This window comes from Ancylobacter amanitiformis, from assembly GCF_030814815.1.
Taxonomy (GTDB): Bacteria; Pseudomonadota; Alphaproteobacteria; order Rhizobiales; family Xanthobacteraceae; genus Ancylobacter; species Ancylobacter amanitiformis.
Genome location: NZ_JAUSVR010000007.1, coordinates 57,550 through 171,507, shown reverse-complemented (window position 1 = coordinate 171,507; position 113,958 = coordinate 57,550). Strand labels below are relative to the sequence as shown.

At 68.8% G+C, this 113,958-nt stretch carries 98 protein-coding genes and 2 riboswitches (2 of these 100 cut by a window edge); of the genes, 60 read left to right on the top strand and 38 right to left on the bottom strand.

The genetic code is table 11. From position 1 onward, the window contains the following. Window positions 1-678, bottom strand: partial view of a LysR family transcriptional regulator gene (locus QOZ99_RS12700; protein ID WP_306890347.1) — the 5' portion only. It extends 267 nt beyond the left edge of the window; 678 of the gene's 945 nt are visible here — the first part of the coding sequence; the start codon lies at window positions 676-678; the stop codon falls past the left edge of the window. 110 nt (window positions 679-788) lie between these two features. Here QOZ99_RS12700 and QOZ99_RS12695 point away from each other — a divergent pair, with 110 nt between their 5' ends. The 13 genes from QOZ99_RS12695 to QOZ99_RS12635 all read left to right on the top strand — a co-directional run bounded on the left by QOZ99_RS12695 (window position 789) and on the right by QOZ99_RS12635 (window position 12,903). Further along, window positions 789-2,243 carry a 4-hydroxyphenylacetate 3-hydroxylase family protein gene (locus tag QOZ99_RS12695; RefSeq protein ID WP_306890346.1) on the top strand — a complete coding sequence of 485 codons (1,455 nt, stop codon included), beginning with the start codon at window positions 789-791 and terminating at the stop codon, window positions 2,241-2,243. Then, window positions 2,240-2,731 carry a flavin reductase family protein gene (locus QOZ99_RS12690; protein ID WP_306890345.1) on the top strand — a complete coding sequence of 164 codons (492 nt, stop codon included), beginning with the start codon at window positions 2,240-2,242 and terminating at the stop codon, window positions 2,729-2,731. Before QOZ99_RS12695 ends, QOZ99_RS12690 begins: the two co-directional genes overlap by 4 nt. 3 nt (window positions 2,732-2,734) lie before the next feature. Beyond that, window positions 2,735-3,964 (top strand): acetylornithine deacetylase, encoded by a 1,230-nt coding sequence (gene argE, locus QOZ99_RS12685; RefSeq protein WP_306890344.1) that lies wholly within the window; start codon window positions 2,735-2,737, stop codon window positions 3,962-3,964. Window positions 3,965-4,048: 84 nt separating this feature from the next. Then, entirely contained in the window at window positions 4,049-4,468 is a 420-nt protein-coding gene (locus tag QOZ99_RS12680) for a RidA family protein (RefSeq protein WP_306890343.1), read from the top strand. 13 nt (window positions 4,469-4,481) lie between these two features. Next, on the top strand, window positions 4,482-5,159 hold the full coding sequence (locus tag QOZ99_RS12675; RefSeq protein WP_306890342.1) for a DUF1028 domain-containing protein: 678 nt from the start codon (window positions 4,482-4,484) through the stop codon (window positions 5,157-5,159). Window positions 5,160-5,185: 26 nt separating this feature from the next. Then, window positions 5,186-5,611, top strand: a complete 426-nt coding sequence (locus tag QOZ99_RS12670; protein ID WP_306890341.1) for a GlcG/HbpS family heme-binding protein — start codon at window positions 5,186-5,188, stop codon at window positions 5,609-5,611. Beyond that, the gene (locus QOZ99_RS12665; RefSeq protein WP_306890340.1) at window positions 5,608-6,066 is read left to right on the top strand and encodes a type II 3-dehydroquinate dehydratase; all 459 of its coding nucleotides are present in this window, start codon (window positions 5,608-5,610) and stop codon (window positions 6,064-6,066) included. The genes QOZ99_RS12670 and QOZ99_RS12665 overlap by 4 nt, the downstream gene beginning before the upstream one ends. Before the next feature lie 142 nt (window positions 6,067-6,208). Then, window positions 6,209-6,769: an MgtC/SapB family protein gene (locus QOZ99_RS12660; protein WP_306890339.1), complete on the top strand. Its 561-nt coding sequence runs from the start codon at window positions 6,209-6,211 to the stop codon at window positions 6,767-6,769. 114 nt (window positions 6,770-6,883) lie between these two features. Continuing rightward, window positions 6,884-7,972, top strand: coding sequence for a quinolinate synthase NadA (gene nadA / locus QOZ99_RS12655; protein WP_370876844.1), 1,089 nt, complete (start codon window positions 6,884-6,886; stop codon window positions 7,970-7,972). A gap of 13 nt (window positions 7,973-7,985) precedes the next feature. Beyond that, a complete protein-coding gene (locus QOZ99_RS12650; protein ID WP_306890338.1) occupies window positions 7,986-9,521 on the top strand; it encodes an L-aspartate oxidase in 1,536 nt (511 codons plus the stop codon). A gap of 102 nt (window positions 9,522-9,623) precedes the next feature. After that, window positions 9,624-10,517, top strand: coding sequence for a carboxylating nicotinate-nucleotide diphosphorylase (nadC, locus tag QOZ99_RS12645; RefSeq protein ID WP_306890337.1), 894 nt, complete (start codon window positions 9,624-9,626; stop codon window positions 10,515-10,517). 250 nt (window positions 10,518-10,767) lie between these two features. Further along, window positions 10,768-10,870, top strand: a riboswitch (glycine riboswitch). A gap of 1 nt (window position 10,871) precedes the next feature. Then, window positions 10,872-10,996, top strand: a riboswitch (glycine riboswitch). Window positions 10,997-11,070: 74 nt separating this feature from the next. Beyond that, window positions 11,071-12,366, top strand: a complete 1,296-nt coding sequence (locus tag QOZ99_RS12640) for a D-amino acid dehydrogenase (RefSeq protein WP_306890336.1) — start codon at window positions 11,071-11,073, stop codon at window positions 12,364-12,366. A 246-nt stretch (window positions 12,367-12,612) separates the two neighbouring features. Then, entirely contained in the window at window positions 12,613-12,903 is a 291-nt protein-coding gene (locus QOZ99_RS12635) for a GIY-YIG nuclease family protein (RefSeq protein WP_306890335.1), read from the top strand. A 169-nt stretch (window positions 12,904-13,072) separates the two neighbouring features. Here QOZ99_RS12635 and QOZ99_RS12630 read toward each other — a convergent pair whose 3' ends face one another. Continuing rightward, the gene (locus QOZ99_RS12630; protein ID WP_306890334.1) at window positions 13,073-15,337 is read right to left on the bottom strand and encodes a heavy metal translocating P-type ATPase; all 2,265 of its coding nucleotides are present in this window, start codon (window positions 15,335-15,337) and stop codon (window positions 13,073-13,075) included. On the opposite strand from QOZ99_RS12630, the gene QOZ99_RS12625 reads away from it, so the two are divergent. Both QOZ99_RS12625 and QOZ99_RS12620 read left to right on the top strand, forming a co-directional pair. Next, window positions 15,296-15,670, top strand: a complete 375-nt coding sequence (locus QOZ99_RS12625; RefSeq protein WP_306890333.1) for a hypothetical protein — start codon at window positions 15,296-15,298, stop codon at window positions 15,668-15,670. The genes QOZ99_RS12630 and QOZ99_RS12625 overlap by 42 nt on opposite strands. A gap of 38 nt (window positions 15,671-15,708) precedes the next feature. Continuing rightward, window positions 15,709-15,984 carry a metal-sensitive transcriptional regulator gene (locus QOZ99_RS12620; RefSeq protein ID WP_306890332.1) on the top strand — a complete coding sequence of 92 codons (276 nt, stop codon included), beginning with the start codon at window positions 15,709-15,711 and terminating at the stop codon, window positions 15,982-15,984. Window positions 15,985-16,020: 36 nt separating this feature from the next. Here QOZ99_RS12620 and QOZ99_RS12615 read toward each other — a convergent pair whose 3' ends face one another. The 5 genes from QOZ99_RS12615 to QOZ99_RS12595 form a co-directional block, all read right to left on the bottom strand. Then, window positions 16,021-16,431: a GtrA family protein gene (locus QOZ99_RS12615; protein WP_306890331.1), complete on the bottom strand. Its 411-nt coding sequence runs from the start codon at window positions 16,429-16,431 to the stop codon at window positions 16,021-16,023. Beyond that, entirely contained in the window at window positions 16,431-17,417 is a 987-nt protein-coding gene (locus QOZ99_RS12610) for a glycosyltransferase family 2 protein (RefSeq protein WP_306890330.1), read from the bottom strand. Before QOZ99_RS12610 ends, QOZ99_RS12615 begins: the two co-directional genes overlap by 1 nt. Before the next feature lie 48 nt (window positions 17,418-17,465). Further along, complete coding sequence (locus QOZ99_RS12605; RefSeq protein WP_306890329.1) at window positions 17,466-19,085, bottom strand: glycosyltransferase 87 family protein; 1,620 nt, start codon at window positions 19,083-19,085, stop codon at window positions 17,466-17,468. Window positions 19,086-19,169: 84 nt separating this feature from the next. After that, window positions 19,170-20,684 carry a malonate--CoA ligase gene (locus tag QOZ99_RS12600; protein ID WP_306890328.1) on the bottom strand — a complete coding sequence of 505 codons (1,515 nt, stop codon included), beginning with the start codon at window positions 20,682-20,684 and terminating at the stop codon, window positions 19,170-19,172. A gap of 82 nt (window positions 20,685-20,766) precedes the next feature. Beyond that, the gene (locus tag QOZ99_RS12595) at window positions 20,767-22,086 is read right to left on the bottom strand and encodes a glycoside hydrolase family 5 protein (RefSeq protein WP_306890327.1); all 1,320 of its coding nucleotides are present in this window, start codon (window positions 22,084-22,086) and stop codon (window positions 20,767-20,769) included. Window positions 22,087-22,211: 125 nt separating this feature from the next. On the opposite strand from QOZ99_RS12595, the gene QOZ99_RS12590 reads away from it, so the two are divergent. The 5 genes from QOZ99_RS12590 to QOZ99_RS12570 all read left to right on the top strand — a co-directional run bounded on the left by QOZ99_RS12590 (window position 22,212) and on the right by QOZ99_RS12570 (window position 29,805). Beyond that, window positions 22,212-23,540, top strand: coding sequence for a GntT/GntP/DsdX family permease (locus QOZ99_RS12590; RefSeq protein WP_306890326.1), 1,329 nt, complete (start codon window positions 22,212-22,214; stop codon window positions 23,538-23,540). Window positions 23,541-23,588: 48 nt separating this feature from the next. Further along, window positions 23,589-25,043: a GH1 family beta-glucosidase gene (locus tag QOZ99_RS12585; protein ID WP_306890325.1), complete on the top strand. Its 1,455-nt coding sequence runs from the start codon at window positions 23,589-23,591 to the stop codon at window positions 25,041-25,043. Window positions 25,044-25,217: 174 nt separating this feature from the next. Continuing rightward, a complete protein-coding gene (locus QOZ99_RS12580; protein ID WP_306890324.1) occupies window positions 25,218-28,094 on the top strand; it encodes an autotransporter outer membrane beta-barrel domain-containing protein in 2,877 nt (958 codons plus the stop codon). Window positions 28,095-28,306: 212 nt separating this feature from the next. Further along, a complete protein-coding gene (locus QOZ99_RS12575) occupies window positions 28,307-28,594 on the top strand; it encodes an acyl carrier protein (RefSeq protein ID WP_183187850.1) in 288 nt (95 codons plus the stop codon). Further along, entirely contained in the window at window positions 28,591-29,805 is a 1,215-nt protein-coding gene (locus QOZ99_RS12570) for a beta-ketoacyl-[acyl-carrier-protein] synthase family protein (RefSeq protein ID WP_306890323.1), read from the top strand. Before QOZ99_RS12575 ends, QOZ99_RS12570 begins: the two co-directional genes overlap by 4 nt. Before the next feature lie 177 nt (window positions 29,806-29,982). Here the strand turns inward: QOZ99_RS12570 and QOZ99_RS12565 are convergent, their stop codons facing one another. Next, window positions 29,983-30,948, bottom strand: a complete 966-nt coding sequence (locus tag QOZ99_RS12565; RefSeq protein ID WP_306890322.1) for a LysR family transcriptional regulator — start codon at window positions 30,946-30,948, stop codon at window positions 29,983-29,985. Between the two features lie 107 nt (window positions 30,949-31,055). Between QOZ99_RS12565 and QOZ99_RS12560 the strand changes: the two genes are divergently transcribed. The 7 genes from QOZ99_RS12560 (at window position 31,056) to QOZ99_RS12530 (ending at window position 38,348) form a co-directional block, all read left to right on the top strand. Continuing rightward, window positions 31,056-32,306, top strand: coding sequence for a sarcosine oxidase subunit beta family protein (locus tag QOZ99_RS12560; protein ID WP_306890321.1), 1,251 nt, complete (start codon window positions 31,056-31,058; stop codon window positions 32,304-32,306). Beyond that, window positions 32,306-32,614 (top strand): sarcosine oxidase subunit delta, encoded by a 309-nt coding sequence (locus tag QOZ99_RS12555; RefSeq protein ID WP_306890320.1) that lies wholly within the window; start codon window positions 32,306-32,308, stop codon window positions 32,612-32,614. Before QOZ99_RS12560 ends, QOZ99_RS12555 begins: the two co-directional genes overlap by 1 nt. Then, on the top strand, window positions 32,611-35,574 hold the full coding sequence (locus QOZ99_RS12550) for a sarcosine oxidase subunit alpha family protein (RefSeq protein ID WP_306890319.1): 2,964 nt from the start codon (window positions 32,611-32,613) through the stop codon (window positions 35,572-35,574). Before QOZ99_RS12555 ends, QOZ99_RS12550 begins: the two co-directional genes overlap by 4 nt. After that, window positions 35,567-36,175 (top strand): sarcosine oxidase subunit gamma, encoded by a 609-nt coding sequence (locus tag QOZ99_RS12545; RefSeq protein ID WP_306890318.1) that lies wholly within the window; start codon window positions 35,567-35,569, stop codon window positions 36,173-36,175. The genes QOZ99_RS12550 and QOZ99_RS12545 overlap by 8 nt, the downstream gene beginning before the upstream one ends. 94 nt (window positions 36,176-36,269) lie before the next feature. Then, entirely contained in the window at window positions 36,270-37,139 is an 870-nt protein-coding gene (purU, locus tag QOZ99_RS12540) for a formyltetrahydrofolate deformylase (RefSeq protein WP_306890317.1), read from the top strand. A 10-nt stretch (window positions 37,140-37,149) separates the two neighbouring features. Beyond that, a complete protein-coding gene (gene folD / locus QOZ99_RS12535; RefSeq protein WP_306890316.1) occupies window positions 37,150-38,019 on the top strand; it encodes a bifunctional methylenetetrahydrofolate dehydrogenase/methenyltetrahydrofolate cyclohydrolase FolD in 870 nt (289 codons plus the stop codon). A gap of 44 nt (window positions 38,020-38,063) precedes the next feature. After that, a complete protein-coding gene (locus QOZ99_RS12530) occupies window positions 38,064-38,348 on the top strand; it encodes a hypothetical protein (protein WP_306890315.1) in 285 nt (94 codons plus the stop codon). A 275-nt stretch (window positions 38,349-38,623) separates the two neighbouring features. Here the strand turns inward: QOZ99_RS12530 and sthA are convergent, their stop codons facing one another. After that, entirely contained in the window at window positions 38,624-40,018 is a 1,395-nt protein-coding gene (gene sthA, locus QOZ99_RS12525) for a Si-specific NAD(P)(+) transhydrogenase (protein WP_306890314.1), read from the bottom strand. Between the two features lie 259 nt (window positions 40,019-40,277). Between sthA and QOZ99_RS12520 the strand changes: the two genes are divergently transcribed. After that, window positions 40,278-40,937, top strand: a complete 660-nt coding sequence (locus QOZ99_RS12520; protein WP_306890313.1) for a helix-turn-helix domain-containing protein — start codon at window positions 40,278-40,280, stop codon at window positions 40,935-40,937. Between the two features lie 21 nt (window positions 40,938-40,958). On the opposite strand, the gene QOZ99_RS12515 is transcribed toward QOZ99_RS12520, so the two are convergent. After that, on the bottom strand, window positions 40,959-41,759 hold the full coding sequence (locus tag QOZ99_RS12515) for a DUF1194 domain-containing protein (RefSeq protein ID WP_306890312.1): 801 nt from the start codon (window positions 41,757-41,759) through the stop codon (window positions 40,959-40,961). 256 nt (window positions 41,760-42,015) lie between these two features. Continuing rightward, complete coding sequence (locus tag QOZ99_RS12510) at window positions 42,016-43,464, bottom strand: helix-turn-helix domain-containing protein (RefSeq protein WP_306890311.1); 1,449 nt, start codon at window positions 43,462-43,464, stop codon at window positions 42,016-42,018. A gap of 355 nt (window positions 43,465-43,819) precedes the next feature. Here QOZ99_RS12510 and QOZ99_RS12505 point away from each other — a divergent pair, with 355 nt between their 5' ends. From QOZ99_RS12505 to QOZ99_RS12460, 10 genes are all read left to right on the top strand, one after another. Then, window positions 43,820-45,352, top strand: a complete 1,533-nt coding sequence (locus QOZ99_RS12505) for an acyl-CoA carboxylase subunit beta (protein ID WP_306890310.1) — start codon at window positions 43,820-43,822, stop codon at window positions 45,350-45,352. 141 nt (window positions 45,353-45,493) lie between these two features. Next, on the top strand, window positions 45,494-47,509 hold the full coding sequence (locus QOZ99_RS12500; RefSeq protein ID WP_306890309.1) for an acetyl-CoA carboxylase biotin carboxylase subunit: 2,016 nt from the start codon (window positions 45,494-45,496) through the stop codon (window positions 47,507-47,509). A 22-nt stretch (window positions 47,510-47,531) separates the two neighbouring features. Continuing rightward, complete coding sequence (locus QOZ99_RS12495) at window positions 47,532-49,400, top strand: methylmalonyl-CoA mutase family protein (RefSeq protein WP_306890308.1); 1,869 nt, start codon at window positions 47,532-47,534, stop codon at window positions 49,398-49,400. A gap of 57 nt (window positions 49,401-49,457) precedes the next feature. Beyond that, complete coding sequence (locus QOZ99_RS12490; RefSeq protein ID WP_306890307.1) at window positions 49,458-49,835, top strand: hypothetical protein; 378 nt, start codon at window positions 49,458-49,460, stop codon at window positions 49,833-49,835. Between the two features lie 34 nt (window positions 49,836-49,869). Next, on the top strand, window positions 49,870-52,026 hold the full coding sequence (gene scpA, locus QOZ99_RS12485) for a methylmalonyl-CoA mutase (protein ID WP_306890306.1): 2,157 nt from the start codon (window positions 49,870-49,872) through the stop codon (window positions 52,024-52,026). Window positions 52,027-52,387: 361 nt separating this feature from the next. Next, window positions 52,388-53,125 carry a GntR family transcriptional regulator gene (locus tag QOZ99_RS12480; protein ID WP_306890305.1) on the top strand — a complete coding sequence of 246 codons (738 nt, stop codon included), beginning with the start codon at window positions 52,388-52,390 and terminating at the stop codon, window positions 53,123-53,125. Window positions 53,126-53,129: 4 nt separating this feature from the next. Next, a complete protein-coding gene (locus QOZ99_RS12475; protein WP_306890304.1) occupies window positions 53,130-53,945 on the top strand; it encodes a transporter substrate-binding domain-containing protein in 816 nt (271 codons plus the stop codon). A gap of 95 nt (window positions 53,946-54,040) precedes the next feature. Next, the gene (locus QOZ99_RS12470) at window positions 54,041-54,712 is read left to right on the top strand and encodes an amino acid ABC transporter permease (RefSeq protein ID WP_183187830.1); all 672 of its coding nucleotides are present in this window, start codon (window positions 54,041-54,043) and stop codon (window positions 54,710-54,712) included. A gap of 10 nt (window positions 54,713-54,722) precedes the next feature. Further along, complete coding sequence (locus tag QOZ99_RS12465) at window positions 54,723-55,382, top strand: amino acid ABC transporter permease (protein WP_306890303.1); 660 nt, start codon at window positions 54,723-54,725, stop codon at window positions 55,380-55,382. Then, window positions 55,360-56,088 carry an amino acid ABC transporter ATP-binding protein gene (locus QOZ99_RS12460; protein WP_306890302.1) on the top strand — a complete coding sequence of 243 codons (729 nt, stop codon included), beginning with the start codon at window positions 55,360-55,362 and terminating at the stop codon, window positions 56,086-56,088. The genes QOZ99_RS12465 and QOZ99_RS12460 overlap by 23 nt, the downstream gene beginning before the upstream one ends. A 39-nt stretch (window positions 56,089-56,127) precedes the next feature. On the opposite strand, the gene QOZ99_RS12455 is transcribed toward QOZ99_RS12460, so the two are convergent. After that, complete coding sequence (locus tag QOZ99_RS12455; RefSeq protein WP_306890301.1) at window positions 56,128-57,081, bottom strand: LysR family transcriptional regulator; 954 nt, start codon at window positions 57,079-57,081, stop codon at window positions 56,128-56,130. 145 nt (window positions 57,082-57,226) lie between these two features. Between QOZ99_RS12455 and QOZ99_RS12450 the strand changes: the two genes are divergently transcribed. The 3 genes from QOZ99_RS12450 (at window position 57,227) to QOZ99_RS12440 (ending at window position 62,715) form a co-directional block, all read left to right on the top strand. Further along, a complete protein-coding gene (locus QOZ99_RS12450) occupies window positions 57,227-58,054 on the top strand; it encodes an alpha/beta hydrolase (RefSeq protein WP_306890300.1) in 828 nt (275 codons plus the stop codon). Between the two features lie 16 nt (window positions 58,055-58,070). Continuing rightward, on the top strand, window positions 58,071-59,381 hold the full coding sequence (locus QOZ99_RS12445) for an efflux RND transporter periplasmic adaptor subunit (protein WP_306890299.1): 1,311 nt from the start codon (window positions 58,071-58,073) through the stop codon (window positions 59,379-59,381). Between the two features lie 151 nt (window positions 59,382-59,532). Continuing rightward, window positions 59,533-62,715, top strand: coding sequence for an efflux RND transporter permease subunit (locus QOZ99_RS12440; RefSeq protein ID WP_306890298.1), 3,183 nt, complete (start codon window positions 59,533-59,535; stop codon window positions 62,713-62,715). 121 nt (window positions 62,716-62,836) lie between these two features. Here the strand turns inward: QOZ99_RS12440 and QOZ99_RS12435 are convergent, their stop codons facing one another. From QOZ99_RS12435 to QOZ99_RS12405, 7 genes are all read right to left on the bottom strand, one after another. Continuing rightward, window positions 62,837-63,838: an FUSC family protein gene (locus QOZ99_RS12435; protein ID WP_306890296.1), complete on the bottom strand. Its 1,002-nt coding sequence runs from the start codon at window positions 63,836-63,838 to the stop codon at window positions 62,837-62,839. A 2-nt stretch (window positions 63,839-63,840) separates the two neighbouring features. Then, entirely contained in the window at window positions 63,841-64,866 is a 1,026-nt protein-coding gene (locus tag QOZ99_RS12430; protein ID WP_306890295.1) for an HlyD family secretion protein, read from the bottom strand. A gap of 76 nt (window positions 64,867-64,942) precedes the next feature. Then, complete coding sequence (locus QOZ99_RS12425) at window positions 64,943-66,526, bottom strand: D-aminopeptidase (RefSeq protein WP_306890294.1); 1,584 nt, start codon at window positions 66,524-66,526, stop codon at window positions 64,943-64,945. 24 nt (window positions 66,527-66,550) lie between these two features. Next, window positions 66,551-68,044, bottom strand: coding sequence for a carboxypeptidase M32 (locus QOZ99_RS12420; protein WP_306890293.1), 1,494 nt, complete (start codon window positions 68,042-68,044; stop codon window positions 66,551-66,553). 136 nt (window positions 68,045-68,180) lie between these two features. Beyond that, a complete protein-coding gene (locus tag QOZ99_RS12415) occupies window positions 68,181-68,504 on the bottom strand; it encodes a hypothetical protein (RefSeq protein WP_306890292.1) in 324 nt (107 codons plus the stop codon). A gap of 214 nt (window positions 68,505-68,718) precedes the next feature. After that, window positions 68,719-70,209, bottom strand: coding sequence for an MFS transporter (locus tag QOZ99_RS12410; protein ID WP_306890291.1), 1,491 nt, complete (start codon window positions 70,207-70,209; stop codon window positions 68,719-68,721). Between the two features lie 175 nt (window positions 70,210-70,384). Then, a complete protein-coding gene (locus tag QOZ99_RS12405; RefSeq protein WP_306890290.1) occupies window positions 70,385-71,704 on the bottom strand; it encodes an MFS transporter in 1,320 nt (439 codons plus the stop codon). A 197-nt stretch (window positions 71,705-71,901) separates the two neighbouring features. Between QOZ99_RS12405 and cyoA the strand changes: the two genes are divergently transcribed. From cyoA to QOZ99_RS12380, 5 genes are read left to right on the top strand one after another with little or no spacing between them, the layout of a single operon-like run. Next, on the top strand, window positions 71,902-73,092 hold the full coding sequence (gene cyoA, locus QOZ99_RS12400; protein WP_306890404.1) for a ubiquinol oxidase subunit II: 1,191 nt from the start codon (window positions 71,902-71,904) through the stop codon (window positions 73,090-73,092). 8 nt (window positions 73,093-73,100) lie between these two features. Then, window positions 73,101-75,113 (top strand): cytochrome o ubiquinol oxidase subunit I, encoded by a 2,013-nt coding sequence (cyoB, locus tag QOZ99_RS12395; RefSeq protein WP_306890289.1) that lies wholly within the window; start codon window positions 73,101-73,103, stop codon window positions 75,111-75,113. Next, entirely contained in the window at window positions 75,110-75,736 is a 627-nt protein-coding gene (gene cyoC, locus QOZ99_RS12390) for a cytochrome o ubiquinol oxidase subunit III (RefSeq protein WP_306890288.1), read from the top strand. Before cyoB ends, cyoC begins: the two co-directional genes overlap by 4 nt. Continuing rightward, the gene (gene cyoD, locus QOZ99_RS12385) at window positions 75,733-76,125 is read left to right on the top strand and encodes a cytochrome o ubiquinol oxidase subunit IV (protein ID WP_306890287.1); all 393 of its coding nucleotides are present in this window, start codon (window positions 75,733-75,735) and stop codon (window positions 76,123-76,125) included. Before cyoC ends, cyoD begins: the two co-directional genes overlap by 4 nt. Then, entirely contained in the window at window positions 76,122-76,919 is a 798-nt protein-coding gene (locus QOZ99_RS12380) for an SURF1 family protein (RefSeq protein ID WP_370876843.1), read from the top strand. The genes cyoD and QOZ99_RS12380 overlap by 4 nt, the downstream gene beginning before the upstream one ends. Before the next feature lie 78 nt (window positions 76,920-76,997). On the opposite strand, the gene QOZ99_RS12375 is transcribed toward QOZ99_RS12380, so the two are convergent. The 7 genes from QOZ99_RS12375 to QOZ99_RS12345 all read right to left on the bottom strand — a co-directional run bounded on the left by QOZ99_RS12375 (window position 76,998) and on the right by QOZ99_RS12345 (window position 84,593). Further along, a complete protein-coding gene (locus tag QOZ99_RS12375; protein WP_306890286.1) occupies window positions 76,998-77,588 on the bottom strand; it encodes a DUF1989 domain-containing protein in 591 nt (196 codons plus the stop codon). Window positions 77,589-77,670: 82 nt separating this feature from the next. Then, entirely contained in the window at window positions 77,671-79,650 is a 1,980-nt protein-coding gene (locus QOZ99_RS12370) for a hypothetical protein (RefSeq protein WP_306890285.1), read from the bottom strand. 211 nt (window positions 79,651-79,861) lie between these two features. Further along, window positions 79,862-80,713: a transporter substrate-binding domain-containing protein gene (locus tag QOZ99_RS12365; RefSeq protein WP_370876842.1), complete on the bottom strand. Its 852-nt coding sequence runs from the start codon at window positions 80,711-80,713 to the stop codon at window positions 79,862-79,864. Window positions 80,714-80,841: 128 nt separating this feature from the next. Beyond that, window positions 80,842-81,672 carry an amino acid ABC transporter ATP-binding protein gene (locus QOZ99_RS12360; protein WP_306890284.1) on the bottom strand — a complete coding sequence of 277 codons (831 nt, stop codon included), beginning with the start codon at window positions 81,670-81,672 and terminating at the stop codon, window positions 80,842-80,844. Window positions 81,673-81,688: 16 nt separating this feature from the next. Continuing rightward, complete coding sequence (locus tag QOZ99_RS12355; RefSeq protein WP_306890283.1) at window positions 81,689-82,360, bottom strand: amino acid ABC transporter permease; 672 nt, start codon at window positions 82,358-82,360, stop codon at window positions 81,689-81,691. A 136-nt stretch (window positions 82,361-82,496) separates the two neighbouring features. Further along, window positions 82,497-83,156, bottom strand: a complete 660-nt coding sequence (locus QOZ99_RS12350) for an amino acid ABC transporter permease (protein ID WP_306890282.1) — start codon at window positions 83,154-83,156, stop codon at window positions 82,497-82,499. 66 nt (window positions 83,157-83,222) lie between these two features. After that, window positions 83,223-84,593 (bottom strand): LLM class flavin-dependent oxidoreductase, encoded by a 1,371-nt coding sequence (locus QOZ99_RS12345; protein ID WP_306890281.1) that lies wholly within the window; start codon window positions 84,591-84,593, stop codon window positions 83,223-83,225. A 448-nt stretch (window positions 84,594-85,041) separates the two neighbouring features. On the opposite strand from QOZ99_RS12345, the gene QOZ99_RS12340 reads away from it, so the two are divergent. The 6 genes from QOZ99_RS12340 (at window position 85,042) to QOZ99_RS12315 (ending at window position 88,947) form a co-directional block, all read left to right on the top strand. Further along, window positions 85,042-85,263 carry a hypothetical protein gene (locus QOZ99_RS12340; RefSeq protein ID WP_306890280.1) on the top strand — a complete coding sequence of 74 codons (222 nt, stop codon included), beginning with the start codon at window positions 85,042-85,044 and terminating at the stop codon, window positions 85,261-85,263. A 164-nt stretch (window positions 85,264-85,427) separates the two neighbouring features. Beyond that, window positions 85,428-85,844, top strand: coding sequence for a VOC family protein (locus QOZ99_RS12335; protein WP_306890279.1), 417 nt, complete (start codon window positions 85,428-85,430; stop codon window positions 85,842-85,844). A 12-nt stretch (window positions 85,845-85,856) separates the two neighbouring features. Beyond that, complete coding sequence (locus QOZ99_RS12330; protein ID WP_306890278.1) at window positions 85,857-86,942, top strand: WD40/YVTN/BNR-like repeat-containing protein; 1,086 nt, start codon at window positions 85,857-85,859, stop codon at window positions 86,940-86,942. A 26-nt stretch (window positions 86,943-86,968) separates the two neighbouring features. Beyond that, window positions 86,969-87,277, top strand: a complete 309-nt coding sequence (locus tag QOZ99_RS12325; RefSeq protein ID WP_306890277.1) for a MoaD/ThiS family protein — start codon at window positions 86,969-86,971, stop codon at window positions 87,275-87,277. A gap of 48 nt (window positions 87,278-87,325) precedes the next feature. Next, window positions 87,326-87,697 carry a YciI family protein gene (locus QOZ99_RS12320; protein WP_306890276.1) on the top strand — a complete coding sequence of 124 codons (372 nt, stop codon included), beginning with the start codon at window positions 87,326-87,328 and terminating at the stop codon, window positions 87,695-87,697. Further along, window positions 87,694-88,947: an RNA polymerase sigma factor gene (locus QOZ99_RS12315; protein WP_306890275.1), complete on the top strand. Its 1,254-nt coding sequence runs from the start codon at window positions 87,694-87,696 to the stop codon at window positions 88,945-88,947. Before QOZ99_RS12320 ends, QOZ99_RS12315 begins: the two co-directional genes overlap by 4 nt. Before the next feature lie 42 nt (window positions 88,948-88,989). Here the strand turns inward: QOZ99_RS12315 and solA are convergent, their stop codons facing one another. Next, on the bottom strand, window positions 88,990-90,150 hold the full coding sequence (gene solA / locus QOZ99_RS12310) for an N-methyl-L-tryptophan oxidase (protein WP_306890274.1): 1,161 nt from the start codon (window positions 90,148-90,150) through the stop codon (window positions 88,990-88,992). A gap of 154 nt (window positions 90,151-90,304) precedes the next feature. Between solA and QOZ99_RS12305 the strand changes: the two genes are divergently transcribed. The 4 genes from QOZ99_RS12305 to QOZ99_RS12290 are packed head-to-tail and all read left to right on the top strand — an operon-like array spanning window position 90,305 to window position 95,841. Then, a complete protein-coding gene (locus QOZ99_RS12305; RefSeq protein ID WP_306890273.1) occupies window positions 90,305-91,963 on the top strand; it encodes an ABC transporter substrate-binding protein in 1,659 nt (552 codons plus the stop codon). A gap of 7 nt (window positions 91,964-91,970) precedes the next feature. Next, window positions 91,971-92,936 carry an ABC transporter permease gene (locus tag QOZ99_RS12300; protein ID WP_306890272.1) on the top strand — a complete coding sequence of 322 codons (966 nt, stop codon included), beginning with the start codon at window positions 91,971-91,973 and terminating at the stop codon, window positions 92,934-92,936. Next, entirely contained in the window at window positions 92,933-93,811 is an 879-nt protein-coding gene (locus QOZ99_RS12295) for an ABC transporter permease (protein WP_306890271.1), read from the top strand. Before QOZ99_RS12300 ends, QOZ99_RS12295 begins: the two co-directional genes overlap by 4 nt. Continuing rightward, window positions 93,808-95,841 carry an ABC transporter ATP-binding protein gene (locus tag QOZ99_RS12290; RefSeq protein WP_306890270.1) on the top strand — a complete coding sequence of 678 codons (2,034 nt, stop codon included), beginning with the start codon at window positions 93,808-93,810 and terminating at the stop codon, window positions 95,839-95,841. Before QOZ99_RS12295 ends, QOZ99_RS12290 begins: the two co-directional genes overlap by 4 nt. Before the next feature lie 16 nt (window positions 95,842-95,857). On the opposite strand, the gene QOZ99_RS12285 is transcribed toward QOZ99_RS12290, so the two are convergent. From QOZ99_RS12285 to QOZ99_RS12275, 3 genes are read right to left on the bottom strand one after another with little or no spacing between them, the layout of a single operon-like run. Next, window positions 95,858-96,682, bottom strand: a complete 825-nt coding sequence (locus QOZ99_RS12285; protein ID WP_306890269.1) for a phosphate/phosphite/phosphonate ABC transporter substrate-binding protein — start codon at window positions 96,680-96,682, stop codon at window positions 95,858-95,860. Then, complete coding sequence (locus tag QOZ99_RS12280; RefSeq protein WP_306890268.1) at window positions 96,679-97,638, bottom strand: DMT family transporter; 960 nt, start codon at window positions 97,636-97,638, stop codon at window positions 96,679-96,681. The genes QOZ99_RS12285 and QOZ99_RS12280 overlap by 4 nt, the downstream gene beginning before the upstream one ends. After that, a complete protein-coding gene (locus QOZ99_RS12275) occupies window positions 97,635-98,582 on the bottom strand; it encodes a fatty acid desaturase (protein WP_306890267.1) in 948 nt (315 codons plus the stop codon). Before QOZ99_RS12275 ends, QOZ99_RS12280 begins: the two co-directional genes overlap by 4 nt. A 127-nt stretch (window positions 98,583-98,709) precedes the next feature. Between QOZ99_RS12275 and QOZ99_RS12270 the strand changes: the two genes are divergently transcribed. Beyond that, window positions 98,710-99,558, top strand: a complete 849-nt coding sequence (locus QOZ99_RS12270) for a helix-turn-helix domain-containing protein (protein WP_306890266.1) — start codon at window positions 98,710-98,712, stop codon at window positions 99,556-99,558. 106 nt (window positions 99,559-99,664) lie between these two features. Here the strand turns inward: QOZ99_RS12270 and QOZ99_RS12265 are convergent, their stop codons facing one another. From QOZ99_RS12265 to QOZ99_RS12245, 5 genes are read right to left on the bottom strand one after another with little or no spacing between them, the layout of a single operon-like run. Next, window positions 99,665-100,813, bottom strand: a complete 1,149-nt coding sequence (locus QOZ99_RS12265) for an NAD(P)/FAD-dependent oxidoreductase (RefSeq protein WP_306890265.1) — start codon at window positions 100,811-100,813, stop codon at window positions 99,665-99,667. Beyond that, window positions 100,813-101,985 (bottom strand): NAD(P)/FAD-dependent oxidoreductase, encoded by a 1,173-nt coding sequence (locus tag QOZ99_RS12260; protein WP_306890264.1) that lies wholly within the window; start codon window positions 101,983-101,985, stop codon window positions 100,813-100,815. Before QOZ99_RS12260 ends, QOZ99_RS12265 begins: the two co-directional genes overlap by 1 nt. A gap of 11 nt (window positions 101,986-101,996) precedes the next feature. Beyond that, window positions 101,997-103,598, bottom strand: a complete 1,602-nt coding sequence (locus tag QOZ99_RS12255) for an FAD-dependent oxidoreductase (RefSeq protein ID WP_306890263.1) — start codon at window positions 103,596-103,598, stop codon at window positions 101,997-101,999. Then, window positions 103,595-104,869 carry a cystathionine gamma-synthase family protein gene (locus QOZ99_RS12250; protein ID WP_306890262.1) on the bottom strand — a complete coding sequence of 425 codons (1,275 nt, stop codon included), beginning with the start codon at window positions 104,867-104,869 and terminating at the stop codon, window positions 103,595-103,597. Before QOZ99_RS12250 ends, QOZ99_RS12255 begins: the two co-directional genes overlap by 4 nt. After that, window positions 104,866-106,218 carry an aromatic ring-hydroxylating oxygenase subunit alpha gene (locus tag QOZ99_RS12245; protein ID WP_306890261.1) on the bottom strand — a complete coding sequence of 451 codons (1,353 nt, stop codon included), beginning with the start codon at window positions 106,216-106,218 and terminating at the stop codon, window positions 104,866-104,868. Before QOZ99_RS12245 ends, QOZ99_RS12250 begins: the two co-directional genes overlap by 4 nt. Before the next feature lie 103 nt (window positions 106,219-106,321). Between QOZ99_RS12245 and QOZ99_RS12240 the strand changes: the two genes are divergently transcribed. Next, window positions 106,322-107,326: a LysR substrate-binding domain-containing protein gene (locus QOZ99_RS12240; RefSeq protein ID WP_306890260.1), complete on the top strand. Its 1,005-nt coding sequence runs from the start codon at window positions 106,322-106,324 to the stop codon at window positions 107,324-107,326. A 15-nt stretch (window positions 107,327-107,341) separates the two neighbouring features. Here QOZ99_RS12240 and QOZ99_RS12235 read toward each other — a convergent pair whose 3' ends face one another. The 3 genes from QOZ99_RS12235 to QOZ99_RS12225 all read right to left on the bottom strand — a co-directional run bounded on the left by QOZ99_RS12235 (window position 107,342) and on the right by QOZ99_RS12225 (window position 110,981). Next, a complete protein-coding gene (locus QOZ99_RS12235) occupies window positions 107,342-108,451 on the bottom strand; it encodes a hypothetical protein (protein ID WP_306890259.1) in 1,110 nt (369 codons plus the stop codon). Continuing rightward, window positions 108,445-109,857, bottom strand: coding sequence for a hypothetical protein (locus QOZ99_RS12230; protein WP_306890258.1), 1,413 nt, complete (start codon window positions 109,855-109,857; stop codon window positions 108,445-108,447). The genes QOZ99_RS12235 and QOZ99_RS12230 overlap by 7 nt, the downstream gene beginning before the upstream one ends. A gap of 125 nt (window positions 109,858-109,982) precedes the next feature. Then, complete coding sequence (locus QOZ99_RS12225) at window positions 109,983-110,981, bottom strand: hydrogen peroxide-inducible genes activator (RefSeq protein ID WP_306890257.1); 999 nt, start codon at window positions 110,979-110,981, stop codon at window positions 109,983-109,985. A 176-nt stretch (window positions 110,982-111,157) separates the two neighbouring features. Between QOZ99_RS12225 and katG the strand changes: the two genes are divergently transcribed. Further along, on the top strand, window positions 111,158-113,335 hold the full coding sequence (gene katG, locus QOZ99_RS12220; protein WP_306890256.1) for a catalase/peroxidase HPI: 2,178 nt from the start codon (window positions 111,158-111,160) through the stop codon (window positions 113,333-113,335). A gap of 538 nt (window positions 113,336-113,873) precedes the next feature. Next, on the top strand, window positions 113,874-113,958 hold the start of the coding sequence (locus tag QOZ99_RS12215) for an ABC transporter ATP-binding protein (protein WP_306890254.1). It continues 1,064 nt past the right edge of the window; 85 of the gene's 1,149 nt are visible here — the first part of the coding sequence; it begins with the start codon at window positions 113,874-113,876; the stop codon falls past the right edge of the window.

Here is a 113,958-nt window from a genome sequence, read left to right as displayed (position 1 = left end):
ATAAACCCGCGAGCGGAAGGCGATCTGCGGCTCCACCCCGGCCGCACGGAACAGGCTCATGAAATAGTCCCGCGAATGCGGCAGATCGAGCAGGATGAAGGGCTCGCCGGCCAGCTCCGCGAGGCTGATGCGCTCGCGCCGCGCGAGCCGATGGTCGGCGGGGAGCACGGCATAGGGCGGCAGTTCGGCGAGCGGCTCGGCCACCACTTCCTCCGGCCGCGCGAACTCGTAGGACAGGGCGAGTTCGGTGCGCCCCGACACCAGCGCGTCGAGGATCTGCTGCTGGTCGCCCTCGTCGAGGCGCACCGTGATGCCGGGATGGCTCTGCGCGAAGCGCGTGAGCAGGCCCGGCATGAAATGGGTGGCGGCGGTCCAGAAGCAGCCCACCGCGATCTCGCCGCGCACCTCGTCGGCCATCGCCCGCGCGTTCTGGCCGAAATCCCGCGCATGGTTCAGCAGCAGCCGCGCCTCGTTGATGATGCGGGTGCCGGCCATGGTGGTGGTGACGCCCCTGGCATGGTGGCGCACGAAGAGCTGCACGCCGCACTCCGCCTCGAACTGCGCGATCGCGGCCGAGATCGAGGGCTGCGAGACGTTGAGGTGCCGCGCGGCCTCGGTCAGATTGCCGAAATCGGCGGTTGTCACCACGTAGCGCAGCGCGCGGAGGGAGACATTCATCCGAATTCTCTATCTCGCATCAGAATTTTCTATTTCGAGGAACGAACGATAATATTTTATCGATCCATGGGGAAAGCGCAATATTTCCTGAGAGGAAAAGGGAGCACCGCATGATCCGCACAGGCGACGCGTACCGGCAGGGTCTCCAGGACGGCCGCGAGATCTGGATGGACGGCGAGCGGGTAAAGGACGTCACCCAGCACCCCGCCTTCAAGCCGATCGTCGACGTGCGGGCGCGCATGTACGACATGGCCCATGAGGCGCGCTACCAGGACCGCCTCACCTATGTCGAGGACAACAAGCGCAACACGATCTTCTACAAGCCGCCGCGCGAGACGAAGGACTGGAGCGACAAGATCGCCGCCGTCGACGCCGTGATGCAGGACATTGGCGGCGTCGTGACCCGCGTCGGCGACGAGACGATCGGCGAAGTCTGGTCACTCATGGACGGGCGCGACGTGCTGGCGGAGTTCGATCCCCGCTTCGCCGACAATGTCGACCGGCATGTGCAGAACATCTTCGACAACGACATTTTCCACGTCTCGGCCAATACCGATCCCAAGGGCGACCGTTCCCTCGCCCCGCAGGATCAGGATCCCGACATGATGGTGCATGTCGTGAAGGAGACCGACGCGGGCATCATCATCCGCGGCGCCAAATACGAGACCGCCGCGGCCTATGCCGACCAGGCCTTCCTCAAGCCCACCGTCGGCGCGTGGACCAACGAGACGCTGTCCGACTACGCGGTGGGCGGCATCATCGAGATGGGCGCGCCGGGCGTGCGGCAGATCTGCCGCTCCTCCTTCGCCGGGCGCACCAACCCCAGGGATTACCCGCTCGCCAACAAGTTCGACGAGGTGGAATCGCTGGTCATCTTCGACAATGTGCTCATCCCCTGGGAGAATGTGTTCTTCTATCGCCACACCAAGGCGGCGCAGTTCGTGCGCGCGACGCTGCACCGCTACTCGGCCTTCCCCTATGTGCACCGCCTGCTCTACGTCGCCGACATGATGATCGGCGCGGCGATGTTCAACGCCCGGCAGACCGGCCTCGAAAAGCTGCAGTCGGTGCGCGAGAAGCTCGCCGATCTCGTGTGCTACCGCGAGGGCATCAATGCCCACCTCACCGCCGCGATCACGCTGGCGGAGAAGAGCCCGGGCGGGCTGCTGATGCCCAACCAGTCGATGCTCTATGCCGGGCGCATCCATGCCTGCGCCAACCTGCCGGCGATGATGCACATCGCCCGCGAATTGTGCGGCGGGCAGATCTGCGTCACACCGAACGCCGCCGCCTTCGCGGCGGAAGGCTCGGGCGAGTGGCTGAAGAAGTTCTACTCGCTGAACAAGCAGTGGGAATCCGAGGACCGGCGCAAGTTGCTCGCCTTCGCCCGCGACCTGCTCAATTCCGATTATGCCGGCCATCGCCTGACCTTCGTGCAGTTTGCGCAGGCACCGCATTTCAACCATCTCAATGCGGTGTACAACGCCTTCGACTTTTCCGGCCCGCTCGACTTCGTGCGCAAGGCGGCCGGCCTGTCGGACCAGGTGATGGGAACGGGAAAATGAGCGTGATCGACATCGCCCTGTTTCGCGAAGCCATGGGCCGCACGGCCTCCGGCGTGACCGTGGTCACCACGGACGGCGAGGCGGGACGGGCGGGCGTCACCGTCTCCTCGCTCTGCTCGCTGTCGATGGAACCGCCCTCGGTGCTGTTCTGCCTCAACAAGGGCAGCCGTACCCTGCCGACGCTGATCGCCAACGGCGTGTTCGCCGCCAACATCCTCGCGCATGGCCAGCACCGGGTGGCCGACAGCTTCGCCGGCCTGATCCCGGAACTGGCCGATGACCGCTTCGCGGTAGCCGAATGGGAGCGGCTGCACACCGGCGCACCGGTGCTGATGGGCGCGCTGTGCCGCTTCGACTGCCGCATCGCCGGCATGTTCGAGTTCGGCACGCATCACATCATAGCCGGCGAGGTGCTCGCGCTGGCGAGCGATGCGGCCAAGCCGCTGGTCTATTCCAACCGCGCCTATCACAAGCTGGAGGTCGCCTGACGCATGCCGAGCGGGGCGCGGGCGCAGGGTCTGGCAGGGCGCGCGTCCGGCGCGGCGGACGGTGACGTCATCGACCTGCTGGGCCGGCTCATCGCCTTTGCCTCGGTCAGCGCCGGCACGAACCTGCCGATCATCCATTTCATCGCCGATCATCTCGAACGCCACGGCATCGCCAGCCGGCTCATCCCGAATGAAGCCGGCGACAAGGCCTCGCTGATCGCCACGATCGGCCCAACCGAGCGGCCCGGCATCGCGCTCTCCGCCCATACCGACGTGGTGCCGGTGGCGGGACAGGACTGGGCGAGCGACCCGTTCCGCGCCGACATCCGCAATGGCCGCCTCCATGGGCGCGGCGCCTCCGACATGAAGGGCTTCCTCGCCGTCGTGCTGGCGCAGGTGGGCGCCTTCAAGCGGGCGGCCACCGCGACGCCGGTGCATCTGTGCTTCTCCTATGACGAGGAACTGGGCTGCCTCGGCGCGCCCGATCTGGTGCGGGAGGTGGCGAGCCTGCCCGTGCCGCCCGCTTTGTGCATCGTCGGCGAGCCGACCGCGATGAAGGTCGCCCGCGCGCACAAGGGCAAGTTCGCCCGCCGCGTCATCATTACCGGGCGCGGCGGGCACTCGGCCCTGCTGCACCGCGCAGCCAGTGCGGTGGAAGCCGCCACCGAGGTCGCGAGCGGGTTGTTCGCGCTCGGCCGCACGCTGCGCGCCACCACCGATGCCGCTTTCGAGCCGCCCTATGCGAGCCTGCATGTCGGCTCCCTTCATGGCGGGGGGGCGCTCAATTTGGTGCCGGATCGCGCGACGCTGGAATTCGAGGCGCGCACCCTGCCCGGCACCGACAGCGCCGCCCTCGATGCCGCCATCAAGGCCATCCTCGACAAGGCCCGCGCGCGGCTGCACGTGCAGGCCCCGGAGGCGGAGATCACCGTGGAAACGCTCAGCGATTATCCCGGGCTCGACACGCAAGCGGACAGCGCCGCGCTGGGCTTTGTTTCCGCGCTGGCCGATTTCCGCGAACCGCCCGTGACCCTCGCCTTCGGCACGGAAGCGGGGCTGTACCACGCGGCCGGCATTGCCACGCTCGTCTGCGGGCCGGGCGATATCGCCCGCGCGCACAAGGCCGACGAGTGGATCGGCCTCGACGAACTCGCCGCGGCGGGCGCGATGATGGGCCGCCTTACCGCCCGCCTGAGCGCACCGCTCGACCTCGCCTCCAACCCGATCGCCTGACCCTTCGCCCGCGAAACTCCCGCCCGCGAAACTCCCGCCCGCGAAACTCCGCCCGCAAGACTCCCGCCCGAAAGAGCCCCCGCCATGGTCCATACGCGCATCCGCCCTTTCAACACCCGGGCCACCTATCCCGAGCAGAAGCTCGACAATGATCTGTGTCAGGCGGTGGTGGCGCGCGGCACCATGGTGTTCCTGCGCGGCCAGATCGCGCAGGACCTCGACACGCGCGAGAGCGTGCATATCGGCGATGCCGGCCAGCAGGCCGCCAAGGCGATGGCCAATATCAAGATGCTGCTGGAGGAAGCGGGCAGCGACCTCAGCCATATCTGCCGCGTGGTGATCTACCTCACCGATATCCGCCACCGCGAGGCGGTGTATCAGGAGATGGGCAAATGGCTGAAGGGCGTGTTCCCGGTCTCCACCGGCCTCGTGGTCTCGGCGCTGGCCCGGCCGGAATGGCTGGTCGAGATCGAGGTGACGGCCGTCATCCCCGACGTCGCCTGAACGGGAGGCCCGCGTGACCTTCTCCATTTCCGCCCGCTGCGCCGCCACGGGCCGGTTCGGCATCGCCGTTTCCTCCTCCTCGCCGGCGGTGGCGGCGCGCTGCGCCCATGCCCGCGCCGGCGTCGGCGTGGTCTCCACGCAGAACATCACCGATCCCACTCTCGGCCCCAAGGGGCTCGACCTGCTGGCGCAGGGTCTCTCGCCGGACGAGGTGCTGGCGCGTTTCGCGGCGGAGGCGCCATTCTTCGACTACCGGCAGGTCGTGGTGCTGGGCCGGGCGGGGCCGGCCGCCAGCCATTCCGGCGCGAAGACGCTCGGCATCCATGCCATCGCCTCTGGCCGGGATGTCGCGGCGGCGGGCAACCTGCTCGCCTCGACCGGCGTGCCGGCGGCGATGGTCGCGGCCTTCGAGGCGCTTCACGAGGCCGATCTCGGCGACCGGCTGGTGGCGGCGATGCAGGCGGGCGTGGCGGCCGGCGGCGAAGCGGGGCCGGTGCACTCGGCCGGCCTCATGATCGTCGACACGGTGGCCTGGCCGGTCGCGGATTTGCGCATCGACTGGTCGGAGGGCGACGTGATGGCCGAGCTTGCCGCGCTATGGGCGCTGTGGAAGCCGCAGATGGACGCCTATGTCACCCGCGCGCTCGACCCCACCACGGCGCCGTCCTATGGCGTGCCGGGCGATCGATAGCCCCGGATGAGAGAGGCGCAGACCCGATGCCGTTCACCCGTCCCGCACTGAAACTCACCCATGAGGGTGCGCTGGCCATGCTGGCCGCCGCCATCGCCCGGGCGAACGAACTGGGCGTGCCGCAGAACATCGCCATCGTCGACGAGGGCGGAAACCTCCTCGCCTTCGTGCGCATGGACGGCGCGAAGCTGCTCTCGCGCGAGACCTCGCTGTCCAAGGCGATCACCGCCGCCTCGCACCGCCAGCCCTCCGCGCGGCTCAACCCGGCGGACGAGATCAAGCTGTCGCTGGCCGCCGGGCAGCGCCTGACCAATCTGGAGGGCGGGCTGCCCATCCTCCTCGACGGCGTCTGTGTCGGCGGCATCGGCGTCGGCTCGGGCACGGGCGCGCAGGATGTGGATGTCGCCCGCGCGGGGCTGGCCGCCATCGGCGCGCGGGATCCGCTTCTGTGAGCGCCCCCCGGCCGGTCCATATCCTGGTCCTCAGCGGGCCCAACACCAATCTCTACGGGCTGGACCCGCACGGGCCCTATGGCGCGCTGACGCTGGACGACATCGCGCAGGCCTGCCGCGCGGGCGCGCAGGCGCAGGGCGGCACCGTCGATTTCCGCCAGTCCAACAGCGAGGGCGAACTGGTGGACTGGGTGCAGCAGGCGCGCGGCACGGCGGACGGCATCGTCATCAATGCGGGCAGCCTGTCCTACACATCCATCGCCCTGCGCGACGCGCTCGCGGCGATCGCGGCGCCGGCGATCCAGGTTCATGTGAGCAACGTGTTCACGCGCGAGCCCTTCCGTCACCATTCGCCGCTCTCCTCGGTGGTGACGGGCTGCATCTTCGGCCTCGGCCCGGACGGCTACGCGCAGGCCGTCGCGGCGCTGATCGCCGCGATCCGCCGGGCGGACTGATCGGGAGCGGGGCATGCCCGCCGGCACGCGCGGGCGGATGCTTGACCGGGTGGCGGCATCGGCGCACGTCACGTGGACGAACATCGCCTGCCGCGACCATCGCCCCACGAGTCGCCCCACGAGATCGCCTCACGAGATCGCCATGGACATCCTGTCGGCGCACGATATCGAGGCCCTGTTCCGCCTGCTGGTGGCGGCGGCCTGCGGCATGCTCATCGGCATCAATCGGGACCTGCGCGGCAAGCCCACCGGCATGCGCACGCTCGGCCTGGTCTCGATGGGCGCGGCGCTGGTCGCCCTCACCGCGATGCGGGTCGACGGCATTGCCGGCCATCCCGATGCCACCAGCCGCGTGGTGCAGGGCATTATCCAGGGCATCATGACCGGGATCGGCTTTCTCGGAGCCGGCGTGGTGCTGCGCAAGCGCCATTCCAGCCGCGTGCATGGCCTCACCACGGCGGCGAGCGTATGGGTGACGGCGGCGCTCGGCATCGCCTGCGCCCTCGCCTCCTGGCACCTCATCGTCATGGGCATCGCCGTCGCCCTGATGCTGCTGGTGCTGGCGCTGCCGATCGAGCGCTTCATCGAATCCCGCGCCGGCGTGCCGGTGCGCCGGCATGGCGCCACGCCGCCCGCCAGCGGCAGCGACGGAACGCGCGAGCCGCCCGCGCCGCCATCCGCGCCGCCATCGTCGGCTTTGTGACGAACTGTTGACAACCCCTTATACTCAGATCTAGCATAAGCTCGAAATGCCGGGCACGTCGCCCGGTCTTCTTTGGACCAAATTATACTCAAAAAGAGCATAAGGGAGGGTGCAATGCTGGACGTGAACACCGCCGCCCGTGTCGATCCGGCCGAGGGCTTCGCTCCGGTTTCCACCGCCGCGCCCGCCATGGCGCGCGAAACCACGCTTGACACCGCTTCCCCGCTGCCGTTGCCGCATCTCTATGCGCGGGTATCCCGGCACATCACCCCGGCGGAGTGGCCGCTGATCGCCCGCGACGTCGAGGCCATCGAGCAGTTGAAGCGCGCGCGCAACGCCGTCGTGCTCGGGCATAATTATCAGGCCCCCGAGATCTTCAACACGGTGGCGGACATTGTCGGCGACAGTCTCGCGCTAGCCCGCGAGGCGGTGAATGTGGATGCCGACGTGATCGTCATGGCCGGCGTGCACTTCATGGCCGAGACCGCCAAGCTGCTGAACCCCTCCAAGACCGTGCTGATGCCGGACATGCGCGCGGGCTGCTCGCTGGCCGATAGCATCACCGCGGCGGATATCCGCCTGCTGCGCCAGCATTATCCCGGCGTGCCCGTCGTCACCTATGTCAACACCTCCGCCGAAGTGAAGGCCGAGAGCGATTATTGCTGCACCTCGGGCAATGCCGTGAAGGTGGTGCGCGCCGTGGCGAGGGAATGGGGCGTGAACCGCATCCTCATGCTGCCGGACGAGTATCTCGCGCAGAATGTGCAGAAACTGGTGCCGGAGATCGAGCTGATCGCCTGGAAGGGCCATTGCGAGGTGCATGAGCGCTTCACCCCGCAGGACATCCGCGACCTGCGCGAGGCCCATCCCGGCATCGTCGTGCTCGCCCATCCCGAATGCCCGCCGGAGGTGGTGGCAGAGGCCGATTATGCCGGCTCCACCGCCGGCATGGCCGATTACGTGCGCGACGAGAAGCCGGCCCGCGTCGTGCTCATCACGGAATGCTCGATGGCCGACAATGTCGCGGTCGGCCATCCCGAAATCGACTTCGTGCGCCCGTGCAACCTGTGCCCGCACATGCGGCGGATCACGCTGCCCAATATCCGCCGGGCGCTGGAGACGATGACCCACGCGGTCGAGATCGACCCGGCCATTGCCGACCGGGCCCGCCGCGCGGTCGAGCGCATGCTCGCCATTTCCTGAAAGGCTTCCTGCGTTGCGCCATTCGCCCGAGAATATCGTCGTGGTCGGCGGCGGGGTCGCCGGCCTCGCCACCGCGTTGCGCCTCGCCCCGCTTCCCGTGACGCTGGTGGTTGCCGCCCCGCTCGGCGCGGAGGCCGCCACCGGCTGGGCCCAGGGCGGCATCGCCGCCGCCATCGGCGATGACGACCGGCCCGATTATCACGCCATCGACACGCTCAAGGCCGGCGCCGGCCTTTCCGAGCCCGTCGTGGCGCGTCGCGTCGCGTCGGCCGCGCCCGGCGCCATCGACTGGCTGCTGCAACTCGGCGCGCCGTTCGACCGCGCGCCGGACGGGCGCCTCGCGCTGGGGCTTGAAGCCGCGCATTCGCGCCGGCGCATCGTCCATGCCGGGGGCGACGGCACCGGCCGCCTCGTGCTGGAAACGCTGACCATGGCCGCTCGCGCCTGCCCGACGATCGAGGTGATCGAGGGCGTGCGCGCCTGCGAATTGCTCCCCGATGAGGCCGGCGCCGTGCGCGGCATCGCGCTGCGCGACCGTGCCGGGCGCGTGACCGGCCTGCCCGCCCACGCCGTGGTGCTGGCGACCGGCGGCATGGGCGGGCTCTACGCCTCCACCACCAACCCGCTCGGCGCCGTCGGTTCCGGCCTCGCGCTCGCGGCGCGGGCAGGCGCCATGCTGCGCGACATGGAGTTCGTGCAGTTTCACCCGACGGCGATCGTCACCGCCGCCGATCCGGCCGGGGCGGACCTTCTGGGCGGCCCCGCACCCATGCCGCTGGCGACCGAGGCGCTGCGCGGCGAGGGTGCCAAACTGTTCAACGATTGTGGCGAGCGCTTCATGCTGGAGGTGCCGGGGCAGGAACTCGCCCCGCGCGACGTGGTCGCCCGCGCCATCTTCGCGCAGAACGCGGCAGGCCGCCACGTGGTGCTCGACGCGCGGCTGGCGGATGTGGAGCGGCGTTTTCCCGGCGTCGTCGCGCTCTGCCGCGCGCACGGGCTCGATCCGGCGCGGCAGCCCATTCCGGTGCGGCCGGCGGCGCATTACCATATGGGCGGTATCAATGTGGATGATGCCGGGCGTTCCAGCGTCCCGGGGCTGTGGGCCTGTGGCGAGGTCGCCTCGACAGGGCTGCATGGCGCCAATCGCCTCGCCAGCAACTCGCTGCTGGAGGCGCTCGCCTATGCCGGATGGATCGCCGCCGACATTGCCGGACGCGAGGCCGGCGCGGGGACGGCGCGCGCGCCTTCCCCGGCGCGGGCAGCCTCGCTCGCCCGTGCGGAAATTCGCGCGCTGATGGATAGTCATGTCGGCGTGGTGCGCGAGGCGTCGACGCTGGAGGCCGCCGCGCAGCGGCTCGGCGAACTCAACGCGCGGGACGGCGACGACCTCTCGCTGGTCGCGATCATGGTCACACAGGCGGCGCTGCGCCGCACCGAGAGCCGGGGCGGGCATTTCCGCGCCGATCATCCCGCCCCCGCCGCCCTCGCCCGCCATTCGGAGACCGCGCTGGCCGAGACCCGCGCCCCCCATGTGCGGCAGGTGGCCTGAGCCGGCCTGAGCCGGCCGGAGCCGGCCGGAGCCCCTTGCGCTCCTTGCCGGGAGCGCCCACCCGCCGGCCGGTGCCCCAATCATCCCGAGACGAGTAGGCCCATGATCTCGCCCTCCAATACCTCGCTTTCTCCCATCAGCACGCTTTCTCCCCTGCCCCGCCTGCTGGTCGAGCCGCTGGTGCGCGCCGCGCTGCTGGAGGATCTCGGCCGGGCCGGCGATGTCACCACCGATTCGGTGGTGCCGGCCGATGCCCGCTTCGAGGCGGTGATCGCCTCGCGCCAGCCCGGCGTGATCGCCGGCATCGATGCGGCGGTGATCGCCTTCGAACTGATCGATCCCGCGCTCAGGGTCGCGATCGAGCGCGGCGACGGCAGCGTGGTGGCGCCCGGCGATGGGGTGCTGCGGCTGTCGGGCGCGGCGCGCTCCATCCTCACCGCCGAGCGGGTGGCGCTGAACATTGCCTGCCGCATGTCCGGCATCGCCACCGCCACCGCCGGCCTGGTCGAGATCGCCCGCCGGCACGGCACGGCGCAGATCGTCTGCACCCGCAAGACCACGCCCGGCCTGCGCGCGCTGGAGAAGCACGCGGTGAAGGCGGGCGGCGGCTCCAATCACCGCTTCGGGCTGGATGATGCGGTGCTGATCAAGGACAACCACATCGCGGTGGCGGGCGGCGTCGCCATCGCCATCCAGCGCGCCAAGGCCCATGCCGGGCATCTCGTGAAGATCGAGGTGGAGGTCGACACGCTCGCCCAGCTTGACGAGGCGATGGCGGAGGGTGTCGACGCGGTGCTGCTCGACAACATGACCCCCGCCATGCTGGCGCAGGCCGTCGCCATCGTCGGCGGGCGAGCGCTCACCGAGGCGTCCGGCCGCGTCTCGGCCGAGACGGTGGGCGCCATCGCGGCGAGCGGGGTGGACCTCATCTCGGTCGGATGGATCACCCATTCCGCGCCGATCCTCGATCTGGGTCTGGACGCGGCGCGCGCGTGAGGGATTTGGCCGACGACCCTTGCGCTGGGTCCCGGATCGGCGCTCCGCCTGCGGCGACACGTGCCCGGGACACCGGATCTTCCGTTTCCCGGACAAACTGCACGCAGGGCGGTGCCGATCCGGGATCCCGCGCGAAACGCCTTGGCCGAATCCACCGCCCCGACCAAGGTCGGATGCCAATTCACCCGCAAGCGCACCCTTCTGCCCTTGAAACAAGCATGCTTTTGTGCGATGCATATATCCGTCTGCTAATGTTCATGCGGGAGAGACCGACAGTCCTCCCAGGACACGTGTCGGCGCCGACGGAGCAACCCCCCAGGAAACTCTCAGGCACCACGGACCGCATGATCAGGACAATCTGGAGAGAGGCGTCGGCGCCGGGATAACGGCGCTGGACGTCCACCGAAGGGGAAGCCCGGGATTTCCGGACGGCGTCGCCGTCCATCTCGGGGCGAGCTCTCAGGTACCGCGACAGATGGGGACAGCCGGCTGGAACGCCGAGGTGGAAACACCGGGGTTCGAGCCTAGTCGTCCTCCAGCGCGGGAGTTCCCCATGCGCCAGATCGCCGTTATCGGCGCCGGCATCACCGGCATCACCACCGCCTATGCCCTCAACGAGAAGGGCTACGACGTCACCGTCATCGATCGCCAGCGCTATGCGGCGATGGAGACCTCCTTCGCCAATGGCGGTCAGCTTTCGGCCTCCAATGCCGAGGTGTGGAATTCCTGGTCGACCGTGCTCAAGGGCATCAAGTGGATGCTCGTTCCCGACGCGCCGCTGCTGATGAACCCCAAGCCCTCCTGGCACAAATATAGCTGGATGGCCGAGTTCCTCGCCAATATTCCGAACTACACGGCGAACACGGTCGAGACCACGCGCCTCGCCATCCAGGCGCGCCGCCACATGTTCGACATCGCCGCGCGCGAGGGCATCGACTTCAACCACGAGACGCGCGGCATCCTCCACATCTATCGCGACAAGGCGGCCCAGGACAGCGCCCGCGCCGTTTCCGCGCTTTATGCGCAGGGCGGGCTGGAGCGCCGCGAGGTGACGCCCGCCGAGATCCGCGCCATCGAGCCGACCGTGCATGGCAACTTCTATGGCGGCTTCTACACCCCCTCCGATTCCACCGGCGACATCCACAAATTCACCTTCGGCCTCGCCGAGGTCTGCCGTCGAAAGGGCGTGCGCTTCATCAACGAGGCGAGCGTCGAGCGGGTGCGGCATACCGGCGCCGGCGCCGACGGCACCGGTGTCGAGATCACCCTCACCGTCGCCCCCGAGGCGGAGGACGGTGCCGCGACCCATGAGACGCTGGCCTATGACGCGGTCGTGGTCTGCGCCGGCGTCGGCTCGCGCGCCCTTGCCGCCCAGTTCGGCGACCGGGTGAACGTCTATCCCGTCAAGGGCTACTCGATCACCGTGATGCTCGACGACGAGCAGAGCCAGAACGCGGCCCCCTGGGTGAGCCTCCTGGACGACAAGACCAAGATCGTCACCTCGCGCCTCGGCAAGGACCGCTTCCGCGTCGCCGGCACGGCCGAATTCAACGGCGAGAATCGCGATATCCGCGCCGACCGCATCCGCCCGCTGACCGACTGGGTGCGCAAGCTGTTCCCCGGCGTGTCGACCGAGCGCGCGGTGCCGTGGGCGGGCCTGCGCCCGATGATGCCGGACCTGATGCCGCGCGTCGCCGCCGGCGCCCGGCCGGGCGTGTTCTACAATACCGGCCACGGGCATCTCGGCTGGACGCTCTCCTGCGCGACCGCCGAAATCATCGCCGCCAAGGTGGAAGCCGCCCTGCCGATCGAGGCCCCGGCACCGCTGCTGCGCATGGCGGCGGAGTGATACGGCCATAAACCTGCCTTCGGCAGACTTATGGCGCGGCTCCCGATCAGTCATGTGCCCCGCACAGCTTGTCCGGGGGAACAGGTGGCCCTTGTCGCCGCTAACGTGAGCGGCGCGGCGTTCGTCCGGTCGACAGCTGTTTCCCGGACAAGCGACGGCGAAGCCGGAGTGCCGATCCGGGATCCAGTGCACAGTTCCGCTCGCCCGGCGAGCGCCTCATGATACCTTCCGTCGCGGAGGCCTCGCATGGAGCGCTATGCCGTCTATATCCTCGCCAGCGCGCGCAACGGGACGCTCTATGTCGGCGTCACCAGCGACCTTACCCGGCGCATGATGCAGCATCGCTCCGGAGAAGTGCCCGGTTTCACCGCACGCTACCGGGTGCGGTTGTTGGTTCACGTCGAGTTTTACGGTTCGATCGACGAGGCGCGCTCACGCGAGGCGCTCCTCAAGCGCTGGCGCCGGGAGTGGAAGCTTCACCTGATCGAGGCGGGCAATCCTGGATGGGACAATCTGGCGGAGCGACTGCTGGATTGAGATCGCGACGGAGGAGGGTGGTGACTGCCTTCGGCAGGCCTCTTGCGCTGGACCCCGGATCGACGCGGCGCTCCGCGCCGCTTGTCCGGGGAACACCTTGCCGGACGCCCCCGCGTCGATCGGGGCGCCCGGTCTCACAACCCTCCCCGACGCGAGCGGGCGACGGCGCTCACAGCTGCGTCGTGCGCAGCCGCAGCGCGTTGCCGATGACGCTCACCGAGGAGAGCGACATGGCGAGCGCCGCCACCATGGGCGAGAGCAGCAGGCCGAAGACGGGATAGAGCACCCCGGCCGCGATCGGCACGCCGGCGACGTTGTAGACGAAGGCGAAGAACAGGTTCTGGCGGATGTTGCGCATGGTCGCCTGCGACAGGCGGCGCGCGCGCAGGATGCCGCCGAGATCGCCGCGCAGCAGCGTCACCCCCGCGCTCTCGATGGCGACATCGGTGCCCGAGCCCATGGCGATGCCGACATCGGCGCCGGCGAGCGCGGGCGCGTCGTTCACCCCGTCGCCCGCCATGGCGACGATGCGCCCCTCCGCCTTCAGCCGCTCGACCACCGCCGCCTTCTGGTCCGGGGCGACCTCCGCCTCGACCTCGGTGATGCCGAGGCGGCGCGCCACCGCCTGCGCGGTCACGCGGTTGTCGCCGGTAAGCATGACGACGCGGATGCCGGCGGCCGCGAGATCGGCCAGCGCCTGCGGCGTCGTCGCCTTGATCGGGTCGGCAATGGCGAGGGCCGCCGCCGCCGTGCCGTTGATGGCGACCAGAATGACGCTGGCGCCCTCGCGGCGCAGCTCGTCGGCGGGCGCGGCGAGCGCGGCCGTGTCGATGTTCAGCTCGGTGAGAAAGGCCGCGCTGCCGAGCGCCACGCGCTTGCCCTCGACCAGGCCATAGGCGCCCTTGCCGACCGGGGAATCGAAGCCGCGCACCTTGGGGATATCGATCCCGCGCGCCTGCGCCAGTGCAACCACCGCGCGGGCGAGCGGATGCTCGGACAGGCGCTCGACCGCGGCGGCGAGCCGCAGCACCTCGGCCTCGGCAAAACCTTCCGCCGGCAGGATGGCGGTGACGGAGGGCGCGCCTTCCGTGAGCGTGCCGGTCTTGTCGACCACCAGCGTGTCGACCTTTTCCAGCCGCTCCAGCGCTTCGGCATTCTTGATAAGCACGCCCAGCTGCGCCCCGCGCCCGACCCCGACCATGATCGACATCGGCGTGGCGAGCCCCAGCGCGCAGGGGCAGGCAATGATCAGCACCGCCACCGCCGCGATCAGCGCATGGGCGAGGCGCGGGTCCGGGCCGACACTCGCCCAGGCGATGAAGGCGAGCACCGCGCAGGCCACCACAAGCGGCACGAACCAGCCGGCGACCCGGTCGGCAAGGCGCTGGATCGGCGCGCGCGAGCGCTGCGCCTCCGCCACCATCTGCACGATGCGGGCAAGCACGGTATCCCGCCCCACCCGCGCCGCCTCGATCACGAGGCCGCCCGAGCGGTTGAGCGTGCCGCCGATGACGGCATCGCCCGGCAGCTTGGTGACCGGCATGGATTCACCGGTCACCAGCGATTCATCGAGCGCCGAACGGCCCTCGATCACCTGTCCGTCGACCGGCACCTTCTCGCCCGGCCGCACGCGCAGCCGGTCGCCGACCACGACCTGATCGAGCGCGATCTCCTCCTCGCGCCCGTCCGCCGCGATGCGCAGGGCGGTCTTCGGCGCGAGGTCGAGCAGGGCGCGGATGGCGCCCGAAGTCTGCTCGCGGGCGCGCAGTTCCAGCACCTGGCCGAGCAGCACCAGCACGGTGATGACCGCCGCCGCCTCGAAATAGACCGCGACCGAGCCGTCCATGGCGCGGAAGGCGGGCGGGAAGATGCCGGGCGCCAGCACCGCGACCACGCTGTAGAGATAGGCGACGCCGGTGCCGATGGCGATCAGCGTGAACATGTTGAGGTTGCGCGTCACCAGCGACTGCCAGCCGCGCACGAAGAACGGCGCGCCCGCCCACAGCACGACAGGGGTCGCCAGCGCCAGCTGGATCCAGTGGGAGGTGCCCGGCGGCAGGAGGTGTTGCAGCGCCGGAACCAGATGCCCAGCCATTTCCAGCGCGAAGACCGGCACGGCCAGCACGAGGCCGATCCAGAACCGGCGCGTCATGTCGATCAGTTCGTGGTTGGGCCCATCGTCGAGACTGACGAGCATCGGCTCCAGCGCCATGCCGCAGATCGGGCAGGTGCCGGGGCCGATCTGGAGCACCTCCGGATGCATCGGGCAGGTATATTCCGTGCCCTCCGGCACCGGCTCGGATGACGCGCCGCGCCCTTCCAGATAGGCGCCGGGATCGGCGACGAACTTGGTGCGGCAGCCATTGCAGCAGAAATAATAGGTGCGCCCGCCATGCTCCGCCCGATGCTGGGCGGTGTGCGGGTCGACCTCCATGCCACAGACCGGGTCCTTGGCCATATTCGCGTGCGAATGCGCCTGCGGGTTTCCGTGCGCGTGTCCGTGCGCGTGTCCGTGCGCGTGTCCGTGCGCGTGTCCGTGCGCGTGTCCGTGATCGTGCGAATGGGCAGGCGCGGCGGCGTGATCATGATGATGATCGCCACCGCAGCAGGCTCCGCCGGTGGCCGGATCGGTGACGAGGCTCTTGCCAGGATCTGCGCCGTGATCCTTACCGTGATCCTTGCCATGATCCTTGCCATGATCCTGGGCCGAAGGATCGTGATCGCCGTGAGCCATGGCACCCTCCTTATACCCCACATGGGTATATGACCCTTGCGATATATACCCCGCATGGGTATATGGCAAGCATGCAGGATCACACACGCAAGGCTTGCCTGAAGCGCCTCAGCCGGATCGAGGGGCAGGTGCGCGGCCTCTCGCGCATGCTTGAGGACAACCGCTATTGCATCGACATCGTCACCCAGGTGGCGGCGGTGCGGGCGGCGCTGAAGAAGGTGGAGGAAGAGGTGCTGCGCGACCATGTCGCCCATTGCGTCGAGCACGCCATACGCTCGGGCGACGCCGACCAGCAGCGCCAGAAGGTCTCCGAGCTGATCGAGGTTCTGGGCAAGCTGAAGGGCTGAACGCCGGACGCCGACGATCCCGGCGGCCCGCCTGCGCTATTTCTCGACCGGGCCGCGAAAGACGAAGCGGCGCGAGAGCGTGAAATTGATCGCCAGCCCGGCAATGGAGCCGGCGGCAACCGCCAGAACGGGGTGCTCGCGGGCGAGCGGCCAGCCGGCGATCAGCGCCGAGTAGGTTCCGTAATAGACGAGGAACCCCATGAAATTGGCGCCGAGAAAATCGAGAAACTGGCGCAGCAGCGGCCGCTTCGCCCGGTGGGCGAAGGTCCAGATGCGGTTGAAGAACCAGGTGCAGCTCGCCGCCGCGAACCACCCGATCAGGCCGGCGGCATAGAGGTTCGCCAGCTGGCTCGCGGCATGGGTCACGCCGGCATTGACGACGAAGCCCAGCCCGCCGACGCAGCCGAAGCGGAAGAATTCCTTGAGCGCGAGCCGGGAGACCGCCATCAGGCGTCCTCGCGCTTGCGCCGGCCCGGCGCGAGCGGGCGCACGGGCGGAATGGCGAGATAGGCGAGCCGCTTCATCTCGTGCCGGCTGGTCGTGCTCATGTCGAGGATGAGGCCGCAGAACAGGCTCAGCACGGCGACGATCGCCAGCCCCACCACGGCGATGGCGGTCGGCAGGCGCGGCACCAGGCCGGTCTCGACATAGGTATAGAACAGCGGAATGCTGAACAGGAAAGCCGCGGCTCCCAGCACCGCCGCCGCCACGCCGAAGAACAGCATGGGACGTTCATTGCGCACCAGATTGGCGATGAGGCGCAGGATGCGCGCGCCGTCGCGATAGGTCTTCAGCTTGCTGAAGGAGCCGGCCGGCCGCTCGATATAGACGGTTGGCACCTCCGCGCACGGCATCCGCAGCCCCAGCGCATGCACGGTCAGCTCGGTCTCGATCTCGAAACCGTGCGACATGGCCGGGAAGGACTTCACGAAGCGCCGCGAGAAGATCTTGTAGCCTGACAGCATGTCGGAGAACTGGCGCCCGAAGATGAACTGCACCAGCGAGGTCAGCGCCCAGTTGCCGAAGCGGTGGCCGGCACGGTAGGCGGCCTGCGCCTCGGCGATGCGCGCGCCGTTGAGAAAGTCGAGATTTTCCGCGATCACCCGCTCCAGCATGGCCGGCGCGGCATCGGGATCATAGGTGGCGTCGCCATCCACCAGCACGTAGAGATCGGCATCGACATCGGCGAACATGCGCCGCATCGCATGGCCCTTGCCCTGCCGCAGCTCGCTCATCACCTCCGCCCCGGCCTCCCGCGCGAAATCCGCGGTGCGGTCGCTGGAATTGTTGTCGCAGACATAGACCGTGGCGTCGGGCAGCGCCCGGCGAAAGCCGGACACGGTGGTGCCGACGGTCAGTTCCTCGTTGTAGCAAGGAATGATCACGGCGATGCGCGGCGAGATACCGCGCGACGGGCTCACAGCATCAGGCACGGTGGGCTTCCCCAATCTTTCGACGGCAGGCGTTTCAATGCTTAGCCATCAGCCCCCCGTTCGCACAAGCGTGCAGGACAGCAGCCGGCCCATCCGGGTGAGGATCGGCACGCAATCCTGCGGGTCCGCCCGCAATCCGTAGGACGCAAGCGTGTCCGCCGAACGCTCCGCGGGGTGATCATCCGGCGCGAGCGTGCGCAGCGGGCCGGCATGGGCATCGAGCTTCGCGCGGACGATCCCGCCCAGCCCGCTCCCGGGTTCCACCGGCAGGTTGCCCTCGATCCGCACGAACGTGTCGGAAGCGGGAAAGAAGGGAATGACATAGGCGATCGGCCCGCCCGAGAGCATGACGAACAGCGTGTTTTCCTGCCCGATCTCGTCCGGCAGGCGAACCTCGTACCAGTCGTCGCCGAACGGCACCCGCCCCCAATCGGGGCTCACATTGACCCGCGCGATGGCCACGACCATCAACGCCGAACACAGCAGAAGCAGCACATGCCGCCGCATGATAACGGAGAGCAGCAGCATCAGCACCAGCGGCGCCAGTTGCTCCAGCGCCACCACGTAGCGCTGGATTCCGAACATGAACAGCCAGAGCGTGAAGGACACGACGAAGAAGGTCGGCAGCAGGATCACGGCGCGCGGGTCGAACAGCGCCTCCGCCGACCCGGCACCCCGCGCCTGGCTCGCCTCCCGCCGAAAGGCGACGACGGCCAGCGCCAGCAGCAGCACGATCGGCACGAGAGTGAAGCGCAGGTCGACGAAATACAGCTCGCTGGTCGGGTGCATGCCGGCGGGCCACTGCCAGAAATAGCTCAGCGCCTCGCCCAGCCCCTTCGGCTTGAAGCGCTCGTCCTGCATCGCCGAGGGCGGGTAGAGCGGGGACTGGAAAATGTTGTTGTAGATTGGGAAAAGCGGGTTGCCGAACTGCTTCCAGAGATAGGCGTTCCACAGGCCGCCCACGGGAAGATACGTCAGCACCGCCGCGCCCCCGGCGAGGACAAGCGGCACGAGGAAACGCCGCCGCTCCACCGCCATGATCGCCGCCACCCAGCCGATGACATAGAAGGCATTGGTCAGCTTGAGGCCCACCACCACGCCGAGCAACACGCCCGCCAGCACATAGGCCCGCCGGCTGAAGCGATCCGCGAGCAGCACCAGCAGCGCCGCCAGCACCAGGCCCGCGCTGGCATTGTCATTGAACGTCGTGCCGATCTCCGACAGGAACATCGGCGCCTTGAAGGCCCCGACGCAGGCCAGCAGACCGACGGCCAAGCGCAGGCTCCGCCGGCGGCGCGCCTCGCGGCCGAGCGAGACGACCGCGAGCCCGAACACCGTCACCAGCGGCAGCGCCGAGAGCGCCGACAGCGCTGCCGTGGCAAGGCGCGGGCTGGTCTGCGTGATCAGGAAATACGGCAGCAGCGAGCCGGCCGGGTTGAACCAGCTTTGCATCTGCGCGGCGGCGACATCCAGCGCCAGACGCCCGTGGAGCAGCGCATAGACGCCGTAATAGTGATAATTGCGCTGGTCCCAGTTGGTATCCTGCCCCAGTCGCAGCCCATGGACCACGCACACCACCACCGCGATGAGCGCGACCACCCAGACCTCCCGGCGGATGGGGGTGTTCGTCAGGCGGGCCAGAATCCCGTCTCGGCTGATACCACTCATCCTGTCTTCCGGCTGCAGGGGTCGCGCCCGTGGCCACGGCGGCGGGCGAACGGGGGCGTTTCAAGCTGGGGCGCGGGGCCCCCCTCAACGCGCATAGATCTCCCTGTACTGCTCGCGCAGCAGGTTCTTCTGCACCTTGCCCATGGTGTTGCGCGGCAGGTCGTCGACGAAGAACACCCGCTTGGGGCATTTGAAGCGGGCGAGCCGGCCCTCCAGCGCGGCCAGCACCGCCTTTTCGTCCAGCGCCGCATCGGGGCGCGCCACCACGACCGCCGTCACCCCCTCGCCGAAATCGGCATGCGGCACGCCGATCACCGCGCTCTCGATCACCCCGTCCAGTGCATCGATCTCGCTCTCCACTTCCTTGGGGTAGACGTTGTAGCCGCCGGTGATGACAAGGTCCTTGCCGCGCCCGACGATCTGCACATAGCCCGCCGCGTCGATCCGCCCGAGGTCGCCGGTGACGAACCAGCCCTCGTGAAACTCGGCCGCCGTCTTTTCCGGCATCCGCCAATAGCCCTTGAACACGTTCGGGCCCTTCACCTCGATCATGCCGATGGCGCCGATGATCAGTTCGCGCCCGTTCACCGCGTCCACCACCCGCACGCTCACCCCCGACAGGGGCAGGCCCACCGTGCCGGCAAGGCGCGCGCCCTCATAGGGGTTGGAGGTGTTCATGCCGGTCTCGGTCATGCCGTAGCGTTCGAGTATGGCATGGCCGGTCCGCGCCTGCCATTGCCGGTGCGTCTCGGCCAGCAGCGGCGCCGAGCCGGAAATGAACAGCCGCATGTTCACCGCCGCCGCGGGCGTGAGGCCCGGCGATCTCAGCAGCCGGACATAGAAGGTCGGCACGCCCATCATCACGCTGGCCCGGTCCATCAGTGCCAGGATCAGATCGGGGTCGAACCGCGGCAGGAAGATCATCGAGGCGCCGGCCATCAGCGTCACGTTGGTGGCGACGAACAGGCCGTGGGTGTGGAAGATCGGCAGGGCGTGGATCAGCACGTCGTCCGGGGTGAAGCGCCACGCCTCCGTCAGCGCCAGCGCGTTGGACGCGAGGTTGTCATGGGTGAGCATCGCTCCCTTGGAGCGGCCGGTGGTGCCGGAGGTGTAGAGCAGCGCCGCGAGCTCGTCCGGCCCGCGCGCGACATCGTCGAAATGCGGGGCGGCGGCATCGGCGGCATCGGCCAGGCTGCCCCGGCCCTGCGCGTCAAGCGTGAGCACCCGACCAACGCCGGCTGCCGCCGCCACAGGCGCCAGCGCCTCCTCGCTCGCGGGATCGCACACGAAGACCGCAGGCTCCGCATCGCCGAGGAAATACGCCACTTCGGGCGGGGTATAGGCGGGGTTCAGCGGCAGGAACACACCACCCGCCCGCACCGTGCCGAGATAGGCGAAGATCGCCTCCAGGCTCTTTTCCACCTGCAGCGCCACCCGGTCGCCGGGCGCGAGGCCCAGCGCGATGAGGGCATTGGCGTATTGCGCCGACCGCCGCTCGAGATCGGCATAGGTGTGGACGGAACCGTCCGGCGCCTCGGCGAAAGGGCGCGAGAGGTCCGGCTGGCGGGAGCGGACAAGGTCGAACAGACGATTGGTCATGGTACCAGAGCTTCATGCGTCATCGGGTCGGCCAGAGGCCGATCCGGGATCGCGGGCAGGAGGGAGGCGCAGGAGGGAGGGCTCACGGCGCCTTCAGCCCGAGCGAGGCGACATAGCCGCGATTGACGGTGGCATTGGCGAATTTCGCGTTCTCGATATAGGCGCGCAGCGTCGCCGCCACGGCCTCGCGCGAGGGCTTGGGCATGGCGTCCCATTGCGCGCGCGGGGCCGAGCCGAAGGCGGCGATGGCGTCCCAGCCGTCGGGCTTGGCGATGGAGACGACGGTGGAGCGCGAATCGAGGTTCTTGTAGGTCCAGAAGCTCCAGCCGATGCCGAATGTCTCGTTCATCGCGCGATACTTGGCGTTCCACTCGTCGGTGAGTTCGCCCGTCTCGCCGAGAAAGATCGGCACGCCCCAGCGATTGGCGAAGTTCACGTAATCCTGCACCTCGCGCCGCTCCGGGCTCGCCCAGAACTTGTGATAGGTGTAGCCGAGATTCTTCGCGAAGGGTGGGCCGAACACACCGAAATTGGTGCTCCACTGCGCCGCCGCGAGGATGATCGGGTGGTTGGGATCGACCGCGCGGATCGCCGCGACAATGTCCTTGTAGAAGGGCTCCAGGCGCGGGTTGAGATAATCCGTGTCGCTATAGGGCGAGATCGGCTCGTTGAGCAGGTCATAGGCCAGCACGGTCGTCTCGTCGCGATAGCGCGTGGCGATGGCGCGCCAGAGCGTGATGGTGCGGCGCCGGAACTCCGGCACGTAGAAGGTCAGCGGGTAGCCGACGCCGTCATCATGGTTCACCCCGGTCTGCCCGCCGGGGGCGGCATGGATGTCGAGGATGAGCTTGATGTCGTGCGCCCGTGCCCAGCCGACCACCCGGTCGAGCCGCTCCCAGCCCTCGCCATGGGGATCGACCTTGGAGGGGTCCGCCGGGTCGAGGAAGAATTTCCAGTGCAGCGGCACGCGCACGGTGGTGAAGCCGGCGGCAGCCATGAAGGCGAGGTCCGCCTCCTGGATATAGACGTCGCGGAAATCCTTCCAGAAGCGGGCGGCCTCCTGCGGGCCGGCGAGATACTCGATCACGTCCTCGATCTCGCGCGGCGAGCGCTGGACCTTGAACTTGAACATGTAGCCTTCCGGCAGCAGCCAGTTGCCGAAGCTCATGCCGCGAATCGGGAAGGTGGAGCCATCCGGCCGCACGAAGCGCGTGCCCTCCGCCCGCACGAAGCCGGGCACGGACGACGGTGCGGCAGCCGCCGGCGGCGACGTCGTTGCGGGCACGGCGACCGGCGCGGTGCCGACGCCGGCGGAGACCGTGCCCGCCGAGGATTGGCCGGCCGAGGATGAGCCGGCGGCCAGAGCCATCACGGCAGCGATGAAGAGAGCGCGGGCGATCATGGGCGGGCAAACTAGTCAAGCCGCCGCCCGCGGGCAATGGCGGAACGTGCCCTCATGCCCCGGTGACAGCGCCCGCGCCACGGGTTAAGCGAAGGTACCTGTCCCCGCCCGGCTTTCCCCCGCACATGTCGCTCACCCAAGCCGCCTCTTTCGCCGCCGTGCTGGCCCTCCTCGCGCTGGCGATCCAGCGGGCGCGCGTCCAGCCCTTCCTCGCCCTCACCCTCGCCGCCATCGGCTTCGGCTATGCCGCCGGCATGTCGACCAGCGGCGTCGGCAAGGCATTCGGCCTCGGCTTCGCGCAGGGCGTGAACACGCTCGGCCTCATCGTCGTCGCCGCCGCCTTCATGGCGGAGATCGCCGATGCCAGCGGCGCGACCGCCTGGCTGCAGCGCGCGGCGGCCGGCCGGTCGCGCCTGTCGCTGCCGCTGGCGCTGATCGGGCTCATCGCCGGCCTTGCCTCCACCCCGGCGGCGGCCTTCGCGGTGCTGGGTCCGCTGCGGCGCGGTCTCGGCGAGGACAGCCCGCGCTCCGCCCTGGTGCTCGGCCTGTCGCTCTCGGGCAGCCATGGACTGTTGATCCTCTCGCCCGTCATGCTGGCAAGCGCCACCATCCTCGCCGCCGACTGGGCCACCGCGCTGGCCTTCGGCCTGCCGGCCGCGCTCGTTGTGGTGGCAACCGGGCTGCTGCTCGCGCAAGGCGGCAGCGCCGCGCCCAACCGGGTCGACACGGCCGGGGCGATGGACGGCGAGAGCCTGCACGCCCCGCGGCGCGGCGCGTGGGCGCTGGGATTGACCTGCGTGGTGCTGATCGCCCTGCTCGTCACCCAGTCGCTCGGCGACATCGCCTCCGAGCCGCTGGGCGGCGGCTCCAACCGCGAATTCCTCATCGCGCTCGGCCGGCCGGTCGTCCTGCTCCTGGTCGGCGTCGGCCTGCTGCTGCTGCTCAGTGGACACTGGGAGAAGGGTGGCCTGAGCGAACAGGGCTGGGCCGGCCGGGCGCTGGCGAAGGCCGCGCCATTGGTGCTGCTCATCGGCGCCGCCGGCGGCCTGTCGAAGATCGCGCAGGAAACCGGCATGGCGGAAATGAATGCCGAGCGGCTCCTCGGGTTCGCTCCGTCCGGCGCGCTGGCGCTCCTCCTGCCCTTCGCGCTGGCCGCCATCGTCAAGACGCTGCAGGGCTCCTCGCTGGTGGCGGCGATCACCGCCGCCGGCATGATGATGGAACTCGTCGCCCCGCTCGGCCTTGGCGACCCCGCCGGGCGGGCGCTGGCGGCGCTGGCCATCGGCGCCGGGGCAATGAGCGTCAGCCATGTCAATGACGGGCTGTTCTGGCTGGTGGGACAGGCCGCGCGGCTGCCGGCCGGCACCACGCTCGCCCGCTTCTCGCTGGCGACCGGCGTGCAGGGGGCGGTCGCGCTCCTCGTGCTGATGGCGTTCCGCCTCCTCTGCCACTGACACACCCGACACCCCTGGACCGCCCCGCCAGCGCCAAGGACCAAGCCCATGCTCCGCCGCCGTGATTTCCTCGCCGCCGCCGCCGCCACGGCCGCCCTGCCGGCGCTGTCCTCGAAGCTCGCGGCGCAGGCCGGTGCGTCCCCCGCCGGTGCGTCCCCCGCCGGGGCGCCGCGCCTGCCGCCCGGCTTCCTGATCGGCGCCTCGACCTCGGCCTACCAGATCGAAGGGGCGGTGAAGGAGGGCGGGCGCCGGCCCTCGATCTGGGACACCTTCTCGCACACGCCCGGCCGCATCGCCGACGGCACCAATGGCGACATCGCCTGCGACCATTACAACCGCTATGCCGGCGACGTGGATCTGATGGCGCAGATGGGCCTTCAGGCCTATCGCTTCTCCATCGCCTGGCCGCGCGTGATGCCGCAGGGCACCGGCCCGGTGAACCCGGCCGGGCTCGATTTCTACGACCGGCTGGTCGACAGGCTGCTGGCGCGCGGCATCCTGCCCATGGCCTGCCTCTATCACTGGGACCTGCCGCAGGCGCTGCAGGACCGCGGCGGCTGGCATAATCGGGATATTGCCAGTTGGTTCGCCGATTATGCCGGCGCCACCGTGGCCCGGCTGGGCGACCGGGTGAAGCCCTGGGCGATGCTCAACGAACCCTCGGTGCACGCCATATTCGGCCATGGCTTCGGCAATCACGCGCCGGGCCTCACCGGCTGGGAGAGCTATGTCAGCGCCCAGCATCACCAGAATCTGGCGCAGGGCACCGGCATCGCCGCGCTCAGGGCGCTGCGCTCGGACCTGAAGCTCGGCACGGTGTTCTCGCTGCAGCCGATCTTCCCGGCCTCGCAGGCCGCCGAGGACGTGGCCGCGGCGGGCCGCTTCGACGCGTGCTGGAACACCATCAATCTCGACCCGCTGTTCCATGGCCGCTACCCCGCCGGGTTCGAGCCGGTCTTCGCCCCGCTGGTGCGGGCGGGCGACATGGCGACGATCCGGCAGCGGATCGACTTCCTCGGCGTCAATTATTACGGCCCCTCCTATATCAGGCACGACGCGAACGCCTTCCTCGCGCAGGCGGGCTACGGCGCGGTGCCGCCCGGCACTGCGCTCACCGCGCTGGGCTGGCCGATCAGCCCGCAGGGGCTGGTGCAGGTGATGACGCGGCTGCGCGATGATTATGGCAACCCCGCCACCTTCATCACCGAGAACGGCGCCTGCTATGACGACCCCGCGCCGGCCGGCGGGGTGGTCGAGGACCCGCAGCGCACCGCCTATATCCGCGCCCATCTGGACGCCTGCGCGGAGGCGATCGCGCAGGGCTGCGCGCTGAACGGCTATTTCGTCTGGTCGCTGCTCGACAATTTCGAATGGGCGGAGGGCGAACGCCGCCGTTTCGGCGTGACGCATGTGGATTTCGCCACGCAGGCGCGCACGCCGAAAGCCTCGCTGCTCTATCTCGCGCAGCTCATCAAGGCCCGCGCCGGCGGCACCACTCCCTGAAGTTTACCGAAATGCGACCAGAATTCGCTGGCAATTTGAAGGTCTTGTAGCCTATCGCCCACCCCTTCGCGCGCGATAGGCTGGCCCGCAATTCCGGCGCTGTCAGCCGGCGATTCGGGGGGCGTGACCATGAGAGCATTGTTGAGGGGGGCCGGTGCGCCCCGGCTGTTGCTGATGGCCGTGGCAGGCATCGGCGTCGACGGCTTGGCGAATGCAGCCGCAGCGCAGACCGCCTACCAGACGCTGAATTTCGGCACCACCGGCACGTTCCTCACCGGCATTCGCGGCGACAACATCGTCGGCAACTACACGATCGGCACCGAGACCGGCGGGCTCTATTACAACATGGCGACGCAGGCTTGGTCGCCCATGCCGGTCTCCACCGCCGACGGCGTGAACTATCCCGGCGCGATCAGTTCCTCGCCCTATGGACCGAGCTTCGGCAATCCCGGCGGCATCCTGCGCACGGTCGGCAGCTACCAGACCACGGCCTCGGCGCCCTATGACCTGAGCTACCTCTATGACGGCGCGGCGGCACCGGGGCAGTCGATCACCCCGCTGGCCTTTCCCGGCTCCAGCACGCTCTATACCATCGCCCATAGCAATTTCGGCGATCAGGTGGTCGGCGATTACGACACCGATCTCGCGCAGGGCAAGGCGTTCATCTACACGATCAGCACCGGCACCTACACGCCGCTCGTCATTTCCAATGCCAGCACCACCGCCTATGGCGTCTATGGCGACAAGATCGCCGGCGGCTACGCGCAGGTGCTGGAAGGCGGCGGGCTCGGCCCGGAGCACGGCTATATCTACGACCAGACCACCGGGACCTATGTCACCCATGACCATCCCGATGCGGTCGCGACCCATTTCGAGGGCATTACCGGCGGCGGGCGGGCAGGCGAGTACAATCTCGTCACCAACTGGATCAGCGCCGACGGCGCCGTCCACCCGGCGGTGCTGCATGTCGCGGCCGATGGCACCACCACCTGGTACGAGATCGACATTCCCGGCGACGTGGTCTCGGCGAACTCCGCCTATGGCGACAACGTCATCGGCGTCTATATCGCCAACGGTACCGTCAACGGCTATGTCGCCACGCTTCCGGGCATCTACAACCCGATCCGCAACGACGCGCCGCTCAACGTCGCCGGCAATGGCGCCATTGGCATCGCCACCAATCCCGGCGGCGATGACGTGATCAACACGTCCAGCATCGCCATCACCGGCAGCGGTGCCACCGGCATCGCCGCCGAGACCTATGGCGTGATCAGCAACAAGGGCACGATCACCGTCACCGGCACCGACAGCACCGGCGTGCGGATGAACGGGCGCTACGGCACGCTGCTGAACAGCGGCAGCCTCACCGCGAGCGCCGGCGCCACCACCCTGTCGAGCGGCCCGGACGCGCTCGGCACCGCGGTCGTCAATACCGGCATCATCGACGGTCAGGTAGACATCGCCTCCGGCATGCAGGGCCGGTTCGAGAACAGCGGCTGGCTCGGGGTCAGCGGCGCGGGTGCGGGCACGGTGCACGCCATCAGCGGCACCTTCGCGCAGACGGCTGGCGGCACGCTGGCGCTGCGGCTCGACGGCGCGAGCAACGACAGGGTGCAGACCGACACCGCCCGCCTCGCGGGAACGCTGGCGACCAGCTTCCAGAGTACCAGCATCGCCAAGTCCTACACGCTGCTCACCGCGACGCAGGACGTGACCGGCAGCTTCGACACCTTCGCCACATCCGGCCTGCCGGCAATGTTCGCGACCCGCCTGAACTATGGCGCCAACGCGGTAACGCTGGGCGTCGCCTCCAATCTGGGCGGGCAGGCGAACAGCACGCCGAACCAGCAGGCGGTCGGCCGCGCCATCGATCGCGTCGTCAACAACAGCAGCGGCCCGCTGCTGCTGGCGCTGCCGGCAGGGCTGAGCCCGCTCTACGCGCTCGACGCCGCGCAACTGCCGGTCGCGCTGGGCGCGCTGTCGGGCGAATCCTATGCCAGCGCGCGCTCGGTGATGATCGGCGATGGCCTGTACAGCCGGCAGGCGATCCTCGGCCGCCTGCGACAGGGCGCCTATCAGGGCCAGCCCGACCCGACCGGCGCGCTCGGCTATGGCGGCCCGGCCCTCGCCTATGGCGCGGCGTTCAAAAGCGCGGCCACCCCGCCCTTCCCCACCAAGTCGCCCTTCCCCACCAAGGCCCCGGTCGCGGAACCCGCCCCCTTCGCTGGCACGGTCTGGGCGCAGGGCTTCGGCGGATGGAGCGACTATGAGGGCGGATCGACCACCGCCGATGTCGACGCCACGATCGGCGGGTTCATGGTCGGCGCCGACGTGCCGGTCTCCGACTGGCTGGTCGGCCTCGCCGCCGGCTATAGCCGGTCCAGTTCCAACAGTTCGGCGCTGCTCGCCTCATCGGATGTCGATAGCGGGCTGCTGGCGCTCTATGCCGGCACCCGTGCCGGCGCCTGGAACCTGCGGCTCGGCGCGACCTATGCCTTCAACAGCATCGATGCCTCGCGCACCATCGCCTTTCCCGGCTATGCGCAGCAGGCGAGCGCCGCCTATGACGGCTCTACCGCGCAGGTCTTCGGCGAGGTCGGCTACGGCTTCGCGGTGCAGGGACTGGCGATCGAACCTTTCGCCGGCCTCGCCTATGTGCATCTCGACACGGACGGCTTCCGCGAGAGCGGCGCGCTGAACGGTGTGAACGGGGCGTCCGGCTCGCTCGATGTCGGCTATTCCTCGCTCGGCCTGCGCATCGCCACGACGCTGGAACTGCCCGGCGGCATGGTGCTTCGGCCGCATGCCTCGCTCGCCTGGCAATATGCCTTCGGCGACACCACGCCCGAGGCGCGGCTCGAATTGCAGAACCTGCCGGGCGCGACCTTCTCGGTGGCCGGCGTGCCGCTGGCGCAGAACACCGCGCTGCTGGAACTCGGCACCGAACTGGCGGTGAATGAGCGGACCAGCATCGGCGTCGCCTATGTCGGCCAGTATGCCGACAGCGTGACGGTGAACGCGATCCAGGCCCGGCTCAGCTGGCGCTTCTGACGGCTCCGCCCGAGGGCTGGGTGGAGCGCGGCGGTGCGCGGCGGTGCGCGGATCCTGGGGGGCGCAAACGTGGCGGGGGTGACATGCGGCCGACACATATGTCAGTCAATTGACGCCCATGTCCGGCGCGCCGGACATTGTGCTACCAAGAGCGATCCCATGCTGCCGGCCCGAGCGGCCGGCGGCGCAGAAGAGCGGACTTTGGGCAGACCATGCAGACAGACGATCCCACCGTCACCGAAATCGTCGCCTTCATCGCGGACGAAGTGGGTGTCGATGCGACCCTCCTGACACGGGAGACGCCGGTGGCGGAACTCGGCATTTCCTCGCTCGATCTCATCGAGACGATCTTCAAGCTGGAGAGCCGCTTCGACATCGAGATTCCCAATGACGGACCGCTGAACGGCAACAATGTCACCGTCGGCGCGCTGGTCGACCATGTGGCCGAGCTGGTTGCCGCCAGCCATGGCCGCACGGCCGGGGCCGCGTCCGCCGGATGACGGCCCGCGTCGCGATCACCGGCCTCGGCTCGCTCTCCGCGCTCGGGCCCGACATTGCCGCTCATCTGGCGGGCCTGCGCGCCGGCACGGTGGGCATCGGCCCGACACAGGGCGTCGACGTCACCTCGATGAAGACGAAGATCTCCGCCGAGGTCCGCGGCTTCGCGCCGGAAGCGCATTTCGAGCCGCGCCAGCTCGGGCTGATCGACCGCACCTCGCAATTCGCCGTGGTCGTCGCCCGGCAGGCGCTGGCCGACGCCGGCCCGGCGCTGGAAGGCGTGGCGCGGCATCGCGCCGGGGCCATCTTCGCGGCCTCGGTCGGCTTCCACGCGGTCGATGACAGCTACCACAAGCTCTATGCGGAGAAGGCGCCGCGCCCGCACCCCTTCACCGTGCCGCGCGCCATGCCGAGCGGCCAGGTGAGCCATGTCACCATGGATCTCGGCATTCACGGGCCCTCCTTCTCCATCGCCTCGGCCTGTTCCTCGGCCTCGCACTCCATCGGCACCGCCTTCCACATGATCCGCTCCGGCATGCTGGATGTCGCGGTGGCCGGCGGCGCCGAATCGCAGATTACCTTCGGCATGCTGAAAAGCTGGGAAGCGCTGCGCGTGCTCGCCGCCGATGGCTGCCGCCCCTTCTCCAAGGACCGCGGCGGTCTCGTCATCGGCGAGGGCGGCGGCGCCGTGGTGCTGGAGAACATGGACCGCGCCATTGCCCGCGGCGCCACCATCCATGCCGAGATGATCGGCTTCGGCATGAGCGCCGACGGCATGGACATCACCGCCCCCGACCTGGCGAGCGCGGCGGCCTCCATGCGCTTCGCGCTGGAAGATGCCGGCGTCAAACCCGACGCGGTCGATTATGTCAGTGCCCACGGCACCGCGACAATGCTCAACGACAAGACCGAGACCGCGGCGCTGCGGCAGGTGTTCGGCGATCACCTCGCGAAACTGCCGGTCTCCTCGTCGAAATCGCAATATGGCCACACCATGAATGCATCCGGCGCGCTGGACTGCGTGACCACGGTGCTGGCCCTGCGCGAAGGCTTCCTGCCGCCGACCATGGGCTATCGCGAATTCGACCCCGAATGCGATATCGACTGCGTGCCCAACGCCGCCCGCACCGCGCCGATCGAGACCGCCATCTCGTCGAGCTTCGCCTTTGGCGGGCTCAACGCGGTGCTGGCGCTGCGGCGGTATAACGGGTGATCCCGTTTCCCGGACAAGCTGCGCGGATCGGGTAACGATCTGGCGGACCTTGCTTTCCCTCTCCCTGTTGGGGAGAGGTGGCCCGCGAAGCGGGTCGGTGAGTGGCTTTTGCGATTGCGAAGCGTTGAAGACCCCTCACCCCATCCCTCTCCCCAATGGGGAGAGGGAGAAGCTCGCTTACCCCTCCACCCGGAACGCCTCCGCCAGCTTCTCGCCCACCAGCACGTCGACGGAAGGGGCCACCGCGCGCAGCTGCGCGCGGCAGAAATCGGCGATCTCGCGCGGCAGGCGGCCGAGTTCCTGCCGGCGGGCGATCAACGTCAGGTGGCGGGTCAGCCCGGGGCCGGGAAGCGGCCAGCAGGCGAACCCCTCCAGCGGCAGCCCGGCCTCGAACAGGCAGAGCGGCGTGGTGATGGCAAAGCCCATCCCGTCGGTGACGCTGGCGGTGACACCATAAGGCGTGTCGAATTCCATGCGGCGCGGCAGGTCGAGCCGCAGGCGGCGCAGATGCCGCTCGACCTCCATGCCGGTCTGCGAGCGGGCGGAAAAGCGCACCAGCGGGAGCTGGCGGACCAGTTCCTCCAGATCCCCCGTCCGGCCGGGGCGCGGCAGATGCGCGGGCATCAGCAGCACATAGGGCTCGGTGAGCAGCGGCCAGCGCTCCAGCCCCTCGATATCGTCGAGATCGCCCGCCCCGACCAGAAGGTCGAGCTGGCGCGTCAGCAGCGCCCCGCCATGGGAGGCGGTGAGCCCGGAGAGCAGCGACACCTGCTCGGCCTTCTCGTCCAGCGCCCGCGCCAGCGGGGTGATCAGCACGCGCGAGAGCGAATCGACGAGGCCCGCGCGCAGCAGCGGCAGGCGGGCATGCTCGGCCTCGCGCACCAGCGGCGCGATCTGCCGCGCCTCGGACAAGAGCGCGCTTCCCCGCTGGCGCAGCGCGCCGCCCGCCACGGTGAGCGCGAGCGGGCGGGCGGCGCGGTCGAACAGCGCGATGCCGATGCGCCGCTCCATCTCGGCAACCGCCTGCGAGACGGCGGGCTGGGTGAGCCCGAGCCGCCGCGCGGCCTGCGCCATGGTGCCGGCGTCGCAGACCGCGAGGAAGATTTCCAGCGCCCGGAGATCGAAGGGGAGGTTGTCGGCCATGGCGACGGCGTCACTCGCGAAGGGATCGGCGATGTATAACTGAAACTTATATTATCAGCATCCTCCAGCCGGATTATAGCTGTTTGGAACATAGGTAAGGCCCCCGCATGCGCTATTCCTGGCTCAGCATTCTCACGAATGGCCTCTCCGGCCAGTCCGGTTGGAAGCCGGCCTGGCGCGCGGCGACGCCGAAGCCGGCCTATGACGTGATCATCGTCGGCGGCGGCGGCCATGGCCTCGCCACGGCCTATTACCTCGCCAGCCAGCACGGCATCCGCAATGTCGCGGTGATCGAAAAGGGGTATATCGGCTCGGGCAATGCCGGGCGGAACACCACCATCATCCGCTCCAACTACCTGCTGCCGGGCAACGAGCCGTTCTACGAATGGTCGATGAAGCTCTGGGAAGGGCTGGAGCAGGAACTGAACTACAACGCGATGGTCAGCCAGCGCGGCATCCTCAACCTCTATCACTCGGATGCGCAGCGCGACGCCTATGCCCGGCGCGGCAATGCCATGCGGCTGAGCGGGGTGGATTCGCAGCTTCTCGACCGCGACGCGGTGCGGGCCATGTACCCGTTCCTCGATTACGACAATGCGCGGTTCCCCATTCAGGGGGGCCTGCTCCAGGCGCGCGCCGGCACCGCGCGCCATGACGCCGTGGTGTGGGGCTACGCGCGGGGCGCGGATCGCCTCGGAGTGGACATCCTCCAGAACTGCGAGGTCACGGGCTTCCTCAGCGAAGGCGAGCGCATAATCGGGGTGGAGACCACGCGCGGGCCCATCCGCGCCGGCAAGGTGGGGCTCGCGGTGGCGGGCTCGACGACGCGGGTCGCGTCAAAGGCCGGGCTGCGTCTGCCGATCGAGAGCCATGTGCTGCAGGCCTTCGTCTCGGAGGGGCTGAAGCCGGCGATCGACGGCGTCATCACCTTCGGCGCCGGGCATTTCTACATCAGCCAGTCCGACAAGGGCGGGCTGGTCTTCGGCGGCGATATTGACGGCTACAATTCCTACGCCCAGCGCGGCAACCTGCCCGTGGTCGAGGATGTGGCCGAGGGCGGCATGGCCTTGATGCCCCGCATCGGCCGGGTGCGGCTGTTGCGCATGTGGGGCGGCATCATGGACATGTCGATGGACGGCTCGCCGATCATCGATCGGACGCCCCGGCCCGGCCTCTATCTCAATGCCGGCTGGTGCTATGGCGGCTTCAAGGCGACCCCGGCCTCCGGCTGGTGCTTCGCCCATCTCATTGCCCGCAACGAGCCGCACGAGGTGGCGCGGCTGATGCGCCTCGACCGTTTCCGTACCGGCCATCTCATCGACGAAAAGGGAGTCGGCGCCCAGCCGAACCTGCACTGATGCGCATCCCCTGCCCCTATTGCGGCGAGCGCGACGCCCACGAATTCAGCTATCTCGGCGACGCGACGCCGGCCCGCCCCGATCCCGCCGCGCCGGACGCGCAGGACCGTTTCTTCGATTACGTCTACCTGCGCGACAATCCCGCCGGGGCGCATCAGGAATGGTGGTACCACGCCTATGGCTGCCGCCAGTGGGTGCAGGTGGAGCGCAACACGCTCACCCACGCCGTTGCCGGCGCCCGCCTCGCCCGTGATGCGCGAGACGCGGCAGGAGACGCGGCAGGAAACGTGCCGGGAGACGCCTCATGAGCCGCCTCGCCAAGGGCGGTCTCATCGACCGCGCGCGTTCCCTCGCCTTCACTTTCGACGGCCGGAGCTATGGCGGCCATGCCGGCGACACGCTGGCCTCGGCGCTGCTGGCCAATGACGTGCGCCTGGTCGGCCGCTCGTTCAAGTATCACCGCCCGCGCGGCATCGTCTCGGCCGGGGCGGAGGAGCCGAACGCGCTGGTCGAGCTGCGCGCCGGCGCGCGGCGCGAGCCCAACACCCGCGCCACCGTGGCGGAACTGTTCGACGGGCTGGACGCGCAGAGCCAGAACCGCTGGCCCTCGCTCGATCTCGACCTTCTGAGCGTCAACCAGCTGCTCTCGCCCTTCCTCGGGGCGGGCTTCTACTACAAGACCTTCATGTGGCCCGCCGCCTTCTGGGAGAAGGTCTACGAGCCCATCATCCGCCGCGCCGCCGGGCTGGGGCGCATGGCCGAGGCGGCGGACCCCGACCATTACGAGAAGGCCAGCACCTTCTGCGACGTGCTGGTGATCGGCGCCGGCCCGGCCGGGCTGATGGCGGCGCTCGCGGCGGGACGCGCCGGCGCGCGGGTGATCCTCGCGGATGAGGATTTCCTCACCGGCGGCCGGCTCAATGCCGAGACGCGCGAGATCGACGGCAAACCGGCGGCCGAATGGGCCGCGCGGGTCACGGCCGAACTGGCCAGCCTGCCCAATGTCCGCCTCATGACCCGCACCACCGTGTTCGGGGTCTATGATTCCGGCACCTATGGCGCGCTGGAGCGGGTGGCCGACCACCTGCCGGTGCCCCCGCCCTTCCAGCCCCGCCAGCGGCTGTGGCGCATCCATGCCCGCCGCGCCGTGCTGGCCGCGGGCGCGACCGAGCGGCCTGTCGTGTTCGGCGGCAATGACCGGCCGGGCGTGATGCTGGCGGGCGCGGTGCGCACCTATGTCAACCGCTTCGCCGTGGCTCCGGGACGCCGCGTCGCGGTATTCGCCACTAATGACGACGCCTGGCGCGGCGCCCTCGACATCAAGGCGGCCGGCATCGAGGTGGCGGCGATCATCGACGTGCGCAGGGCGGTTGCGGCCAGCCTGGTGCAGCAGGCGAAGGCGGAGGGCATCCGCACCCTGCTGGACGGGCGCGTCACCGCCACCCATGGCAAGCTGCTCACCGCGATCGATATCGTGGCGGATGGGCGCCCGGAGCGGATCGCGGTCGACACGCTGGCCGTTTCCGGCGGCTGGTCGCCCAATGTCCATCTCACCTGCCATCACGGCGGCAAGCCGGCCTGGAACGGGGCCATCGCCGCCTTCGTGCCCGGCACCGTGCCGCCCTTGCTCGCGGTGGCGGGCGCGGCCAGCGGCGCCTTCACGCTCGGCTCCGCGCTGACCGACGGCGCGGCGCAGGGCGCGGAAGCCGCCGAGGCGCTCGGCTTCCCCGTGCCGCTGCCCGACGTGCCGGCCGTGGCGGAGGAGAGCGTCGCCATCGCCCCGTTCTGGCATGTGGCGGATTCTAGGGGGCCCGCCTTCGTCGATCTGCAGAACGACGTGACGGCGAAGGATATCTCCATCGCCCACAAGGAAGGCTTCCGCTCGGTCGAGCATCTCAAGCGCTACACCACGCTCGGCATGGCGACCGACCAGGGCCGCACCTCCAACGTCACCGGCCTCGCCATCATGGCGAGCCTCACCGGCGCCTCGATCCCCGAGACCGGCACCACCATCTTCCGGCCGCCCTACACGCCGGTCTCGCTCGGCGCGCTGGGCGGGCACCATCGGGGCAAGGATTTCCGCGCCGTCCGCCTGACCCCGACCCATGAATGGGCGAAGGCGCGGGGCGCGGTGTTCATTGAGACCGGGGCCTGGCTGCGGGCGCAGTATTTCCCCCGCCCGGGCGAAACCGACTGGCTGGAGAGCGTGAACCGCGAAGTGAAAGCGGTGCGCGCCTCGGTCGGGCTGATCGACGTCTCGACCTTCGGCAAGATCGACCTGCAGGGGCCCGATGTCGGCACCCTGCTCGACCGGGTCTACATCAACACCTTCTCGACACTGGCCATCGGCAAGGCCCGCTACGGCGTGATGCTGCGCGAGGACGGGCTGGTGATGGATGACGGCACCACGGCACGGCTGGCGCCCGAGCATTACGTGATGACGACCACCACGGCCAACGCCGCCAAGGTCTACCAGCATCTCGAATTCTGCCTGCAGGTGCTGTGGCCGGACCTCGATGTCGCCATCGCCTCGGTGTCCGAGCAATGGGCTCAGATCGCGCTCGCCGGGCCGCGTGCCCGCGACGTGCTGGCCCGCGTGGTCGATGCCGGAGTGGACGTGTCCCATGAAGGGCTGCCCTTCATGGGCGCCATGGAGGGCTCCGTGCTGGGCGGGGTGAAGGCGCGGCTGTTCCGCCTCTCTTTCTCCGGCGAACTGGGCTTTGAAATCGCCGTTCCCGCCCGCCATGGCGCCGAATTGGCGCAGGCGCTGATGAACGCGGGCGAGACTTTCGGCATCACGCCCTATGGCATTGAAGCGCTGGGCGTCATGCGCATCGAGAAGGGGCATGTGTCCGGCAACGAACTGAGTGGCCAGACCACGGCGCGCGACCTCGGCTTCGGGCGCATGGCCTCCACCAAGAAGGACTATATCGGCCGTGTCATGGCCGGCCGTCCCGGATTGGTGGATCCGCAGCGGCCGGCCTTTGTCGGCTTCAAGCCGGTGGACCCCAGCCAGCGCCTGCGTGCCGGCGCGCATTTCCTCAAGATCGGGGCGGCGGCAAGCCTGGAGAATGACGAGGGCTACATGACCTCGGTGGCCCATTCGCCCCATCTGGGGCACTGGATCGGCCTCGGCCTTCTCCAGCGTGGTCCCGAGCGCATCGGCGAGCGCGTGCGCGCCTATGACCCGGTGCGCGGGGGCGACATCGAGGTGGAAATCTGCGCGCCGGGCTTCATCGATCCGGAAGGGGAGCGGCTCCGTGGCTGAACATTGGTCTCATCCGCTCGACACCCTGCCCTTCGACACGGTGCCCCCCGCCGGCCATTACGGCGTGGCGGACATGACGGGCGTCGCCGCCCGCCGCATCGAAGGCCTCTCCATCGCCACACTCGCCCCCGCCAGGGGCGCGGAGGCGGCCATCACCGAAACCATGCGGCAGGCGCTCGCCATGGAACTGCCGGGCGCGTCGCGCGCGGTCTTCGCCGGGGCGCGCACGCTGATTGGCACCGCGCCGGGGCGCTGGCTGGCACTGTCGAGTCTCGATCGCGACATCGCCGGCACCTTGAGGGCCGCGCTCGGCCCGCTCGCCGCCATTACCGACCAGAGCGATGCCTTCATCGCCCTCGACCTCGCCGGCCCGAAAGTGGCCGACACGCTCGCCAAGGGCGCGCTGATCGACCTCGACCCGCGCGTGTTCCTGCCGGGAATGGCGGCGACGACGGTGCTGGCCCATATCGGCATCACCCTGTGGCGGCGCGAGGAGGCGACATGGCGCCTCTTGGTCGCGCGCAGCTTCGAGGCGGCCCTGCTGCGTTTCCTGGTCTCCAGCGCCGCCGAATACGGCTTCGAACTGGACGCCCGAGGTTGAGTGCGGCGCGGTGCGCGCTTCACGGACCCCCGCTTCTCCCGTAAAAGCCGGCCGAGCGCGACATCGCGCCGCCGGCAGACCGACGAGTATTCCGATGAGCGATATGACCACGCCCCACGTCCTCACCCTTTCCTGCCCCGATCGGCCCGGCATCGTCGCGGCGGTGGCCACCTTCCTGTTCGAGCATGGCGGCAACATCCTTGAAGCGCAGCAGTTCGACGATACCGAGAGCGGCCGCTTCTTCATGCGCGTCATGTTCGACCGGCCGGGCGATGCGGGCTCGCTGGAGGCGCTGAAATCGGATTTCGAGGCGGTGGCGCAGCCCTTCGCCTTCAACTGGCGCCTGCGCCCGCGCGGCACCAAGCGCAAGGTCATGCTGCTGGTCTCCAAGTTCGACCATTGCCTCGCCGACCTGCTCTATCGCTGGCGCATCGGCGAAATTCCCATGGAGATTGTCGGCATCATCGCCAATTACCCGCGCGAGACCTACGCCCATCTCGATTTCGACGGCATTCCCTTCCACTACCTGCCCATCACCAAGCAGACCAAGATGGAGCAGGAAGCCCAGCTGTGGGATCTGTTCCAGAAATCGGGCGCGGAACTGGCGGTGCTGGCGCGCTACATGCAGGTGCTGTCCGACGGGCTCTCGGCCAAGCTGTCGGGCCGCTGCATCAACATCCACCATTCCTTCCTGCCCGGCTTCAAGGGCGCCAAGCCCTATCATCAGGCGCATGCGCGGGGCGTGAAGCTGATCGGCGCCACGGCGCATTACGTGACCTCCGATCTCGACGAGGGTCCGATCATCGAACAGGATGTGGAGCGCATCACGCACCAGGATTCCGCCGAGGATCTCGTGCGCAAGGGCCGCGACATCGAGCGCCGCGTATTGGCGCGCGCGCTCGCCTGGCACCTCGACGACCGGGTGCTGACCAACGGCCACAAGACCGTCGTGTTCCGCGACTGAGGACACTCTGATGATCGAGACCCGCCTCATCGACGGAAAAGCCTTCGCCGAGACACTGCGCGCCCGCATCGCCAGCGACGTCACCGCGTTCCATGCCGCGACCGGGGTGAAGCCCGGCCTTGCCGTGGTGCTGGTCGGCGAGGATCCGGCGAGTTCGGTCTATGTGCGCAACAAGGGCCGGCAGACGCTGGAGGCCGGCATGGCCTCGTTCGAGCACAAGCTGCCGGCGGAAACGTCGCAGGACGAGGTGCTGGCGCTGATCGCCACGCTCAACGCCGACAGTTCCGTGCACGGCATCCTCGTGCAGCTGCCGCTGCCGGGCCATATCGACGCGCAGGCGGTGCTCGCCACCATCGACCCGGCCAAGGATGTGGACGGGTTCCACGTGGTGAATGCCGGCCGGCTCGCGGTCGGGTTGGAAGCACTGGTGCCCTGCACGCCGCTTGGCTGCGTCATGCTGCTCAAGGACACGCTCGGCAGCCTCGCCGGGCTGGAGGCGGTGGTGGTCGGCCGTTCCAACATTGTCGGCAAGCCGCTGGCGCAATTGCTGCTGCGCGAGGACTGCACCGTCACCATCGCTCATTCGCGCACCCGCGACCTGCCCGGCGTGTGCCGGCGGGCCGATATCCTCATCGGCGCGGTCGGCCGGCCGGAGATGATCCGCGGCGACTGGATCAAGCCGGGCGCCACCGTGATCGATGTCGGCATCAACCGGATCACGGGCGCTGACGGCAAGAACCGGCTGGTCGGCGATGTCGCGTTCGAGGAGGCGCAGGGCATTGCCGGCGCCATCACGCCCGTGCCCGGCGGCGTCGGCCCGATGACCATCGCCTGCCTGCTCGCCAACACGCTGACGGCGGCGAGGCGGCTGGTGGGGTGATTGAGGAAAAGCGACGTCTGGCCTACCTTTCGCAGGTAGGTGGAATGATGAGCACGACGCCCGAAAAACAGGAAGCGCGCGACAACACTACAAACTCCAGCCGCGCCATGTCGCCGGAGGAGGTGACACGTGTCCGAGCCACCCTTGACGCGAGTGGATTGTCATCGGCCAAGGTGGACGAAACCGGGCTGGACATCCCGAGCTTCGTCCACGCTGCCATGAAACGCTGGCCGAAGATGATGGCAAGGCTGGGCGAACTAGAGCACGCCGGCTGCTCTGAACATCCTTCAAAGCTCAGCGACGCCGGCAAGTCGGGGCCTGACCGATAATTCCGAGACATGCCGCGAACGACTTTACCTCCCTCTCCCCGTTGGGGAGAGGTGGCCCGCGAAGCGGGTCGGTGAGGGGCGCTCGCGATTGCGGAGTGAAAGAAGACCCCTCACCCCAACCCTCTCCCCGGCGGGGAGAGGAGGAAACCGCTGTCGCTGCTGAGTTTGCGACTAAAAGCAGGCCTTCAGGATAGCGGTCTTCTTTGGTTTGAGATGGACCTCATCCTGAGGTGCGAGCGCGGCGAGCCTCGAAGGATGCTGAAGCCGCGCCTCCCTCACGCCCGCGGCATGCGGTTCCACGCATCCAGCCCTGCGATCTTGTAGGCCTCGGCGAGGGTGGGGTAGTTGAAGGTGTTCTCGATGAAATAGTCGATCGTGCCCTTCAGGTTGAGCACCGCCTGGCCGATATGGATCAGTTCGGTGGCGCCCTCGCCGACGATATGCACGCCGAGCAGGCGGCGCGACTTCACCGAGAAGATCATCTTCATCATCCCGTTATTCAGCCCCATGATGTGGCCGCGCGAGGTCTCGCGGAAGCGGGCGATGCCGCATTCGTAGGGGATCTGCCGGCGGCGCACCTCTTCCTCGGTCATGCCCACGGTGGAGATTTCGGGCACCGAATAGATGCCGTAGGGGAAGAATTCCGGCGGCGGCGGCGGCTCCAGCCCGAAGGCATGGCAGGCGGCGACGCGGCCCTGTTCCATCGAGGTCGAGGCGAGGCTGGGAAAACCGATCACGTCGCCGGCGGCATAGATATGCGGCACCGCCGTCTGCAAGGTGCGCGGCTCCACCGCGATGCGGCCGCGATGATCCACGGCCAGGCCGGCATTTTCCAGATCGAGCCGGTCGGTGGCGCCCACGCGGCCGGCGGCGAAGAGCAGCATGTCGGTGTGCACCGTGCGCCCGTCGGCGAGCCGGCAGATGGGGCGCTCGTCGGCACCCAGTTCGATCTTGCTGACGGCGGCGCCGAATCTCAGGCCGACATTGCGGTCGCGCAATTCGTGGGTGAATTCCTCGATCAGTTCCTTGTCGATGAAGTCGAGAAAGCTGTTGCGCGGCTCGATCAGCGTCACCGACACGTCGAGCGCGCTGAAGATGGAGGCATATTCGACGCCGATCACCCCCGCGCCGATCACCGCCAGGCTGCGCGGCAGGCGCGGCAGATCGACGATCTCGTCGCTGTCGAACACGCTCATCGCGTTGAACGGCACATAATCCGGGCGGAACGGGCGGGTGCCGACCGCAATCAGCACATGCGCGCCGGTGACAACGTCGACATCGCCGTTCTCTTCGGTGATCTCGACCGTGTGCGGATCGAGGAACCGCGCCTCGCCGCGCGCGGTCTTCACGCCGTTGCGGCTGAACTGGTGTTCGAGAACCTCGACCTCATGGTCGAGTGTCTTGTGCAGCCGCGCCAGCAGGTCAGCCGCGCCGATATCCTGCTTCACCCGGTAGGACCGGCCATAGAAACCACGCTCGCGCCAGCCGGAGAGGTTGAGCACGGTCTCGCGCAGGGTCTTGGAGGGAATGGTGCCGGTATGCACCGAAACGCCACCGACGCGGCGTCCCTTTTCCACGACGAGAACCGACTTGCCGATCTTGGCGGCCTGCACCGCGGCACGCCGGCCGGAGGGGCCGCTGCCGATCACGATCATATCGAAGTCGTACATGGAGACCGGGTGCTCGCTGGCAAAAGGGGAACAGGGCTTTCGTCGATGCACGATGAATGCCAAGGAGACATGACAATTCGGCGCTCGGCCACGATGGCGCGCCGGATTCGGGGCTTGGCTTTTGCCGGCGATCGCGGTCCCATCGGGGGAGGACTGGGGAGGGAATCGGACATTGGGCGAGGCGCAGCAGAAGCGGGGCAAGGATACGGCCAAAGGTGCAGGCAAGGGTAAGGGTGCGGCCATGGGCGCGGGTGCGGCCATGAGTGCGGCATCGGCGGAGACCATGGGAATCGAGCCGGCCGGCGATGATCTGCGCACGGGCTCGGGCGCGCCGGGCGCCAATGAGCGCACGCTGGAACAGGCGCTGGGCCTTCAGGTGCGGGCGATCCGCCGTGACCTCGACCTCACCGTCTCCGATCTCGCCAGCGCCGCCGGCATCTCGGTCGGCATGCTGTCCAAGATCGAGAACGGGCTGATCTCACCCTCGCTTTCCACGTTGCAGGCGATTTCCAACGTGCTGAACGTGCCGATATCCACCCTGTTCTCCAGCTTCGAGGAGAAGCGGGACTGCTCCTTCGTGCCGGCCGGACAGGGCGTGCATATCGAGCGGCGCGGCACCAAGGTGGGGCACCAGTATGAGTTGCTCGGCCACGCGCTGGGCGGCGAGGTGGCGGTGGAGCCCTATCTCATCACGCTCAGCGAGGAAGCCGTTCCCTATACCGGCTTCGCCCATGCCGGCGTGGAGTTCATCCACATGCTGTCGGGCGAGGTGATCTACCGCCACGGCGACCGCTCCTATCACCTGCGCCCGGGCGATTCGCTGCTGTTCGATTCCGCCGCCACGCACGGGCCGGAGCAGTTGCTGGTGCGGCCGATGACCTATCTGTCGATCATCGTCTATCCGCGCGAGCCACGCTGAGGCCGCGAACGCGAAGGGGCTTCAGGGCGGCACGGCCGAGAAGCGCGGCTCCGGCGGCCCGCCGGCGATCTCGCGCACCAGCTTGGCGCGGATCGCCTCGCCATAGAGCTGCCGGTTCATCACCGGTATGACGAAGGCGCCAGGGCCACCGATGACCTCCTGCAGGAAATAGTCGATCAGTTCCGCGGGCGGAACCTTGCCGTCGGGGTTCTCCACGAAGGACACGGTCTCGGGCGCCTCGTCGTCATAGACGATCGGCAGGCCGTTAATGACCACGCCGCGGGCAAGCGCGGCCGCGCGCGCGAGGTGCAGCGGTCGGCCGCGATTGCTCTTGCCGTCGCCCGAGATATCAATGGCCGCGCGCAGGCCGACGAAGCCCGATTGCGCGAACTGCCCCAGGCCGAAGACGATCGCGTCGCCCATGTTGGTACCGTAGGTCAGCCGGCCCGGCGAGACTTCGGCGAGACGGTCGGCGAAGGCCCGTGCCGCCTCCGGGCTGTCGATCAGTGTCCAGGGAACCACAACCCTCTGCCGGTCGGAGCCGCCCCATTCGACATAGGTCACGGCGATGCGCCCGAGCGGGCCGAGCGCGATGGCCCGATGCACCTGCCCATCGCGAAAGGCGGCAATGAAGCCGCCCTGCTGCAGATCCTTCTCCGCGCGGTCCATCGAAGTCGACACGTCGGCCGCGATGACCAGTTCAAGATCCACCGGCAGGCCGCCCTTCCCGTCGGCATCGGCGGGAAGGCTGCCCCCCGCCGCGAGTGACAGCACGAGCAGCCCGCCCAGCCACAGTTCTCTCACCTTCACCCCCCAGAACATGTCCGGCCCCCCGGAGAGAACCAGGCGGATATCACTGTCTTCTGGCGAAATTGTTGCGGGAATTTTTAAATATTCGGCCAATATCCCTTACGTAATGTCAGATGAATAACAAGCAAGCGAGCCTCGCAGGGGGCGCCGGATCACGCCGGATCGGCGGAATTCATGTTCCCGCCCGCTTTCGGCCCTCCGCCCCCTCGCCCCTCCGCCCCTCGCCCCTCCGCCGTCGCGCCTGATAGGCGCGGCCGCGCGCTGCGCGCTATTCCCGCACGGAGAACGGCACCACGCCGCGCCGGTCAGGATCGAGCACGATCTCGCGATCCAGCGGCGGGAAGGCCCGCTCGGGACAGGCGGCGCGCGGACAGATGCGGCAATTGACGCCCAGCGGCGCCGCCGGCGCGGCCTTGAGGTCCAGCCCGTCGGCATAGACGATCTCGCCGGCATAGGAGATTTCGCAGCCCAGCCCCAGCGCATAGCGCCGCTCGCGCTGGCCGTGGCGGAGCGGGGGGCGGGAGGCGCCGCGCGCGAGGCACAGATAGCGCAGGCTGTCGGGCATCTCGCCCACCTGCACCAGCATGCGGGCCGGTTGCTCGAACGCCTCGTGCACGTTCCACACCGGGCAGGCGCCGCCATAGCGGGCGAACTGGAAGCGGGTGGCGCTATGGCGCTTGATGACGTTGCCGGCGCGGTCGACCTTGAGGAAGTAGAACGGCACGCCCTTCTCGCCCGGCCGCTGCAGCGTGGACAGGCGATGGCACACCTGCTCAAGGCTCGCCCCGGTGACGGCGGCGAGAAGATCGAGATCGTGGCGCTTCTCGCGGGCGAGGCGGGCGAAGCGGCGATAGGGCAGGATCAGCGCGCCGGCATAATAGTTCTGCAGCGACAGGCGGCAGACCTCGCGCGCGGTGGCGCTGCGAAAGCCGGCAGTGCTCACATGCTGGTCGATCAGCGCGCTCTGCTCGAAGCGGGCGATCAACGTGGCGAGGCGGAAGGCCTGGCTGGCGCGGCCCTGCGTGCGCGAGAGCGTGGCGGCGCGGCGATGCCGGTCATAGAGGACCAGCGGCGCATCCAGATCCTCGGCCGGCGCCACGTCCACCAGGATGTCGTGCTGCTGGCGCAGATGCCGGGAGAGCAGCGCCACCGCATCCTCGCGCGCGAACAGGTCGAGCGCGGCGCTGCGCTCCTCCGCCGCGCGGTCGAGGCCGTCGACATAATTGTCGATGTAGTGAAAATGGTCGCGCACCTCCTCATAGGGGGCGAGGTTGCGCGCCTCCTCGGGTGCGGCAGCGCCATCCACCTCGCGGGCGACCGAGACGACCGCGTCGTCCAGCGCGGCGCGGCGCTCCTCCAGCCGGCGCATGGCGCCGTGCAGGCGCAGGAAGGCGCGGGCGAAGGCCGGCGCATGGGTGGTGGCGTTCTTCAGATCCTGCAGGCTCGGCTCCAGGCCACGGAACACCGGATCGGCCAGCGCCTCGCGCAGGTCCGCCACGATACGATCGAGATCGTCGGCGCCGAAGCGTGTAATATCGAGATCGAAGGTGCGGCTGATCGCGAGCAGCACCGCCGCCGTCACCGGGCGCTGGTTGCTCTCGATCTGGTTGATGTAGCTCGGCGACAGCGACAGGCGCCGGGCGAAATCCATCTGGGTCAGGCCGAGCCGCTCCCGCACGTTGCGCACCGCGTGGCCGGCGAACACCTTCTTCGACATGGTCTCTCCGATGGGAACGAATAATGGCCGCGTCCCTCCGCCGACCTTTCCCTCTCGCCGCCCGAATTCGACTGCTGCCGAGTTCGGTTCTGGCGAGGCCGAAGCCGGATAGATCCGGCTTCGGCGGAGAGGTGGCCGCGAAGCGGGTCGGTGAGGGGCGACGCCATTGCGAAGCGTCGAACACCCCGCACCCCGGCCCGCACCCCGTCGGGGGAGAGGGAGAACCACTCTGTCGATTTTGTGAAATTTTTACAATTTCACGATCCGCATTTTCACAGCTTATGTTTTGCCCCGCAAGGGCCTAGAAGCGAAGCACGTGGTCGCGACGGCGACCGCACGTCCGAGGGAACGCCCCATGAAGCACATTCTCGACGAGCTCGAACAACGCCGCGCCGGCGCCCGCCTCGGGGGCGGCGAACGGCGCATCCACGCCCAGCACACGCGCGGCAAGCTCACCGCCCGCGAACGCATCGAGCTGCTGCTCGACACCGGCTCGTTCGAGGAATTCGACACGTTCGTCGAGCATCGCTGCGCGGATTTCGGCATGGCCAAGGTGAAGACGCCGGGAGACGGCGTCGTCACCGGCTGGGGCACGGTGAACGGGCGCACGGTATTCGTCTTCGCCAAGGACTTCACCGTGTTCGGCGGTTCGCTCTCGGAAGCGCATGCGGCGAAGATCACCAAGATCCAGGACATGGCGCTGCGCACCCGCGCGCCCATCATCGGCCTGTTCGATGCCGGCGGCGCGCGCATCCAGGAGGGCGTGGCGGCGCTGGGCGGCTATGGCGAGGTGTTCAAGCGCAACGTCATCGCCTCCGGCGTCATTCCGCAGATCTCGGTCATCATGGGCCCCTGCGCGGGCGGCGACGTCTATTCGCCGGCCATGACCGACTTCATCTTCATGGTGCGCGACACGTCCTACATGTTCGTCACCGGCCCGGAGGTGGTGAAGACCGTCACCAACGAGACCGTCACTTCCGAGGAACTGGGCGGCGCCACGGTGCACACCACCAAGTCCTCCGTGGCGGACGGCGCCTACGAGAACGATGTCGAATGCCTCTTGCAGATGCGCCGGCTGATCGATTTTCTCCCCTCGAACAACCAGTCCGGCGTGCCGCACTGGCCGAGCTTCGACGAGACCGAGCGGCTGGACGCCTCGCTCGACACGCTGGTGCCGGACAATCCGAACAAGCCCTATGACATGAAGGAGCTGATCGGGAAGCTCGCCGACGAGGGCGATTTCTTCGAGATCCAATCGGGCTTCGCCGCCAACATCCTCACCGGGCTCAGTCGCATCGCGGGGCGCACGGTGGGCTTTGTCGCCAACCAGCCCATGGTGCTGGCCGGCGTGCTGGATAGCGACGCCTCGCGCAAGGCCGCGCGCTTCGTGCGCTTCTGCGACGCCTTCGAGATCCCCATCGTCACGCTGGTCGACGTGCCCGGCTTCCTGCCCGGCACGGCGCAGGAATATGGCGGGCTGATCAAGCACGGCGCCAAGCTGCTCTTCGCCTATAGCCAGGCCACCGTGCCCCTCGTCACCGTCATCACCCGCAAGGCATTCGGCGGCGCCTATGACGTGATGGCCTCCAAGCATGTCGGCGGCGACGTCAACTATGCCTGGCCGACCGCGCAGATCGCCGTGATGGGCGCAAAAGGCGCGGTGGAGATCATCTTCCGCGCCGATATCGACGATCCCGAGAAGATCGCGGAACGCACGCGCGAATATGAGCAGCGCTTCCTCTCGCCGTTTGTCGCGGCCGAGCGCGGCTATATCGACGAGGTGATCACGCCGCGCTCGACAAGGAAGCGCATCGCCCGCGCGCTCTCCATGCTCGCCTCCAAGAAGGTCGAGACGCCTTCAAGGAAGCACGACAACATGCCGCTTTAGCGACCTGCTCCCTCTCCCGGTGGGAGAGGGCTGGGGTGAGGGGCGAGGCCGCCTCGACATCCTGGAGCCGCCTTCCCCCTCCCCCGGCGCTACGCGCCGTCCTCTCCCCACCGGGAGAGGTGAAGCAGAGGCCCGAGAACCATGTTCTCCAAGATCCTCATCGCCAATCGCGGCGAGATTGCCTGCCGGGTCATCAAGACCGCGCGGCGCATGGGCATCACGACGGTCGCCGTCTTCTCCGATGCCGACAAGGACGCGCTGCATGTCGAGATGGCGGACGAGGCGGTGCATATCGGCGCCGCCCCGGCCGCGCAGTCCTACCTCATCGCCGAGAAGATCATCGAGGCGGCCAGGCTCACCGGCGCCGAGGCGGTGCATCCCGGCTATGGCTTCCTGTCCGAGCGCGCCAGCTTCGCCACCGCGCTGAAGGAGGCCGGCATCGTCTTCATCGGCCCCAATCCGGGGGCCATCGAGGCGATGGGCGACAAGATCGAATCGAAGAAGGCCGCGGCGGCGGCGGATGTCTCGACCGTTCCGGGCTATCTCGGCGTGATCGAGGATGCCGTTCATGCGGCAAGGATCGCCGACGAGATCGGCTATCCCGTGATGATCAAGGCCTCGGCCGGCGGCGGCGGCAAGGGCATGCGCATCGCCCATTCGCGCGACGAGGTGCAGGACGGTTTTGAGCGCGCCCGCTCGGAGGCGAAGTCCTCCTTCGGCGACGACCGGGTGTTCGTCGAGAAGTTCATCGTCGAGCCGCGCCACATCGAAATTCAGGTGCTGGGCGACAAGCACGGCAACGTCATTTATCTCGGCGAGCGCGAATGCTCGATCCAGCGCCGCAACCAGAAAGTGGTCGAGGAAGCCCCCTCGCCGCTGCTCGACGCCGCCACCCGCACGCGCATGGGCGAGCAGGCGGTGGCGCTGGCAAGGGCTGTCAATTACGACAGCGCCGGCACGGTCGAGTTCGTCGCCGGGCAGGACAAGTCGTTCTATTTCCTGGAGATGAACACCCGGCTGCAGGTGGAACATCCCGTCACCGAGCTTGTCACCGGCATCGACCTTGTCGAGCAGATGATCCGCGTCGCGGCGGGCGAGCCGTTGTCGATCCGCCAAGCCGACGTGAAGCTGAAGGGCTGGGCGGTGGAGAGCCGCGTCTATGCCGAGGACCCCTATCGCTCCTTCCTGCCCTCCATCGGCCGGCTCACCCGCTACCGGCCCCCGGCGGAAGGCGTGAAGGACGGCATCACCACCCGCAACGACACCGGCGTCTATGAGGGCGGGGAAATCTCGCTCTATTACGACCCGATGATCGCCAAGCTGATCACCCATGCGCCGACGCGCGAGGTAGCGATCGAGGCGCAGGCGGACGCGCTCGATGCTTTCGCCATTGACGGCATCCAGCACAACATCCCGTTCCTCGCCGCGCTGATGACGCATGAGCGCTGGCGGGCCGGCCGGCTTTCCACCGGCTTCATCGCGGAAGAATATCCCGACGGATTCCACCCCACCGCACCCACGCCGGCGCTGGCGCGCCGGCTCGCGGCGGTGGCGGCGGTCATCGACAATGTGGGCAATGCGCGCAAACGCCGGATTTCCGGCCAGCTGGCGGGGCGGCCCGTGGTGTTCGAGCATCAGCGCGTGGTTCGTCTCGGGGATTTGAGCCTGCCCTGCGAGGTGGATCGCGCGGCCGGCGGCTTCATCGTCACCTTCCTCGACGCCGAGGGCCGGCCGGACGGCACGCATGAGCTGCGCACCGGCTGGCAGCCCGGAGAACCGGTGTGGAGCGGCGTGTTCGACGAGGATGCCATCGCCGTGCAGGTGCGCCCGCGCCTCAACGGCGTGGCGCTCGCCCATCGCGGCGTGGCGGTCAACGCGCTGGTCTATACGCGCCGCGAGGCGGAACTTGCCGCGCTGATGCCCGAGAAGGTGCAGGCCGGCAGCGGCAAGCAGTTGCTCTGCCCGATGCCGGGCCTCGTCATCTCCATCACGGTGACCGAGGGGCAGGAAGTGAAGGCCGGCGAGCCGCTCGCCGTGGTCGAGGCGATGAAGATGGAAAACGTGCTGCGCGCCGAGCGCGACGCCACCGTGGGGAAAATCCTCGCCAAGGCAGGCGACAGCCTCGCCGTCGACGCCGTGATCCTCGAATTCGCCTGAGGCCAGCCAAGGGAGCCCCGCCGTGGACCGTGAGACGCCTGCGCCTGATCTCGCCGCCTTCCCGGCCGCGCGCCGCGAGGACTGGCTGAAGCTGGTCGACGGCGTGCTCAAGGGCGCCCCCTATGAGCGGCGCATGGTGACGCGCACGGCCGACGGCATCATGCTCGACGCCCTGCCCGCGCGCCGGCCGCAGGCCGCGCCGCTTGCCGGCCGGCCGGCCGGCGCCCCGTGGCGGGTGATCGCGCGCATCGACCATGCCGATCCGGCGGCGGCCAATGCGCAATTGCTGGAAGATCTCGACGGAGGGGCGGACGGGGCGAGCCTGGTCTTCGCCTCGGCGCCCTCGGCCGCCGGCTTCGGCCTGCCGGCCCGGCACGAGGAACTGCTACGGGCGCTCGCCGGCGTGCTGCCCGATCTCGTCACGCTGCGCGTCGAGGCCGGGCACTATCAGGCGCGCGACATCGCCCTCGCGCTCGCCCGCCTGTTTGAAAAGCAAGCCCCCGCCGGGCTCGACATCCGCTTCGGGCTCGATCCGATCGGTGATTTCGCCGCGCTCGGGGCCGCCCCCATCGAATGGGACGCGCTGTCCGCCCGCCTCGGCCAGACGGTCGGCACGCTGCGCGCGCGTGGGTTTCGCGCGCCGATGGTGCGGGCGGACGGGCGGCTGCACCACGCGGCGGGCGCCACCGACGCGCAGGAACTCGCGGCCGTGCTGGCGACCGCCGCGGCCTATCTGCGGGCGCTGGAGGCCGCCGGCCTTTCCCTGGAGGACGCCGCCGGCGCCATCGAGGTGACGCTGACCGCCGATGTCGACCAGTTCGGCACGCAGGCCAAGCCGCGCGCCTTCCGCCTGCTGTGGACGGCGATGCTCGCGGCCTGCGGCGTCGAAGCCGGACCAGTGGCGATCCACATGGAAACGGCCTGGCGTTCCCTCACCCGGCGCGACCCCTATGTGAACCTGCTGCGGGGCACCATCGCCGCCTTCGCCGCCGGGGTCGGCGGGGCGGACAGCCTCACCGTGCTGCCCTTCACGCAGGCGCTCGGCCTGCCCGATGACGCCGCACGCCGCCTCGCCCGCAACACGCAGCTCATCCTGATCGAGGAAGCCAACATTCATCGCGTCGCCGATCCCGGCGCCGGGGCGGGCGCCATCGAGGCGCGCACCGAAACGCTCGCCGCGAGCGCCTGGGCGCTGTTCCGGGCCATCGAGCAGGAGGGCGGCATGGTGGAAAGCCTGGCCTCGGGCACCTGGCAGCGGCGCCTCGCCGCCGCCCGCACCGCCCGCGCCCACGACATCGCCACCCGCCGCCTGCCGATCACCGGTACCTCGGAATTTCCGGCTCTGGGCGAAAACGTGCCGAGCGTGCTGGCGCCCACCCGCCGTGCCGCCTCGACGCCGCCCTCCGAGGGCGCGCTCCTGTGCGAGCCGCTGCTGCCGCACCGCCTTGCCGAGCCGTTCGAGCGCCTGCGCGACGCCGCCGAGGCCATGAGCGCGGCGCCGCGCGTGTTCCTCGCCAATCTCGGCGCGCCGGCGGACTTCACCACCCGCGCCGGCTTCGCCCGCAATGTCTTCGAGGCCGGCGGCATTGCCGCACTTTCCAATGACGGCTTTACCGACTGGACGGTGCTGGCGGGCGCTTTCCGCGCCTCCTGTGCCCGTATCGCCTGCCTGTGCTCGTCGGATGCGCTCTATGCGACCGAGGCCGTCGCCGCCGCCGCTGCGCTCAAGGCGGCCGGCGCCGACATCGTCTTCCTCGCCGGCAAGCCGGGCGAGCCGGAGGGCGAATGGCGCGCCGCCGGTATCGAGGGCTTCATCTTCGCCGGCGCGGACGTATTTCAGGTATTGCGCGACCTTCATGCGCGGCTCGGCATCGGCGGGAGGGAACCATGAGCCGTTCCGCTCATTCTCTTCAGGTCGACACTTGTCGCGACCTGGAAGGGAAAAGCCATGAAGACGCTGGCCTATGCCACGGGCGTGGCGGCGGTTTGCGGGGCACTGCTCGCCCTCCCGCTCGCCGCGCAGCAGGGCCCTGCCGAGACGCTGCACGATGGAGTCTGGCAGGTCGCCACGGAACCGGCGACCGGTCCATGTTCCAAGCGGATGGAATTCAAGCTGTCGGTGGATGCCGGCCAGATCAGCTATGCCGGCATGCTGCCGGTGGAAGCGAGCGGCTCGGTCGACCCGCTCGGCGTGATCGAGATCCGCGTCGTGCGCGGCGCCGAAACCGTGTCGGCCAAGGGGCTGGTACGGGGCGACACGGCCTCCGGCGAGTGGATATCGCCGGATCGCAATTGCACGGGATCGTGGGTGGCACGCCGGGCCTGACAATGGCGGCTCTCACCCGCAGGGAGGGTGATCGATGAGCCGCATTCCGAACTTCGCCGGCATCGAATGGCAGAGTCGCGCCCCCGCCGCGCCGCCGGTCGATGTCGCGGACTGGACGACGCCCGAGCGCATCGCGGTCAAGCCGCTCTACGGGCCGGACGACATTGCCGGGCTCGGTTTCGTGGACAGTTTCCCCGGCATCGCGCCCTTCCTGCGCGGCCCCTACCCCACCATGTACGCGACCCAGCCCTGGACCATCCGGCAATATGCCGGCTTCTCCACGGCCGAGGATTCCAACGCCTTCTATCGGCGCAATCTTGCCGGGGGGCAGAAGGGGCTCTCGGTCGCCTTCGATCTCGCCACGCATCGCGGCTATGACAGCGACCACCCACGCGTGGCGGGCGATGTCGGCATGGCCGGCGTGGCGATCGATTCGATTCTCGACATGCGCACGCTGTTCGACGGCATCCCGCTGGACCAGATGAGCGTGTCCATGACCATGAACGGGGCGGTGCTGCCGATCCTCGCGCTCTATGTCGTGGCGGCGGAGGAACAGGGCGTGAAGCCCGCGCAGCTCTCCGGCACCATCCAGAACGACATCCTCAAGGAGTTCATGGTCCGCAACACCTATATCTACCCGCCCGCCCCCTCGATGCGCATCATCTCCGATATTTTCGCCTTCACCTCCAAGGAGATGCCGCGCTTCAACTCGATCTCGATCTCCGGCTACCACATGCAGGAGGCGGGGGCGACGCAGGACCTGGAGCTGGCCTACACGCTGGCCGACGGGCTGGAATATGCGCGCGCCGGCATGGCCGCCGGAATGCCGATCGACGCGTTCGCGCCGCGCCTGTCCTTCTTCTGGGCGATCGGCATGAATTTCTTCATGGAGGTCGCGAAACTGCGCGCCGCCCGGCTGATCTGGGCTCGGCTCATGGCCGATCTCGGGGCCTTGAGCCCGAAGTCGCTGCCGCTGCGCACCCATTCGCAGACATCGGGCTGGAGCCTGACCGCGCAGGACCCGTTCAACAATGTGATGCGCACCATGGTCGAGGCGATGGCGGCGACGCAGGGCCACACCCAGTCGCTGCATACCAACGCGCTGGACGAGGCGCTGGCCCTGCCCACCGACTTCTCCGCCCGCATCGCGCGCAACACGCAGATACTGTTGCAGCAGGAAAGCGGCACGACCCGCGCCATCGATCCATGGGGCGGCTCGTTCTTCGTGGAAAAGCTCACCGCCGACCTTGCCGCCAAGGCGCTGGCGCATATTGCCGAGGTCGAGCAACTTGGCGGCATGGCCAGGGCGATCGAGGCCGGCATTCCCAAGCTGCGCATCGAGGAAGCCGCCGCCACCACGCAGGCGCGGATCGATTCCGGCGCGCAGACCGTGGTGGGCGTCAACCTGTTCAAGCCCACGCGCGAGACGCCGCTGGACGTCCTGCGGGTGGACAACACCAAAGTGCGCGCCGCGCAGATCGACAAGCTGCGGCGGCTCAAGGCCGAGCGCGATCCTGGGGCCGTGGAATCCGCCCTCACGGCGTTGCAGAACGGCGCGGCGGGCGGCGCCAACCTGCTCGCCCTCGCCATCGATGCCGCGCGTGCCAAGGCGACGGTGGGCGAGATATCGGATGCGCTGGAGCGCGTCTTCGGCCGTCACCGGGCGGAAATCCGCGCGGTCTCCGGCATCTACCGGCGGGAGGCGGGGGCGATGAGCGACAGGGTGACGCGCGTGCGCGAACGCGTCGAGGCATTTGAGCACGAAGAGGGCCGGCGCCCGCGCATTCTGGTCGCCAAGGTGGGACAGGACGGGCATGACCGCGGCCAGAAGGTGATCGCCTCGGCCTTTGCCGATCTCGGCTTCGACGTCGATATCGGCCCGCTCTTCGCCACGCCGCAGGAGGCGGCGCGGCAGGCGGTGGAGAATGACGTGCATGTCATCGGCATCTCCTCGCTGGCCGCCGGCCATCTCACGCTGGTGCCGCAGGTGAAGGCCGCGCTGGCGGCGGAGGGGCGGCCGGACATCATGGTCGTGGTCGGCGGCGTGGTGCCGCCACAGGACTATGACGCCGTGCATGCCGCCGGTGCCGAGGCGATCTACCCGCCCGGCACGGTGATCGCGGAGGCGGCGGAGGGCCTGCTCGACAAGCTCGGCGAGCGGCTCGGCCACGCCCGCGCGGCCGCGCCGTAGCGCCCCCCGCCGGCGCATGGCCTCCCCCGCGTGTGCGGGAAGGACCGGAGGAACCGTGCGCGCTGCGCCCTTCCTCCTCGCCGCGCGACGTTGCGATAAGCAGGACTGACCAAAGATGCGGCAGCATGGCCGGTGGCGCGCGCGAAAGCGGCAGCCGCGGGCCTGCGGACGCCCATGCGGCGAGGTCAGGCCGCCCACGGGCAGCAGACTCCCATCAACCTATTGAACAATCAGGTAATATTTGGAGGCCGATCGGCCAGCCGGCCGCAGCGCGCGCGCGGCGGGTCCGTTGCCATGACGGCGCCGGAACCTTGGCACACCGCTTGCTTACAGGCTTGTATACAAGTTTGCAGGCCACGCCATGAACCCCGCCAGTGCCAATATCGAGGAGGCGATCCTCTCCGCCATCCTCGCCGGCCGCATCAATCCCGGCACGCGGCTGGGCGAGCAGAAGCTCGCCGACCTGTTCGGCGTGTCCCGCACCCGCGTGCGCGAGGCGATGATGCGGCTGGAGACGCGCGGCGTGGTGCAGGTGAGCGCCCGTCGCGGCTGGTTCGTGGTCGAGCCCTCGGCCGAGGAGGCGCGCGAGGCGTTCCAGACCCGCCGCGTCATCGAGACCGGCCTGCTGCAGACCGTGCGGGAGGTGTCCCCGGCGGTACTGAAGAGCCTCCGGGAACATGTCGCCATCGAGCGCGCGGCGATCGAGACCGGCGACGTCTCCTCCCGTGCCTGCCTGCTGGGCGACTTCCACATCCACCTCGCCGATGCGCTCGGCAACCGCCTGCTGACCGAGATCATCCGCGACCTGACGGCGCGCACCACGCTGATCTCGATGCTCTACCAGCCGACGGAGAAGGCGGAAGAGTCCAGCCATGATCACGAGGACATCGTCGCGGCCATGGAAGCGGGCGATCTCGCCCGTGCCGCCCGGCTGATGGACGAGCATATCGGCAAGGTCGAGGCCGGTCTCGACCTCACCGCCAAGCCCGATCCGCTCGCGGGGCTTCGCGAGCTTCTGTCGCCGTCGACCTTTGCCGGCAACGCGCCTTCCGTCCCTCATCATCACACCCCTGCCCCCTCGTTCGAGAAAGAGGATTGACCGCATGAACCGTCGCACCCTCATCGCCCGTTCGCTTGGCGCCCTTGCGGCCGGCGCGCTGCTGGCCGCCGCGCAGGCGCCGCTCGCGCAGCTGTCGCCCGCCCGGGCGGACGCGCTCGCCACCATCGAGACAGCCAAGCTCATCCGCATCGCGGTGCCGCAGGACTTCCCGCCCTTCGGCAGCGTCGGCGCCGACATGGCGCCCAAGGGCTATGATGTCGACGTCGCCCGGCTGATCGCCGAGAAGCTTGGCGTGAAGGTCGATCTGGTGCCGGTGACGAGCGCCAACCGCATTCCCTACCTGCAGACCAACAAGGTCGACCTCGTCATTTCCTCGCTGGGCAAGAATCCCGAGCGCGAGAAGGTGATCGACTTCTCCACCGCCTATGCGCCGTTCTTCTCCGGCGCGTTCGCGCCCGCCGACGTGAAGGTGAGCGAGGCCAAGGACCTGGCCGGCAAGACCATCGCCGTCACCCGCGGCGCCACCGAGGATCTGGAACTCACCAAGTTCGCCCCCGCCGACGCCACCATCAAGCGCTACGAGGATAATAACGGCACCATCTCCGCCTTCCTCTCGGGCCAGGTCGACGTGGTGGTGACGGGCAACGTGGTGGCCGCCGCCATCCTCGCGCGCAACCCGCCGAAGAAGCCGGAGCTGAAGTTCCTGATCAAGAACTCGCCCTGCTATATCGGCCTCAACAAGAACGAGCCGGCGCTGCTGGCCAAGGTCGACGCCATCATCGCCGCCGCCAAGAAGGACGGCTCGCTCGACGCCATTTCCGAGAAGTGGCTCGGCGCCAAGCTGCCCGCCGACCTGTGAGGACGGCTCCGCAGCCACGGAACCGTGACGGCTGATCCCTCGGCGGGCCGCGTGGCCCGCCTCCCCCTCACCGCCGCATCAGCGGGAGTTCAGGCATGAACTACGCGTTCGATTTCGGCTGGCTGTTCGACTATTGGCCAGTCCTGGTGAAAGGCATTCTCATCACGGTCGAGCTGACGCTGGTGGGCGGCATTCTCGGCGTGTCGCTCGGCATCGCCTGCGCCTGGGCGCGGGCGCTCGGGCCGCGCTGGCTCGGGGCGATCGTCGCCACCTATGTGGAGCTGATCCGCAACACGCCGTTCCTGATCCAGCTGTTCTTCATCTTTTTCGGCCTGCCGGCCCTCGGGGTGCGCATGGGCGAGCTGGAAGCGGCCAATCTCGCCATGGTGATCAATCTCGGCGCCTATGGTTGCGAGATCATCCGCGCCGGCATCCAGGCGACGCCGCGCGGCCAGTTCGAGGCGGGCGCGAGCCTGGGCATGAGCCGTATCCAGACCTTCTGGTACGTGGTTCTGGTGCCGGCGCTGCAACGGATATGGCCGGCGCTGTCCTCGCAGATCGTCATCGTCATGCTGGGATCGGCGGCGGTGTCGCAGATCGCGGCGGAGGACCTCACCTTCGCGGCCAATTTCATCCAGTCGCGCAGCTTCCGGGCGTTCGAATCCTATTTCGTCGCCACCCTGATCTACCTCGCCCTCGCCATCGGGCTGCGCCAGCTGCTGCGCGGCCTCGGCTGGACCATCTTCCCCCGCCGAGCGGCCCGGTGAGGAGGCGCGCATGACCGATTTCACCACCTGGGACATCCTGCGCAACCTGCTGCTGGCGGCGCGCTGGACCGTGCTGCTCTCCCTCGTTTCCTTCATCGGCGGCAGTCTGGTCGGCGTGGCGCTGCTCTTCGCGCGCATCGGCAAGAGCGGCGGTGGGCGGGCCTTCGTCAAAGCCTATGTCGAGATCTTCCAGGGCACGCCGCTGCTGATGCAGCTGTTCCTCACCTTCTTCGGCCTTGGCCTGTTCGGCATCGATGTGCCGGCCTGGCTGGCGGCGGGGCTGGCGCTGATCCTGTGGTCGGCCGCCTTCCTCACCGAGATCTGGCGCGGCTGCGTCGAATCCGTCGCCAAGGGCCAGTGGGAGGCCTCAAGCAGCCTGGGCATGGGCTATCTGCAGCAGATGCGCTGGGTGATCCTGCCGCAGGCGCTGCGCGTCGCCGTGCCGCCCACGGTCGGCTTCTCCGTGCAGGTGGTGAAAGGCACGGCGCTCACCTCGATCATCGGCTTCGTGGAACTTTCCAAGGCCGGGACGATGGTAACGAATGCCACGTTCGAACCCTTCACCGTCTATGGCTTCGTCGCCCTGATCTATTTCTGCCTGTGCTGGCCGCTTTCCAAGTCCTCCCAGATCCTCGAGAGGAAGCTCAATGTCGCTCATCGAAATCACTGAAGTGAAGAAGCGCTTCGGCGACAATGAAGTGCTCAAGGGCATCAATATCGATGTCGCACCGGGCGAGGTCATCGCCATTATCGGCAAGTCGGGCTCCGGCAAATCCACGTTGCTGCGCTGCATCAACGGGCTGGAGACCATCGACGAGGGTTCCATCTCGGTGGCGGGCGCCCAGCTCCTGCCGGACGAGCTGCACCTCAAGGCGCTGCGGCTGAAGGTCGGCATGATCTTCCAGGGGTTCAACCTGTTCCCCCATCTCACCGCCGGCCGCAATGTCATGCTCTCGCAGATGGTGGTGAAGAAGACACCAAAGGCCGAGGCCGAGGGGATGGCGAAGAAGATGCTGGAGCGGGTGGGCCTCGCCCACAAGTTCGATGCCTACCCGGACCAGCTCTCCGGCGGCCAGCAGCAGCGCGTCGCCATCGCCCGCGCGCTCGCCATGCAGCCCATCGCGCTGCTCTGCGACGAGATCACCTCGGCGCTCGATCCCGAACTGGTCAACGAGGTGCTGAGCGTGGTGAAGGAACTCGCCAGCGAGGGCATGACGCTGCTCATGGTGACGCATGAAATGCGCTTCGCCCGCGACGTGTGTTCGCGCGTCGTGTTCATGCACCAGGGCCGGGTGCATGAGATCGGGCCGCCGGAAAAAGTGTTCGCCAACCCGGCGACGCCCGAGCTCAAGCAGTTCCTCGGCGTCATCCACTGACGCCACCATGGCAAGGTTCGATAGGGCGGGATCCGGGCGTCAGCCGCCGCCCGGATCCGTGGCCATGAGCAGGGAGGCGGCGCGCCGCCGATAGGCGCCGCCGCTGGCGAACAGTTCGGCGACCCAGTCGACGAAGACCCGCAGCCGGCTCGAAAGATGCCGGTTGGGGGCATAGACCACGTGCAGCGTGATCGCCTCGCACTCCCAGTCCGGCAGCACGCGCACCAGCCGCCCGGCCTCCATATAGGGCTTCACCATCGGCTCGCTCCCCTGGATGATGCCAAGTCCCGCGAGGCCGGCGGCGAGATAGGCGGTGGAATCGTTGACCGCCACCGCATGGGGTAGGCCGAGATCGTAATGCTCGTCGCCGCGCATCATGGCGAAACTGACCGGCCGCCCGGTGCGGGCGCTGAAATAGCCGACCACGCGGTGCCCGCTCTCCAGCTCGCGCGGATGCAGCGGCAGGCCGTACTGACGGATATAGTCCGGCGCGGCGCAGGGCACGAGTTGCACCTGGCCGATGCGCCGGGCGATCAGCGTCGGGTCCGTGAGGCTGCCGCCGCGAATGGCGCAGTCGACATTCTCCGCCACCAGATCCACCGGCCGGTCGGACACGCCCATGTCGAGCTGGATGTCGGGGTAGCGCGCGATGAAATCGGGCAAGGCGGGAATGAGCGCATAGAGCGCCAGCGAGGACGGCACATCGACCCGCAACCGCCCCGAGGGGGTGGCCTGCGAACGCATCATGGAGCCGTCCAGTTCGTCGAGATCGGACAGCAGCGCGAGCGCCCGCTCGTAATAGGCGGCGCCGTCCGGCGTCACCCCGACGCGCCGGGTGGTGCGGTTGAGCAGCTTGGTGCGCAGATGCGCTTCCAATTGCTGGATCAGCTTGGTGACGGTCGGCTTGGGGCTGTCCAGCAGGTCGGCGGCGCGGGTGAAGGTGCCCGCCTCCACCACGCGGACGAAGGCGCGCATCGCCGCAATCTGATCCATGACAACCTCGCCATTGTTTCCATAGGTGAACAATGTAATCCAGATTCAGCTATTTTTTCACCCTGAGCACGAGACTAAGTTTCGCCGCACTGCAACAGGTGAGATCCGGGAGCCTCCGCGCGCCCCGATTTCCAGGGTGAGCGACATGTCGGCGCTGTGGACCGAGGACAAGCTGGATCTGGACGGGACGGTATTGCCGGTCCGTGTCTACCGGGCCGGCGCGGCGCTGCGCCCGACCCCGCTCGTGCTGCACCTGCATGGCGGCACGTTCACCTGCGGCGATCTCGACTGCAGCGCCATGATCTGCCGTACCATGGCCGAGGCCGGCGCGGTGGTCGTCTCCGTCGATTATCCGCTGGCCCCCGAGCATCCCTTTCCCGCCGCGCTCAATGTGAGCTTCGCCGCGCTCGACCTGCTCTATCGCCAGCGGGCGCGCTGGGCGGGCCGCGGCGCCCGGCTGTTCGTGGCCGGCGAGGAGGCGGGGGCCAACATCGCCACTGCCCTCACGCTGATGGCGCGCGATCAGCACCGCCCGCCCATTGCCGGGCAGATCCTCATTTCGCCCATGCTGGATCCGTGCCTCGGCTCGCACTCGATCCGTGCCGCGGCCGTGGGCGAGGCGGGCTGCAAATGGGCGGATGGCTGGCATTTCTATCTCGGCAGCGCCGACAAGGCGGCCCACCCCTATGCCGTGCCGCTGGGTTCGCGGCGCCTGGGCGGCATCGCCCCCGCGCTCATCCTCACCTCGGACGATTGTCCGACGCATGATGAGAGCGTCGAATATGGCCAGCGCCTCGGCAGGTGTGGCGTGCCGGTGCAGAGCCATGTCGTTTCTGATCCCCCCGACTGGCCGCCCGACGGCCCGCCGGATGCGGCCAGCCTGCCCCTCTGGGCGCAGACGCTGCTGCCGCTGTTCACCACATTCCTGACGGCGCCCGCACCTGCCGCCGCCGTCCGCACTGTTCAGGCCTGAGGCCGGGAGATTTGCCATGACCGATGATCGCACCCGCAACCATGTCGCCGTGCCGGAGATCGTACGCGCCGAAATCGCCCGCGACCGTGCCGGACAAAGCTCCCGCCGCCGCCGGCACGATGCCGGCCTTGCCATCAGCCTCGCCACCGCAGCCACCGCCGCCGCCGTGTGGTTTGCCTGGCCGATCAGCGCGGCGCTCGCCACCGACCCCGCCCCCGCGCAGGCCCAGGCGCCGCAGGGCGTGCCGGTCTCGGTCGCGGTCTTGAAGAACCGCGACACCATGAAGTGGGACGAGTTCTCCGGCCGCCTCCAGGCGGTCGAGCGGGTGGATGTGCGCCCGCGTGTCGCCGGCGCGGTCAAGGCCATCCATTTCCGCGAGGGCGCGCTGGTGAAGCAGGGCGACCTGCTCGTCACCATCGATCCCGATCCCTACCAGGCCGCGCTCAACCGCGCCGAGGCGATGCGTCAGGCCGCCGAGGCGCAGGTCGACTTCACGAAAAACGAGGTGGATCGCGGCAAGCAGCTGGTCGACAACCGCGTCGTCTCGGTGCGCGACCTCGACCAGCGCACCAATGCCTATCGCGAGGGCGAGGCCAATCTGCGCGCCGCCGAGGCCGCGGTGCAGACCGCCAAGCTCGACCTCAGCTATACCGAGGTGCGTGCGCCGGTGGACGGCCGCGTCGGCCGCATCGACGTCACGGTCGGCAACCTCGTCGCCGCCGGCCCGACCTCGCCGGTGCTGACCACGCTGGTTTCGGTCGATCCGATCTATGTCGGCTTCGCGGCCGATGAAAGCGCGGTCGGCGAAGCGCTCGCCACGCTCGGCGCCGGCGACGTGCTGGGCGAGATTGCCCGCATCCCGGTCGAGATCGTCACCGCGACCACCGGCGGCAAGCCGGCGACCGGCCATCTGCAGCTGGTCGACAACCAGGTCGAAACCGCCACCGGCACCTTCCGCCTGCGTGCGGTGTTCGACAACAAGGACGGCCGGCTCGTTCCCGGCCAGTTCGCCCGGGTCCGCATGGGCCGTGCCCATACCGAGCCCGCCCTCGTCATCAACGAGCGCGCCATCGGCACCGACCAGGACAAGAAGTTCGTCTTCGTGGTCGGAGCGGACGACAAGGCGGCCTATCGCGAGATCAAGCTCGGCGCGCCGGCCGAGGGCATGCGCGTGGTCGCCAGCGGGCTCAAGGAAGGCGAGCGCATCGTCGTGAACGGCCTGCAGCGTGTGCGTCCCGGCGCGCTGCTCGCGCCGGAGACCGTGCCCATGGAAACCGCTTCCACCGCCAAGCCGGCGGACGACGCCACCTCGGTCGCCGCGCGCTGACCTCTGAAGCGTTTTCGCGCGGCGTGAATTCCGGTTCGCGTGACGAAAACGCGTTGTAGCAACACTTGGAGTCGTCCCGCTGAACAGGCGTTCGCCGGGAAGGCTCTGAATCCAGCGCTGGCTGGCAACGCCTCCTTGGGGGGAGGACGCTATGAATCTGTCCAAATTCTTCATCGACCGGCCGATCTTCGCGGGCGTGCTCTCGGTGCTCATCTTCGTGGCGGGGCTTCTCGCCCTGCGCGTCATGCCCATCTCGGAATATCCCGATGTGGTGCCGCCACAGGTCATCGTGCGCGCGCAATATCCCGGTGCCAGCCCCAAGGTGATCGCGGCGACGGTGGCCACGCCCATCGAGGAGCAGATCAACGGCGTCGAGGACATGCTCTACATGTCTTCGCAAGCCACCACGGACGGCGTGATGACGCTGACCGTCACCTTCAAGCTCGGCACCGACCCGGACAAGGCGACGCAGCTGGTGCAGAATCGCGTCGCCCAGGCCGAGCCCCGCCTGCCGGAAGAGGTGCGCAGCCTTGGGCTCACCACGGCGAAAAGCTCGCCGAACTTCATCATGGTGGTGCATCTGGTCTCGCCCAATGACCGTTACGACATCACCTATCTGCGCAATTACGCCGTGCTGAACGTGAAGGACCGGCTGGCGCGCATCGCGGGCGTCGGCCAGATCGACATTTTCGGCGCTGGCGACTACTCGATGCGGGTCTGGCTCGACCCGCAGAAGATCGCCGAGCACGGCCTTTCCGCCGGCGACGTGGTCAACGAGATCCGCGCGCAGAACGTGCAGGCGGCGGCCGGCATCGTCGGCGCCTCCCCGGCGGCGGAAGGCGTGGAGCTGCAGCTCTCGGTCAACGCGCAGGGCCGGCTGGAGAATGAAGAGGAATTCGGCGACATCGTCGTGAAGACCGGCACCGACGGACAGGTGGTGCGGCTGCGCGACGTCGCCCGCATCGAGCTTGGCGCGGCGGATTACGCGCTGCGCTCGCTGCTCGACAACAAGCAGGCGGTCGGCATCGGCGTGTTCCAGGCGCCGGGCTCCAATGCGCTGGAAATCGCCGAAAACGTGCGCAAGACGATGGAAGAGGTGAAGAAGACGATGCCGGAAGGCGTCGACTACGCCATCGTCTACGACACGACCCGCTTCGTCGACGCCTCCATCGAGGCCGTGGTGCACACGCTGTTCGAGGCGGTGTTCCTCGTCGTCATCGTCGTCGTGGTGTTCCTGCAGACCTGGCGCGCCTCGATCATCCCGCTTCTGGCCGTGCCGGTCTCGATCGTCGGCACCTTCGCGGTGATGTACATATTCGGCTTCTCGATCAACGCGCTGAGCCTGTTCGGGCTGGTGCTGGCCATCGGCATCGTCGTCGATGACGCGATTGTCGTGGTGGAGAATGTCGAGCGCAACATTGAGAACGGGCTTTCCCCGCGCGACGCCGCCTACCGGGCGATGAGCGAGGTGTCGGGTCCCATCATCGCCATCGCGCTGGTGCTGATCGCGGTGTTCGTGCCGCTGGCCTTCATCTCCGGCCTGTCGGGCCAGTTCTACCGGCAGTTCGCACTGACCGTCGCCATCTCGACGGTGATCTCGGCGATCAACTCGCTGACCCTGTCGCCGGCCCTCGCGGCGCTGCTGCTCAAGGGCCACCATGCCGAGCCGGATGCGCTGCAGCGGGTGATCAACTTCCTGTTCGGCTGGTTCTTCCGCGGCTTCAACTATGTGTTCGCGCGCGGATCCAGCGGCTATGGCAGCGGCGTGCGCGGGGCGCTGAAGGTGAAAAGCCTCGTCATGATCTTCTACATCGTGATGCTCGGCGCCACCTGGTGGCTGTTCCAGGCGGTACCCTCGGGCTTCGTGCCGGCGCAGGACAAGCAGTATCTGGTCGGTTTCGCCCAGCTGCCGGACGGTGCCACGCTGGACCGCACGGAGGAGGTCATCCGCAAGATGACGGAGATCACGCTGGCCGAGCCGGGCGTCGCCAATGCGGTCGCCTTCCCCGGCCTGTCCATCGCCGGCTTCTCCAACTCGTCCAATGCCGGCATCGTGTTCTCGACGCTGAAGCCGTTCGAGGAGCGCACGGATCCCTCGCTCTCGGCCGGCGCCATCGCCATGTCGCTGAACAAGAAATACGGCGCGATCCAGGATGCGTTCATCGCCATGTTCCCGCCCCCGCCGGTGCAGGGCCTCGGCGTGGTCGGCGGCTTCAAGCTGCAGATCGAGGATCGGGCCGGCCGCGGCTACGAGGCGCTGGCGGATGTCACCAACGCGTTCATGGCCAAGGCCATGCAGGCGCCCGAACTGGTGGGGCAGTTCAGCACCTTCCAGATCAACGTGCCGCAGCTCTTCGCCAATGTGGACCGCACCAAGGCCCGCCAGCTCGGCGTGCCGATCCAGTCGGTATTCGAGACGCTGCAGGTCTATCTCGGCTCGCTCTATGTGAACGACTTCAACAAGTTCGGCCGCACCTACTCGGTGCGCGCCCAGGCCGACGCGCCCTTCCGCTCCAAGCCGGAGGACATCGGCCAGCTGAAGGTGCGCTCGCTGAGCGGCGAGATGATCCCGCTCTCTGCCCTGCTCAAGGTGGAGATGACGGCGGGGCCGGAACGCGCCCAGCGCTATAACGGCTTCCTGACCGCCGACTTCAACGCCTCGCCCGCGCCCGGTTTTTCCTCGGGCCAGGCGCAGGACGCGGCCAAGCGGATCGCGGCGGAGGTGCTGCCGCCCGGCTTCGATTATGAATGGACCGACCTGACCTATCAGGAGATCCTCGCCGGCAATTCGGCGGTGCTGGTGTTCCCTCTCGCCCTGCTGCTCGTCTTCCTCGTGCTGGCGGCGCAGTATGAGAGCCTCACCCTGCCGATCGCCATCATCATGATCGTGCCGATGGGCCTTCTCGCCGCGCTGTTCGGCGTGTGGCTCGGCCATGGGGACAACAACATCTTCACCCAGATCGGGCTGGTGGTGCTGGTGGGCCTCTCGGCGAAGAACGCGATCCTGATCGTCGAATTCGCCCGCGAGCTGGAATTCCAGGGGCGCAGCCCCGTGGAAGCGGCGATCGAGGCGAGCCGCCTGCGGCTGCGGCCGATCCTGATGACGTCCTTCGCCTTCATCATGGGCGTGCTGCCGCTGGTGCTCTCCACCGGCGCGGGCGCCGAGATGCGGCACGCCATGGGCGTCGCGGTCTTTGCCGGCATGATCGGCGTGACCTTCTTCGGGCTGTTCCTCACGCCCGTCTTCTATGTGCTGCTGCGTCGTCTCGCGGGCAACCGCAAGCTGCGCCAGCACGGCGAGGTGCTCGCCCCCGCCGCCCATCCGGCGGAGTGAGCCCCGAGCGGCCGGCCGGAAAGTCAGGACCCGGCGCCGATACGCCCCCCTCGGCGCCGGGACAATCGCTCTTTCCGGCCGGCCCACCGCGGGCCGGCCGCTCCTCCAGCGGTCGCCGGCCTCAGGCGCCGGCCTCGGGCGCCGGCTTTGGCGCCGGCTTTGGCGGGTTCAGCGCCCAGACCAGCACAGTCATGATGCTGACGCCGATGACGATCCCGACCAGCCGGTCGATCGGCGGCGCCAGCGTGGTCGGCGGGCCCGAGCCCACCAGCGTCACGAGATAGGCGATGGCCGACTGCGTGCCGATATAGGCCTGCGGCGATTTCGCCAGATGCAGCCGGGCGAAGGTGAAGACGCCCAGGAACAGCGCCGCCGTCCACCACGCCTGGCCCGACGCGTCCAGCATCACCACGGCGATGCCGGCGGTGCCGCCGATGATGCAGCCGAAAATGCGCTGCGCGCCGCGATGGCGGGTGGCCAGCGGGTCGGCATCCAGCACGACGAGGCTGGAAATCAGCACCTGCGGCAGCTGGGGCAGATCGAACAGCGCCCAGGTGATGACGATGGTCGCAGCCCCCAGCGCGGCGACGAAGGACTGGCGCCGGGCATTCTCGGCGGAGGAGCCTGCCGCCTGCGCCACGATATGGGCGGGCAGTCCGCCCGCGCGCGGTCCCAGCGCCCAGCTCGACAGCGTGCCGCAGACCACGCCGATGAGGATCTCGTAGAAGCGGTAATGCGCGAACTGATACAGGTCCTGCGGCTGCACCAGGGTGTAGAGGATGAGCAGCGCGAAGGTCAGCGCGCCATAGAACCAGGCGTAGCCATAGGCGCTGCGCTGGCGGCCATAGGTGCCGATCGCCGCCGCCACCGCCACGAGCGCCAGCTGCAGCCATTGCTGACCCTCCATCCATTGGCCGATGGAATAGCCGAGAGCGATGCCGGCCGTGGTGCCGGCCATGCGCAGCACGCCCTTGGTGAACAGCGCGTCGCGATCGACATTGGCGATGATCAGCACGCTCAGCGCCGCCCAGTAGGGATCCTGCAGGTGCATCCACAGCGCGAGATAGACGGCGGCCAGAACACCCGTGGCCGTGGCGAATGCCTGCCGGGTGACGTCATCCATCGTCAGAACCGGATCAGGACGCGGGCATCCGCGCCGTTGAACAGGCCGAGATCCGCCGGCCATTCGTCAAGCGTGATCTCGATGGGGAAACGGCGCGGCAGCCGCACCCAGTCGGTGGTCGGCTCGATATAGGGCACGACCTGCGGATTGTTCGGCGAGCGCGAGATTCCCGCGGCGATGCCGCTGACCCGGCCGTGGTGGATCACCCAGGGGTCCGAGCCCAGCGTCAGCCACACATGCTGGCCGAGGCGGATGCGCGCGAGATGGCGCTCGAACACATTGGCGACCACGCGACGCCGATCCCCGGTCACCACGGCCAGAACCTCCGTGCCGGGCTGGAGATAATCCCCCTTGCGGGTGACGAAGGGCGCGACGCGCCCCGCGCTGGGCGCCGTCACCGTGGTCTTGGAGAACTCGTACTGCGCCCGCGCAAGATCGGCCTGCGCCGAGGCGATGACGGCGCCGGCCACCGCGACGCGGCGGTTGGCGACGTCCAGCGCGGCCTGCGCGGTGAGCACGTTGGCGGTGGCGGTGGCGACATCACGGGTGGCGACGTCGAGACTGGCCTCGGTGGAGAAGCCCTCATTGTTGAGCGACTTGATGCGCCCGAGCTGGGCCTGCGCATTGGTCAGCACCGCCTGCGCGGAACCGACGCCGGCCTGCGAGGCCTTCACCTCGTCCCGCGCCAGATCAAGGTCCGCCTCGGCCTGCGCCAGCGCCGCCTGCGTCTGCTGCACCTTGAGACGGTAGGGCGTCTTCTCGATCTCGAACAGCAGCTGCCCGGCCTCCACCGGCTGGTTGTTCTGCACCGCCAGCGTGGAAATCGGCCCTTCGATCTCGGAGGACAGGACGATGACATTGCTCATCACGTAGGCGTCCGCCGTATAGGCGACATAGCGAACGCTGATCTCGTAAAGAGCGAACAGCCCCACCACGACGCCGACAATGAGCATGACCGGGTGGCGCAGCAGGCGGTTGAGCATGAGGAAACGAATCTCCGGCCCCGCGCGGGCTTGGGGGCGCATCATCGCGGCTTTGCCGGCAAGCCTCAATGCACCGGCTCGCGGTGACGGCGCATTCGGTCGGCTCGCTCGGTCGGCGGAACTAGCCGCCCGTGCGGTCGAAGGCGACGTCGCGAGCGAGCCAGCAGCCGACGCGTGCACCCGTCACGGCTCCGCTCGCCGAGCGGCTCAGCCGCAGCGTCCAGTCGCCGGGAGCGGGCGCATCGAGCGAACGGTGGCAGGCCAGCCGCCACACGTCCTCGCCCACCGGCGTCAGCGCCATCATCGGGCCGGCGCCGAGGAAACCACGAAAGCCGGCGAACCAGCTGCCGCCGGCATCCACGATCTCCATCTCCGATTCCAGCTCCGCCGAGCGGTAGAGCCCGGCCATGGCGGCGCCCACGCCGGGCTCGTGCGGCCGGGCGAGCGGGCGGGCCAGCATGCGTACGGCGTCGCCCGGCCGCTCGATGAGAATGCCCTCCACCTGCCGCGTCAGGGTCATGTCGAGCCCGCGCGCGACGCCGTCCTCGCCGACGCTGAGCGGCTCCGCCCCGCCATCATAGGTGGCCGCGAGCGTGCCGTCGGCATTGACGGCGACCTCCAGCAGAAGGCCGGTTCGCTCGTCGAGAAAGCTTCCGGCGAAACCCCAGGCGGCCGATGCCACGGAGGGCGCGGGCCGGTCGCTCTCGCCCAAAGCGGCGGCGATCACCTGCATGGCGGCACCGAAGCTGTCGCTCTCATGATTGAAGGCGATGGCGACGGAGAGCCGCTCGGAAGGCACCCAATGGCGCGCCAGCCGCCAGCCGCGGATCGCCCCGCCATGCCCGCTCATCGCCCGCCCCCAGCGGGCGCGGCGGATGAGGCCGAGGTGGTAGCCGGCCGGCGACCCGTCCCGGAACGTGGCGGGCGGGCGGCACAGGCGCTGGTAGGGGCTGTCGGGATCCTCGCGCGTGCGGTCGATAAAGCGCTCCCAGGCGATCATGTCGTCGAGCGAGGCGCACAGGCCCGCATCGCCGGCCCAGTGCAGGCGGTTGATTCCCGGCCGCCAGCCCGTGGAAACCGTGCCCTCATAGCCGGTCGCCCCGCCCGGCAGCGCGCCGGTCTCCGGGCCGAACACCGCCGTTTCCATTCCCGCCGGCCCGACCAGCCGCTCGGCCAGCAGATCGCCGAACGCGCGGCCGCTGGCCTGCTCCACGGCGAGAGCCAGCATGCGGAAATTGCCGTTGGAATAGGAATAGGCCGTGCCCGCGCGGAAATGCAGGCTGCGCGTGAGCCCGATCAGATGCACCGCATCGGCCGGGCGGAACGCGCCCTCGGGCATCGCCCCGCACAGCACGCTCAGCGCCCAATAGTCCCGCAGGCCCGACTGGTTGTTGGCGAGGTCGAGCGTCGTCGGCTTCTCGCCTTCGAGCCGCGGCAGCTGGGCGGCGATCAGCGGATCGAGCACGGCGGGGTCGGGCGCCACGTCGAGCAGCGTCGCGCAGGTGAACTGCTTGGTAATGGAGCACAGCGGCGCGATGGTCGCCGGAGTATAGGGCTGGCGCGTCTCCAGATTGGCGAAGCCCCAGCCATGGCGCACGATCGGCACGCCATCCTTCACCACCGCCACCGCCCCGCCCGGGCCGGGGTAGCGGCGCGGCAGATCCGCGATGACGCGATCGAGCGCGTTGGCGTTGAGCGATGTCATGACGGTTCCTTCGAGGATCGCCGATCACGCCGCGCCGAGATAGCGGCGGGCGAGGTGCGCCTTGAACACGCCCGCATCGAGCGGCCGGCCGGTGGCGCGGGTCAGCAGTTCGTCCGTCGCGTAGCGCGATCCCTCTCCGTGGACATGGGCGCGCAGCCAGCCGACCAGCGGGGCGAAATCGCCGCGCGCGATGCCCGGCAGCGCGTCCGGCTCGGCGCGGCAGGCCGCATCGAACAGCTGCGCCGCGGTCATGGCGCCCAGCGTATAGGTGGGGAAATAGCCCCAGCCGCCCGAGGGCCAGTGAATATCCTGCAGGCAGCCGAGCCGGTCATCGGGCGGGGTGATGCCGAGCAGGTCCTTCATCCCGGCATTCCACGCCGCCGGCAGGTCGGCCAGCGGCATCTCGTCGGCGATCAGCGCCTTTTCCAGCCGGTAGCGCAGGATGACATGGGCGGGGTACGTCACCTCGTCGGCATCGACGCGGATGAAGCCGCGCTCGACGCGCGTGTAGCGCCGCCACAGCGCCTCCGCGTCCCAGCCGGGGCCGCTGCCGCCAAAGGTCTCGCGCATCAGCGGGGCGGCGAAGGTGAGAAACTCCGGCGAGCGGCAGGCCTGCATCTCCATGATGAGCGACTGGCTCTCATGCAGGCTCATGCCGCGCGCCTGCCCGACCGGCTGGCCCATATAGGCGGCCGGCCGGCCCTGCTCGTAGAGCGCGTGGCCGGTCTCGTGGATCACGCCCATCAGCGCCTTGCCGAAATCGGCCTCGTCATAGCGGGTGGTGATGCGCACGTCGTTATCGGCGCCGCCGCAGAAGGGGTGGGTGGAAATGTCGAGCCGGCCGCGCTCGAAATCATAGCCCAGCGCCGTCATGACGCGCATGCCGAGCCGGCGCTGCGCCTCGATCGGGAACGGCCCCTCGATCGCGGCGGGGGCGGGCCGGCGCTGCTGGGCGGCGATCGCCTCCTCGGCAAAACCGGGGAGAAAGGCGGCGAGGTCGTCGAACAGCCCGTCAATGCGTGCCGCGCTCCCGCCCGGCTCATAATCGTTGAGCAGCGCGTCATAGACGGAAAGGCCGAGCGTCGCGCCCTTGGCGGCGCCCGCCTCGCGCTGCAGCTTCAGCACTTCGGCGAGATAAGGCAGCAGCGCGGGGAAATCGGCATCGGCCCGCGCCTGCCGCCATGCCATTTCGCTGGCGGAAATCGCCTTGCTCGACGCCTCGACGAGATCGGTCGGCAGGGCGGTCTCCACCGTCCACACCCGCCGGATCTCGCGCAGATTGGCCCGCTCCCAGCCGCCCAGCCCGTCCTCCTGCTCCGCCGCGCCGAGCCAGTCGCCGATGCGCGGGTCGACCGCCATGTCGTGCGCCAGCACGCGCAGCAGGGCGAGGCTGTCCGCCCGGCTGCCGGCGGCGCCCCTGGGCATCATGGTGTCGCTGTCCCATTGCAGGATGCCGATGGCGTTCGACATCGCGGCGATGCGGCTGAAATGGCCGGTGAGCGCGGCATAGGCGGACATGAATTACCTCTCCCGAAGCGGCGCGAAACGTGGCGCGAAACGTGGCGCGTCGTGTCGGGTCAGTCGACACGTGGACGGCCCGTCACGCTTTCCGGCAGTAGCATGCCGGCAGCCACCCTCGCCAGCGGGCACGGTGTCAGCGCGCGCGGTTCCGGCCGGTCGCGGCCCGCGCGGGGGCCAGCCGCAGGGCGGAACCCGAAGGCGCGCGCGTGCCGCCACGATCCTGCGGCGCGTCGTGGTCGCGGGGGAGCAGCATCACCGCGAAACCCATCTGCGCGCTGGCGAAGGTGATGCCGACGCAGACGACCAGCACCAGCGCGGCGAGCCCGCCGAACGGGGACTGCCCTATCAGCGTGCCGAGCCGCGCGACATCCAGCAGCAGGAGCGCGCCGACGAAAAGCACGGCGAGGCCGAAGCCGATCAATGCATGGCGGATGAGAAATCGGACAAGCCGGGGCATGCTGGCCTCCCGCGCGGCAGACACGCCGTCCCATCGGACGCTCGCCCCGCGCATCGCGTCAATCTAGACCCGCCGCCCCCGGATGAAAACGGCCAACCTGCGGGCGGGCATTCCCCCGCGCCGGCCGTGACTGCGGGCTGCACGGAGCCTCCCCGGTCCGGGCGTGGTGGCGAGGGAGGGCGGCGAGGGAGCGCGGCAAAGACCCTGCCCTGCCTCAGGAAGATCGGCCCGGACCGCTTGCCGCCCGGCTGGCGGCGAACACGGCGGCGATGGCGGCGAGCAGGGCGATGACGGCGAGCAGGGGCAGGCTCTCGCGTACCGCCGCGAGCAGGCCCGCGGCGCTCGCCGTCTGCCAGGCACTCCCGCCGCCCTCGATCGCCGCGAGATGCCAGGTCAACAGGGTGGCGCCGCCGGCGACGCCCAGGCTGGTGCCCAGCGCCCGCATCAGGTTGAGCAGCGAGCCGGCGGCGCCCGACAGGGCCGGCGGCACCGCGGCGATGGTGACCGTGTTGTTCGGCGCTATGAACAGGCCGAGCCCGATACCGAACAGCGCATAGGCGATGGCATCGAACAGCCGGTGCTCCTCCACCCGCCCAAGCGTGACGATCAGCAGGCCGACGCCGGCCAGGCTCGACGCCATCGCCACCCAGCCGATGCGGCGGCTGCCGAGACGCTGGCGCGCCCAATTGCTGAACGGCGCCGACAGGCCGATCGCCACCGGGATGATGGCGAGGTGGAATCCCGCCTCGCGCGGCGGCTCGCCGAAGCCGTGCTCCTGCGCGAAGGACATGAGGAAGAACATGCCGAACAGCAGCGCATAGCCGAGAGCCACCGCGAGTGCCCCACTGCTGAAGGCGGCACGCGCGAACAGGCGCGGATCGATCAGCGGCGCGGGAAAGCGGCGCTCGCGGCGGACGAGCAGCGCCAGCAGCACGAGGGCGAGGGCGAGACCGCCCAGCGTGTAGGGCGAGGCCAGCCCCCAGGACGAAACATGGTTCAGCACCGCCACGACCAGCACCAAGGCCGGGCCGATGAGCAGCGCACCGCCCCAGTCGAATGCCGCGCCGCGATCGATGCCGGTGCTGCGCGGCAGCGCGAGCCAGCCGATGACGACGGCGAGCGCGCCGAACGGCACGGTGAGCCAGAAGATCCAGCGCCAGCCGAGCGTGGCGAGCACCAGCCCACCCAGCGCCGGCCCGGCGCTCATGCCCACCGCCTGCGCCGCCGCGAAAAAGCCCAGCGCCCGCCCACGCTGCTCCGGCGAGACGGTCTTCACCAGGATGGAAATGCTGTTGGCGCCCAGCAGCGAGCCGCCGACCCCCTGGAGGAAGCGGAACAGCACCAGTTGCTCGAAACTGCCGGCAAAGCCGCACAGCGCGCTCGCCACGATGAAAATGGCGTAGCCGGCGATGTACAGCGTCTTGCGGCCGAACATCTCGCACAGTCGGCCGAAGATCGGCAGGAAGGAGACGAAGGCCGCGAGATAGGCCAGCGCGATCCAGCTGACATGCGCGATCGGCGCGTCGAACACCCGGCCCAGCGCCGGCAGCGCAAGCTGCACGATGGTGGCGTCGAGCTGGCCGACAAAGGCGCCCACGGACACCAGCCCGACCACGAGCCAGGGATGCCAGTCCTTGCCCTCCAACCATCTGAGCGGCGCCGGCTCCACGAGCAGCCGGTCCAGTCGCGAGCGGGGCGCGGACACGGGCGGGAGGTCTGGAAGGGATGACATGCCGTCACTATCGGAATGCAGGGAAAAACCGGGCAGGCCTCTCGGGCGAGAGGCCTGCGAGCTTATCCACGTACAGGCGCGATGTCCTCCCCCCGCCTGCGGGTTTCCCGGTTGGGCAACAGCCGAAATGCGCGCCCGCGCCGGGCGATCAGCCGGAGGCGGCGAGTTCGAGGCGCCGGTTGAGCGTGAGCGCCACCATGGTGCAGATCGCGCCGGAGAGAAGATAGCCGCCGGAGGCCGGCAGACCGAAATGGCTCGACAGCAGCAGGGCGGCGAGCGGGGCGAAGCCGGCGCCGAACAGCCAGGCGAAATCATTGGTCAGCGCCGAGGCGGTGTAGCGGTATTTCGGCGTGAACTTGGAGGCCACGATGCCCGAGGACTGGCCGAAGGAAATGCCGAGCAGGATGAAGGCGACGACCATGAACACGGTTTCGCCGAGGAAGCCGCCGGCGAGGAATTGCGGGGCGAAGCCGCTGAACACGGCGATCGCCACCGCCGAACCCGCGAGCAGCCGGCGCCGGCCAATCCGGTCGGCGATGACGCCCGAGGCGAATACCGCGATGAGGCCGCAGAACGCCGCCCCCACCTCGATGATGAGGAAGCGGGTCGGCCGTTCCGAGGTGAACAGGAACACCCAGGAGAGCGGGAACACCGTCACCATGTGGAAAAGCGCGAAGGTCGCCAGCGGCGCGAAGGCGCCGATCAGGATGTCCTTGCCCTCCGAGCGCAACGTGTCGATCACCGGCTGCGGCTCAAGGTCGCCGCTCTCGAACAGCGCGGCATATTGCGGCGTCACCGCCATGCGCAGGCGGGAGAACAGCGCCACCACGTTGATGGCGAAGGCGACGAAGAAGGGATAGCGCCAGCCCCAGTCGAAGAAATCGGCCGCCGAGAGATTGCCGAGGAAGAACGCGAACAGCGCGCTGGCGATGATCAGGCCGATGAGCGCGCCGAGCTGCGGCAGCATGGCATACCAGCCGCGCCGGCCTTCCGGTGCCCGCATGGCCAGAAGCGGGGCGAGCCCGTCCCAGGTACCGCCCCAGGCGAGGCCCTGGCCGATTCGCAGGATCGCCAGCATCCACACCACGGCGCTGCCCAGCGTATTGTGCGAGGGCAGGAAGGCGATGGCGACGGTGGAGGTGCCGAGCAGGAAAAGCGCCGCCGTCAGCTTGGCGCCGCGGCCGTGATGCCGGTCGATCGCCATGAACAGCGTGGTGCCGAACGGGCGGGCGATGAAAGCAAGGGCAAAGATCGCGAACGAGTAGATCGTGCCGGTGAGCGGGTCGACGAAGGGGAAGACAAGTTTCGGAAACACCACCACGGAAGCGATGGCATAGACGAAGAAATCGAAGAACTCGGAAGCGCGGCCGATGACAACGCCCACCGCTATCTCGCCGGGATGCACATCTCCGCCATGAGCATGAATTTCCCGAGCGTCCTGCTCAAGCGTAGTCGTTGTTGAGGCCATCGTTCTTACCAAATCTCGAAAAGATGTAAACTCTAGACTGACGCCCGTTCCGGCCTTTCGATATCGCACGGCACGGTTAGCATCGATCCCCCATGGTCGGGATGCGACACTTCGACATGGCAGCTTTGACTTGATATTGGAATTGCTGCGATGCAGCTATTGGCGCCAAATGTGGAACATCGTGGGTGTACATGTCGTTGCGTCGCCTTCATCTCATCGCGCTGCTGCCGCTGGCCGCAGCACTCAGCGGCTGCAACTTCGTCGTGCTCGCCCCGACGGGGGATGTCGCTGCACAGCAGCGTGACCTCCTGGTCATCTCGACCCTGCTCATGCTGCTCATCATCATCCCGGTGATGGCGCTGACCGCGTTCTTCGCCTGGAAATATCGCGCGTCCAACACGACCGCGCGCTACGAGCCGGAATGGAGCCACTCCACGCAGATGGAGCTGGTGATCTGGTCGGCGCCGCTGCTCATCATCATCTGCCTCGGCGCGCTGACCTGGATGGGCACCCACCTGCTCGACCCCTGGCGCCCGCTCGACCGCATCTCCGCCGACCAGCCGGTGCCGGCCGACGTGAAGCCGCTCGACGTGCAGGTCGTCGCGCTCGACTGGAAATGGCTGTTCATCTACCCCGAACAGGGCATCGCCACGGTCAACGACCTCGCCGCCCCGGTGGACCGGCCGATTCGCTTCCACATCACCGCCTCCTCGGTGATGAACGCGTTCTACGTTCCCACGCTGGCCGGCATGATCTACGCCATGCCGGCGATGCGCACGGAGCTCAACGCCGTTGCCAATTCGCCCGTCGATTCGCGCGGCTTCTCGTCCAATTATTCCGGCGCCGGATTCTCGGGCATGTCGTTCCGCTTCCGGGCGCTGGACGATGCCGCCTTCGCCGCCTGGGTGGACGAGGCCCGCACGAGCGAGAGCCAGCTGACCCGCGCGAACTATCTCGAACTGGAGAGGCCGAGCCAGAACGTGCCGGTGCAGCGCTTCGCCGCCATCGACCCCACCCTGTTCGACGCCATCCTCAACCTGTGCGTCGAGCCCGGCAAGATGTGCATGAGCGACATGATGGCGATCGACGCCAAGGGCGGGCAGGACATGGCGAGCGTCACCAACACGCTGCCGCTGACCTATGACAAGCACAGCCGGCGCGGCACCGTGCTGGGCGGCCAGGCGAATTATGTGGTCGGCATCTGCACGCCCGAGGACCTGTCCACGGCGTTGACGCTGTCCGCGGCCAAACCCGCGCGCGGCGGCGATCTCGCGCCCGTGCAGGGCGCCGGCCTGCCGCTGCCGGCGCTGAACGCGCCGTCCTTCACCCCGATCCGTCTGCCGTCGAGCGCGGCCCTTCCCGGCCCGCGCCGGCCCTCCAACTCCTGACGGCCCCCATGACCGAGCAACCGACGATCGCGCCGAGCTTTCTCTTCGGCCGGTTCACCCTTGAGGCGATCCCCTATCACGAGCCCATCCTGGTCGCGACGTTCATCGCCGTCGCCATCGGCGGCATCGCGGTGCTGGGGGCGATCAGCTATTTCCGCCTGTGGGGCTATCTCTGGAAGGAGTGGTTCACCAGCGTCGACCACAAGCGCATCGGCATCATGTACATGGTGCTCGGCATCATCATGCTGCTGCGCGGCTTCGCCGACGCCATCATGATGCGCCTGCAGCAGGCGCTGGCCTTCGGCGGCTCCGAGGGCTACCTGCCGGCCCACCACTATGATCAGGTGTTCACCGCCCATGGCGTGATCATGATCTTCTTCGTGGCGATGCCGCTGGTCACCGGCCTGATGAACTACGTGGTGCCGCTGCAGATCGGCGCGCGCGACGTCTCCTTCCCGTTCCTCAACAATTTCTCGTTCTGGATGACGGTGTCGGGCGCCATCCTGGTGATGACCTCGCTGTTCATCGGCGAGTTCGCGCAGACCGGCTGGCTCGCCTATCCCCCGCTGTCGGGGATCGCCTACAGTCCCAATGTGGGTGTGGACTACTACATCTGGGCGTTGCAGATCGCCGGCGTGGGCACGACGCTGTCGGGCATCAACCTCATCTGCACCATCGTGAAGATGCGTTGCCCCGGCATGACCATGATGAAGATGCCGGTCTTCACCTGGACCTCGCTCTGCACCAACGTGCTGATCGTCGCCACCTTCCCGATCCTGACCGCGACGCTGGCCCTGCTGACCGCCGACCGCTATCTCGGCACCAACTTCTTCACGAACGATCTCGGCGGCAACCCGATGATGTACGTGAACCTGATCTGGATCTGGGGCCACCCGGAGGTCTACATCCTCATCCTGCCGGCCTTCGGCATCTTCTCGGAAGTGACCTCGGCCTTCTCCGGCAAGCGGCTGTTCGGCTACACCTCGATGGTCTACGCGACAGTGGTCATCACCATCCTGTCCTACCTCGTGTGGCTGCACCACTTCTTCACCATGGGCTCCGGCGCCAGCGTGAACTCGTTCTTCGGGATCACCACCATGATCATCTCGATCCCGACGGGCGCGAAGATGTTCAACTGGCTGTTCACCATGTATCGCGGCCGCATCCGCTTCGAACTGCCGATGATGTACACGATCGCCTTCATGCTGACCTTCGTGATCGGCGGCATGACCGGCGTGCTGCTGGCGGTGCCGCCGGCCGATTTCGTGCTGCACAACTCGCTGTTCCTGATCGCGCATTTCCACAACGTGATCATTGGCGGCGTGGTGTTCGGCCTGTTCGCCGGCATCGCCTTCTGGTGGCCCAAGGCGTTCGGCTTCCGGCTGGATCCGTTCTGGGGCAAAATGTCGTTCTGGTTCTGGGTGGTGGGCTTCTACGTCGCCTTCATGCCGCTCTACGTGCTCGGCCTGATGGGCGTGACCCGCCGCCTGCGCGTGTTCGACGACCCCTCGCTGCACATCTGGTTCATCATCGCCGCCTTCGGCGCCTTCCTCATCGCGCTCGGCATCGCCTCGTTCCTGATCCAGATCGCCGTCAGCATCAAGAACCGCGACAAGCTGCGCGACACCACGGGCGACCCGTGGGACGCGCGCACGCTGGAATGGGCGACCTCGTCGCCGCCGCCGGACTACAATTTCGCCTTCACCCCGGTGGTGCATGACCTCGACGCGTGGTGGGACATGAAGCACCGCGGCGCCGCGCGTCCGCTCACCGGGTTCAGGCCGATCCACATGCCGCGCAATTCCGGCACCGGCCCGATCCTCGCGGCGATCAGCTTCGTGCTCGGCTTCGCGCTGATCTGGTACATCTGGTGGCTGGCGGCGCTCGCCTTCGTCGCGCTGCTCGGCACCGCCATCGCCCATACCTTCAACTACAACCGCGATTTCGACATTCCCGCCGACGTCATCGCCCGCACGGAGGAGGCGCGCACCAAGCTGCTCGCCGCACAGGTGAACGCATGAGCAGCGCCGCGACCCCCGCCAGCGATGCGCCCGTCTTCTTCGATCTGAACGAGCATCCGCACCCGGAAGGCCACAGCACCTCGCTGGGCTTCTGGATCTATCTGATGAGCGATTGCCTCATCTTCGCGGTGCTGTTCGCCACCTTCGCGGTGCTGAGCGGCAGCTTCGCCGCCGGCCCTGGCCCGCGCGAATTGTTCGAGCTACCGCTGGTGGCGCTCAACACCTCGATGCTGCTGCTGTCCTCCATCACCTATGGCTTCGCCATGCTGACGATGGAAAAGGACCGCGTGGCCGCCACCCAGGCGTGGCTCGCCATCACCGCGCTGTTCGGCATCGCCTTCCTGTCGATCGAGCTGTACGAGTTCCACCACCTGATCGCCGAGGGCGCCACGCCCCAGCGCAGCGCCTTCCTGTCCGCCTTCTTCGTGCTGGTCGGCACGCACGGGCTGCATGTCACCTTCGGCACGATCTGGCTGTTCACGCTGATGGTCCAGGTGAAGCAGCGCGGGCTGGTCCCCGGCAACAAGCGCCGGCTGATGTGCCTGTCCATGTTCTGGCACTTCCTGGACGTGGTCTGGATCGGCGTGTTCACCTTCGTCTATCTGATGGGAGTGCTGCGATGAGCGCGCACGACACCTCCGCCGCGCACGCCCCCGCAGACGCGCATGACGCCCACGGCGCCGAGCCGCACGGCTCGCTGCGCGGGTACATGATCGGCTTCATCCTGTCGGTCATCCTCACCGCCATTCCGTTCTGGCTGGTGATGACCGGCGCGCTCGGCAGCACCACCGCGACGGCCTTCGCCATCATGGGCCTCGCCGTGGTGCAGATCGTGGTGCACATGGTGTACTTCCTGCACATGAACTTCCGCACCGAAGGCGGATGGTCCATGCTGGCGCTGGTCTTCACCCTGATCCTCGTGGTGATCATGCTCGCCGGCTCGATGTGGGTGATGTACCACCTCAACACCAACATGATGCCGGGCGCCCACGACATGAGACAGATGCTGTGAGCAAACCGCCCGCCGGGGCGCCGCGAATCGGGCCCGGCAAAACCGCGCAGCCGCGCCGGAGCGCCGGCGGCCTCGACGACCGGCGACGAACGGCGCGCGCGCCGCTCCTGTTCCTGTGCGCGGCCTTTGCCGTGGTGTTCGGCGGTCTCGGCATCTGGCAGGTGGAGCGCCTGTTCTGGAAGCTGGACCTCATCGCCCGCGTCGACGCGCGCATTCATGCCGAGCCCATCCCCGCGCCGGGGCCGCAATCCTTCACCGCCCCACCCACGGGCGAGAGCGAATACCGGCGCGTGCAGCTGGACGGCCGGTTCCTCAACGACCGTGAGACACTGGTCCAGGCCGTTACCGAGCAGGGCGGCGGCTTCTGGGTGATGACGCCCTTCATCACCAATCGCGGCTTCGTCGTGCTGGTCAATCGCGGCTTCGTGCCGCCCGAGCGTCGCGCGCCGGACAGCCGGGCGGACGGGCAGATCGAGGGGCCGGCCCGCCTCATCGGCCTGATGCGCCTCACCGAGCCGGGCGGCGGCTTCCTGCGCGAGAACGACCCCGCCACGGAGCGCTGGTACTCGCGCGATGTCGCGGCCATTGCCGAGGCACGCGGCCTCGACAAGCTGGTGGCGGTCGCGCCCTATTTCGTCGACGCCGATGCCGCCCCGGTGGCGGGCGGCTTTCCCGTCGGCGGCCTGACGGTGGTGGGCTTCTCCAACAACCACCTCATCTACGCCCTCACCTGGTTCGCGCTCGCGGCCCTGTGCGGGGGCGGCTTCGTCGTGGTGTGGCGGCGGCGGGTCTGAGCGCCCGTCGGCCCGCTCCTCCTTGATCGTGCCGCCCTCCCCCGGCCGGGCGCGAACGGCGGCAGGGGCAACCGGCGTCTAGCCGATGATCGCGTAGTGCGCGTCGGTCGGCAGACCGCCATTGATCGGCGTGATGTCCTGCGGGCAGGCCGAGAACACCACGATGCACTCGCGCGCCGCGCGCAGCACCACCTTGTCGCCGGGCTTGGAGGGCGGCGTGCCCTGCACCAGCGCGAAATCCTGCTCGATCGGGATGTTCATGAACAGGTTGAGCGGCTGGGGGATGTGGTGGAAGTCGAGGCCCAGATCGGCCAGCGCCTCGATCATGTTGTCCGCGCAGTTGCGGTGGTATTCGGTGCAGCCGAGGCGCTCATAGCGCCAGCGGTCGCAGGCGGCCATGATGGTGTCGTGGATGCCCGAGGACGTATCCGCCTCCAGCACCAGGATCGGCTCGCGCCGGTTGGTGTAGAGCGTCTGGCCCACCGCCGGCATCAGCCGCCCGTTCTCGACGCGCGTGTGCATCATCGACATGTGGTGGTCGAGATCCTCGGGGCAGAACGCCCAGGTGTCCACCACCTGGGTGCCCGAACTGTTGATCACCTCGATCGCCTGGCCGCTGGCGAGGCGCACGGCCTTGCCGTGGCGGGCGGGAATGGTCTGCATCGTCATGGTGGTCTCCTTCGGGCGGAGGTGGCGGAGGGTGGATGGAGGCAGGCCGCTCTTGCCGTGCGCGCCGCGACACCGCGATCGGTCAGGCCGGTACGGAGGGCAGGCGCGCACTGTCAAACGTGCGCCCTACCGGGCCATCCGACACTTCCGCCCGCGCCGTGGCGGCCAGCGCGGCGGAGGCGACGGTGATGTCCGGCGCGGCAAGGGCTCGCGCATAGGCCGGCTGGAGATGCTTCAGCGCATCCGCCGTGGCGCGCGACCGCGCCGCCAGCCCGGCGAGATCGTCGGCGAAGCGGATGCCCGCCAGCGTCAGGCCGAGCACGGGCAGCAGGACGGCGAAGAAGCCGATCCAGCCCCTGAGCGCATGGAGCCCCTCGACGATCGGCACCTGCCACGGCGCGGGTTGCGGCCCGATGAGGCGCACCACGAGCAGGGCGGCGAGGAAGCCGAGCAGCAGCAGCGCCGTCCCGGCGAACAGCCGGTCGACCGTGCGGCGCAGGCCCCGCTCCAGGCCGGACAGCCGGTGGGCCCTCGCCTGATGATGGTTGATCTGCCCGATCAGGTCCGCCGTGTGCGTCGCCGCGAGCACGGCCTGCTGATAGGCGGTGTCGAGCACCGCGCCGGGGGGCCCGAGTTCGCGCAGCGTCGCCCGGATGTACCAGACCACCCAGGCGTCTTCCCGGTGGGGGACGTCAACCGGCCGACGCAGGGCGTCATGGGCGCCGAGCAACCCGAGGAAGCGCAGAGTGTGCAGCGCCTGTGCCAGCGCGCGGTAGTCCCGCGCCTTGGCGCGCCAGCGGCCCCGCCGCCCGCGCGAGACGACAAAAGCGATCAGTCCGATCGCCGCGATCTGGCCGACCGCCAGCCCGGCCGATCCCATCAGCGCATGAACATGCGCCGCGACGCCCGTCGCGCCCTCCTCGCCGCCCGCCGCCAGGCCGATCAGCGCCAGCAGCACCGCGACGACCGCCAGCAGATAGCCCATCACGCAGGCGCTGCGATAGGTCATCGCGTAATGCGCGGCCAGCGCCTCCGCCGTGGTGCAGCGCGGCACCAGCACGGCGCGCATGTCGCGCGTGAAGGGACCCGCATCCGGCGCCCGCTCGAAGAAACCCTGCCAGCTCTTGTAGGTGGCATCGAGATCGCGGTGCACGATGCGGCGCGGCCAGGTCCAGAAACGCCAGCCCCGTTCCAGCCAGGCATAGGCCGGCCAGGGCGTGGTGGCGGGCGGGCGCTCGACATAGAATTCCCGCAGGCGCTCGACCACGTCGGCAGGCCGGGCGTCGAGATGCGTGCCGCGGCGATGCGTGACGCCACGATGCCCGCTTTCGGGCGAATGCGACTCGTCAGCCTTGCGCGTGGGCGGCAGGGCGAACAGCCCCGCGATGGCGGCAGCGATCGGTCCGTTTGTGGCATCGGCGAGCTCGGCCGCGCGATCGATGTCCGCCAGAGCGGTGATCACCCGTGGTGGAGCGTCCGTGTCGGGCGCGATCCAGATGACCGGGATGCCCTCGCCGAGGGCACGGGCCACCACCTGCGCGGTACCGCCGGACGCCATGGCTGGCCGCCCGTCCCACACCGCGACGAGAAGATCCGACTGGTGCACGAGGAACTCGTCGAGCCGCGCAGAGCCGGCGGCTTCGCTCTCGGCGCCTCGCCCGTCCTCGGGCAGTTCGATCACGGCAGTGGCGCGGACCAGCGCGGCATCGAAGGCCGGCCGCAGGTCCCGATCACCGTTGGTACCGGGCGTCAGGGCCTCGCGGCAGCGCTCGCGCGCGAAGGGCAGCAGGACAAAGCCCTGCCAGCCTGCCGGCAGGGCTTCCAGAACCGCCGGATCGGCGCCCTCGGCAAGACCGGCGAGCAGGCGAAGCCGGGGGTCGGCCGGCGCGAAGATCCCCTGATGCGCGTCGCGATGCCGACGGGTCGCCCCATCGATCGCCGCCAGCGTGGAGCCGACGGAGCGGACCATCGACGCCCGTGCGCTCTCCGGCAGATCGGCCAGGTGGTGCCCCACAAGGCCGATCGACAGGCTGATCTCAGGCTTTTGCGGCAGGGGGATCATATCGGCGGTATTCCATTGCTAACAAGAGGTTCGGCCAATTCGGCCCGTGCGGGCCCGGGGGCCGGCATAGCAGCATTGACGCCGAGCTGTCCCCCCTCTCCGCGCGCGATCGCGTCGATCCGCCTTGTCCTCACGCAGGGCGTAGACAACGAAAATCCCGGACCGGCCGCGCCGATCCGGGATCATGGGGAAACCCGCAGGTCCGAGAGGATCAGAAGCTCGCGTCCGTCACCTGGTCGGGGGTCGCCATCTCGGTGCCGAACCACTTCTTCTGCAGGGCGGCGAGGCGCCCGTCATGCTTCATCTTGATGATGACCGCGTCGACCGCGTCCATCAGCGACTTGGCGTCCGCGGCCTTGGTTCCGATATAGCCGAAATAGACCGGCTTGCCGAACGGCGGCTCGACGACTTCGAACACGTCGGGCTTGGACTTGGCGAGGAAGGCGATGTTGGGCAGCGAATTGGCCACCGCGACGACGCGACCGGCGCCGAGATCCGCGTAGGACTGGCTGAAGTCGACATATTCCTGGATGGTCGGCGGGGTCGGCAGGGTCTTGGCGAATTCCTGCAGCTGCGCGAGCTGGGCGGTCGCCTTGGCGCTGCCCACCTTCTTGCCGGCGATATCCTCGGGCTTCAGGATCGAGGTGTCGCCCTTCTTCTTCAGGATGGCGACGGTGGCATTGGCGATCGGCGAGGTGAAGCGGTAGCGCTCCATGCGGGCCTTGGTGATGGTGGCGGGTCCGGCCACCATGTCGAACTTGCCGGCCTCGAGGCCCGGCAGCACGCTCGGCCAGGGCAGGTCGAGGAAGGCGATCTTCACGCCGAGTTCCTTGCCGATCTCGGCGAAGATCTCCTTGTTCATGCCCGCCTGCTTGCCGTCCTCGACGAAGTCGAACGGCGCGAATTGCAGCTCGGTGCCGACGGTGAGTTCGCCCTTGGCCTTGGCCTTGGCGAGCAGGTCCTCGGCCCGGGCGAGACCGGTCAGCGCCATCGAAGCCGCGACGCCGAGCGCGGCAATGCGCAGGGTGCGGGTCACGGCCGAGCGCCGGTTAAGCTGTTTCATGTAATTCTCCTGTTCCCCTGCCAGGGTCCGGGCAGCCTCATGCCACCGGCCCGACCTTGTGGATTTAAGTATAGACATAATGAATTGCGTGCCGCAACGCGGCACACGCCGCCACCGATCCTTGCCGCCTAAGGCGCCGCGGCACCCTCGGAGCCCTGCCAGAACACGTTACGCTCGAAGTAGTTCTGGAGGAACTGGCGCAGCCGGGAGTTCTGGTTCTCGCGGAACACCTCGTTGGGTGAGCCGGAGGCGGCGATGATGCCGTGGTCGATGAACATCACGGTGTCGGCGACCTGGGCCGCGAAGCCCATTTCATGCGTGACCACGGCCATGGTCATGCCCTCGCTGGCGAGGTCGCGCATCACCTGCAGCACCTCGCCGACCAGTTCGGGGTCGAGTGCCGAGGTCGGCTCGTCGAACAGCATGATGTGCGGTTCCATGGCCAGCGCGCGGGCGATGCCGACGCGCTGCTGCTGGCCGCCGGAGAGCTGGCTGGGATAGGCCTGCGTGCGATGGCCGAGGCCCACCTTTTCCAGCATGGCCCGCGCGCGCCGCGCCGCCTCCTCGCGCGGCATGCCGCGCGAGAGCTTCAGCGGCATGGCGACATTCTCCAGCGCGCTCATGTGCGGCCACAGGTTGAACTGCTGGAACACGAAGCCGACATTGCGCCGCACGCGGTCGACCTCGGCATCGGAGACCCGCCGGCGCCCGCCATTCTCCAGCGAGAAGCCGAGCAACTCGCCCTCGATATAGATCTCGCCCTCGCTGTATTCCTCGAGGAAGGCGATGCAGCGCAGCAGGGTCGACTTGCCCGAGCCGGATGGCCCGATGATGCAGGTGACTTCGGATTTCTTGATCTGCAGGTCGATGCCCTTGAGCACCTCGGCCGAACCGAAGCGCTTCCACACGCCGCGCACGTCAATGATCGGGCGGGAATTGGGGGTCTTCTCTTCAGCCATGTCCGCCCTCTCCGGTTCAGTTCTGGGTGCGCAGCATGAAGCGGCCGACCCGCTTCTCCAGCCGGCGCGCCGCGGCGGTGACGATTTCGAGGAACGCCCAGTAGACGAGCGCGAGGAACAGCAGCGTCTCGGCGAAGGCGAAGGTGGTGGAGCCGATCGACTGCACCACCGAGGTCAGTTCGTTGACGGTGATGACCGAGAGCACCGCCGTCTCCTTGGACAGCAGCACCGTCATGTTGGCCAGCGCCGGCAGGATGATGACCAGCATCTGCGGCAGCTGCACATGGCGCACGATGGCGAGGCGCGAAATGCCCATCATGCGCGCCGCCTCGATCTGGCCGGGCGGCACGGAGACGAAGCCGGCGCGGAAGATCTCGGAGAAATACGCCCCGCCATAGAGCGCCAGCCCGGCCACGCCCGCCACCATCGGGGTGAGGTCGAGCCCGAAGAACGGCCCGCCATAATAGATGATGAAAAGCTGGATGAGGAACGGCGTGCCGCGCATGACGGCGACATAGACATTCAGCGGCGCCGCGATCCAGCGGTTGGTGAGCAATTGCACCACCGCGACCATGAGCCCGATGGCGAGCCCCATTACCGTGCCGCCGGCCCAGATGAGGACGGTCAGCACCATGCCGTCGAGCAGGTCGCGCCAGTTGTCGGTGAGGATGGCGAGATTGAAGGTCACGAGGTGGCGCTCCCTTCGATACGAGTCGCGGTTCGAGGCTGCCGGGGACCGACATGGGCAGCGATTGGTCTCTGTCCCTCACCCCAACCCTCTCCCCGACCGGGAGAGGGGGTCAAGATGGTCGCTCCAGCAAGGCTCATCGCGCCGTCTCCGCCTTGAACCGTCCCTCGACCAGCGTGCCGGCCGAGGAGATGACGGCGTTGATGACGAAATAGATCGCCCCCGCCGCGAGGTAGATTTCGAGCGGCTGGAAGGTCGACGTCGCGATGTTCTGGGCGAGCCGGGTCAGTTCCAGCACGCCGACCACCGAGATGAGCGAGGAGGCCTTCACCATCATGGTCGTCTCGTTGACCAGCGCGGGCAGCGTGAAGCGCACCGCCATCGGCACCTCGATGCGGGTGAGGATCTGCGCGCGGGACAGGCCCACCATGCGCGCGGCCTCGATCAGCCCGGGCGGAATGCCGAGAAAGCCGCCGCGCAGGATCTCCGCGATATAGGCGCCGGTGCACAAGGCGAGCGTGCCCACCGCCGCCACCGAGGACGGCACGTTGAGGCCGATCAGCGGCAGGCAGTAATAGGAGATGAGCAGCTGCACCAGCAGCGGAACGCCGCGGAAGAAGCTCACATAAAAGGCAGCGACGCCCCGCCCGAGGCGCGAGGAGGACAGGCCCGCCGCGCACATCAGCGTGCCGATGCAGAAGCCGATCGCCACCGAGGTGAGCGAATAGACCACGGTCCAGACCGAGGCCTGCAGCAGCATCGGCAGGGATTTGACGATGATCTCGGTATTGAACATCAAGGCTCCCGACGCGGCGTCCGATGGGTGACGCAGCGTAGCAATTTTCCCGCCATGTCCGTCGATTCAGGCGCCGCCGGCAAGGCCGGCCTGCCGCCGCGCGCGGGCGTAGCGGTTTTCCGGCATCGGCAGGCCGAGGCTGGCCCGCAGCGTGGTGCCCTCGTATTCCTCGCGGAACAGGCCGCGCCGGCGCAGTTCGGGCACGACCAGCTCGGTGAAATCCTCCAGCGCCGCCGGCAGGGTCGGGCACATCACGATGAAGCCGTCCGCCGCGCGGGTCTGGAACCATTCCTCCATGAAGTCGGCGACCATGGCCGGCGTGCCGGTGATGCCGTTGCCGGTGTGCTTCTCGCTGAACAGGTGGATCAGTTCACCCACCGTGTGGCCCTTCATGACGAAATCGGTCAGTTCGTCGAACAGCGCCTTGGAGCCCTTGGGCGCCGACGGCAGACGGTCCTTCGGGAACGGGGCGTCGAGCGGCACGCCGGAGAGGTCCGCTTCCAGGAACTCGGCGAGCATCGCCCGGCCGACATCGGGGTGCAACTTGCCGGCGAGATAGGCGACCTTCTCGCGCGCCTCGGATTCGGTGCGCCCGACATTGATGACCACGCCGGGCATCACCTTCAGCTCGTCCGGCCCACGGCCGAAGCTCGCCATGCGCTCCTTCAGCGTGGCGTAGAAGGCCTGGCTGCGCTCCAGATTGGAGGCGAGCGAGAACACGATCTCGGCGGTTTCCGCCGCCAGTTCGATGCCCGCCGCCGATCCGCCGGCCTGGGCGATCACCGGCCGCCCCTGCGGCGTGGCGGCGATGTTGAGCGGCCCGCGCACCTGGAAGTGCTTGCCCTTGTGGTTGAGCGTATGGAGCTTGTCCTTGTCGTAATAGACGCCGCTGTCACGATCGAGCTTCAGCGCATCCTGCTCGAACGAATCCCACAGCCCGAACACCACATCGACGAATTCCTTGCCGCGCTCATAACGCAGCGCGTGCGGGTCCAGCCCCTCGCGGTTGAAATTGTAGCCGGTCTCGTCATGGTCTGACGTGACGACATTCCAGCATGCACGCCCGCCGCTGAGATGATCGATCGAGGCGAAGATGCGGGCGAGGTTGAACGGCTCGTAATAGGAGGTGGAGGCGGTGGCCACCAGTCCGAGACGCGACGTCGCCACCGCCAGCGCGGAGAGCAGCGTCATCGGCTCGAAGCGGTTCATCTTGGTCGGCAGGCGGCACAGCGCCTCGGGATCGCCGATGGCGGCGGCCGGCGAATCCGCGAGGAACAGAAAATCGAACTTGGCGGCTTCCGACATCTGCGCCACCTTGAGCAGGTGAGCGAAATCATTGGCGCCGTTCACGTCGCTGCCCGGATGCAGCCAGCCGGCCGGGTTGTAGCCGAACGTGTACACGAAGGTACCGAGCTTCAACTTGTCCGAACGTCCCATGGCTGCCATCTCCTGCGCAGCACCATTTTATATGTATAGACTTATTTGTCGAGATCGTCGGCACTGCCCGCCAACAGGGGCGTGACCGAGGCGCGAACCGGCCGCCGCAGTCCTGGCGCCTCTGCGGCACCCGTGCCCACGCCCGCCCCGTCATCCGCCCACGCCCGACGCCGCCTTGCGCGAGATGACGCGCACCCCCGGGCAATGAAACGGGCTCGCCCATTTCGGAACATCACGGTTTTTGCCGGTTACTGTTGCGCAAGCACACGCCTCGCGGCGCAGCGTTCCAATTGGGCAGATCCCTCGTTTCGCCGCATCTAAAACGACCCCATCCATTCCGCACCGGAATGCGCCGGCGGGGCCTGCTGGCGGATCCGGCTGCGCGATCGGCCAGTCCATTGGGGCCGCATGGCGGTCGCCTGTCGAATCAAACTGTCGAGGTAGCGCGATGTCTCCCGGATCTCCCCTGTCGACCGTTTCCGCGGCCCTGTTCGGCATGACACTCGGCGTCGCCGGTCTGGCCGGCAGCTGGCGCGCCGTCCAGCTCGCCACCGACCTGCCGCGTCAAGTGGCCGGCGTCATCGAGCGCACGGCCTCGCCCTATAACGCCGCCCGGCACGGCGGACTGGAGCGGCTCGACCGGCGCGCCTTCGCCTCGCTCCGGCCGTAGACCGCGCCAAGAGCCTCCCCCGGCCCTGCCGACCGCCCGGCTGCCGTTTGGGAAAAATTCTCGCCGCGATGTCGGATTAGCCTTCCCCCGTTCGTCCTCGTGTCGCGGGCGCCGGCCTGCCTTGGCCGCGCCGCGCCATGGAGCCCGAGGGGGAGGGAAAAGCAATGAACGTCCAGCCTTATCTGATGTTCAACGGCCGCACCGAGGAGGCCATCGCCTTCTACACGGTGGCGATCGGCGCCAGGCTGACCACGCTGATGCGCTTCAAGGACGCGCCGGATCCGCCCCCGCCCGGCATGATGCCGCAGGACTGGGGCGACAAGGTCATGCATTCCAGCTTCACGGTGGGCGACGCCGAGCTTCTGGCCTCCGATGGCTGCCAGTCCGACGGCGCCGCCTTCGCCGGTATCTCGCTCGCGCTCACCGTCGCGTCACCCGAGGAGGCCGAGGCGGCATTCGCCGCGCTCAAAGAAGGCGGCGAGGTGACGATGCCCCTGGCGCCGACCTTCTTCGCGCCCCGCTTCGGCACGCTGACCGACCGTTTTGGCGTATCCTGGCTCATCGTCGCGTCGGCGATATAAGGGGAGGCTGGAATGGCGCAGCAGGTCTTCATCCTCGTCGGCACCCGCAAGGGGGCCTTCATCCTCGAAAGCGACGGCGCACGCCGCGACTGGACGCTGCGCGGTCCGTTCTGCGAGACCTGGCCGACCCATCACGTGGTCGCCGATCCGGCCAGCGGCACGCTCTATGCCGGCGGCGGCAATGAATGGTTCGGCCCGGCGGTGTGGAAATCGACCGATTTCGGCGCCTCGTGGACCCATTCGAGCGAGGGCCTCGCGTTCGAGGCCGGGCAAACGCCGGTCAAGGCGGTCTGGAGCCTCGCCGTCGGCGCGGATGGCCGGCTTTACGCCGGCGTCGAGCCGGCCGGGCTGTTCGTGAGCGCGGATGGCGGCGAGAGCTGGAGCCATGTCGAGGGCTTGCAGAACCACCCGACGCGGCCGGAATGGAATCCCGGCGGCGCCGGGCTGATCCTCCACTCGCTGGTGCTCGACCCCGCCGACACGAACAAGATCTGGGTCGGCATCTCGGCCGCCGGGGTGTTCGCCACCGAGGATGGCGGCGCCAGCTGGGAGCCGCGCAACCGTGGCACGCGCGCCGACTTCCTGCCCGAGGGGCAGAATTATCCCGAATTCGGCCAATGCGTGCATTGCCTCGTGCGGGCGCCGGGCGGCGGCGCGCGGCTCTACCAGCAGAACCATTGCGGCATGTACCGCTCCGACGATGGCGGCAGGCGCTGGGAGAGCATCGAACAGGGGCTGCCCTCGTCCTTCGGCTTTCCCGCCGCTGTCCATCCGCGCGATCCCGACAGCCTCTTCCTCATCCCGCTGAACGGCGACATCAAGGGCCGCTTCATGCCCGGGGGCAACACGGCGGTGTGGCGCACCCGCGACGGCGGGGCGAACTGGCAGGCGGGGCGCGCTGGCTTGCCGCAGGGCGACGCTTACTTCAACGTGCTGCGTCAGGCGATGGCGACGGACACGCTGGAGCCGGCCGGAGTGTATTTCGGCACCAATGCCGGCGCCCTCTATGGCAGCATCGACGAAGGCGACACATGGACCTGCCTCGCCCCCTATCTGCCGACCATCACCTCGGTCGAGACGCTGGTGATGGAGCGGTGAGGATACCGGCAACGGAGGCGCACGGCATGGGCGAGGACGCACCGTCGCAGACGCCGGGCGAGGCGCGGGCGCCCGTGCTGGTGCGCCTGCCGCCCCATCTCGTCGTGCTGTTTCCCGATGCCGAGCCGCGCGTCGCGCTTCAGGCCGGCAGCGTGGCGGAGATGGTGGCGGCGCTGGACCGGCGCTGGCCCGGCATGCGCGCGCGCATCTGCGACGAGACACCGGCCATCCGTCGCCATGTCAACGTGTTCGTCGACGGCCGGCGCGCTCGCCTCTCCACGGCGCTGGCACCCGGTGCCGACGTCTTCATCATCACCGCGATCAGCGGCGGCTGACGCGCCTCTCGCCGGCATCATCCGGCCCTCGCATCGTGGGAGACCCGCATGTTCTATGCCCTGCTCTGTTACCATCAGGAGGATGTCGTCTGCGCCTGGACGCGGGAGGAGGACGACGCGGTGATGGAGAGGCTCGCCGTGGTGCACGAGCGGCTGGCCCGGGCGGGCAAGCTCGGCCCGGCGGCGCGTCTGCTGCCCACCACCGCCGCCACCACGCTGCGCAAGGACCAGGATCCGCCGCTGGTGCTCGACGGCCCCTTCGCCGAGACCAAGGAGCAGTTGCTCGGCTTCTATCTGCTGGATTGCGTGGATCTGCAGGAAGCGCTGGCCATTGCCCGCGAGCTTGGCGTGGCCAATCCCGGCGGCGCCTATGAGGTGCGCCCCACCAGCCTTTTCCTCGACGGTGGCGCGCGGGGATGAAGCAGGAGGAGGCGCGCCGGATCGGAGCGACCCTCACGGCGGCGCGCCCGCAGGCGATCGCCGCGCTGCTGCGCCATTTCCGCGATCTCGACCTGGCGGAGGAGGCCTTTCAGGAGGCCAGTCTCCGCGCGCTCAGGACCTGGCCGGAAAACGGCCCGCCGCGCGATGCCGCCGCCTGGCTGATCTTTGTCGGCCGCAACATCGCGCTCGATACGGTGCGGCGCCGGGCGCGGCAGGCCGAGTTGCCGCCCGAGGACGTGCTGTCCGACGCGCTCTCCGATACCGGCGACGCCGAGGCGGAGATCGTCGAGCGGCTGGATGGCGCGCAGTATCGCGACGACGTGCTGCGCCTCCTGTTCATCTGCTGCCACCCGGACCTGCCGGCGGCGCAGCAGATCGCGCTGGCGCTGCGCATCGTCTCCGGGCTCTCCGTGCGGCAGATCGCCCGCGCCTTTCTCGTCAGCGAGGCGGCGATGGAGCAGCGCATCACCCGGGCCAAGGCCCGCGTGGCGCGCGCGGACGTGCCCTTCGAGGCGCCGGGCGCGGTGGAGCGGGCGCAGCGTCTGGGCGGGGTGGCGGCGATGCTCTATCTCGTCTTCAACGAGGGATATTCCGCCGCCGGCGACACATCCGCCGCCCGCGAGCCGCTCTGCGAGGAGGCGATCCGCCTCGCGCGGCTGCTGTTGCGCCTGTTTGCCGCCGAGCCCGAAATCATGGGCCTCGCCGCCCTGATGCTGCTGCAGCACGCCCGCGCCCGCGCCCGCTTCGATGCCGCCGGCGCGGTGATCCTGCTCGACCGGCAGGACCGCCGGCTCTGGAACCGGGCGATGATCGCGGAAGGGCTGGCCCTGCTCGACAAGGCACTGCGCCACCGGCGACCCGGCCCCTATCAGGTGCAGGCCGCCATCGCCGCGCTGCATGCCCGCGCGCCGACGCCCGAAGCGACCGACTGGGGCGAGATCGACCTGCTTTATGGCACGCTCGAAATCATGCAGCCCTCCCCGGTCGTCACGCTCAACCGGGCGGTGGCGGTCTCCAAGTTGCGCGGCCCGGAGGCGGCGCTGGCGCTGGTGGAGCCGCTCGGCGACAAGCTGTCGGGCTATTTCCACTATCACGGCCTGCGCGGCGCGCTGCTGATGCAGCTCGGCCGAACCGCCGAGGCGCGCGAAGGTTTCATGGCGGCGATCCGCCTCGCCACCACCGCCGCGGAAGCCGCCCATATCCGCGCCCATCTCGACGCCCTGAAGTGAGGTGCCCCGAAGAGAGGCGGCCGGCGCGGGAACGTGCCGCCATCAGGCCGTCGCGGCCACCTTGGCCTCCAGCGCCGCGAAGCTGAATGCCGCGATCGGCAGCGCCGTCTCCCCATGCTGTGCGAGATCGGCGAGGATTTCCCCCACCACGCTGGCAAACTTGTAGCCATGGCCCGAACAGGGCGAGGCGACCACGACATTGGGCACGCCGGGCAGCGTATCCAGCAGGAAATCCTCGCCGGGCAGCATCGTGTAGCGACAGGTGGCGGCCGCGAGGCGCCGCCCCGCCGCCAGCGGCAGGCGGCGGGCAATGAAATCGTCCAGCAGCGCCGTATCGGCCTCGTTTACCGGCGGGTTCGGCGCGTCGGGATCTTTGATCGGCTCGCGGAAATGCGCGTGCTTGCCCACCTTCACCCCCGCGCCGTCGAGCTGCGGAAAACCGAAGAAGGAGCCGACCGGGCCGGCATCGCGCAGAAACACCGGCAGGGCGCCGAGCGCGGTGGCCGCCTCATCCTTCGGCGCGTACCACGCCACCACCTGGCGGATCGGGCTCGCCAGCGCCGCCAGCGCCGGCACAAGCTGACCGATCCACGGCCCCGTCGCCGCCACCACGCGGCCCACCCTTACGCGCTCCTCGCCGACATGAAGGGTCACACCGCCATCGTCGGGGGCGATGGCGGTGACGCGGGCCGGCATGCGGATATGCGCGCCGTGGCGCCGGGCAAGGTCGAGACAGGCCGCGACCGCCGCTTCCGGCCGCACGAATCCGCCCTGCGTCTCGAATACGGCGATCTCGTCGGCATCGAGCGCGAAAGCCGGATAGCGCCGGGCCATGTCCGCGGGATCCAGTACCTCGTGGTCAAGATCATAGGCGCGGCAGGAGGCCAGCGTGCCGGAGACGATGGGGCTGTCCGGCCGGCCGATCTGCAGCACGCCGGTAATGGTGAGCACGTCCTGCCCGGTGTCCCGCTCCAGCGCCCGCCAGTTCGCATAGGCGCGGCGCAGCAGCGGCACGTAGCTCGGATCCTCGAAATAGCCGAGCCGGATGATACGGCTGTCGCCGTGCGAGGAGCTTAGACCATGAGCCGGCGAATATGCCTCAAGCCCGAGCACCCGCTGCCCGCGTGCCGAAAGATGCGCCAGCGCCGCGCTGCCCATGGCACCCAGGCCGATCACGGCAACATCATAGTCGAGAGCGGTCATCCGGGGCTCCTCGCATTTGTGCTGCAGCGCAGCGGCTTTTCGGGCTTGCGGGCGGCTTCGCCGCCGCCGAAGATAGGTCAACATGCCACCCCATGGCATGGGTTTTGTATAGATATAATCATAATCTTCCAGAGTACCGAACAGGAGCCGTGCCATGTCTAAGCTCATCGGATTCGTGAACAAATGGCGGCAGGGCGCGAGCGAGCTCGAGAACGGGGTTGTCGACCAGTTCCTGCTGGGGCAGCTTGATCGCCGCGCCTTTTTCCGCCATGGCAGCCGCATCGGCCTGTCTGCGGCGGTCATGGCCGGCGTGCTGCAGGGCGCCGGTTTCGCGCCCATCGGCCGCGCCTTCGCGCAGGGCAAGTCGGGCGGCACCATCCGCGTCGCGCAGATCACCCCTTCGGGCGCCATCGAGCCGGTGTCGGTCGCCGATCAGGGCGGGCTTCTGCCGCTGGCGCTGGCCGGCGACTTCCTCGCGTTCGACGGGCCGGACCTCGTGCTGCGGCCGATGCTCGCCACCTCCTGGAAGCCGAACGAGGACGGCAGCGTCTGGACCTTCACGCTGCGCCCCGGCGTCAAGTTCCATGACGGCCGCACCATGACCGCCGACGACGTGGTGGCCTCGATCGACCGGCTCGCCGACCCCGCCAACGGCTCCAACGCGCTGTCCGCCTTCAAGGGCGTGCTGTCGAAGGGCGGCACCACCAAGGTCGATGACCTGACGGTGAAGTTCACGCTGGACGCGCCGAACGGCAATTTCCCCTATTACGTATCGTCCGACAATTACAACGCCATCATTTTGCCGGCTGACTACAAGGGCGATTTCGAGAAGAACTTCAACGGCACCGGGCCGTTCAAGATCGAGACCTACACCCCCAAGGTCGGCGCCACCTTCGTGCGCAACCCCGATTACTGGGCCGGACCGGCGCTCGCCGACAAGGTGGAGATCAGCTTCTACGCCGAGCAGCAGCCGCAGGTGCTGGCCGTGCTGGGCGGCCAGATCGACCTCGTGCAGCAGATCGTGGCGCAGGGCTCGCAGAGCCTGTTCGACAATCCGGCGGTCAAGATCCTGCGCCTCAAGTCGAACGCCCATCGCCAGATCCACATGAAGAACAAGGGCGCCTTCGCCGACAAGCGCGTGCGCCAGGCCGTGGCGCTGACGCTGGACCGGCCGGCCATCATCAAGGGCCTGTTCAAGGGCATGGCCGATCCGGGCAATGACAGCCCCTTCGCCCCGGTCTTCCCCTCCACCGACACCAGCGTGCCGCAGCGGGTGAAGGACATCGCCAAGGCCAAGGAACTGATGGCCGCCGCCGGCGCCTCGAAGGGTTTCGAGGTTACGCTGACCACGATGCAGATGCAGGAACTGCCGACCATTGCCAGCCTGATCCGCAACTCGGCGGGCGAGATCGGCATCAAGGTCAACCTGAAGATCGAGGATGTCGGCGCCTATTACGGCGACGCCGTGCCCGGCAAGTCCGACTGGCTGGACAGCGAGTTCGGCATCACCGATTACGGCCATCGCGGCACGCCCAACGTGTTCCTCGCCGCCCCGCTGCTGAGCACCGGCACCTGGAACTCCGCCGAGTTCAAGAACCCGGAATATGACAAGCTGGTCGCCAGCTACATCGCCGCGCTCGATCCGGCGGCGCAGAAGGCCCAGGCCGGCGCCATCCAGCGCCTGCTGCTCGACGAGACGCCGGTCATCTTCCCCTATTTCTACGATTACCTCACCGCCACCTCGGCCAAGCTCACCGGTGTCGAGGGCACGGCGATGGGGCAGATGTTCCTGCACAAGGCCGGGTTCGTCTGATCCGCCCATGTCAGGCGCGTTGGGGCCTTTCCTCCTCAAGAGGCTGGCGCTGAGTCTGCTCACCCTGTGGCTGCTCAGCGTCGTTGTCTTCTTCGGCTGCCAGGTTCTCCCGGGCGACCCCGCCCGGGCGATCCTCGGCCCGCTGGCCGATCCGCGCGCGGTCGCCGCGCTGAACGAGAAACTCGGGTCCGACCGGCCGCCGGTGGAGATCTACCTGTCCTGGATGGGCGGCCTCATCACCGGCGACATGGGGCAGTCCTATGCCTATCGCTCGCCGGTCGCGCCGTTCATCGGCAGCGCGCTGGTGAATTCGCTCAAGCTCGCCGCCACGGTCTTCGCCATCGTGGTGCCGCTGGGCATCGGCGCCGGCGTGCTGGCCGCCCTGCGCGCCGGGCGTCCGATCGACCGGCTGATCAGCGTCGCCGGCCTTTCGCTGACGGTGATCCCGGAATTCGTCTCGTCCATCGCGCTGATCCTCGTCTTCGCGGTGCTGCTGCGCTGGCTGCCGCTCTCGGCGACCTGGCCGGCCGGCAGCGGGCCGCTGGTGCAGCTGCAGCATCTCATCCTGCCGGCGCTGCCGCTGGTCATCGTGCTGTTCGGCTACATCGCCCGGATGACGCGGGCCGGCATGGTGGAGGCGCTCTCGGCCGACTACACGCGCACCGCCATCCTCAAGGGCCTGCCGTGGCGCACGGTTCTGTCGCGCCATGTGCTGCGCAACGCGCTGCTGCCGACCATCACCGTCATCGCGGCGCAGATGGGCTATGCGCTGGGCGGGCTGGTGGTGGTGGAATCGCTGTTCCGCTACCAGGGCATTGGCAGCCTCGTGCTCGGTGCCGCCCGCGCCAAGGATTTCGCCATGCTGCAGGCGGGCATCCTCACCGTCGGTGCGTTCTTCGTGGTGACGACATTGCTGGCTGACATCGTGACGACGCTGCTCGACCCGCGACTTCGGACGGGAGGACGCCGATGAGCGAGGCGCTGCCCCTCACCGAACCCGCGCCCAGCGTGGCCCGGGAAGGCCGCACGCGCGGGGTGGTCGGCCGGCTGCTGCGCACGCCGAGCTTCCTGATCGGCATCACGATCCTGCTGTTCTGGGCGGTCTGCGCCGTGTTCGCGCCGTCTTTCGTGCCTTATGACCCCTATGCCGACGACCTCCTGAACACGCTGCAGCCGCCCTCTGCCGAGCACTGGTTCGGCACCGACCAGATCGGCCGCGACGTGTTCTCGCGCGTGCTGGTGGGCGCGCGGGCCATCCTCACCATCGCGCCGCTGGCGACGCTGGTCGGCACCGTGGCCGGCACCGCCATCGGCCTCATCACCGGCTATTTCGGCGGCTGGGTGGACGCCATTGTCGGGCGGCTGCTGGAGGTGATGCTCTCGCTGCCGCTCATCATCGTCGCGCTGCTGGTGCTGGTGGCGCTGGGACCCTCCACGCCCACCGTGGTGGTGGTGGTCGGCCTCGTCTTCGCCCCGCTGGTGGCGCGCACCGTGCGCGCGGCGGTGCTCACCGAGCGCCATCTCGACTATGTGGCGGCGGCGGCCGTGCGCGGGGAAAGCGCGCCCTACATCATGAGCGTCGAGATCCTGCCCAACATCATGCCGCCCATCATCGTCGAAGGCACGGTGCGGCTGGGCTACGCCATCTTCACCATCGCCTCGCTGAGCTTCCTGGGCTTCGGCGTGCAACCGCCGACGCCCGACTGGGGCCTCGCCATCGCCGAGAATTACGGCGTGCTGATCGGCGGCTTCTGGTGGACCGTGGTGTTCGACACCGCGGCGACGGCCTCGCTGATCGTGGGCGTGAACCTCGCCGCCGAATCCCTGCAGAGGGCTCTGGCCGAATGACCGACCTCGCCGTTCCGCCCGTCCTCCGGCTCGACGACATGAGCGTCTCCTACCGGATCCGCGGCCGCGCCGTGCCGGTGCTGAGCCAGGTGAACCTGTCCATCGCCAAGGGCGAGGTCTATGGCCTCGTGGGCGAATCAGGCTCGGGCAAGTCCACCGTGGCGCTCGCCGTGCAGCGCGTGCTGCCGGCGAACGGGCGCCTTTCGGGCGGGCGCGCGCTCATCAACGGGCGCGACGTCGGCGCGCTCGACCGCGCGGCACTGCTGCAGATGCGCGCCCGCGAGGTCGCCATGGTGTTCCAGGACCCCGGCCGCGCGCTCAATCCCTCGATCACCATCGGCCGCCAGGTCGCCGAGGCGTTCGAGATTCTCGGCGCCTCGGGCCACGAGGCGCGCCGGCGCGCGGAGGAGATGCTGACGCGGGTGCGCATTTCCTCGCCCGCCCGTGTCATGGAGCGCTATCCGCATCAGCTCTCGGGCGGCATGCAGCAGCGCGTGGTCATCGCCATGGCGCTCGCCAAGGATCCCTCGCTGCTCATCCTCGACGAACCGACCACGGGGCTCGATGCCACGATCGAGGCGGAAATCCTCGATCTCGTCGACACGCTGCGGCGCGAATTCGGTGCGTCCATCCTGTTCATCAGCCACAATCTCGGCGCCATTGCCGGGCTGTGCGACCGGGTCGGCGTGCTTTACGCTGGCCGGCTGGTGGAAGAAGGGCCGGTGCGCGACCTGTTCGCCGAGCCGCGCCATCCCTACACGGCAGGGCTGCTGCGCTGCCTGCCGCGGCCGGGCCTGCGCAAGGACCTCGCGCCCCTCGACACCATTCCCGGCTTCCCGCCGGCTCCCGGCTCGATCACGGCCGGCTGCGTCTTCGCCCCGCGCTGCGCGCTGGCGGACGAGACCTGCCGCACGATCGATCCACCGCTGGTGGCCACGGGCGCGGGGCGGGTGAGCCGCTGCCATCATCACGACCGCGTCGCCGATCTGCCCCATGCCGAGCCCCGCGCCGCCGCCGGCACCCTCGCGCCCGCCGGCACCGGAGCCGGCACGCCGGTGCTCGAACTCACCGCGCTGTCCAAAACCTATGGCTCCGCGCCCTATGCGGTGCAGGCGCTGCGCGACGTTTCGCTGCGGCTGATGCCGGGCGAGACGCTGGGTCTGGTCGGTGAATCCGGCAGCGGCAAGAGCACGCTCGCCCATGCGCTGCTCGGCCTCATCGCGCCGGACGCGGGCGGTGGCATGGCGCTGGACGGCGCGGCGCTCGCCCCGGAGGTGCGCCGCCGCACCGCCGAGCAGATCAAGACACTGCAGATCGTGTTCCAGAACCCGGATTCGGCGCTCAACCGCTCGCACAGCGTGCGGCGGCTGATCGGCCGGGCGATCACCCGGCTCGGCGGGCTCTCCGGCGCGAAGCGCGAGGCGCAGGTGACGCGGCTGCTGGAATCGGTGCGCCTCACCGCGCGCCAGCTTTCCGCCCGCCCCCGCCAGCTCTCGGGCGGCATGAAACAGCGCGTGGCGGTCGCCCGCGCCTTTGCCGGCAATCCGCGCCTCGTGGTGTGCGACGAGCCGACCTCGGCGCTGGATGTGTCGGTGCAGGCGGCGATCCTCAACCTGCTGGCCGAGTTGCAGGCGGAGCGGCAGGTCGCCTATCTGCTGATCTCGCACGATCTCGGCGTGGTGCGCTATCTCTCCGACTGGATCGCCGTGCTCTATCTCGGGCGCCTGCTGGAAGTCGGCCCGGCGGCCCGGGTGCTGGATGGCCCCCATCATCCCTATACCGAGGCGCTGCTCTCGGCCGCGCCCTCGGTCAGCGGCGAGCGGACCGGACGCATCCGGCTCACCGGCGCCATCCCGAGCGGGGTCAGCCCGCCGGCCGGCTGCCTGTTCCACACGCGTTGCCCCCGGCGCATCGGCCCGATCTGCGACACCGAGGAGCCCCCCTTCACGGCGGACGCGCATGGCCACGCCATTCGCTGCCATCTGCCGCGCGGGGAACTCGGCCGCAGCCCGGCGCCGTCGATGGCCTGACGCCCTCCATGAGCCGTCAGGCGAGGGCGGGATAGCCCATGGCCACCGCGTCGGCCTCATAGCGCAGCAGCACTTCATAATCGGCCGGGTCGGCCGGCTCCAAGCGCTTGAGTGCCAGCCCGGCGATGAGCGGATCGTCCTGCGCCTCTGCCAGCGCCTCGTTGATGGCCTGGCGCAATTCCTCCGCCGCTTCCGGCCGGGCGCCGCCGCGGGTGATGAAGGGCAGCGTCGGCCCCGCGGCCGTGCGGGCGAGCACGCGCAGGCCCGCGACGAGGTCCGGCCTATGCAGGTCGGCAAGGCCGAACGTCACGCAGTCGATAGCGGCGACGTCCGCGGCGCCGCCCTGCACGCTTTCCATGCTCAGCAGATGCCCGCCGCTGGTCAGCACCGCTCCGAAGAAGCGGCCCTCGCGGGCCAGCGGGGCTATGGCGTGGCGCAGCAGGTTCATTCCGGTATTGCTGTCCGGCCCGTTCATGGCCACCCGGCAGCCGCGCAGATCCTCAAGACGCTCGAATGGCGCGTCCGCGCGCACCACGATGAGGCTGCAATGGCGCGCGCCCTCGCAACCGGGCAGCGCATAGACCGGCGCGCCGACCACCCTCACCGCCTCGCCCAGTTCGGTCATCAAGGGATAGCCGCAGGTCTGTCCGACCAGCAGCGCCGGGTCGTGCCAGATGGCGCGCAGCGCACGCGTGCGCTCCAGCATTGCGGGCACGTCGCGCTGGCCACGGCCGGCAAGACGCGCGCGGATCGCCGCCCAGAGCGCGTCATTGGCGGCATGGAGCCAGGGCGGATCATACACGCCGAGATTGGCGAGGCCGGGAGAAGCGTCATTCATCATCCTGCCTCGACCTGTCCGGCGGCTCCTGTCGCCGCCACGACGCCGCGTCGCGCGCCGAACACCACGAGGATGGCGGATCCCGCGATAAGCACGGCGCCGATCAGCGCCGGCGGCGTGGGCCATTCGGCATAGATGGCGACGCCGAACACCAGCGCCCAGACCAGCCGGAAGACATCGAGCGGGATAACCACCGAGGCGCTGGCCCGGCGCATCGCCTCCAGGAAGAATACCTGCCCGAACACGTTGCAGACGGCGAAGAAGCCCAGCCAGGCAAAGTCGCTCGCGCTCGGCCAGGTCCACAGCGGCACCGCGAGCAGGCCGGCCAGCGCACCCATGCCGATAGCCAGCAGCAGCGCGCTCACCGCGCTGCCGTCGCCGCGCGACTGCAGCTTGGCCACCAGCATGGAGGCGGCGAACAGCACCGCCGAGCCCAGCGCCGCCGCCGCGCCGAAGCTGCGCGCATCGCCCAGGGCGAAGGTGTGCCCCCCCACCAGCCCGAGCGCGACATCCCGCCCGATATGCGGCCCGACGACGAGCAGCGCACCGCCCAGGCCGACGGCGATGGCGATCCATTGCAGCGGGAAGACCCGCTCGCCCAGCACGGCGCGGCTGCCCATCGCCGCGAACAGGATGGCGGTGAAGCCGAGCGCCGTCGCCTCCGCCAGCGGCAGGCTGCGCAGGGCGAGATACCAGGTGAGGATGGCCCCGCCATTCAGCACGGCGCGCAGGGCGTGCAGCGGCAGCCGCGCGCGCGCCACGCGCGGACAGCCGGCAAAGGACCACAGCGGCAGCAGCAGCGCCACGCTGAACAATTCGCGCCAGAAGACCAGGATGAACGGATGCAGCGTCTGGCTCACCCCGCGCACCGCCGCCTCCATGAAGGAGACGACAAGGCCCGAGGCCAGCATGAAGCCGGCCCCGATGAGCGTGCTGCGGGAGATCGCGGGGAGCCTCATGAATCCAGCGGCACGCGCCCGAGAGGGTGTTCCGGCCGGTCATGCGCGCGCAGCAGGAAGCGGCGGAACACCTCGCCATAGCCCTTGTAGAGCAGGCCGCCATTGCGCTCCAGGAAGGCGGCGCGGTTGGCGCGGTAGACCGCCGGCAGCTTGTACCATGGCAGCGTCGGGTGGGCGTGGTGCACGGCGTGGAGATTGTTATAGAGGAACAACAGTCCCATTACCGGCGAGTCCTCCACGATGGCGGTGCGCTTGAAAACGGCGTGCTCCGCCTTGTGCTCGGCGAAGGAGCGGACCATCAGCAGCGACGTGCCAGGATAGAGTATCAGCGCGGCATAGGCGAGCGGATTGAAATCGCAGACGAAAACCAACCAGGCCAGAATCACCGCGCAGCCCGCCAGATGCCGCGCCCAGATGCGGGCGAGATGCCGGTCGCCGGCCAGCATCGTCTTCGCCTCCGACAGGAGATAGCGGCTGACCGACCAGAACGGCCCGATCACCAGCCGGCCGACAAGCCGGGTCTGTGCCTTCACCAGCCAGCGCCCCACCAGCCCAAGCTCCTGCCAGTGCTCCTCGGTCCAGTAATAGGATTCCGGGTCGTCGAGCGGGTCGGTCAGCACCTCGTCGCGGTGGTGGCACAGGTGCAGCACCCGGTAGCGCTCATAGGGCAGCCAGAGCGAGAGCGGGATCGCGCCGAGAAACCGGTTGAACCGGCGCCAGCGCGTGGGGTGGCCGTGGATGATCTCATGCTGCAGCGACCCCTGCCACGCCAGCAGCCAGGCCCCCACAGGCACCAGCACATAGAGCGGCAGATCGGCGTGGAAGAATGTCACCAGGCCCCAGCCGCCGTAGATCACGGCGGCGAGCGTGAGCGTGGGCCATTCGACGCTGGCTCGACGGGTTGAACTTGCGGGCTTTGCGGGCGGGGAAGCGGTGATTTCCATGGTACAATCTTCCCGCTGCGGCGGTACCGGCGCAACGCGGGATACTAAATCGCCACGTGGGAATTGTCGCATAAAGTGCCCGTCTGGTGATAATTAGCAACGTTGGTGCGTTTCAGGAGCGAAGACCATGCGACGGCAGGTCGTGCAGATTTTTCGCGAGCGTCTGGCGCTGGTGATCCAGCGCTCGAAACTCCCGCCCTCGGCCTTTGCCCGCTCGCTGGGGATCGACCGTTCCACCCTGTCGCAGGTTCTGTCACCGACGAACGACCGGCTGCTGCGCGCCGAGACGCTGGCAATCCTCTCCGCCCGCTACGGCATCTCGGTGGACTGGCTGCTCGGCCTCACCAGCCAGGAGCGGCCGGGCGCCGACGTGGTCGAGCAGGTGCGCATCGAGGGTCAGGCGGGGTCGCCGGCCGATGGCCGCTTCCTGCGCTGGTACGCGGAGGCCGAGAATGCCGGCTATCCCATCCGCACCGTGCCCCGCAGCTTCCCTGATTTCCTGAAGCTGCCGGAGGTGATCGCCTATGAATATGCCGGCTGGCCGGAAATCGACGCCGCGGCCACGTCGCGCTGGGCGCAGGAACGGCTCGACGGCATGCGGCGCTCCGATCTGTCGCAGGAAGCGTGCCTGCCGCTGCAGGGATTGCAGGCCTTCGCCCGTGGCGAGGGGCAGTGGGAGCAACTGCCGGCGGCGCTGCGGCGCGAGCAGCTGCGCGTCATGAGCGAGACCTGCGAGGCGCTCTATCCCGGCCTGCGCATCCACCTGTTCGATGTCCGGCGCACCTATTCGGCACCGCTCACCGTGTTCGGCCCACAGCGCGCGATTCTCTACATTGGCGGGCTGTTCTTCGTGTTCACGGCGAGCCCGCAGGTGCGGCTGCTGAACCAGCGCTTCGATGATCTCATCCGCGCCGCCGTGGTGCAGCCGGCCGAGGTGCCCGGCGCCCTCGCCGCACTGGCGCGGGAGGTGGGGTGAGGCTGCCGGCGCGAGACCGGCCGCGCCCTCTCCCTGCCCCCCGCCCCTCGCCGACCCGCTTCGCGGGCCGTTCTCCCGCAGGGGGAAAGGGTCGGTCTGCCCGGTCTCAGGCGGCCGGCGCCGGCTCGGCGAGATCGAGCCGGCCGGCCAGCTTGGCGATCGTTTCCTCCGCCCCGCGTTCACCGGCAATGGCCGCGGCCACGCTGTCGCCGACCAGCGGCCCGAGCTTGAAGCCGTGGCCCGAGCAGGCGCTGACCACCCAGGCGCGCCGGCCCCAGGGGCGCACCGCGAAACGCTCGGAGGCATCGCGCGTGACGGTGTAGAAGCAGATCTTGCGCTCCAGCACCTGGTAGCGGCCGAAATCGCGATAGCCGAGGCGCGCCGCGCTCTCCAGCCGGGCCACGTCGTCATCGGTGGCGAGGCGGTCGCCATCGGCGTCGCCGGCGCGGGTGAAGACATGGTCGCCGATCTTGAGCCGGGTGCCCCGGCGCGGCGGCAGCGTATAGGTACCGCTGTCCACGCCCATGTCGATCAACACCGGCGCCGCGGCCCAGGCCTGTGCCAGTTCCGGCGGCGGGGCGAGATACATCACCGCCTGCCGCGAGGCGACCACGGTATCCGCGAGGAGCGGCGTGAGCGCGTTCACCCACGCGCCGGCGGCGATCACCACATGGTCGGCACGGTATTCGCGGCCATTGGCCACCACGCGCCCCGCCTCCGGATCCACCTCCTCCACGCGGCTGTCGGCGTGAAAGCGCACGCCGCGATTGCCGAGCATGACGACGAGATCGGTGAGGATGCGGATGGGAAAGAGCATGCCGCCCTCGTCGGTCTCCACCGCGCGGGTCAGACCCTCGGTCTGCACCATGGGAAAGCGCTCGCCCACCTCGGTGAGCGGGATGTCGCGGAAGCCGGAGCCCATGCGGGTGAGCGCGCGCACGGTCGGCTCGTACCAGCCGACCTCCTCGCGCAGGAAATAGATCACCTTCGAGCGGTCGAAATGATCGGTGCCGGTATCCTTGAACATCCGGTCATAGACGGCGAAGGCCTCCGGCATGAGATAGGCGTAGCCCTCATGCGTGCCATAGGCGTGCCGGGTGATCCGGTGGTCGTCATAGGAGGTGGCGCGCGGGTTGGGGATGGGGCCCTGCTCGAATACCGAGACCTGGAAGCTCCGCCGCTGCAGCGCCCAGGCGGTGGACAGGCCGGCAATGCCGGCGCCGACGACGATGACGGTTCCACGAGGTCCGGACATCAAAGGCTGGCTCCTGCATCGGGCATGACCGGCTGCGGCGGCAGCCAGTTGAGATCGCGGCGCCAGTCGCCGGAGAGTTCCTTGAAACGGGCGCTGCTCAGCTTGGACAGGTCGGCAAAGGAACAGACGCCGTCGAGCACGAGGTCGCGGATCGCGTGGCCGCTCGCCGGCGACAGGCCGAAGCCGACGCTCGACATGGTGGCCACCGTCACATTGTCCGGCGCGGTGAGGCGCTCGATCACCGGGCGGCCGTCCGGCGTGTTCTCGATCACCCCGGCCCAGCTGCGGATCACCCGCGCATGGGCGGCGCGCGGCAGCAGGTCCGCCAGGCGCCGGGACAGGCCGCGCAGCACGCTGCCCGAGGGGCGCGGCGGCGGGCGGTCGAGCGGCGTATCGTCATACCATTCATGCGGTCCCCCGCCATAGGCGAGGTTGCCGCGCAGCGTCTGGCGGCCGTAGAGGCCATTGCCGTCGACCCCCCCGGTCGGCATCAGCGGCAGCGGCTCGGTCACGATCATTTCCGCCCGCGCCGCCGCCATCGGAACGGGATTGCCGAGCATGGCGGAGAGCTTGCCGGTCTGCGGGCCGGCGGCGATCACCAGCGCATCGCAGCCGAACCGGCCGGCCGAGGTTTCCACGCCCACCACGCGCCCGCCGGCGGTCTCGAAGCCCGAGACCGCGACATGCTGGTGGATCGCCACGCCGAGGTCGCGCGCCGCCCAGGCATAGGCCTGCGAGGTGCGCTGGGGATTGGCATGGCCACCGAAATGCAGGTGCACGCCGCAAACGGCGTTGTCGCCGGCCAGCGGCACGCGCTCGCGCACCTGCCGGCCGTCCAGCACTTCCCATTCATAGCCGGCGGGAATGCGCATGGAGAGGCCGTCGGCGAAATTGGCCTTGCGCTCGTCCACCTGGAAGACGATGCGCTCGCGGCGATACTCCGTGGGATAGCCGAGCAGTTCGTCCATCTGCGGCCACAGCCGCTGTTCCTCGTGGAAGAGCGGGCTCTGGTAATGCGTGCAGCCGCCGCCATTGCGGCCGGAGGCCTCGAAGCCGACAATGCCCTTTTCCAGCACCGTGACGTCGACGCCCGAGCGCGCCAGCCACCAGGCGGTGGAGAGGCCGGTGACGCCGCCGCCGACCACCACGACCGATGTACCCTTGTTCGTCATGACCGGCATCCTCAATAGGGCATTCCGGCGCGGATCTGCTCATCCTCGCGCGCGGTGCCGATGTCGTCGTAGGAAATCCACTGCGTCACGATGCCGAACCACACGTTCCAGTTCTCCGTCATGTCCGCCGTCTCGTCAGCATCGGCGAGCACGGCGAGCGGCAGCGGGCGCACCGGGGCGCGATAGCCGGCGAGCGGGATGGAGGTGGCCGGAACCTCGGCGCCCAGCGCCATGGTCAGCGCCACCTGCTCGCGGCAGCGCCGCGCCTGGCAGGCGCCCATGCAGGCGCGGGTGAGGCGCTTGATCTGGTCCTGGTCGAGCGGCCCATCCTGCGCCAGCGTGGCAAGGTTGCGCCGGGCGATGGCGTTGGAACTCCAGCCGAGATAGCGCGGCGGCTGCACGGCCAGCAGTTCGCCGCGCGTGACCTCCTCGCACAGGCACACCATGACGTCCGGCCCGCCGGTGGCGAGCAGGGCCCGCGTCCAGTCGAGCGGATAGGCCAGCGCATCGGGCCCCGCCGGCCGGGAAATGGCCTCCGGCGCCTCCGCCGGGCGGCCGAGCGAGGCCAGCGCCGCGCGCGCCGCGCTCAATCCCGCCGCCGCGGCATCGCCGCCGAGGCCGGTGCAGTCGCCGGCGGCGAAGACGTGCCCCAGCGAGGTCGCCCCGTGCGCGTCGACCACCGGCACATGGCCACCGCGCTCGGGTATCATCGCACGCGCGGCGCCGAGCACGTCGAATAGCTCGATCACCGGCACCGCGCCGATGGCGAGGCACACCGTGTCGCAGGCCAGCGCGCGGCGGCGCCCGGGCGCCTGCGTCTCCACCAGCACGAGGCCGGTAACGCCGTCCGTGCCGCCCTCGGCCGCCAGCGGCACATGCCCGGTGATGATCTCGACGCCCTGCCCGGCCAGCGCAGCCAGCCGCGCGTCATCACCCGCCGGCGTGTCCCGCGCCTCCACCAGCGCCACCACATCCAGCCCGCGCGAGCGCGCAAGCTCGGCCGTGGCGATGGCCAGGTCGCCGCTGCCGAGGATGACGAGGCGCCGCCCGGCAAAGGCGTCATAGCGCACCAGCAGCGCATGCAGGGCCTGCGCGCCCATTACGCCCGGCTGATCGGAGCCGGCAAAGGAAAGGTTGAGATCGCGCGCTCCGGTGGCGAGGATCAGCCGGTCGAAGCCCAGCGTCCAGCTGCGCGTCTCGTCAGCAAGGCCGATCACGCCAGTGGCGAGCGAGCGCATCCCCGGCCCGTTCACCCAGGCGCCCCAGGCCGAAGTGGACAGGCGCACATCGACGCCGAGTTCAAAGGCTTCCGCCAGCGCCGGGTTGGATTCCAGCACGTGCTCGACAAGGCGCTCCGGCGTCTGCACCGCACCCGTGGCGCGGCCGCCGAAATGGAACGGCACATCCATGCCGATCAAGCCGGGCGAGACCGGGTTCTCGTCGATCAGCACCACCTGCACGCCGGCGCGCGCGGCCTCGGTGGCGGCGGCGCAGCCGGCCGGGCCGGCACCGATGATGACGAGTTCGGCGTGTTCATCCGGCGCCCCGGTCTTGCCGGCGATGGAATGGCGGTCGGGAGCGGGCAGGATCAGGCGGGTTTCGGGGCGGGTCATGGAATCGCGTCCAATGCTGAAGCGAGGTCGGCGACGAGGTCATCGGGATGTTCGATCCCGACCGATATCCGCAGCGTCGCGTCATCGACGCCCACCTGCGCGCGGATGTCCGGCGGCACGGAATAATGCGTGGTCGTGGCGGAATGGCAGATCAGGCTCTCGGTTCCCCCGAGGCTGACCGCCATGCGGAACACCTGCAGGCGGTCCAGCATGGCGAAAGCCTCGCTTTCCCCGCCGCGAATGCGGAAGGAGAAGGTGGAGCCCGCGCCGGTGCATTGCCGGTCGAACACCGCGCGGGCGGGCGTGCCGGCCGCGAGGAAGCCGAGATAGCTCACGCTCGCCACCCTGGCGTGGTCGCGCAGGAAGGCGGCGACCACCGCGGCATTGGCATTGGCGCGGGCATTGCGCAGCGGGAAGGTCTCCAGCGAGCGCAGGGCGAGCCAGCTGGTGAACGGGTCGAGATGGGTGCCGAGCAGCGTGCGCAACCGGCGCAGCGGGCCGATGAGCGCGGCCGAGCCCGACACGGCGCCGCCGATCAGGTCGCTATGGCCGCCGGCATATTTGGTCAGCGAGGTCATGGACAGGTCGGCGCCGTGGTCGAGCGGGGCCTGCAGCAGCGAACCGAGGAAAGTGTTGTCCACCACGACGACCGGCCGCCGCCCGCCCTGCCGGGCGGCCAGCGCGTCGGCGGCGCGGGCGATGAGCGCGATGTCGGCAATGCCGTTGGTCGGGTTGGCCGGCGTCTCCACGAAAATGAGGCCCACCGGGCCGTGGCCCGACGCCGTCTCGACGGCCTGAGCCACGCTCGCCTCATCCACGCCGTCGCCGATGGCGATCGCGGTGATGCCGAGCCCGGCGAGCGGACCGTGCAGCAGGCCATGCGTGCCGCCATAGAGCGGGCGCGTGTGCAGCACGCTGTCGCCGGGCTTGAGATGACCGAGCAGCACGGCGGAAATCGCCGCCATGCCGGAGGCGAATGCCGCCGCCTCCTCCGCGCCGTCCAGCGCGGCGAAGCGCTTTTCCAGCAGGGCGAGGCCCGGATGGTCGAGCCGCGCATAGATGAAGCCCGCCTCGCGCCCCGGCGCCGTGCCGTCGAAATAGTCGCGATGCGCCTGTTTCGCTGCCGCCGCGGACGGGTAGGCGAAGGTCGAGGTCAAGACGATCGGCGGCTTCACCGCGCCGAACGCATCCTGCGGATCATAGCCGTAGCCCACGGCCAGCGTGTCGGGGTGGCGGGCACCCCGCACGTCGTCACTGCCACCCCTGCTCAAGCCCGGCCCGCCTCATGCCCGCCCGCCTCGTGACCCGCCGCATCAGCCGCCAGCCCCGCCGCGAAGGCCGGCTCGCGCACGGCCTCCGCCGCCCCGGAAATGATGCCGCGCAATTCGATCGGCCGGCCGTCGATGCCGGTGCGGGCGGCGATATAGTCCATCGCCTTGTCGCAGTACCAGTCGGTGAACAGCAGCACGTAGGATTCATCGGTCGGGCTGTAGGGTCCCGGCACATAGCCGACCGAATTGACGCCGCGCTGGTTGTTCTCGACCAGGTCGCGGTCCTGGATATTGGTCACGTTCCACAGCTGGGTAAGCTTCTCGACGTCATAGTCGACGCCTTCCACCGCATCCTTGTGCACCAGCCACTTGCACGTCACCAGCGTCTCGCCGGTCGCGGTCGGCATGGCGCTGAAATAGACCGTGGTGTCGGCGGTGGAATGGCAGAAACTGTGCGGCTCCACGGCCCAGCGCAGCGAGCCGACATTCGGCTCGTCGCCGGCAATCATCAGCCGGGTGCAGGCGAGCGCGCCATCAATGGTGAGCGACAGGTGCCCCTCGTTGAGCGGGAAGCGCTCGATCTGCCACCACGGGCCGATGAAGGGCCCCTTGCCGAGCCCGGCCGCCTCCAGCCGGGCAGCAAAGGCGGCGTGGCGCGGGTCGCCCTCCACCTCGAAATGCCCGCCGGAGGCATCCTCGATCGGGAAGGTCAGGCACAGTTCGGGATGGCCGACGCCGCAATGGTAGCACTCGCGGGCATTCTCCATCACCAGCTTCCAGTTGCCCTTCTCGACCAGCGTGTTCTGGAAGGCGAGCTTGGCCTCCTCCAGCCGATGAGGCGCGAGCAGCGGCTCCAGTTCGCGGCGGAAGCGGGCGAAGGCCGGCGGCGTCTCGGCGAGGCACACGAACAGCGCGCCGGCGACATTCTCGACATGCACCGGCCGGAGGCCATGCTCCGCCGGGTCGAACGTCTCGGGCATGTGCCGGGCATGGACCAGCGCGCCATCGAGATCATAGACCCACTGGTGATAGGGGCAGGTCAGCCGCCCGCGCGCGCCGGTGCCCTCGGCGCAGATCTGCGCCCCGCGATGGCGGCAGGAATTGTGGAAGGCGCGATAGACGCCCTCGCGATCGCGCGTGATCACCACCGGCGAGCGGCCGACCGTGAGCGCCATGTAGCCGCGCGGCTGCGGAATCTCGCAGGTGAAGCCGGCAAGAATCCACGACTGGCCGAAAATGGCGGCAAGATCGAACTCGTAGACATCCGGACTGTTGTAGAGTTCCTGCGGCAGCGAATAACCCGGCCTGCGCTCGTTGATGAGCGCCCGGATCCGTTCCAGATCAAGCATGGCTGTTCCCCTTTTGCGCGATCTTGGCATCGGGCCTGGAACGGTTCAAATTACGTTTTTAGATAGACCTATCGCATGTAGGCAAAGGTCCGGAGGCACAGGCTTGGGCGGCAAAGGTTCGGCGTTTCCTCGTCCCGACGCGGCGGACGTCGCGCGGCTCCCCGAGGCCGCCGAGCCGGATGGCGGGCGCGTCTGGCTGCCGCTCAATGCGCTCCGGGCCTTCGAGGCGGTCGGCGGGCGGCTCAGCTTCACCGGCGCGGCCGCGGCGCTGCATATCTCGCAGAGCGCCTTGAGCCGGCATGTCGGGCGGCTGGAGGAATATCTCGGCTGCCGGCTGCTGGACCGGCGGGCGCAGGGCATGGCGCTGACCGCCGCCGGCGCGGCGCTGCTGCCTGTCGTGGCCGAATCCTTCGACCGTATCGAAGAGACCATGAAGATGCTGCGGCGCGATCCCGGCCATGCCGGGCGCGTGCTCAAGATCCACATGCCGCCGACCTTCCTGCATGTGGCGGGCCTGTCGCTGCTGGCCGAATTCCGCCGTGCCTTTCCGGGCCTGCCGATCGACGTGTCGAGCAGCAACGGCATCGGCCTGCCGGCGGGACGCAGCGTCGATCTCGCGGTCGTGTTCGACAGGCCGCATCTGGGCGACGCCATCCGCGATCCCTTATGGATGGTCAGCCAGACGCCGGCCTGCACGCCGGAGATCGCGGCGCGGGCGGAGGGGCTCGATCTCGCGGAATTCCTGCGCAGCACCGAATTGCTGCACGTCAAGCTGGAGGGCGAGCCCTACAGCACGTTCTGGTCCGTCTATGCCCGCCATAACGGGCTCGATATCGGCGTGCAGCGCGGCCTCGCCTTCGAATCCGAGGTGCTGGCGGTGCAATGCGCGGTGGCGGGCGGCGGCGTGACGCTGGTCGATCCCGACATGTTCGCGGCCGATATCGCCAGCGGCCGGCTGGTGACGCCCTTCCCGGACACGACCTGCGCGAGCGGCTTCGGCTATTACCTCACCGTGCATCCCGACGACATGGTCGATCCCGCCGTCGCGCTGTTCCGCTCCTGGGTGGTGCGCCGTTACACGCAGGCCCCGTCCGACGACCCGGTCTGAGGAGCGTCCGCGCCGTCAGTAGAGCCCGCCACCCGACGCCGAGCCCATGTCGAACGGCACGGGCGCGCGGGCCGGTTCACTCATCGCGAAGGGCTCGTGCGTCGCGGCGGGCGGCGCACCTTTCGCGGCGGCATCGCGGGCGGGCACGGTTCTGGTGGCCGGCTTGGGTAGCGTCTCCTTCGCAGAAACGTCCGTGGCCCCCGTCTTGGTCGCTGTCTTGGTCGCTGTCTTGGTCGCTGTCTTGGTCGCTGTCTTGGTCGCTGTCTTGGTCGCCGTGCCGGGCGGGTTCCGGACCGGCAGCGGCGCGGGAGCCGGCGCGTCGAGCGAGCCGGCCTTGAGCAGCGGATCCGTCGCGGCGCGCACGGTCATCACCTTGACCGTCGGCGCGGCGACGGTCGGTGCGGCCGGGGAATCGGTGGCGATCGCGACCATGGCGGGTTTGGGCGACAGCCGGGACATGTCCTTCTGCCCCGGCGACGCGGAACCCTGCTGCGCGCCGCCCGCCGGCGGCGCCAGGGCCTGCGGGGCATTGACCGGCTGGGTTTGGGCGGGCGGGCCCTCCGCCGCGGGCGTATCGACCCGGCGTGCATCCACCGAGATGGTCGCCAGCCGCCAGTTGCCGCCAACCGCCTCGAAGCCGAGGTCGAAGCCGATGCGCAGGGGCGTGGTGGCGAAGAAACCGACCAGCCGCAACACGCCGTCCGCGTCGACGGCGGGCGCGCGGGCGAGCTTGGCGTCAAGCAGCAGCACGGCGGCGAAATCCAGTGAATTGTCGCGCCACGCCCGGAAGCGGTCGGCCAGTTCCGCCGCGTTGTAATTCTCGCGGAAGGCCGGCGCGCCGAGGTCACGCAGCACGGAATAATTGCCGGTGACATTGGCCTGGTTCACCGCGGCGAGCGTGCCGCGCAACAGGGCGAGCAGAACCGGCGCCGGCGGAACCTGCAGCGCCCCACCCGATGCCGAGACCGGCGCGAGGACGGGCGCGGTGCTCGCGGCCACGGGATTGGCGGGCGCGGGAGCGGCCGAGGTGGCAAAGCCGGCCGGCAGCGCCGTCAACGCCGGCGGCACCAGCATGAGCCCGAAGGCCACGGCGAGGGCGATCGTCGAGGGGCGAACACTCACCATGCCATGACCAGCCCCGCCTTGCCGCCGATCGTGCCCTCCTTCAGGCCAAACCCGATGCCGCCGGTAAAGAACAGCGTGTCGTCCATCAGCCGGGCGATGCCGGACAGCGCCATGGCATTCTGCCCGCCGAACGTGCCCCATTGCGCGCTCAGCGCCAGATCCTTGCCGGCCGGCAGGTTGGGCGTGTCCATGGCCATCGCCATGGCGACGCCTTCCTGCACGCGATCGAGCTGCTGATAGACGCCATCGAGATTGTAGAGGTCGCCGAGCGAGGCCGAGGCGAGGTTGCCCGCGGCATCGGTCGTCACCACCTGCACCGCGCCGGACTGCGCCGCCCGGCTGGCCGACGAGGTGAGGCCCGGCATCGTATAGGTGCTGGAGGCCGTGCCGAGCGCCACCTGGTTGGCGCGCGTGGTGGTGGCGCCGCTGCCGATGGCGGTCGAACTCTCGAACGAGGCATTGGCGCCGTTGCCCACCGCCGTGCCATAGGCCGCCGAGGCATTGGCGCTCTGGCCGACCGCGGTCGAGCCTTGCGACGCGGCGATGGAGCCCCGGCCGAGCGCGGTGGAGTTGACGCCGTTGGCGGCCGAGTTCCAGCCGAGCGCGGTGGAGTTCTCGGCATTGGCGGCGGCGATGCTGCCGACGGCGGTGGAGCCCTGCGCGTTGGCCGTCGCGTTCTGGCCGAGCGCCGTGGAGCTCATCCCATTGGCGATGGCCTGCTGGCCGAGCGCGGTGGAACCCGTGCCATTGGCGGTCGCGCCCTGCCCGACCGCGGTGGATTGCTCGGCGCCGGCGCTGGCGCCCTGGCCGAGAGCGGTGGCCGCGCTGGCATTGGCCTGCGCGCCATAGCCGAAGGCGGAGGCGTTGGTGCCCTGCGCGGCGGCACCCGAGCCGACCGCCGTGGTGTAGTCGAGATTGGCGGTGGCGCCCTGGCCGATCGCCGTCGCGTTCAGCCCGTTGGCGCTGGACGCCTGACCGACAGCGGTCGCCGCCACGGCGTTGGCGCTGGCCTCGGTGCCCACCGCGGTCGCCTGGTCGGCATTGGCGGCGGCGCTGCGGCCGACCGCCGTGGCGGAAGCGCCATTGGCCGCGCTGTTCTGGCCGATGGCGGTGGACGACACGCCATTGGCCACGGAAAGCTGGCCGAACGCGCTGGAATTCGTGCCGAAGGCCTTGGCACCCTGCCCCACGGCCGTGGCGCTCGCCTGTGTCGCCTCGGCACTTTCACCGATGGCGGTGGAATCCGTGCCGGTGGCCGATCCCGCGCAACTCAGCGCCGTGGCGGTGAGGTCGCAGGCAATGTCGGCCGCCCATGCGGGAAACGCGAGCAGAACCGCGAGTGCGGCAAGCGACGGGCGCAGCCATCTTCCACGTCGGCGCCCGGCTCGCTGCGGTCTCGTCAGCATGTTCGCATCGTCCCGCTCGAATGACCGCCGGGCCCCGGCATCGGAGCCAAAGCTCGCGCGAGCATGCGTGCCTCATGGTTAACGAACGGTAAAACTCGCACCGGCGGGCAGACCGGGGCAAGGCATCAGGCGTGCGGCATATCCCGCGGCGCAAGCCCCGCGCCACCCTCGGCGCCATCCTCGGCCGCACCTTCCGAAACGCCGGCCTTCGGCCCCATGCCGGCACTTCTCGTCCCGACCAGGGCAATATCGCGCACGATGCCGGCAATGTGCTGGAACTGTTCCGCCAGCGGATTGCTCTTGCGCCAGACCATGCCGACCGTGCGATAGGGACGCGGCTGCGGCAGCCGGGCGACGGAGACGAAGGCCGAGCGCGTTTCCACCGGCACCGCCATGCGCGGCACCAGCGTGACGCCGATCCCCGCGCCCACCATCTGCACCAGCGTGGTCAACGAACTGCCTTCCATGAGGTCGCGCGCGGCGCTGGAGGGCATGTTGCAGAAGGAAATCGCCTGCTCGCGGAAGCAGTGCCCTTCCTCCAGCAGCAGCAGGCGCATCTCGCGCAGCATGTCGGAACTGGGCACCGGCTTGTCCGCGTCCTCGCGCGGGCGCACCAGAATGAATTCCTCGTCGAACAGGGCATATTCGGTGAGCGCCGGCTCCGACACCGGCAGGGCGACGATCGCGGTGTCGAGCCGACCCTCCACCAGCCCCTCGATCAGCTTCTGCGTCACCATTTCGCGCGGGCGCACGTCCAGTTCCGGGAAACTCACCGCCAGACGCTGGATGACCATCGGCAACAGATAGGGCGCCACGGTGGGAATCACGCCGATGCGCAGGCGCCCGGCCAGCGGCCCGTGCGAGGCGCGGGCGAGGGCGTGAAGTTCATCCACCGCCCGCAGGATCTCTCGCGCGCGCACCGCGAAATCCTCGCCGAGCGGGGTGAGGCGGATACGCCGCGAGCCCCGCTCCACGAGCGGTGCGCCGAGAAGTTCCTCAAGCTCTTTCATCTGCAGGGAGAGCGCGGGCTGCGAGATGGCGCAGGCCTCGGCCGCGCGCCCGAAATGGCCATGCTGGGCCAGCGCCTCGAAATAGCGCAGATGCTTCATGGAAATCTCGGTCATAAGTTCTTCATATCGCGATGATTAGAAAATGCAAATTTTCATTATGATGTTTCTGAAGTAGACGTCTGCGGCAGACGGAATTCGACGCCGCCGACCGTGCGATTGGAAGCGACGGCACGGTGGGCGGCGGGTGCATCGTTGAGCGCGCAAGCGCGCAGTCACTGGCGGAGAGCAGCATGGACGACATAACGAAGAAGCCGGCCGGCAAATGCCCGGTTCTGCATGGTGCGATCACCGAGACCGGCCAGTCCAACACGGATTGGTGGCCGAAGTCCCTCAACCTCGACATCCTGTCCCAGCACGACACCAAGACCAACCCGCTGGGCCGGGAGTTCAACTACCGCGAAGCGGTCAAGACGCTCGATTTCGAGGCGCTCAAGAACGACCTCCACGCCCTGATGACCGACAGCCAGGATTGGTGGCCGGCGGACTGGGGGCATTATGGCGGCCTGTTCATCCGCATGACCTGGCACGCGGCCGGGTCCTATCGCCTCGCCGACGGGCGCGGTGGCGCCGGCACCGGCAACCAGCGCTTCGCCCCGCTGAATTCCTGGCCGGACAATGCCAGCCTCGACAAGGCCCGCCGCCTGCTGTGGCCGATCAAGAAGAAATACGGCAACAAGCTGAGCTGGGCGGACCTCATCGCCTATGCCGGCACGGTGGCCTATGAGTCCTTCGGCCTGAAGACCTTCGGCTTCGGCTTCGGCCGCGAGGATATCTGGCACCCCGAGAAGGACGTCTACTGGGGCGCCGAGAAGGAGTGGCTCGCGCCCAGCGACGAGCGCTACGACAATGTCGACGTTCCCTCGACGATGGAAAACCCGCTCGCCGCCGTGCAGATGGGTCTCATCTATGTCAATCCCGAAGGCGTGAACGGCAAGCCGGACCCGCTTAAGACCGCCGCGCAGGTGCGCGAGACCTTCGCCCGCATGGCGATGGACGACGAGGAAACCGTCGCCCTCACCGCCGGTGGCCACACGGTCGGCAAGACCCACGGCAATGGCAGCGCCACGGTGCTCGGCCCGAGCCCGGAAGGCGCGGATGTCGAGGAGCAGGGCCTGGGCTGGCACAACCCGGACCAGGGTGGCAAGGCCAGCCGCGCCGTGACCAGCGGCCTCGAAGGCGCCTGGACCACCCACCCCACCAAATGGGACAACGGCTTCTTCGAGATGCTGTTCAACCATGAATGGGAACTGCGCAAGAGCCCGGCCGGCGCCTGGCAGTGGGAGCCGATCAACATCCGGGACGAGGACAAGCCGGTCGACGCCAGCGACCCCTCGATCCGCCACAACCCGATGATGACCGACGCCGACATGGCGATGAAGGTCGACCCGATCTATCGGGAAATCTCGCTGCGGTTCAAGAACGACCCGGCCTATTTCTCCGAGGTGTTCGCCCGCGCGTGGTTCAAGCTGACGCATCGCGATCTCGGCCCGAAGGCGCGCTATCTCGGCCCGGACGTGCCGGCCGAAGACCTGATCTGGCAGGACCCGGTTCCGGTCGGCCCCACCGGCTATGACGTGGTTGCGGTGAAGGCGAAGATCCTCAATAGCGGCCTGACCATCGGCGAACTGGTCTCGACCGCGTGGGACAGCGCCCGCACCTTCCGCCACTCCGACAAGCGCGGCGGCGCCAATGGCGCGCGCATCCGCCTCAGCCCGCAGAAGGATTGGGAAGGCAACGAGCCCGCGCGCCTCGCCAAGGTGCTCGGCGTTCTGGAGCCCATCGCGGCAGAGACCGGCGCCAGCGTCGCCGACGTCATCGTGCTGGCCGGCAATGTCGGCGTCGAACTGGCGGCGAAGGCCGCGGGCTTCGATGTCACCGTGCCGTTCTCGCCCGGTCGCGGCGACGCCACGGATGCCGAGACCGATGCCGCCTCGTTCAGCGTGCTGGAGCCGATCCATGACGGCTTCCGCAACTGGCTGAAGAAGGACTACATCGTCAGCCCGGAGGAGCTTCTGCTCGACCGGGCGCAGCTCCAGGACCTCACCGCCCCGGAACTGACCGTGCTACTCGGCGGCCTGCGCGTGCTGGGCGCCAATCATGGCGGCTCCAGGCACGGCGTGTTCACCGATCGGGAAGGCGCGCTGACGAACGATTTCTTCGTCAACCTGACCGACATGAACAACGCGTGGAAGAAGGCGGGCAACGGGCTCTACGAGATCCGCGACCGCAAGACCGACGCGCTGAAATGGACCGCCACCCGCGTGGACCTCGTGTTCGGCTCGAACTCGATCCTGCGCGCCTATGCCGAGGTCTATGCGCAGGACGATGCCGGCGAGAAGTTCGTGCACGACTTCGTGGCCGCCTGGGCCAAGGTCGCCAACGCCGATCGCTACGACCTGCTGGCCTGACGCGACAAATCCTCCCCCGCGCCGAAAGAGCGGCGCGGGGGAGGCCCCACCTTACCTGCCCCCGATCCGCCCCCCGCCCGCCAGACCGCCCTCCGAGGGCCCGTCTCTGCCGCCCCCTCCCGGGGTTCTGCCGCGCCTCCCGGGATCGATCCTTTGCCGGCGGATGCAAGCTGCCGCGCCGCACCGCCGGGGCGCCCTCGCGTTGCCGCGTGGAGTGCCTTGCGCGCCGGGCCCGGCGCTGCCCCCCGAAGCCCCCGACTCGACGGAAGACCCTGCAGATGCGCTTCCTTCGCCGGCTTTGCGTGCCGAGCGATGGATGGCGGGCATGACCGCGCGTCAGTGTCGACAAAAGTCTAAGATCGTTTCCAAAGAAAAAATCCTGCACGCCGTGCGAAGCGGAAAATGTAGACGGCCGCGGCGGCAGACGTTTGAACGATTCACGCAGACGATCTACGGATTGTCACGTACCGTTCTGCAGAATGTCATGCCTCTGTCGCACAACGGGACAAAGACGCGCCTCTGAAACCGGGAGCGCGGCATGACACCCCAATCACTTGACCTGGTCGGGATCGGCAAGAGCTTCGACGGCGCCGATGTGCTGGAAAACATCGATCTTGCCATCC

What these genes read in the sequence shown, in the direction of transcription:
- QOZ99_RS12695 (WP_306890346.1), top strand. Translation starts at nt 789, where the DNA reads ATGATCCGCACAGGCGACGCGTACCGGCAGGGTCTCCAGGACGGCCGC.
- QOZ99_RS12690 (WP_306890345.1), top strand. Translation starts at nt 2,240, where the DNA reads ATGAGCGTGATCGACATCGCCCTGTTTCGCGAAGCCATGGGCCGCACG.
- argE (WP_306890344.1), top strand. Translation starts at nt 2,735, where the DNA reads ATGCCGAGCGGGGCGCGGGCGCAGGGTCTGGCAGGGCGCGCGTCCGGC.
- QOZ99_RS12680 (WP_306890343.1), top strand. Translation starts at nt 4,049, where the DNA reads ATGGTCCATACGCGCATCCGCCCTTTCAACACCCGGGCCACCTATCCC.
- QOZ99_RS12670 (WP_306890341.1), top strand. Translation starts at nt 5,186, where the DNA reads ATGCCGTTCACCCGTCCCGCACTGAAACTCACCCATGAGGGTGCGCTG.
- QOZ99_RS12660 (WP_306890339.1), top strand. Translation starts at nt 6,209, where the DNA reads ATGGACATCCTGTCGGCGCACGATATCGAGGCCCTGTTCCGCCTGCTG.
- nadA (WP_370876844.1), top strand. Translation starts at nt 6,884, where the DNA reads ATGCTGGACGTGAACACCGCCGCCCGTGTCGATCCGGCCGAGGGCTTC.
- nadC (WP_306890337.1), top strand. Translation starts at nt 9,624, where the DNA reads ATGATCTCGCCCTCCAATACCTCGCTTTCTCCCATCAGCACGCTTTCT.
- QOZ99_RS12640 (WP_306890336.1), top strand. Translation starts at nt 11,071, where the DNA reads ATGCGCCAGATCGCCGTTATCGGCGCCGGCATCACCGGCATCACCACC.
- QOZ99_RS12635 (WP_306890335.1), top strand. Translation starts at nt 12,613, where the DNA reads ATGGAGCGCTATGCCGTCTATATCCTCGCCAGCGCGCGCAACGGGACG.
- QOZ99_RS12625 (WP_306890333.1), top strand. Translation starts at nt 15,296, where the DNA reads ATGCTCCGCCCGATGCTGGGCGGTGTGCGGGTCGACCTCCATGCCACA.
- QOZ99_RS12630 (WP_306890334.1), bottom strand. Translation starts at nt 15,337, where the DNA reads ATGGAGGTCGACCCGCACACCGCCCAGCATCGGGCGGAGCATGGCGGG.
- QOZ99_RS12620 (WP_306890332.1), top strand. Translation starts at nt 15,709, where the DNA reads ATGCAGGATCACACACGCAAGGCTTGCCTGAAGCGCCTCAGCCGGATC.
- QOZ99_RS12615 (WP_306890331.1), bottom strand. Translation starts at nt 16,431, where the DNA reads ATGGCGGTCTCCCGGCTCGCGCTCAAGGAATTCTTCCGCTTCGGCTGC.
- QOZ99_RS12605 (WP_306890329.1), bottom strand. Translation starts at nt 19,085, where the DNA reads ATGAGTGGTATCAGCCGAGACGGGATTCTGGCCCGCCTGACGAACACC.
- QOZ99_RS12600 (WP_306890328.1), bottom strand. Translation starts at nt 20,684, where the DNA reads ATGACCAATCGTCTGTTCGACCTTGTCCGCTCCCGCCAGCCGGACCTC.
- QOZ99_RS12595 (WP_306890327.1), bottom strand. Translation starts at nt 22,086, where the DNA reads ATGATCGCCCGCGCTCTCTTCATCGCTGCCGTGATGGCTCTGGCCGCC.
- QOZ99_RS12590 (WP_306890326.1), top strand. Translation starts at nt 22,212, where the DNA reads ATGTCGCTCACCCAAGCCGCCTCTTTCGCCGCCGTGCTGGCCCTCCTC.
- QOZ99_RS12585 (WP_306890325.1), top strand. Translation starts at nt 23,589, where the DNA reads ATGCTCCGCCGCCGTGATTTCCTCGCCGCCGCCGCCGCCACGGCCGCC.
- QOZ99_RS12580 (WP_306890324.1), top strand. Translation starts at nt 25,218, where the DNA reads ATGGCCGTGGCAGGCATCGGCGTCGACGGCTTGGCGAATGCAGCCGCA.
- QOZ99_RS12575 (WP_183187850.1), top strand. Translation starts at nt 28,307, where the DNA reads ATGCAGACAGACGATCCCACCGTCACCGAAATCGTCGCCTTCATCGCG.
- QOZ99_RS12570 (WP_306890323.1), top strand. Translation starts at nt 28,591, where the DNA reads ATGACGGCCCGCGTCGCGATCACCGGCCTCGGCTCGCTCTCCGCGCTC.
- QOZ99_RS12565 (WP_306890322.1), bottom strand. Translation starts at nt 30,948, where the DNA reads ATGGCCGACAACCTCCCCTTCGATCTCCGGGCGCTGGAAATCTTCCTC.
- QOZ99_RS12560 (WP_306890321.1), top strand. Translation starts at nt 31,056, where the DNA reads ATGCGCTATTCCTGGCTCAGCATTCTCACGAATGGCCTCTCCGGCCAG.
- QOZ99_RS12555 (WP_306890320.1), top strand. Translation starts at nt 32,306, where the DNA reads ATGCGCATCCCCTGCCCCTATTGCGGCGAGCGCGACGCCCACGAATTC.
- QOZ99_RS12550 (WP_306890319.1), top strand. Translation starts at nt 32,611, where the DNA reads ATGAGCCGCCTCGCCAAGGGCGGTCTCATCGACCGCGCGCGTTCCCTC.
- purU (WP_306890317.1), top strand. Translation starts at nt 36,270, where the DNA reads ATGAGCGATATGACCACGCCCCACGTCCTCACCCTTTCCTGCCCCGAT.
- folD (WP_306890316.1), top strand. Translation starts at nt 37,150, where the DNA reads ATGATCGAGACCCGCCTCATCGACGGAAAAGCCTTCGCCGAGACACTG.
- QOZ99_RS12530 (WP_306890315.1), top strand. Translation starts at nt 38,064, where the DNA reads ATGATGAGCACGACGCCCGAAAAACAGGAAGCGCGCGACAACACTACA.
- sthA (WP_306890314.1), bottom strand. Translation starts at nt 40,018, where the DNA reads ATGTACGACTTCGATATGATCGTGATCGGCAGCGGCCCCTCCGGCCGG.
- QOZ99_RS12520 (WP_306890313.1), top strand. Translation starts at nt 40,278, where the DNA reads ATGAGTGCGGCATCGGCGGAGACCATGGGAATCGAGCCGGCCGGCGAT.
- QOZ99_RS12515 (WP_306890312.1), bottom strand. Translation starts at nt 41,759, where the DNA reads ATGTTCTGGGGGGTGAAGGTGAGAGAACTGTGGCTGGGCGGGCTGCTC.
- QOZ99_RS12510 (WP_306890311.1), bottom strand. Translation starts at nt 43,464, where the DNA reads ATGTCGAAGAAGGTGTTCGCCGGCCACGCGGTGCGCAACGTGCGGGAG.
- QOZ99_RS12505 (WP_306890310.1), top strand. Translation starts at nt 43,820, where the DNA reads ATGAAGCACATTCTCGACGAGCTCGAACAACGCCGCGCCGGCGCCCGC.
- QOZ99_RS12500 (WP_306890309.1), top strand. Translation starts at nt 45,494, where the DNA reads ATGTTCTCCAAGATCCTCATCGCCAATCGCGGCGAGATTGCCTGCCGG.
- QOZ99_RS12490 (WP_306890307.1), top strand. Translation starts at nt 49,458, where the DNA reads ATGAAGACGCTGGCCTATGCCACGGGCGTGGCGGCGGTTTGCGGGGCA.
- scpA (WP_306890306.1), top strand. Translation starts at nt 49,870, where the DNA reads ATGAGCCGCATTCCGAACTTCGCCGGCATCGAATGGCAGAGTCGCGCC.
- QOZ99_RS12480 (WP_306890305.1), top strand. Translation starts at nt 52,388, where the DNA reads ATGAACCCCGCCAGTGCCAATATCGAGGAGGCGATCCTCTCCGCCATC.
- QOZ99_RS12475 (WP_306890304.1), top strand. Translation starts at nt 53,130, where the DNA reads ATGAACCGTCGCACCCTCATCGCCCGTTCGCTTGGCGCCCTTGCGGCC.
- QOZ99_RS12470 (WP_183187830.1), top strand. Translation starts at nt 54,041, where the DNA reads ATGAACTACGCGTTCGATTTCGGCTGGCTGTTCGACTATTGGCCAGTC.
- QOZ99_RS12465 (WP_306890303.1), top strand. Translation starts at nt 54,723, where the DNA reads ATGACCGATTTCACCACCTGGGACATCCTGCGCAACCTGCTGCTGGCG.
- QOZ99_RS12460 (WP_306890302.1), top strand. Translation starts at nt 55,360, where the DNA reads ATGTCGCTCATCGAAATCACTGAAGTGAAGAAGCGCTTCGGCGACAAT.
- QOZ99_RS12455 (WP_306890301.1), bottom strand. Translation starts at nt 57,081, where the DNA reads ATGGATCAGATTGCGGCGATGCGCGCCTTCGTCCGCGTGGTGGAGGCG.
- QOZ99_RS12450 (WP_306890300.1), top strand. Translation starts at nt 57,227, where the DNA reads ATGTCGGCGCTGTGGACCGAGGACAAGCTGGATCTGGACGGGACGGTA.
- QOZ99_RS12445 (WP_306890299.1), top strand. Translation starts at nt 58,071, where the DNA reads ATGACCGATGATCGCACCCGCAACCATGTCGCCGTGCCGGAGATCGTA.
- QOZ99_RS12440 (WP_306890298.1), top strand. Translation starts at nt 59,533, where the DNA reads ATGAATCTGTCCAAATTCTTCATCGACCGGCCGATCTTCGCGGGCGTG.
- QOZ99_RS12435 (WP_306890296.1), bottom strand. Translation starts at nt 63,838, where the DNA reads ATGGATGACGTCACCCGGCAGGCATTCGCCACGGCCACGGGTGTTCTG.
- QOZ99_RS12430 (WP_306890295.1), bottom strand. Translation starts at nt 64,866, where the DNA reads ATGATGCGCCCCCAAGCCCGCGCGGGGCCGGAGATTCGTTTCCTCATG.
- QOZ99_RS12425 (WP_306890294.1), bottom strand. Translation starts at nt 66,526, where the DNA reads ATGACATCGCTCAACGCCAACGCGCTCGATCGCGTCATCGCGGATCTG.
- QOZ99_RS12420 (WP_306890293.1), bottom strand. Translation starts at nt 68,044, where the DNA reads ATGTCCGCCTATGCCGCGCTCACCGGCCATTTCAGCCGCATCGCCGCG.
- QOZ99_RS12415 (WP_306890292.1), bottom strand. Translation starts at nt 68,504, where the DNA reads ATGCCCCGGCTTGTCCGATTTCTCATCCGCCATGCATTGATCGGCTTC.
- QOZ99_RS12405 (WP_306890290.1), bottom strand. Translation starts at nt 71,704, where the DNA reads ATGGCCTCAACAACGACTACGCTTGAGCAGGACGCTCGGGAAATTCAT.
- cyoB (WP_306890289.1), top strand. Translation starts at nt 73,101, where the DNA reads ATGACCGAGCAACCGACGATCGCGCCGAGCTTTCTCTTCGGCCGGTTC.
- cyoC (WP_306890288.1), top strand. Translation starts at nt 75,110, where the DNA reads ATGAGCAGCGCCGCGACCCCCGCCAGCGATGCGCCCGTCTTCTTCGAT.
- cyoD (WP_306890287.1), top strand. Translation starts at nt 75,733, where the DNA reads ATGAGCGCGCACGACACCTCCGCCGCGCACGCCCCCGCAGACGCGCAT.
- QOZ99_RS12375 (WP_306890286.1), bottom strand. Translation starts at nt 77,588, where the DNA reads ATGACGATGCAGACCATTCCCGCCCGCCACGGCAAGGCCGTGCGCCTC.
- QOZ99_RS12370 (WP_306890285.1), bottom strand. Translation starts at nt 79,650, where the DNA reads ATGATCCCCCTGCCGCAAAAGCCTGAGATCAGCCTGTCGATCGGCCTT.
- QOZ99_RS12365 (WP_370876842.1), bottom strand. Translation starts at nt 80,713, where the DNA reads ATGAAACAGCTTAACCGGCGCTCGGCCGTGACCCGCACCCTGCGCATT.
- QOZ99_RS12360 (WP_306890284.1), bottom strand. Translation starts at nt 81,672, where the DNA reads ATGGCTGAAGAGAAGACCCCCAATTCCCGCCCGATCATTGACGTGCGC.
- QOZ99_RS12350 (WP_306890282.1), bottom strand. Translation starts at nt 83,156, where the DNA reads ATGTTCAATACCGAGATCATCGTCAAATCCCTGCCGATGCTGCTGCAG.
- QOZ99_RS12345 (WP_306890281.1), bottom strand. Translation starts at nt 84,593, where the DNA reads ATGGGACGTTCGGACAAGTTGAAGCTCGGTACCTTCGTGTACACGTTC.
- QOZ99_RS12340 (WP_306890280.1), top strand. Translation starts at nt 85,042, where the DNA reads ATGTCTCCCGGATCTCCCCTGTCGACCGTTTCCGCGGCCCTGTTCGGC.
- QOZ99_RS12335 (WP_306890279.1), top strand. Translation starts at nt 85,428, where the DNA reads ATGAACGTCCAGCCTTATCTGATGTTCAACGGCCGCACCGAGGAGGCC.
- QOZ99_RS12330 (WP_306890278.1), top strand. Translation starts at nt 85,857, where the DNA reads ATGGCGCAGCAGGTCTTCATCCTCGTCGGCACCCGCAAGGGGGCCTTC.
- QOZ99_RS12325 (WP_306890277.1), top strand. Translation starts at nt 86,969, where the DNA reads ATGGGCGAGGACGCACCGTCGCAGACGCCGGGCGAGGCGCGGGCGCCC.
- QOZ99_RS12320 (WP_306890276.1), top strand. Translation starts at nt 87,326, where the DNA reads ATGTTCTATGCCCTGCTCTGTTACCATCAGGAGGATGTCGTCTGCGCC.
- QOZ99_RS12315 (WP_306890275.1), top strand. Translation starts at nt 87,694, where the DNA reads ATGAAGCAGGAGGAGGCGCGCCGGATCGGAGCGACCCTCACGGCGGCG.
- solA (WP_306890274.1), bottom strand. Translation starts at nt 90,150, where the DNA reads ATGACCGCTCTCGACTATGATGTTGCCGTGATCGGCCTGGGTGCCATG.
- QOZ99_RS12305 (WP_306890273.1), top strand. Translation starts at nt 90,305, where the DNA reads ATGTCTAAGCTCATCGGATTCGTGAACAAATGGCGGCAGGGCGCGAGC.
- QOZ99_RS12300 (WP_306890272.1), top strand. Translation starts at nt 91,971, where the DNA reads ATGTCAGGCGCGTTGGGGCCTTTCCTCCTCAAGAGGCTGGCGCTGAGT.
- QOZ99_RS12295 (WP_306890271.1), top strand. Translation starts at nt 92,933, where the DNA reads ATGAGCGAGGCGCTGCCCCTCACCGAACCCGCGCCCAGCGTGGCCCGG.
- QOZ99_RS12290 (WP_306890270.1), top strand. Translation starts at nt 93,808, where the DNA reads ATGACCGACCTCGCCGTTCCGCCCGTCCTCCGGCTCGACGACATGAGC.
- QOZ99_RS12285 (WP_306890269.1), bottom strand. Translation starts at nt 96,682, where the DNA reads ATGATGAATGACGCTTCTCCCGGCCTCGCCAATCTCGGCGTGTATGAT.
- QOZ99_RS12280 (WP_306890268.1), bottom strand. Translation starts at nt 97,638, where the DNA reads ATGAGGCTCCCCGCGATCTCCCGCAGCACGCTCATCGGGGCCGGCTTC.
- QOZ99_RS12275 (WP_306890267.1), bottom strand. Translation starts at nt 98,582, where the DNA reads ATGGAAATCACCGCTTCCCCGCCCGCAAAGCCCGCAAGTTCAACCCGT.
- QOZ99_RS12270 (WP_306890266.1), top strand. Translation starts at nt 98,710, where the DNA reads ATGCGACGGCAGGTCGTGCAGATTTTTCGCGAGCGTCTGGCGCTGGTG.
- QOZ99_RS12265 (WP_306890265.1), bottom strand. Translation starts at nt 100,813, where the DNA reads ATGTCCGGACCTCGTGGAACCGTCATCGTCGTCGGCGCCGGCATTGCC.
- QOZ99_RS12260 (WP_306890264.1), bottom strand. Translation starts at nt 101,985, where the DNA reads ATGACGAACAAGGGTACATCGGTCGTGGTGGTCGGCGGCGGCGTCACC.
- QOZ99_RS12255 (WP_306890263.1), bottom strand. Translation starts at nt 103,598, where the DNA reads ATGACCCGCCCCGAAACCCGCCTGATCCTGCCCGCTCCCGACCGCCAT.
- QOZ99_RS12245 (WP_306890261.1), bottom strand. Translation starts at nt 106,218, where the DNA reads ATGCTTGATCTGGAACGGATCCGGGCGCTCATCAACGAGCGCAGGCCG.
- QOZ99_RS12235 (WP_306890259.1), bottom strand. Translation starts at nt 108,451, where the DNA reads ATGGTGAGTGTTCGCCCCTCGACGATCGCCCTCGCCGTGGCCTTCGGG.
- QOZ99_RS12230 (WP_306890258.1), bottom strand. Translation starts at nt 109,857, where the DNA reads ATGCTGACGAGACCGCAGCGAGCCGGGCGCCGACGTGGAAGATGGCTG.
- QOZ99_RS12225 (WP_306890257.1), bottom strand. Translation starts at nt 110,981, where the DNA reads ATGACCGAGATTTCCATGAAGCATCTGCGCTATTTCGAGGCGCTGGCC.
- katG (WP_306890256.1), top strand. Translation starts at nt 111,158, where the DNA reads ATGGACGACATAACGAAGAAGCCGGCCGGCAAATGCCCGGTTCTGCAT.